General features: G+C 64.7%; 64 protein-coding genes (1 of these 64 cut by a window edge). 35 read left to right on the forward strand and 29 right to left on the reverse strand.

Annotated features, from left to right (window positions below):
- Both V8U06_RS17535 and V8U06_RS17540 read left to right on the forward strand, forming a co-directional pair.
- Positions 1–23,313, forward strand: partial view of an LEPR-XLL domain-containing protein gene (locus V8U06_RS17535; protein ID WP_427141750.1) — the 3' portion only. The gene continues 6,699 nt to the left of window position 1, outside the view; 23,313 of the gene's 30,012 nt are visible here — the last part of the coding sequence; its start codon lies off the left edge, out of view; the stop codon is at positions 23,311–23,313.
- A gap of 276 nt (positions 23,314–23,589) precedes the next feature.
- On the forward strand, positions 23,590–23,790 hold the full coding sequence (locus tag V8U06_RS17540) for a hypothetical protein (protein ID WP_427141751.1): 201 nt from the start codon (positions 23,590–23,592) through the stop codon (positions 23,788–23,790).
- Positions 23,791–23,795: 5 nt separating this feature from the next.
- On the opposite strand, the gene V8U06_RS17545 is transcribed toward V8U06_RS17540, so the two are convergent.
- Positions 23,796–23,996, reverse strand: coding sequence for a hypothetical protein (locus V8U06_RS17545; protein ID WP_427141752.1), 201 nt, complete (start codon positions 23,994–23,996; stop codon positions 23,796–23,798).
- Positions 23,997–24,284: 288 nt separating this feature from the next.
- On the opposite strand from V8U06_RS17545, the gene V8U06_RS17550 reads away from it, so the two are divergent.
- Positions 24,285–24,743 carry a DUF1810 domain-containing protein gene (locus tag V8U06_RS17550; protein ID WP_427141753.1) on the forward strand — a complete coding sequence of 153 codons (459 nt, stop codon included), beginning with the start codon at positions 24,285–24,287 and terminating at the stop codon, positions 24,741–24,743.
- An 80-nt stretch (positions 24,744–24,823) separates the two neighbouring features.
- Here the strand turns inward: V8U06_RS17550 and V8U06_RS17555 are convergent, their stop codons facing one another.
- Positions 24,824–25,897, reverse strand: a complete 1,074-nt coding sequence (locus V8U06_RS17555; protein WP_427141754.1) for a SagB/ThcOx family dehydrogenase — start codon at positions 25,895–25,897, stop codon at positions 24,824–24,826.
- 396 nt (positions 25,898–26,293) lie between these two features.
- On the opposite strand from V8U06_RS17555, the gene V8U06_RS17560 reads away from it, so the two are divergent.
- Complete coding sequence (locus V8U06_RS17560) at positions 26,294–26,527, forward strand: hypothetical protein (RefSeq protein ID WP_427141755.1); 234 nt, start codon at positions 26,294–26,296, stop codon at positions 26,525–26,527.
- A gap of 3 nt (positions 26,528–26,530) precedes the next feature.
- Here V8U06_RS17560 and V8U06_RS17565 read toward each other — a convergent pair whose 3' ends face one another.
- The 3 genes from V8U06_RS17565 to V8U06_RS17575 all read right to left on the reverse strand — a co-directional run bounded on the left by V8U06_RS17565 (position 26,531) and on the right by V8U06_RS17575 (position 28,524).
- A complete protein-coding gene (locus tag V8U06_RS17565; protein ID WP_427141756.1) occupies positions 26,531–27,331 on the reverse strand; it encodes a helix-turn-helix domain-containing protein in 801 nt (266 codons plus the stop codon).
- Between the two features lie 309 nt (positions 27,332–27,640).
- On the reverse strand, positions 27,641–27,928 hold the full coding sequence (locus tag V8U06_RS17570; protein ID WP_427141757.1) for a hypothetical protein: 288 nt from the start codon (positions 27,926–27,928) through the stop codon (positions 27,641–27,643).
- On the reverse strand, positions 27,925–28,524 hold the full coding sequence (locus V8U06_RS17575) for a LuxR C-terminal-related transcriptional regulator (RefSeq protein ID WP_427141758.1): 600 nt from the start codon (positions 28,522–28,524) through the stop codon (positions 27,925–27,927). The genes V8U06_RS17570 and V8U06_RS17575 overlap by 4 nt, the downstream gene beginning before the upstream one ends.
- Positions 28,525–28,602: 78 nt before the next feature.
- Here V8U06_RS17575 and V8U06_RS17580 point away from each other — a divergent pair, with 78 nt between their 5' ends.
- Entirely contained in the window at positions 28,603–29,319 is a 717-nt protein-coding gene (locus V8U06_RS17580) for a CoA transferase subunit A (protein ID WP_427141759.1), read from the forward strand.
- A complete protein-coding gene (locus tag V8U06_RS17585; RefSeq protein WP_288083765.1) occupies positions 29,319–29,960 on the forward strand; it encodes a 3-oxoacid CoA-transferase subunit B in 642 nt (213 codons plus the stop codon). Before V8U06_RS17580 ends, V8U06_RS17585 begins: the two co-directional genes overlap by 1 nt.
- A 235-nt stretch (positions 29,961–30,195) precedes the next feature.
- On the opposite strand, the gene V8U06_RS17590 is transcribed toward V8U06_RS17585, so the two are convergent.
- From V8U06_RS17590 to V8U06_RS17605, 4 genes are all read right to left on the reverse strand, one after another.
- A complete protein-coding gene (locus V8U06_RS17590) occupies positions 30,196–30,672 on the reverse strand; it encodes a DoxX family protein (RefSeq protein ID WP_427141760.1) in 477 nt (158 codons plus the stop codon).
- A complete protein-coding gene (locus V8U06_RS17595; protein ID WP_427141761.1) occupies positions 30,647–31,420 on the reverse strand; it encodes a DNA-binding domain-containing protein in 774 nt (257 codons plus the stop codon). The genes V8U06_RS17590 and V8U06_RS17595 overlap by 26 nt, the downstream gene beginning before the upstream one ends.
- A gap of 3 nt (positions 31,421–31,423) precedes the next feature.
- A complete protein-coding gene (locus V8U06_RS17600) occupies positions 31,424–32,278 on the reverse strand; it encodes a DUF692 domain-containing protein (protein WP_427141762.1) in 855 nt (284 codons plus the stop codon).
- Between the two features lie 66 nt (positions 32,279–32,344).
- Positions 32,345–32,626, reverse strand: a complete 282-nt coding sequence (locus V8U06_RS17605) for a BufA1 family periplasmic bufferin-type metallophore (protein ID WP_226922738.1) — start codon at positions 32,624–32,626, stop codon at positions 32,345–32,347.
- Positions 32,627–32,850: 224 nt separating this feature from the next.
- On the opposite strand from V8U06_RS17605, the gene V8U06_RS17610 reads away from it, so the two are divergent.
- From V8U06_RS17610 to V8U06_RS17635, 6 genes are all read left to right on the forward strand, one after another.
- Complete coding sequence (locus V8U06_RS17610) at positions 32,851–33,405, forward strand: sigma-70 family RNA polymerase sigma factor (RefSeq protein ID WP_226922737.1); 555 nt, start codon at positions 32,851–32,853, stop codon at positions 33,403–33,405.
- Position 33,406: 1 nt separating this feature from the next.
- Positions 33,407–34,042, forward strand: a complete 636-nt coding sequence (locus V8U06_RS17615) for an NrsF family protein (RefSeq protein WP_427141763.1) — start codon at positions 33,407–33,409, stop codon at positions 34,040–34,042.
- A 129-nt stretch (positions 34,043–34,171) separates the two neighbouring features.
- The gene (locus tag V8U06_RS17620) at positions 34,172–34,807 is read left to right on the forward strand and encodes a CerR family C-terminal domain-containing protein (RefSeq protein ID WP_427141764.1); all 636 of its coding nucleotides are present in this window, start codon (positions 34,172–34,174) and stop codon (positions 34,805–34,807) included.
- Positions 34,800–35,741 (forward strand): HlyD family secretion protein, encoded by a 942-nt coding sequence (locus V8U06_RS17625; RefSeq protein ID WP_427141765.1) that lies wholly within the window; start codon positions 34,800–34,802, stop codon positions 35,739–35,741. The genes V8U06_RS17620 and V8U06_RS17625 overlap by 8 nt, the downstream gene beginning before the upstream one ends.
- On the forward strand, positions 35,738–36,652 hold the full coding sequence (locus V8U06_RS17630) for an ATP-binding cassette domain-containing protein (RefSeq protein WP_427141766.1): 915 nt from the start codon (positions 35,738–35,740) through the stop codon (positions 36,650–36,652). The genes V8U06_RS17625 and V8U06_RS17630 overlap by 4 nt, the downstream gene beginning before the upstream one ends.
- Positions 36,649–37,761 (forward strand): ABC transporter permease, encoded by a 1,113-nt coding sequence (locus V8U06_RS17635; protein ID WP_427141767.1) that lies wholly within the window; start codon positions 36,649–36,651, stop codon positions 37,759–37,761. The genes V8U06_RS17630 and V8U06_RS17635 overlap by 4 nt, the downstream gene beginning before the upstream one ends.
- A 42-nt stretch (positions 37,762–37,803) precedes the next feature.
- Here the strand turns inward: V8U06_RS17635 and V8U06_RS17640 are convergent, their stop codons facing one another.
- From V8U06_RS17640 to V8U06_RS17685, 10 genes are all read right to left on the reverse strand, one after another.
- A complete protein-coding gene (locus V8U06_RS17640) occupies positions 37,804–38,142 on the reverse strand; it encodes a nuclear transport factor 2 family protein (protein WP_427141768.1) in 339 nt (112 codons plus the stop codon).
- A 100-nt stretch (positions 38,143–38,242) separates the two neighbouring features.
- Positions 38,243–38,953 (reverse strand): DUF4272 domain-containing protein, encoded by a 711-nt coding sequence (locus V8U06_RS17645; protein ID WP_427141769.1) that lies wholly within the window; start codon positions 38,951–38,953, stop codon positions 38,243–38,245.
- Positions 38,950–40,050 (reverse strand): hypothetical protein, encoded by a 1,101-nt coding sequence (locus V8U06_RS17650; protein WP_427141770.1) that lies wholly within the window; start codon positions 40,048–40,050, stop codon positions 38,950–38,952. The genes V8U06_RS17645 and V8U06_RS17650 overlap by 4 nt, the downstream gene beginning before the upstream one ends.
- 297 nt (positions 40,051–40,347) lie before the next feature.
- A complete protein-coding gene (locus tag V8U06_RS17655) occupies positions 40,348–41,715 on the reverse strand; it encodes an FGGY-family carbohydrate kinase (RefSeq protein ID WP_427141771.1) in 1,368 nt (455 codons plus the stop codon).
- Positions 41,712–42,026: an L-rhamnose mutarotase gene (rhaM, locus tag V8U06_RS17660; RefSeq protein WP_226922727.1), complete on the reverse strand. Its 315-nt coding sequence runs from the start codon at positions 42,024–42,026 to the stop codon at positions 41,712–41,714. Before rhaM ends, V8U06_RS17655 begins: the two co-directional genes overlap by 4 nt.
- Entirely contained in the window at positions 42,026–43,030 is a 1,005-nt protein-coding gene (locus tag V8U06_RS17665; RefSeq protein ID WP_427141772.1) for an ABC transporter permease, read from the reverse strand. The genes rhaM and V8U06_RS17665 overlap by 1 nt, the downstream gene beginning before the upstream one ends.
- A complete protein-coding gene (locus tag V8U06_RS17670) occupies positions 43,027–44,016 on the reverse strand; it encodes an ABC transporter permease (RefSeq protein ID WP_427141806.1) in 990 nt (329 codons plus the stop codon). The genes V8U06_RS17665 and V8U06_RS17670 overlap by 4 nt, the downstream gene beginning before the upstream one ends.
- Positions 44,017–44,028: 12 nt before the next feature.
- Entirely contained in the window at positions 44,029–45,564 is a 1,536-nt protein-coding gene (locus tag V8U06_RS17675) for a sugar ABC transporter ATP-binding protein (protein WP_427141773.1), read from the reverse strand.
- Positions 45,565–45,625: 61 nt separating this feature from the next.
- Entirely contained in the window at positions 45,626–46,621 is a 996-nt protein-coding gene (gene rhaS / locus V8U06_RS17680; RefSeq protein ID WP_427141774.1) for a rhamnose ABC transporter substrate-binding protein, read from the reverse strand.
- 50 nt (positions 46,622–46,671) lie between these two features.
- Complete coding sequence (locus tag V8U06_RS17685; protein WP_226922723.1) at positions 46,672–47,484, reverse strand: DeoR/GlpR family DNA-binding transcription regulator; 813 nt, start codon at positions 47,482–47,484, stop codon at positions 46,672–46,674.
- A 202-nt stretch (positions 47,485–47,686) separates the two neighbouring features.
- On the opposite strand from V8U06_RS17685, the gene V8U06_RS17690 reads away from it, so the two are divergent.
- Positions 47,687–49,783 carry a bifunctional rhamnulose-1-phosphate aldolase/short-chain dehydrogenase gene (locus V8U06_RS17690; protein ID WP_427141775.1) on the forward strand — a complete coding sequence of 699 codons (2,097 nt, stop codon included), beginning with the start codon at positions 47,687–47,689 and terminating at the stop codon, positions 49,781–49,783.
- A 24-nt stretch (positions 49,784–49,807) separates the two neighbouring features.
- Positions 49,808–51,100 carry an L-rhamnose catabolism isomerase gene (gene rhaI / locus V8U06_RS17695; protein WP_427141776.1) on the forward strand — a complete coding sequence of 431 codons (1,293 nt, stop codon included), beginning with the start codon at positions 49,808–49,810 and terminating at the stop codon, positions 51,098–51,100.
- 387 nt (positions 51,101–51,487) lie between these two features.
- On the opposite strand, the gene speB is transcribed toward rhaI, so the two are convergent.
- Entirely contained in the window at positions 51,488–52,456 is a 969-nt protein-coding gene (gene speB / locus V8U06_RS17700) for an agmatinase (RefSeq protein WP_427141777.1), read from the reverse strand.
- Positions 52,457–52,799: 343 nt separating this feature from the next.
- Between speB and V8U06_RS17705 the strand changes: the two genes are divergently transcribed.
- Genes V8U06_RS17705 through V8U06_RS17730 form a run of 6 tightly spaced genes read left to right on the forward strand, consistent with a single transcriptional unit; the run spans position 52,800 to position 58,258 of the window.
- The gene (locus V8U06_RS17705; protein ID WP_427141778.1) at positions 52,800–54,380 is read left to right on the forward strand and encodes an FAD-dependent oxidoreductase; all 1,581 of its coding nucleotides are present in this window, start codon (positions 52,800–52,802) and stop codon (positions 54,378–54,380) included.
- Positions 54,377–54,715, forward strand: coding sequence for a 4Fe-4S dicluster domain-containing protein (locus V8U06_RS17710; protein WP_226922718.1), 339 nt, complete (start codon positions 54,377–54,379; stop codon positions 54,713–54,715). Before V8U06_RS17705 ends, V8U06_RS17710 begins: the two co-directional genes overlap by 4 nt.
- A 28-nt stretch (positions 54,716–54,743) precedes the next feature.
- Complete coding sequence (locus V8U06_RS17715) at positions 54,744–55,799, forward strand: ABC transporter substrate-binding protein (protein ID WP_427141779.1); 1,056 nt, start codon at positions 54,744–54,746, stop codon at positions 55,797–55,799.
- Between the two features lie 15 nt (positions 55,800–55,814).
- Positions 55,815–56,678, forward strand: a complete 864-nt coding sequence (locus V8U06_RS17720) for an ABC transporter permease (RefSeq protein WP_427141780.1) — start codon at positions 55,815–55,817, stop codon at positions 56,676–56,678.
- Complete coding sequence (locus tag V8U06_RS17725; protein WP_427141781.1) at positions 56,671–57,447, forward strand: ABC transporter permease; 777 nt, start codon at positions 56,671–56,673, stop codon at positions 57,445–57,447. Before V8U06_RS17720 ends, V8U06_RS17725 begins: the two co-directional genes overlap by 8 nt.
- Before the next feature lie 4 nt (positions 57,448–57,451).
- The gene (locus V8U06_RS17730) at positions 57,452–58,258 is read left to right on the forward strand and encodes an ABC transporter ATP-binding protein (RefSeq protein WP_427141782.1); all 807 of its coding nucleotides are present in this window, start codon (positions 57,452–57,454) and stop codon (positions 58,256–58,258) included.
- A gap of 28 nt (positions 58,259–58,286) precedes the next feature.
- Here V8U06_RS17730 and V8U06_RS17735 read toward each other — a convergent pair whose 3' ends face one another.
- Together V8U06_RS17735 and V8U06_RS17740 are read right to left on the reverse strand one after the other, a co-directional pair.
- Positions 58,287–59,465, reverse strand: a complete 1,179-nt coding sequence (locus tag V8U06_RS17735; RefSeq protein ID WP_427141783.1) for an iron-containing alcohol dehydrogenase — start codon at positions 59,463–59,465, stop codon at positions 58,287–58,289.
- A 55-nt stretch (positions 59,466–59,520) separates the two neighbouring features.
- Complete coding sequence (locus V8U06_RS17740) at positions 59,521–61,017, reverse strand: APC family permease (protein ID WP_427141784.1); 1,497 nt, start codon at positions 61,015–61,017, stop codon at positions 59,521–59,523.
- 246 nt (positions 61,018–61,263) lie between these two features.
- Between V8U06_RS17740 and V8U06_RS17745 the strand changes: the two genes are divergently transcribed.
- The 11 genes from V8U06_RS17745 (at position 61,264) to V8U06_RS17795 (ending at position 74,842) form a co-directional block, all read left to right on the forward strand.
- On the forward strand, positions 61,264–62,184 hold the full coding sequence (locus tag V8U06_RS17745; protein ID WP_427141785.1) for a LysR family transcriptional regulator: 921 nt from the start codon (positions 61,264–61,266) through the stop codon (positions 62,182–62,184).
- Between the two features lie 329 nt (positions 62,185–62,513).
- Complete coding sequence (locus V8U06_RS17750) at positions 62,514–63,356, forward strand: urease accessory protein UreD (protein WP_427141786.1); 843 nt, start codon at positions 62,514–62,516, stop codon at positions 63,354–63,356.
- A gap of 10 nt (positions 63,357–63,366) precedes the next feature.
- The gene (locus V8U06_RS17755) at positions 63,367–63,669 is read left to right on the forward strand and encodes an urease subunit gamma (RefSeq protein WP_427141787.1); all 303 of its coding nucleotides are present in this window, start codon (positions 63,367–63,369) and stop codon (positions 63,667–63,669) included.
- A gap of 20 nt (positions 63,670–63,689) precedes the next feature.
- On the forward strand, positions 63,690–64,277 hold the full coding sequence (locus V8U06_RS17760; RefSeq protein ID WP_427141788.1) for a HupE/UreJ family protein: 588 nt from the start codon (positions 63,690–63,692) through the stop codon (positions 64,275–64,277).
- 2 nt (positions 64,278–64,279) lie between these two features.
- Entirely contained in the window at positions 64,280–64,585 is a 306-nt protein-coding gene (locus tag V8U06_RS17765) for an urease subunit beta (RefSeq protein ID WP_226922707.1), read from the forward strand.
- Complete coding sequence (ureC, locus tag V8U06_RS17770; RefSeq protein WP_427141789.1) at positions 64,585–66,297, forward strand: urease subunit alpha; 1,713 nt, start codon at positions 64,585–64,587, stop codon at positions 66,295–66,297. The genes V8U06_RS17765 and ureC overlap by 1 nt, the downstream gene beginning before the upstream one ends.
- 11 nt (positions 66,298–66,308) lie before the next feature.
- On the forward strand, positions 66,309–66,773 hold the full coding sequence (gene ureE / locus V8U06_RS17775) for an urease accessory protein UreE (RefSeq protein WP_427141790.1): 465 nt from the start codon (positions 66,309–66,311) through the stop codon (positions 66,771–66,773).
- Positions 66,757–67,428 carry an urease accessory protein UreF gene (locus V8U06_RS17780; RefSeq protein WP_427141807.1) on the forward strand — a complete coding sequence of 224 codons (672 nt, stop codon included), beginning with the start codon at positions 66,757–66,759 and terminating at the stop codon, positions 67,426–67,428. The genes ureE and V8U06_RS17780 overlap by 17 nt, the downstream gene beginning before the upstream one ends.
- Before the next feature lie 29 nt (positions 67,429–67,457).
- Positions 67,458–68,069: an urease accessory protein UreG gene (ureG, locus tag V8U06_RS17785; RefSeq protein ID WP_427141791.1), complete on the forward strand. Its 612-nt coding sequence runs from the start codon at positions 67,458–67,460 to the stop codon at positions 68,067–68,069.
- Between the two features lie 315 nt (positions 68,070–68,384).
- Positions 68,385–68,555 carry a hypothetical protein gene (locus V8U06_RS17790; protein ID WP_427141792.1) on the forward strand — a complete coding sequence of 57 codons (171 nt, stop codon included), beginning with the start codon at positions 68,385–68,387 and terminating at the stop codon, positions 68,553–68,555.
- 848 nt (positions 68,556–69,403) lie between these two features.
- Positions 69,404–74,842 (forward strand): putative Ig domain-containing protein, encoded by a 5,439-nt coding sequence (locus tag V8U06_RS17795; protein WP_427141793.1) that lies wholly within the window; start codon positions 69,404–69,406, stop codon positions 74,840–74,842.
- Between the two features lie 165 nt (positions 74,843–75,007).
- Here V8U06_RS17795 and V8U06_RS17800 read toward each other — a convergent pair whose 3' ends face one another.
- The 7 genes from V8U06_RS17800 to V8U06_RS17830 form a co-directional block, all read right to left on the reverse strand.
- Positions 75,008–76,063 carry an ABC transporter ATP-binding protein gene (locus V8U06_RS17800; protein WP_427141794.1) on the reverse strand — a complete coding sequence of 352 codons (1,056 nt, stop codon included), beginning with the start codon at positions 76,061–76,063 and terminating at the stop codon, positions 75,008–75,010.
- Between the two features lie 12 nt (positions 76,064–76,075).
- Positions 76,076–77,599: a sulfatase gene (locus V8U06_RS17805; protein ID WP_427141795.1), complete on the reverse strand. Its 1,524-nt coding sequence runs from the start codon at positions 77,597–77,599 to the stop codon at positions 76,076–76,078.
- 1 nt (position 77,600) lies between these two features.
- On the reverse strand, positions 77,601–78,428 hold the full coding sequence (locus tag V8U06_RS17810; protein WP_427141796.1) for a carbohydrate ABC transporter permease: 828 nt from the start codon (positions 78,426–78,428) through the stop codon (positions 77,601–77,603).
- Positions 78,425–79,360, reverse strand: a complete 936-nt coding sequence (locus V8U06_RS17815) for a carbohydrate ABC transporter permease (protein WP_427141797.1) — start codon at positions 79,358–79,360, stop codon at positions 78,425–78,427. Before V8U06_RS17815 ends, V8U06_RS17810 begins: the two co-directional genes overlap by 4 nt.
- Before the next feature lie 10 nt (positions 79,361–79,370).
- Positions 79,371–80,726, reverse strand: a complete 1,356-nt coding sequence (locus tag V8U06_RS17820) for an extracellular solute-binding protein (protein ID WP_427141798.1) — start codon at positions 80,724–80,726, stop codon at positions 79,371–79,373.
- Positions 80,727–80,833: 107 nt separating this feature from the next.
- Positions 80,834–82,384: a hypothetical protein gene (locus V8U06_RS17825; RefSeq protein ID WP_427141799.1), complete on the reverse strand. Its 1,551-nt coding sequence runs from the start codon at positions 82,382–82,384 to the stop codon at positions 80,834–80,836.
- Between the two features lie 155 nt (positions 82,385–82,539).
- On the reverse strand, positions 82,540–83,643 hold the full coding sequence (locus tag V8U06_RS17830; protein WP_427141800.1) for a GntR family transcriptional regulator: 1,104 nt from the start codon (positions 83,641–83,643) through the stop codon (positions 82,540–82,542).
- 380 nt (positions 83,644–84,023) lie between these two features.
- Between V8U06_RS17830 and V8U06_RS17835 the strand changes: the two genes are divergently transcribed.
- The 4 genes from V8U06_RS17835 to V8U06_RS17850 all read left to right on the forward strand — a co-directional run bounded on the left by V8U06_RS17835 (position 84,024) and on the right by V8U06_RS17850 (position 88,176).
- Complete coding sequence (locus V8U06_RS17835) at positions 84,024–85,091, forward strand: Gfo/Idh/MocA family protein (protein WP_427141801.1); 1,068 nt, start codon at positions 84,024–84,026, stop codon at positions 85,089–85,091.
- Positions 85,082–86,107 carry a Gfo/Idh/MocA family protein gene (locus V8U06_RS17840; protein WP_427141802.1) on the forward strand — a complete coding sequence of 342 codons (1,026 nt, stop codon included), beginning with the start codon at positions 85,082–85,084 and terminating at the stop codon, positions 86,105–86,107. The genes V8U06_RS17835 and V8U06_RS17840 overlap by 10 nt, the downstream gene beginning before the upstream one ends.
- A gap of 9 nt (positions 86,108–86,116) precedes the next feature.
- Positions 86,117–87,091: a glucokinase gene (locus V8U06_RS17845; RefSeq protein WP_427141803.1), complete on the forward strand. Its 975-nt coding sequence runs from the start codon at positions 86,117–86,119 to the stop codon at positions 87,089–87,091.
- Between the two features lie 149 nt (positions 87,092–87,240).
- A complete protein-coding gene (locus tag V8U06_RS17850; protein WP_427141804.1) occupies positions 87,241–88,176 on the forward strand; it encodes an asparaginase domain-containing protein in 936 nt (311 codons plus the stop codon).
- Positions 88,177–88,377: the final 201 nt, after the last annotated feature.

An 88,377-nucleotide genomic window follows, 5' to 3' on the forward strand; every position in this document is an offset into this window, starting at 1 on the left:
GCCACGGGCCTGAAACTGTCCTCCACCATGCGCAACGTCGGCGGCGACGTGACGCATGATTATGTCGCCAAGGCCTCCTCGTCCGCCAAGGGCGGGGATACCGGCGTTGCCGGTTCCTTTGCGCTGAGTGTCGTGCATTCCAAGACCACGCCGATTTTCGGCGGCGGCGGCAGCGTGCTCACCCTTTCGGGCGGGGCAATCGACATCGACGCGTCCAGCCAGTCGCGCCACAATGTGCTCGCTTCGTCCAAGGGAACGAGCAAGGGTTCCGGCTCCACCGGTGTCGGCGCGTCCATCGCGCTTGCGGTCCTCTTCGATGAGACCAATGCGGGCATCGCCGACCTTTCCGTCATGAACGGCACCGCAAATGGCGTGTCCGTCCATGCAAATTCGACCTTCCTGTCCACCGATGCGAATGGCGCGATCAGCGAAGCCCTCGGCGGGGCGGCCGGAACCGGCACCGCCGTCGGTGGCGCCATTGCCATCACCTATGTCGAAAACACCACCAATGCGCGCATCGGTACGGGCGCGGGCAATTTCACCATGACGGGCGGCGCGCTCTCCGTCACCGCCGACCACACCGCCGATATCGTTTCCAACGCGGATGCCGAGGTTGCGGGTGCCAATACCGGCGTCGGTGCCTCGGTCGCGGTGAACATCGGCCTTGACGACACCGAGGCCTATGTTGGCCGCGCCATGACGCGGGGCGCAAACGAGATCGCGAGTGCCACCGTCACGACCGAGTCCACCCTGAAGGCCTTCGCCACCACCAAGGCGAGCGCCAAAGGCGCCGACAAGACGAAGACGGCGACGTCCGACCAGCAGACCCAGGATGCCGGCAACGCCGCCAAGCAGCAGTCGGGCGATGCCACCAACACGCCCAGCCAGTCCGGCGACAGCATGTTCGGCACCGGCAACAACAGTGCGACGAGCAATTCCGGCACGGGCGCCAAGCAGGGTGCAGGCGGCGGCAATTCTTCCGGCGGCACGACGATCGCCGCGACCGTCGCGGTCAATTATCTCGAAGGCAGCGCGAATGCCGAGATTGCCAACGGCGCCGATGTGAATGCCTCCGGTGCGGTAAAGGTCGAGACGACATCGCAGATCACCGCCAAGGCGCTGGCACTCGCCACCGCCGTCAATATCCAGGACAGCAACAGCACGGGCGTCGCGGCGGCCGTCGGCCTCAACATCGTCGAATTCGACAGCGATGCGCGGATCGGTGACGCCACGGTTTCGGGCAGCTCGGTTTCCGTGCGGGCGGTCCAGCCCGTGGGCGGTACGAACGTATTCCAGGTCCGCGCGCTTTCGGGCGCAGCGGCAGGGGCGAATGCGATCGCCGGCTCGATCGCGATCAACTACATGGACATCTCCAACGAGGCGAAAATCGGCGCGGATGCGACCGTGACCGCCGACAATGGCGATGTGACCATCGAGGCGGCGAGCCTCGTCAAATTGCAGAACCTTTCCGGCGGCGCGGCGCTTTCCACCTCGAACGGCGCCGGCGCGGGCATCGCAGTGTCGATCAACATCGTCAACACGATGGACACGACGGCGGAGATCGGCGCGCGCGCCGACGTCACCGCCCATGGCGGCAGCGTCAAGGTCAAGGCGACCGGCAGCTTCACGCCGCTGTCCGAAACGCTCGGTCTCAAGACCGGCTCCAACACCATCGACAACCAGCAACTGGCGCTGACGAACTTCGCCGCGGGCGTGGCCGCGGCCGGCAATGGCGCCGCCATCGGCGGCTCCTCGGCAGTGAACGTCATCACCATCAACACCTCCGCGACCGTCGCTGACGACGCCGAGGTCACGGGTGAGGACGGGATTCTCGTCAGCGCGGCCGACACGCTGACGCTGTTCACGGGCGCCGGATCGATCGGCCTTTCGGCCGGCGGCGCCGGCGTCGGCATCGCCATCAATGTCGATGTCGTCAATCGGACGACCCGGGCGAAGGTCGGCGCCGGCGCGGATCTGACCTCCGCTGACGGCACCGTCGAAGTGACGGCCGTCGCCGTCGACAACATGACGTCCGTGGCTGCAACCTTCGGCGTGGCCTCGCAGAGCGTGGCGCTCGCCTTCTCGGTCGCCGTGGCCGTTCTGACGACAACGACCGAGGCCGTGATCCAAAGCGGCAGCGGCGCGGATGCGACCGGCGTCGAGGCGGGCGGCGATGTCGTCGTCTCCTCCTCCAGCATCTTCGACATGCTCTTCATCTCGGGCGGTGTCGCAGCGTCCTTCAGCTCGGCCGCAGTCGGTATCGGCAGCAACGTGCTCGTCCACACGGACACGGTTCAGGCGCTCGTCGGCGACTATGCCGATATCACCACGGGTGGCCAGAAGGGCCTGTGGGTCAAGTCCAACAGCCATGAAAACGTCACCGACTTTGTCGTCGCCGCTGCCGTTTCCGGCGGCTCCGTCGGCGTGGGCGGTTCCGTGCTCGTTTCCGTGATGTCGGAGACCACACGGTCCTCGATCGGCAATCATGTGAACGTTCATGCCTGGAACACGGCCGTCGGCAAGGATCCCGGCGTGTCGGTCGAAGCGGATTCCGACAGCTCCATGCTGTCGGCGGCGGGCGCCATCGCCCTGTCGGCCGGCGGCGCCGGCATCGGCGCCGGCGTCAATGTCCACAGCCTCACGAAGACGACCGAGGCCCTGATCGGGACCGATGTGACGATTGCCGGCAACCCAGTTATCGTCGGCGCCATCGCCGACGGCAATATCGAGGTCGACGCGCGCGCATCCGAAACCTATGCGACCTTCGCGGTGTCGGCTGCGGCCGGATCGTCGGTTGGCGTCGGTGTCGCCGCCGACGTCATCGTCATGACGCTCGTCACGCGCGCCGGCATTGGCGACCGTGCGGATGCGAAGACGCGCGGCAGCGTCAAGGTGCAGGCCGTCGACGAGACGGAAGTGGATATGATCATCGTCGGCGCCGCCGTGGGCGGCACGGGCGGCGTCGGCGCGAGCGCCGGCGTGGCGGTCATCAACAAGACGGTCGATGCCGATATCGGTGCGGACAGCACGGTAACAGGGCTTGGCCTTTCGACGACCCAGGCGCGCACCGGTCAGTACGCCATCGGCTCCCAGGCGTCCGGCAGCGGCGTCAACACCGATGCGTTCAAATTCTCGGGCGGGCGCCCCACCGCCAACGATTTCGAGGTGGGCCTCCCGGCAACGTCGACATCGACGGACCTCGCCACGGAGTCCGATCCCAAGACGGGCGACGACAAGGCGGCCGAAAACGAGATTTCCGATCCCGACCTGACGTCCGAACGCACGGCCACGCTCACGGAAGGCGCTGTCCGCGGCGTCGTCGTTTCGGCCAGCAGCAAGGACGATCTCGAATCCTATGCCATCGGCTTTGCCGGCGGCGGCACGTTCGGCATCGGCATCGGCGCGGCGGTGAGCGTGATCACGACGCACACGACCGCCGATATCGGGGACCGCACCGAGATCAACAAGACCGGCGGAACAGGTCACGGCGAGCAGTCGGTCTTCGTCGTCGCGGCGAGCGATCTTTCGCATGTCGGCGTTGGCGCCGGCGGCGCGATCGGTGGCACGGTCGGCGTCGCTCCCGGCGTGGACGTCTCCGTCGTCAACCAGACGACGACCGCCACTATCGGCGGTGACGCAGATGTCGCTGCGGCAAATGACGTGATCGTTTCGGCCGCGGCCAAGGAAAACTTCTTCATCGTCGGCGCGGGTATCGGCGTGGGTGGCGTGGTCGCCGTGGGCGGCGGCATCGCCGTCGTGACGGTTACGACCACGACATCGGCACTGATCGACCTGAATGCGACGGTGGCCGCCGGCGGCGACGTCGGCGTGATCGCGCTCGACGATACCGACTACACGATGATCACGTTCGGCGGCGGTGTCGGTGTGGCGGCCGCTGGCGTCGGCGCCGGCGTCGGTGTTGTCGTGATCACCAAGGATACGACGGCGACGATCGGCAACGACGCCGATGTCGACGCCAGGGGCTTCGGCACGGGGATCGGCGGCGTCCTCACCGGCGACGTGCCCTCGGACAGCAGCTTCTCGACCGGCGCGGCGCATGGGGTCATCGTCCAGGCGAGATCGTCGGAAGATCTTCTGAACCTTGCCTTCGCGGGCGGTGGCGGTCTCGTGGGCGTTGCCGGCTCCGTCAGCGTGACGGTCGTCGACAGCGACACCTATGCGACGATCGGAACCAATGCGCAGATCAACCAGGCGAGCGGTAATTTTGCCAATCACAGCGTTGGCAGCAGCCAGGGCGTCTGGGTCATGGCGGCCAACCGCTTCTCGCTCGTGGCGGCAGCCGGCGGTGTTGCCGTCGGATTCGTCGGTGCCGGCGCGGCCATCAATTTCGGCGGCGTGCGCAACGATGTCGGCGCACTGATCGGAACGGGTGCGGATGTGCGCGCCAAGGGGCATGTCGAGGTCGCGGCGCTCTCCGACAAGGTCCTCAAGGGCTATGTCGTCATGGGGACCGGCGGTTTCGTCGGTGTCGGCGCGGCCGTGAACGTCTTCGCCATCGGCGCGGACTTCGACGCGACCTATGAGGACGACGAAGGCAACCAGCAGGATGCATCGGTCCTCAAGGGCACGAACCAGGGCGACAAGAGCCTGACCGGCTATGCCAGCGGAGAATCCGATTCGTCCGCAAGCAACAGCGACAAGAGCCTCGGCGCCTTGGCCAACAAGGGCAGTGGCGCCAATGCGGCCAGCGCCGACGGGCGCACGGTCAGCATTCTGAATGCAGCAAAGCTGAACAAGACCTACAATCTCGACAACAACCTGGCACATACGCCGACCCCGGAAGAAGGGGTTACGGCCGTCGTCGCCGGATCGACCACGATCGTGACCGACGGCGACGTGCAGGTCACCGCCGACGAACGTATTCTCGTCGATTTCATCACGGGTTCCGGTGCCGTGGGCGCCGGGGCGCTCGGGGCAGGCGTGACCGTCCTCACCGTCAACAGCAACGTGCGGGCACGCCTCGGCGGGGCAACGACGGCCGGCGGCAGCGTCTCCGTGCTCGCCAACGGCAAACGCACCGGCGACATCATCTCCGTCGGTGTCTCCGGCGGCATCGTGGCCATCGGCGCAACCGTTACCGTCGTCAACGACTATGGTCAGCAGGTGGCAGAGGTCAGCAACGATGCTTCCGTCAACGGGGCGACGTCGCTTTCCGTATCGGCCGTCAACAACCAGCACTATGAATCCGAAGTCTACAGCGTGGCAGCCGGCGGCGTCGGCGCGGGCGTCAATTTCAGCCTCATCAATCTCGATGACGGCGACACCAACACCAACGAAACCGTCGCCCGCATCGGTACGGACGCGCAGATCGGCAAGGTCACGAAGGTCGGAGCCGTGACCGTCTCGGCTTCCTCGACAGCCTATGTCGATGCAAGCGTCTTCTCGGCCGCCGCCGGCATTGGCGCGGTCGGCGTCAATTTCAGCTATGTCTACATCCAGCCGCAGGTGCTTGCGGAAATCGGCAGTTCGGCTGACATCGCCTCCAGCGGGGCTGTCGAGGTCACGTCGCTGCTCGATGCCGATGCCTATGCGGACGTCTTCTCCGTCACGGTCGGCGCCGTCGGTGTCGGCGTGAGCATCTCCAAGGCGGAGATCACCGGCAGTTCGACGGCCGTCTCCAATGGCGAGATCGACGAGAGCGCCTCGGTGAAGGTCGAGGCCAAGGGCATCATCGTCGCAGATGCCTATGCCGAAGCCTCCGGCGGTGGCCTCATCTCGGGCAGCGGGCATGACGCGACTGCAACCGCATCGGCGATCATTACGGCCCAGTTGAACGGATCGACGACGGCGACCGGCAATGTCGAGGTCCGCGGGATCTCGGAAGGTCAGGCCCGGGCGGTCACGGACAGCATCGGCGGCGGCGTCGCCACCGTCGGCGTCGGTCTGGCGCACGCCACCCTCAGTCCGCTTGTTACCGCCAGCATCGGTGCCGGGACCATCACGGCCGGCAATGTCCTCGTGCGCGCCACCCATAATTTCGGCAAGCAGGCGGACGTCTGGCGGGCCTATGCCAAATCCGAGGCCGCCGGCTTTTCGGCTATCGGCGTGAAGGTCAACCGGACCGAGGCCAAGGCCAATGCGCAGGTCAAGGCGCAGATCGCGGGCAGCGTCAACATCGACACGGTCAATGGCGGCACCGCCGGCTTCCTGAAAGTCGAGGCGCTCAGCGTCAACACCGCGCGCGCCTTCACGGACGGCCTGAATGTCGGGATCCTTGCGGCGGTCGGCTCCACCCAGGCCGATGCACAGGCGAACGGAACGACGATTGCCGAGATTCTCGACCAGGGCGCCGTGTCCTCCGTCGCCGATTATACGGTCGGCTCGCTCGACATCACCGCGACAGGGCAGGATTCCGCCTCTGCGCAGGTCAACGCCGCCGGCGGCGGCGTGCTTTCGGTGGATGTCAACGAAGCCAAGGCGACCGCGACGGGAGAAGTGCGCGCCGAAATCGGCCGCAATCTCGGCATTCTGGCGCAAGGCACGGTTTCGGTCGTCGCGACGGCACGCCCCGAAGTGGACGCCAATACGAAGGGCGTCAGCGGCGGCGGCATTTCCGTCGGCATCTCGGAAGCCGAGGCTTCCATGGAACCGACCGTCACGGCGCGCATCGATATCGGGACGACCGTGTCGACGACCGGCAATGTCGAGGTCAAGGCCTACGCGCTGCCGCAGAACGGCCTCGTGCCGACCTATAAGGTGGAATCCGTCAACACCAACGCGCATACCCTGACGGTCCTCAGCCATGGCCTGTCGACCGGTGACGTCATCGAGATCGGCAACAACCCCAATGTCGATGAGCGCGACTACAACGTGCTCGTCGTCGGCGAGGCCAACGACACGATCGCCCTCGGCAACACCTTTACCGGCGCGGCAAGCGAGATCATCGCCAACCGCGACGAGATCCGCTTCGTTCGGGAACACAACTTCCAGAACGGCGACAAGGTGATCCTCAGCAAGCTTTCGAACCCTGCCGGAGATATCGAAAACGCCGCCGGCAACACGTTCTGGGTGGTCGTGATCGATGCCCAGACGATCAAGCTGGTCGATGACGTGGCGAAAACGGCACCGGGCTGGTTCGAGGCGCATGCATCGACATTCAAGCCGTCCGATGTCTCGGGCAACTGGATCGATCTGGGCACCACCTACAACGTGGGCGACGCCCTGACCTACAAGGCGCCCGGAGGGGCACAAACCTTCGGGGTGGGCACTGTCGACGTCGCAAAGACGACGATCGAGAGCACGCTTGCCAATGGCACGCCCAATCTGTCGCTGTCCTCCAGTTCGACAAACAACAACCGCATCTATTTCGTGAACATGGACGGGGCGAACGAAGGCCAGTTCAAGGCGCATAATTTCCAGGATGGTGACCAGGTCGTCTACAGCTCGACCAATGCCGGCGGTACCGCCACGGGCAAGACGCTCGGCGGGCTGGAGCAGGGCCGCACCTATTTCGTCTTCAACTCCGATGCCAATTCCATACAGCTCAAGCGCGCGCCTCTGGTCAGCGAGCAGGTCTATTACGAGCGCGAAGGCGCAAGCACCTACAAGATCGTCCTTACCGACGGCAGCATCTGGGCTTCGCTCGGCTATCAGACGGGCGACACCTTCACTATCTCCAACTCCGCCGGCAACAACGGCACGTACACGGTCGGCTCGGTGAACGGCAGTGTCCTGACCCTGAGTTCCGGTACGTTCAGCCATGTCACGCTGGTCGACCAGTCGATGACGGTCGGCGAGATCGACGTGGATCCCAATGCGGGCGTCGACAACCGCGTCACGCTCACCTTGAGCAACGGCACGTGGGGCGCGGCCTTTACGGCCAATGCCTTCATCACGCTGAGCGGCTTTGCGGGCATCAACGGCTCGCAGCAAATCCTGAGCGTCAGCGGCAACCGGATAACCCTCGTGCTCGGTTCGGCTGGCGTCACGCAGGGCGCGGCCAGCGGCGCCGAGGTCCAGCTGGCGAACCCGGAGACCGATACCTTCGACACCCAGGTCATCGACCTCCAGCCGGACAAGGATACGGACGGCACCGAGATCAATGTCGACCCGGATGGCGACGGCATTCCGAACGTCGTGGACGACAAGGCCGACGACAGCATCCATCAGCTCACCCTCGTCCAGAATGCCCCGATCGGAGGACTGAAGAGCGGGCAGGTCTATTACGTGGTGGAAACCGACGGCACCAAGGTGCGCCTGTCGGAAACCCTCAACGGGTCCGTCGTCACGCTCACCCCTTCGGCTTCCAACGGGCAGGACCACTATCTCGGCAAATTCGGTATCGATCTCACGGCCACCGGCGGCAGCGCCTATTACGAACTGCGCATCGACCTCACGTCGTCGAACTTCGTGAACAAGGTGGTGACGGGCACGGACGACGTTTCGCTCGCCACCGTCGCCCCGCCATCGGGCGATGGCCTGTCCTCGGTAACGGCGCGCGGTTCCGGCGGCTCGCTGCTGGCGGATATCCGCGTCAACAAGGCCGAACTGAACATCGAGCCGAAGATCGAAGCCAACATCTCTGCCGCACTCGTCGCGGCGAACGGCCATGTCACCATCGAGGCCGACGGGCAGATGAACGGTTCGGCCCTTGGTCGCAACGGCAATGGCAGCTTCATCGCCGTCGGCCGCGCCGACGCGAAGATCAACCAGTCCGCAGACCGCATGACCGTCGACGTCAAGATCGGTTCGGGCACGCAGATCATCGCGGGCGGAAACCTCGTCCTGCATGCGGAAGGGACCGGTCACTTCGACGCCGATAGCCAGACGACGACCGGCGGTGCCGTGGGCCTGGCCAATGCCAAGGCGCTGATCGATGCCGATTGGCGGTCGCGGATCGAGGTTGGCGCGAATGCCGTGGTTCTTTCGGGCGCTCTCGTCGATATGCGCGCAAACGGTGGAATGACCGGCCGCGCGAAAGCCTACGCCAATGGCGTCGGTCTCGGCGGCGACGGCGACGCGATTGCCGAATACATCATGGGCAATTCCGACATCGAGATCGAAATCGCCAGCGGGGCGATCATCGAAGGCAACGAGGTCAGCCTGCATGCCGACGGCACGGGCACCAATGTGAAAGCCGACGCGGACGGCCGCGGCGGCGGTTTCTACGCCGAAGGCGAGGCTGAAGCCGAAGCCAAGCTGGTGCTTGAGACCGATATCCGGATCCTCGATGCCGATGCCGCCAATACCGGCGCGAAGATCACCGGCTGGGAGGGCGTGGATTTCGTTGCCGAAAACCACGACAACACCCTGACGACCCGTTCCTTCGCGCGGTCGACCGGTCTGTTCGGTTACATCGATTCCGATACCCGCACGGCCTATGACCTCGATGCGAACATCTTCGGAGACAGCGGACCGAACGGCACGCTGATCACGGCAGGCCCGCGCGATGAGGCTGGCGGCCATCTCGACACGTTCGTCTACACGACGCTCGACGGAGGCGAGCGCCGCCTGGCCTTCTATGTGGTGGCCGAGAACCGCTCCAACACCATCGACGACGTGGCCAGCCACTCGCGGCGTGCGCTCGCCGCCGGCGGCAGCAACGAAAGCAATTCCGGGGATTCGAAGCAGGACACGATCAACTTCTCCAGTGACGTGCTGATCCTGTCCGGTCGCTCGCCCGAGCTGGTGACGAAGAAGCTCGTCATCGTCAACGGCCCTAACGGCGCCTATATCGATACAGCCGTCAACATCACGGTCAATGCCGGGGTGGGACGCGAAGAAGCCAAGTCCGGCAACATCGATCGCGACAAGATCTACGTCAACGATATCGAGAATCCCGGCCCCGGGGACGTCGCCTTCAAGTCGACGGACATTTCCGGTTCCGGCGGTACCTGGACCTTCCGTGAGACACTGCAGCGGGTCGAGATCCTCAACCTTTCGGACTACGACATCCAGATCAACGACATCGATGTCATGGCGGATCGTCAGCCTCTGGTGATGCTGACGCCGACCAGCACGAACGATACGATGACGCTCACCTTCAAGCTCGATGAGGATGCGTCTCCGACCTATATCGAGATCGCCAATACGGGCGACGCCGACATCCTGCTCAACGGCGAGATCAACAACCCCATCGGTGTCACGACCATCGTCGCCATGAACGGTTCGGTGCTCGGCAGCGACACCCGGCCGGATTCGGTCATCCGAACGGAAACGCTCAACATCGATGCCTCGCAAAACGTCGGTGCCGGCAATGGCAGCCGCGTGGTGGTCGATATCGTGGAATCGGCCGATGTGCCGGAGGCGTTCGAGTTCCGCACGAGCCAGGTCAACGGGTTGACCAATACGATCTTCCTTGGCCTTGGAAACCGCTTCTATCACGGCCAGATGGTTCGCTATGACGCGTCCTCGACGCCGATCGCGGGCCTTGTCGACGGCCGCTACTACTATGTGTCGTTCGGTGCCGACGCCTATAATCCCGACACCGGCATGATCGCCGTCCGTCTTTACAGGGACGCTGCGCTGACGCAGCTGGTCGACATCGACGTTGCCGGCGCGCTCACCAACACGCATACGCTGATCGGGGCTGAAAGCTTCACGGTCGATGCCGGCAACGACATCTTCCTCGACGTTCGCGCCCTGATGCGTGACGGGCAGGCCTCCGACTTTGCCGCCGATCCGTTCTATGTCGTCAATGTCGACCGGATCGCGGCGGGCGACGATGCGGACGTGCTCCTGCGGCCGACCTATCTGCAAGACGGGGAGGGCAGCTCCGGCGGTGTCGTGGTTCGGCATCGCGGCGTCGGACCGACCGGCGAGAAGCAGTACACCTACTATACCAACTTCGTGAAGGCCGATCCGGCGCCGAACCAGAGCGCCTTCGGCGTCAGCCGGGGCGCCTATGGCGAGGGCACCGACGAGCTTGCGACGACCTACGATTTCCGTGGGCTGGACACGTTCGGCAATCGTACGATTGCCGGCCTGCGGTCAGGTGCGGTGACCGGCAACGGCAACGTCAATGTGGTCGCCGACGAGAACGATCCGACGGATACGAGGATCAACGTGCTTGCCCTCGTCGAGGTCGCGACGACCGGTCCGGCACAGGGCGATGGCCATACGTCCGTGCTGACCAATGGCTGGATCGCGCTGACGGAAATCTCCGGCGACTTCCGCGTCGGCACCATCCGCTCGACGGCGAACGACGTGCTTCTCTATTCGCCGCAGCGGATCATCGACGCCGAATGGGACTCGAACCTGGCGGCGGCGGATGTCTCGGGCCGCAACATCACGATGATTGCCGCCTCGTCCTTCGTGAACCCGAACCCGTTCCAGGTGCCGGGCCAGATCGTCAATCCGACGATCGCGCCGTCCGGGCAGATCGGCGGGATCGGCATGACCGGCAACTTCCTCGAGATCGACGTCGACAACAGAAACTTCGGCACCGGGGTGCTGAGAGCCTATGACAAGACGGCAACCTCCACCGACGGTATCTTCCTGGATGAGATTGCCGGCGACCTGCGCCTTCACACCGTTCATTCGATCAACGATGTCTCGCTGCGCACGGTCTCGGGTTCGATCATCGACGCGCTCAACGACGACCTGGCCAATATCATCGCGCTGACCGTCGACCTGGACGCCAATGGTGCGAATGCCAGCATCGGTGAAGCCAATGACGACCTGGAAATCGACAGCCGCAACGGGCTTGTCGCGGTGGCCGATCTGGCGGCGGATATCGACGACGTGGCGCTCGAGGCGACCCAGAACATCTGGCTTACGGAGGTTGCGGGCGAACTGCGCCTTGTGCTCGCCCATACCTACTTCGGCAACATCGTCCTGACCGTGCGCGAGTCCGCGTCCGCAACGTCCACCGCCGAAGATCTTCAACTGGTCAAGAGCGGTAGTGCCCGCTTTGCCGAAGACAACACGACGGGGCCTGCGAACCATTTCGACGCCCTCAGACCCTTGCCGCATGGGCTCATTCTTGCCGAGACGGGCTCCGTCACCCTCAGGGTCGGCGATGATGTCGAGACGCACCAGAACTCGGCTATCGTCGCAGGCAAGGGGATCGACATCTACGGCGACTATGCCAACAGCGATGCGGGCTTTGGCACGCATATCCTTCTGCGTGGCCAGCTCATCGCCGGCGCCATCATGGTCGTGGCCGGCAACCTGTCCGCGGGCGTGCCCGGCGGAACCTCGAGCGATCGCCCGATCGGGACCTGGCGGCCGAACGGCAGCGCGGTCGGCGTGACGCCGGCCGACCGCCTGACGCGGATCTTCGGCAATGCCGACACCGACTTCTTCCAGTTCGGCGATGCGAGTGGCGCGGCCGGTGGCACCAACTGGGGCGATGCCGGCTATGTCTTCATCGGCTCCAAGACGCGGGTCTATGGCAGCGCCAGCGCCACGTTCAACGCCTATGCGAACCCGAACGACCGCAATGACGGCGAGGACAGCTTCAAGGTCTACTACCTGCAGGATGCGGCCGCGCAGACCGCGCCGGCCATGACGACGGTCGGCTTCGTCGTGACGCCCTACACAACGGGAGCGGCCCTCCCGACATCCGTCTATGACATGAGCGTTCTGGCCGAACACACGCTGACGCTGGACGGCCAGTCGGATACCGACTCCTACCAGGTCTACACGCTGGGTTCGCAGGGGGATCCGCGCAACTACATCATCAACGTGCTCGACACGGGCGAAGAGAATGACGGCGTCGACACGCTCGACATTTTCGGCCGTGACGGCAACGACATCTTCCTGCTGCGCGCGGCCGCCTATCTGCCGCATGAAACGGCCGACCGGCCCGGTTATGTCGCGCTGCTGCATGGTACGCTCAACGAATACCAGGACGTCCTGACGGGGAACGAGGATTCCAGGGAGGTCCAGCGCATCAGCTATGACACGGCCCTCAACGGCCGGCTGACCGTGGAGGGCAGGGGCGGTAACGACGCCTTCTTCTCCGACGATACGACGGTTATCGCGACGCTCGACGGCGGTGCCGGCGACGATACGTTCCAGATCGGCCAGATTTTCGGCTCCAACCGCAATACGGCCGACGGCAACCTTCTGCCGCAGGACCAGTTCCCGGATCTTCGCCCGACGACCCGCGGCTGGCTGAGCCGCGGCTCCTCCGCACCGATGCTCGTCCAGGGCGGCACTGGCAATGATCAGTTCCGTGTCTATTCCAACCAGTCGGAGCTTCGGCTGGAGGGTGACGACGACAACGACCTCTTCATCGTCCGGGCCTTCGCCATCGCGGCGACGACGGACTTTGACTGGAACGGCGACGGCAAGATCAACCAGGCCGATCTCGACGCCGGCCTTGCCTACCAGAAGGCCCATAACATCGACCTCAACAACGACGGCGGGATCAACTATCTCGACGTCTACAAGACGCTGAACAATACGGCCGACGACGTGATCGTGCTCGACAAGGATGGCGTGGCCAAGCCGCAGATCGGGCTTGGATTCTCGGTCGCGCAGGCGCCCGACATCCGCGCCGGCGGGGGCCAGGACGAGGTTCGCTACAATGTCAACGCACCGGTTTCCGTCGATGGCGGCACGGGCTTCGACAAGCTGGTCATCCTCGGCACGGAGTTCGCCGACGATATCGTCATCACCGCGCAGGGCATCTTCGGGGCCGGCCTCAATGTGCGCTACAGCACGATCGAGGTGGTCGAAGTGGACGGCCTTGAAGGCGACGACCAGTTCTTCGTTCAATCCACCGCCTTCGGCGTTGCCTATCGCGTGATCGGCGGCCTCGGCTCCGACCTGATCAACGTGGCCGGCGACATTACCGCCGATATCATCACACGCGAACTGGAGGGCGTTTCCGGCGCCGTCGACCATCTCGTCCGGTCGGACGACGTTCTCTACGACGGCACGGTGATCGACGGTCTCGACTACAATGTCACGAAGAACGGCCAGGGCCTCGTCGTGGTCGACGAGGGCAGCGACGGCTTCACGGCCGTGCGCGAAGGGTCCGATCCGGTCGACAGCTATGTTGTCCGCCTCGCTCGCGAGCTGACGGGCAACCAGGTCGTCTATGTGACGGTATCGGCCGCCCGTTCGCCGCAGGAGGAACGGGATGGCACCTTTGCCAATCCGTCCCCGCTGCCGAACGGCAAGGCGGACACCTTCTGGCTGTCTTCGAGCTACACCCCCGGCGGCGTCTCCACCGACACGCTCCAGATGCTTGGCGTCGTGCCGCTGGAGAGCGCGGCGGACGGCGAGTTCCTCCATGCCGTGGTGATCGACGGGCAAACCATCTATGTGCCGAACCGCGCCATCGTTCTGCGCTTCGACGCCTCGAACTGGAAAACCGGCGAGAAGGTCTACGTCCATGCCGTGGACGACGAACGCGCCGAGGGCGACCGGGTGGTCGTCATCCAGCATTCCGTCATCTCGCCGCTGGCTCTCTATGACGGCATCGACGTGCGCAATGTCGAGGTTCAGCTGCGCGACAACGACACGCCCGGCGTGCTGGTAACGCAGCTCGACCCGATCCTCGACATCGAGGACGGCCGTACGCTGCTGGTCGAAGGCGACGGCACGGGCCTGAAGGATCGCATTTCGGTCCAGCTCACCCGTGCGCCGGAAATCGGCGACGTCATCGTCGTCAAGCTCAATCTGGGCGGGCTGACCGGCGATGCGCTGCTGGCCGACCTTGCGGACAAGGCGATCAAGATCACCTCGGGCGACGGTCGTTTCAACGCCACCAACATGACGCTGCGTTTCGACGCCTCGAACTGGAACGACGACGTCATCCTGACGCTTGAGGCCCGTGACGACGACGTGCGCGAAGATCCCGAGACCGTGGCCATCGGCTTTGGCCTCAATGTCGCCAGCGTCACGCAGGACATGACCATCGGCACATGGAAGGACGGCGCCGTCGACAGGGTGTCGATTTCGCTGCAATCGGCAAGCTGGGCCTCGAAGGGCTTCGAGATCGGCCAGACCGTCATCCTCAACGGCATTGCCGGCATCCCAGGTGGAACCGTCGCGACCATTACCGGCTTTGCGACGGGCGGTGTCATCGCCAAGCTGAGCATTGCTGCAACGGGCGTCACCCTTGGCAACGTTGCCGGGGCGACGGTTGCCAAGCAGACGGCCAACGGTCTCCAGACGCTTGACGTGAATGGCGACTTCGCCTTCCCGAATCTGCGCTCGGGCACCGGGCTCCTGTCGGTCGAGGTGATCGACAACGAGACGGCAGGCGCGGTCGTGCTGGAAGTGGGCCGCGACACGGTCCTGATCCCGGACGATCTTTCCACCGGGGCGAATGAAACCGTGTCCGATTGGTATCGCCTGCGCCTGACGAAGGCACCGACGGCCAATGTGGACGTCGCGATCCTGACGGACGGCCTTGCCGACGTGACGGCCATCGACCGCAATGGCGATGGCGACTTCAACGATGCGGGCGAACAGATCGTCGGCTCGTCCTACAAGGAGATCGGCGGGCTGCGCCCGGTTCAGGTCTTCAACGGAACGATCGACTTTGCAGGGGCCGTGCTGACGCGCGGCGCCGGCAGCGATCTGGGCAGCTTCCTGGCCGAAGGCTGGAAGGCTGGCGATCTTCTGCGGATCGGTGAAGGACCGACGGTTTACGAGGTCGTCTCCGTCAGCGAAGGGTCGCTGACGCTCAATCTCAGCACAGGCCTCAGCGGTACATCCGTGCAGAATGTCATTCTGTCCCGGATGATCGAGCTCGAAACCTGGTCCGGCCAGGTGCGTCTTGATCTGGTCGATGGCGCATGGCGTCTCGTGCGGCTCGAAGCCGAGGTGACGAATATCCTCAACCCGTCCCTGGATGCGCATTTCGGCATCAAGGGCTGGCTCAAGGAGGGCTTCGTCGAAGGGCAGCGTGTGCGCATCAGCAACGGGGCCAACTTCATCGACGCGAAGATCGCGATCATTCGCGGCTTCAACGGCACGCAGGATCATTCCCTGCAGTTCACGCTCGATCCGAGCGTCAACTTCGCCGGTGCCGATACATCCTGGCTTCAGGGCAATGTGAACGTCACCGTGACCCGCATCGCCGTCGTCGCGACATTCACGCCGGGCAATTACGCCACCCTTCAGACCGTGCAGCTGACGGCCGATTCCTACTACGAGGTGCCGACGACCCGCGAAGGCGTGAAGATCTTCCCCGTCCAGGCGCATCGTCTGTCCAACATTCGCGGGCCCTTGGCGGTGGAAGGCGGGCCGGCCGGTGCCGACCGCTCGCTGACCAACGGCGTCAAGCTGCCGGGCGAAAAGGATGCCTTCCTGATCGCGATCGGCACGCAGCCGCCGGAAAGTCAGCAGATCGATGTACTCAACATCTACAATGACGGCTCGAAGGCCGACACGTCAGGCGTTCTCACCGACACGACGTTGCGCGGGTTCGGCATGGGACCGGATCTCGTCTTCGCCAATGTGAGCGGTCCGCTCTACGGCGAAGGCCCGGACGGCCAGGGCGCGCAGACGCTGATCTTCTCCGGCGGCATCAGCTTCGGAAAGGTCAATTTCGGCGCCAATGGCGTGACGAACGACACATCGGTCAGCACGGTCGAGGTGGTGAACGTCATGCTCGGCGAGGGCAACGACTTCCTGAAGGTGGAAGGCACGCTCAATCCCGCGCCGCACGTTTCGGCCGAAAACAAGTTCCAGTTCATCAACTGGTCCGATCCGAGCTACACCTCCCTGACCGGGGGAACGGCGCTGCATCCGGAATTCGCCAACAAACTGGTCGTCACCCGCCAGGGCTTCAACTGGAAGGGCGAGGGCTTCCTCGTCGGACAGGAACTCTTCGTGGTCGGCGCCAATGGCGTGCGCACATCGCTCGGCCGGATTATCGGCATCGAGGATGCGCTCGCCTACGGACTGGGCCAGATCGATCCGGCGACGGGCCAGCCCTATCGCGATCCCAACGACAATTCGCTGCTCGTCCTCGACACCACGGCCTTGCCGGCCGGCGTGAATGTCTCCGGCTCCGTCAAGCTGGTGGCCGAGGACCGGGATGTCTCCTGGCTGCTCCAGACGACCGTAACGGGCGTCAATGCCGGCCTTGCGACGATCCGTTGGGACGGCATTACCGGCGCGGGCAGCCTGCCCGCCAACTGGAAACAGGCCGGCTTCCTCGCCGGTCACCTGTTCCATGTCGACAAGCCTGACGGAACGCGGATCGATCTGCGGCTCGTCTCCATTTCCGACGACGGCAAGACCATCGAGGTCGAAGGTCTCAACCTGCCGGCAAACACCGCGCTGAACGGCCTGTTCTGGGTCCAGGGCGCGCATGGCGGGCTGACCGTGCTGCATGGCGGCGGCAACCTGCAGGTCAATACCGACGGCAGCTTCAATTTCGATGCCGCGACCCGCAAGCTCGTCCGCCTCGACGGCCGCAGCTTCTCGGAAGCCGGTTTCGCGGTCGGACAGGTGGTGCAGCTCGAAGGGGAGGCCTTTACCCGTACGATCGTCTCCATCGGCGACGCCAATCCGGCGCTGCGTCCGGCGGATGCCTTCAAGAGCTGGGGCAAGGGCTCCATGCTGGTCCTCAGCGATCCGCTGCGCACCGGTGGCGCCGTGCTGACGACGGGGACCCGGGACATGCTCGTCCATGTTGCCGACGCCTACCAGACGACCATCACCCAGGAGGTCAAGATCGAGGTCAAGGCGCTGGTGCCCGGCAACGATTCCACGCTCCAGACGGTGGTTCGCCTGACCAGCGGCGCACAATGGGCCAGCCTCGGCTTCAAGGCCGGCGACACGATCTTCATCGAAGGTCTTGCCGGCGCCTTCCAGATCGCCTCGATCAACGGCGCGGAGATCGTGCTGCTGAATGCGGCTCTCGGAAGCTGCTGTGACGAGGATGGCCTGGCGACCCTCACGATCACCACCTACGACATCGCCCGCTCGGGCGGGCAGCGCATCGGTGGCGACCACTTCGTCGTCACCGGCGGCGGCGGGCCGAACAGCCCGCTGGTCATCTATGGCGATACCAGCCAGGACGGCATCTGGTATTCCGGCCACAGCTACGACCAGCTCGGCCTCGAATTCGGCGAAAAGCCGTTCGACGCCTTCCCGCGGCTGCCGGACGGCGAGAACGAGGACGACGAGTGGGTCTTCGCCCTCGCCAACCCGTTCGACTTCCATGGCAATGACATCATCGACGCCTCGGCGCTGTTTGCGAATGTCGCGAATGCGGCGACGACGATCTCGGTCGGCATCACCGCCTATGGCGGCATGGGCGACGACCTGATCATCGGCTCGCAGACCGGCGACCACCTCGCCGGCGGCTCGGGCAACGATACGATCATCGGCCAGCGCGGCACGGATCATATCTATGGCGACAGCGGCGTGAACGTGGACATCCTGACGCGTGGCCTGACCATCGCGACGCTGGACGCCAGCCCCGCGCCGAGCGTCAATCCGGCAACGCCCAAGGCCGACAGCACCTTCGCGCCGGTCGCAAGCCCGGTCCGCGATCCGCTCGGCAAGCGTCCGGTGAGCGCAACGGGCTGGGTCAACATTCCCGGTGCGGGTTCCGACCGCATGGAAGGCAACGGTTCGGGCATCGCGGACGGCACGCCGGACATCATCTTCGCCGACCACGGCGAAGTGATCCAGCTGGTCATCGATCCGAACAGGCCGTTCGTGCTTGACCAGAAGATCCAGACCACGTTCCTGTCGACGGTTCTGGAGATCAACTCGAAGGAGGCACAGACCGGCGGCGACGACGTGGTCTTCGGCTCGGAAATCGACGACATCCTCATCGGCGGCGCCGGTAACGACGCCATCGACGGTGGGGTGGGCGACGACCTGATCTTCGGCGACAATGTCAAGCTGCGTCGCATGGGCGGGGCGGACGGCAGCCTCTACGACGATATCAAGAGCCTGCGCTTCCAGACGCTTGCCGGCACGCTGATGTATTCGCGCAGCGACCGACCGGTTTCCATTGGCTATGACGTCAATGCCGTGACGGGCGACAACAGCGGGGTCCTCCTCGTTTCGCGCGATGCGCAGGGCAAGCCGATCGCCCGGGACTTCCGGGATCCGAACGGCCCGTCCTGGTGGTCGGAATATCAGATCGACTATGCCGAGTATCACAACTTCGCCGTCGAGGCGGGGCTGACCGGTGCCGGTTCCTTCGGCAACGACTATATCGCCGGCGGGGCAGGCAACGACTATCTGTTCGGTCAGCTTGGCAATGACGTCATCCAGGGCGACGGCACCATCGCAGGCTCCGTCACCAGCCGTGGCAATGGCACGACGAGCGGCTTCACACCCCTGACCGGGCGTGTCGGCGCAGCCCGCGAAATGGCCGAGGTCGGCGATCCTACCGGGGCACTCAAGGTGGTCGCCTCGCAGACGAAGAACACTGACGGCAGCGACTATGCCGAGGGCGGTGGCGGCTGCGACACGATCTTCGGTGGCCTCGGCCAGGATGATCTCGTCGGCGGCTCGTCGAGCTTCTTCAGCCTCGTTTCGGGCGAATACCGGCCGGACGGCTGCGACATGATCTTCGGCGGCGGCGGGCTGGAAATCAGCCGCAACGACGCCGACCTTCCCGGTGACGGCACGACGGCGGCCGGGCGTCATACCCGCGATGCCGACACGATCGCCGGCGACAATGCCGACATCATCCGGCTCGTCGGGGTCAACGGTGTCGATCTGCTTGCCGACGACAATATCCCGCTGTCCAACCCCGCGGTGTTCGGTCCGATCTACCAGGCGCTGTACAACACGCGGAACGGCATGTTCCTCTCCTTCGCCTATGACCGCAGCCAGACGGTCAATGGCGTGCTCGTGGCCGATTACACGCCCGAGGGAGGCGAGCGCGTGGTTGTCCGCGGCGTCTCGCTTCTGGACTACACGCCGGGCGGCCCGGATTTCCGGCCTGCTCTCTTCGATCTCCTCAGCGCAAGCAAGGGGGCGGGTTGGAACAATACCCTCGGCTTCTGGTCTAAGGTCGACATCGGCGGGGCCGACGAGGTGCATGGCGAGACCGGCGACGACACCATCTATCTCGGTGCCGGCAATGACATCGCCTTCGGCGACGCGGAGAACGACGACATCATCGGCGGCTGGGGTTCTGACTGGATTTCGGGCGGCACCGGCATTGACGGTGTGCTCGGCGACGACGGGCGGATCTTCACGAGCCGCAACACGCGCATGACGGGCACCGGCGCCTATGGCACGCAATATGCCGAGAACCTCTTCGGCATCTACAGCCTGCTCGCCAGCGATCCAGATACGCGCACCAGCCAGGGCAATGTCATCAACGAGTTCCTGTATACGCCCGGCCACGTTCAGGAGGAACTGATCAATGTCGAATTCGCGATCGTCAAGTCGGTCGATCTGACGCCCTTCGACAGCGATGCGGATTCGATTTTCGCGCCGGTCTATTCGGCCAATCCGACCCAGCACAACCCGCTCTTCGCCGACGACGTGATCTTCGGCGGCCTCGGCGACGACTTCCTGCATGGCGGGGCGGGCGACGACGCGATCGGTGGCCACGAGGCGCTGCCCGAAAGCTATGTCCAGCTCTTCGTCAATGGCGTGGTCGCAGGGCTCGTGCGCACGGACTTCAGCCGGCCTTGGAACCCGTCGGATATCCTGATCTTCGGTGACGGCGACCCGCACTGGAACGAGCCGACCCCCGTGCGCCAGCGCACCGGTGAATTCTGGCTCTACGACGAATACGATCCTCGCCGCACGATCCTGTTCCGCAACGACGGACAGGTCTGGAAATCGGGTTCTCCGGCCGGGTTGAAGCAATTCTTCCTGAATGCGCCGGATACGGAGGGCGAACTTGTCGGCGGCTACACGCAATTCCAGCCGAACGGCACACCCATCGAAAGCTCCTATGTCTACCGTCCGAGCGACGGCAATGACCGGATTTTCGGCGACATGGGCAATGACTGGATCGTCGGCGGCACCGGCCGGGATCATCTCTATGGCGGCTTCGGCAACGACCTTCTCAATGCCGATGACGTGATGGGTGTTCCCGGTGGTAACGGCGCCGCAAGCTACGATCTGACCGGCGGGCTCAACAATGCGCCCGAAACCCACCGCATCTGGGAAGACCGGGTCTTCGGTGGCGCGGGGCTCGATATCCTGATCGGCAATACCGGTGGCGATCGCCTGATCGACCATCTGGGCGAGTTCAACTCGTACATCGTGCCCTTCGGCCCGTTCGGTATCGCGACGGTCAGCCGCCAGGTGCCGCCGCAGCTTTGGGACTTCCTCGCTGCCCAGGCCTTCTCCGACGGTGTCGACATGACCCGGACGGCGGACATCGGGCCGAACCATGAATCGCGCTATTCCAACGTGATTCAGCAGCAGGGCGATCCCTATGGTGAAATCGGTCTGGTGACCCAGCGCGACCATGGCTACTGGCAGGACCAGGCCGGACCGCCGACCGACCCGCAGGCCGGCAACATTCCCGGCGGACGCCGCGATATCCTGCGCACGGCCGACTTCAACGACCGCACGCTGAACGGCTTCCAGGCGGATGTCGGGGCGTTTGCCGCCGCAAGCGGTGTGATGAGCGTCTCCGCGCCGAACGGCTGGACGACGGCGTCGGGCGTCTTCCTGCTCGACGACTATCTGCCGACCTATTACGAAGTGACGGCGACGTTCAATCTCGAGAAACCCGTCGGTAATTGGAAAGCCAACGGCTATATCATCTTCGACTACCAGAGCGACGTGGACTTCAAGTTCGCCGGCATCAACATCTCGACCAACAAGATCGAGATGGGCTACGTGGATGCGAGTGGGTGGCACTTCGTCGTTCAATCGAACAAGCCGGTCCAGATCAAGCCGAACACCAACTACGACGTCCTCGTTGCGGTGAACGGGAACAATGTGACCGTGCAGGTCGCCGGCGTGAACTGGTTCAGCTACAACTTTAAGCCGCGCCTGGACGATTACGGCCAGCCGATTCCGCTGAACGGCGGCATGGTCGGTGTCGGTTCGAACGGGGCGAAGGGCACAGTGGACAATTTCCGTGTCCAGGTCCTGCCGCCAACCTGGACCATCAATCAGACCGACGACTTCGCGCCGCCGGTTGCGGAACTGCCGCGTGTCAACCAGTCCTCCGGCTGGCTTGAAGCGTCCGGCCGCTTGACCGGTACCGTCAACGGTACGGCGCCAGCGGTTCAGACGGTGGACCTGGGCGTCAGGCTGCTGGCAAACAGCACGCTCGAAATGGAAGTCGATATTCTGACGGCGGGAACCGCCGGCTTCATTTTCGACCGCTATGACGCGCTGCATTACAAGTTCGTGGCGCTGGATGTTGCTGGCGATCGGGTGATCGTCGGCCATGCGTCTTCGGAAGACGGCATGGTCGTGGACGGAGCCTACAGCTTCACGCTCGAGTCGAACCGGACCTATCGCCTGAAGGTAACGATGCAGGGAGCCGGGCTTGGCATCGCCGTGAATGGCGCAAATGTCGCAAGCTTCGGCTTCAATGCGGCCCTGGTCGACGGCGCCTTCGGCGTCATGGTGATATCCGGACAGGCAAGCTTCGACAATTTCCGGCTTGCCACGGATGACCAGCAGTTCTCAAGCGCCCTGAAGCTGGCCGAGAGTTCCTACAATGCGCTCTCGTCGACGAGCTACGTCCAGGCGGAGCCGATCGCGGAGGAAAGTCTCCAGCGTCTCTATCAGACGGCGCTCGGCGACTGGAGCCGAAGCGGTCTCGTGTCGGCGGACGATCTGGAACGGCTTTCCGGCGTGACGCTCATCATGAAGGATCTCGAAGGCTCGACACTGGCGCGCGCCATCGGGGACAACACGATCATGATCGACATCACGGCGGCCGGGGCGGGCTGGTATATCGACGCCGATCCGACGAGCGACGCCGAGTTCTCGCAGGGCCTCGTGACCAAGGGTGTGGACCTGCTGACGGTTCTTCGCCATGAGATCGGCCACCTGCTTGGACTGGAGCATGACGAGATCGCCTTGATGAATGCGGAACTGACCAGCGGGACGAGGATTGCGGTGGACACGACGGTGCCCAGCGCCAATCCCGTACCGGTTCCAACCGGAAAGGCGGTCCATGGGGAGCAGCAACCGGCGAAGTCGAATGGAAAGTCCGGCAAATCGGCAGCGGCCGGATTGGTCTTCGACCCCGTGACGGGCGCGCTGATCGACAAGGACGAAGCGAAGCTGCTGTTCGCCGTGCGTGAAAGCGAAGGGACGAAAGTGCTGGCACTCGCAACGGCGGCAACCTTGTCCCTCGGTGCGCGCAGGAAGACGGCGGACGCGGAGACTGTGCCTCCTGTTCGCGAGGAGGTTCTGGTCAAATCCGGTTCGCCCGGCTGGTTCGCTCGCTTGAAAGGCGTGTTTCGCAAAAGCGCCTGAAGACAGCCTGCCACGGTAGAAGACATGCGACACCGCCCAAGGGCGGTGTCGTGGCATCCGTGATTGAGCGGGTTGGGCAGGGATTGCGCTCACCCGGCATGCGGCGAAAGATTGTTAACGATTCTCTAATCAATGCGTGCACTCGGTTGCAAGGTGTCTTTCACACCGCATTCTGCGTGCAAATATTCATCATTGATTAATGAGAATTGCTCAACCTTTGGCCTGTTGTATCGTTGAGGCTGTCGAAGTCTTATCAACCAACCCCGGGGGCCAAAAATGCTTAACAAGTTGAATTTGGACGCTAAACCCGTCAATTCCAACGCACCTTCAGGCGCCAGCTACATCACGCAGATGTTGGTCCAGCTGGCCGCTCAGGCCAAGCAGCGCGATGGCGAGCTTGCATATTTCATTGAAATGGCAGCGGTGGTGTCCAGCGACCTCGACCGTAAAGAGGCGCGCGCTCAGGCACGGAAGTAATTTCCTCAGTCGGCCGCGCTGCGCTTGCGATACGTTGCCGCGGTGTCATCGTCATGCGTTCGTGGACGATCCAGGGTCTTCATCAGGTCAAGATGATTCCTGACCGACTGCATGGCCTCCTGCGGCGTCCGTCCGCCACGCATTGCGATACGTGCGACGCCCATGGACAGTCTTACTTCGGCTTCATGCTTCGTATGACGGATCATCGGATGGTCCTGGCGGAGGAATAATACCAAGGGTCCCTTACTTTCGGAAATTAGTCAACTATCGGAACTTATCCATGACATCTCGTTTCGACAGCGTTCTGCGAGACCGAGATGGGGTGGCGGCCGGCAGGCCCGCCACAGACCGAAATCCTGCCTGCATTTCGCGCTCAAGGCTCTCTTGACGCCGCTGCCTCCTTCCAGACGAACACGATGACACGTCGCCCGTAACGTGAAAGGCTGGCTGTGGGCGACCCGCGCCGGTGGGCCGCCGGTCCGATTTCGAAATCGATGGCGATGATGATGGCGGAAAACGACCCTTTCGAGCTTTCTCGCTTCGTCGCGGCGCAGGATCCCGTCTTCGATGCGGTTCTCGCGGAGCTGAGGGCGGGGCGCAAGCAGACCCACTGGATGTGGTTCATCTTTCCGCAGCTGCGCGCGCTTGGACGATCCTCCATTGCGACATTCTATGGTCTCGGCTCCATCGAGGAGGCTCGAGCCTATCTCCGGCATCCCGTGCTAGCAGGCAGATTGGCGCAGGCGACCCGCGTGGTTCTCGATATACCCGACCGTTCCGCCCATGCGATTTTCGGCTCGCCCGACGATCTGAAGTTTCGCTCGTCGATGACGCTGTTCAATGAGGCTGCAGGGGCGGGAGGAGGGGCACAATTCCGGCGCGCGCTCGAACGCTTCTTTGCCGGCGAACCTGACCGGCTTACCCTTGAACTCCTAGCTGGCCGCATCGAATAGTCGCTGCACGGCCTCACAGGCGGCAGCCGCTCTCGACCTGCCGGACCTCGCATCCTCGCTGATGCGGCCATTGCAAGGCTTTACAGGGATTGAGCCATCGCGCCCGGTGCCGGTGCGTCGGTCGGGTAGCCGAGCGTCAATGCATAGACCGGCGCATGGGTTGGATTTTCGCAGCCGAGGAGTTCCGAAATCCAGGAGTGGCGGAGCGCGGCCGTCGGACAGGCCGTGAGACCATGGTGCGTTGCGGCCAGCATGACATTCTGCCCGATATGTCCGGCCTCGATCATGACGACACGGTAGGCGTTGGCATCGGCATATTTCCACATCGTGCGGTCCATCTTGGCGCAAAGCAGCACCATGCACGGCATCGTGTCGGCCCATTCCTGTCCTCCAACCAGCTCGCAGAACGACGGAACAGGGCCGGCCATCCGGCACTCCAGGGAATGTTGCTTTGCAGAATAATGGTAGATGCCGGGGGCCAGCCCTTCGACGTTGCGGACCAGGACATAGGCTTCGTAGGGATTGCGTGCACCGCCGGACGGCGTCATGCCGAGCGGAAGTTTTCCGACGCAGTTTTCGGTCTCTCCCGTAATGCCCATGCCCGCAAACAGACACTCGGAAAGAATTGACAGAGGCACCGCGCGATGGCTGCCCTGGCGTCTGGTCCGCCGCTCCTGCATCAGTCTCAGAAGCGGGTTCGTGCCTGCGACCTTCGGCAGTTCGATGCTCTTGCAAGGATCGTTTTCGTCGTAGAGGCGTATTGCGCCATCTGCGGCAAGCTTGCGGCGCTGCAGGTCCTCGGCCTGATCGAGCGACAGGAATTCCGGGTCCTGGACCGTGAAATGCATCAATGCGGCGGGAAGGCCCCACCTCCAATGGGTGTTCAATGCCTGCTCGCGCGCGGCAAGCGCGCTTCCTTCCTCGACGACGACGGACATATCAAGAAGGGCATCGACCGTTTGCCGCAGCTCGGCCAGGGAATAGCCCGGCACAGCTTTTCGGGCCCGTTTCAGCGATGTCCAGTCGGAGAGGTTTCGGAGAAAGCCGAGAAGGTCGTAGCTGCATTCAAACACCTTCTTCGTCAGAAAGTTGCAGGCTACGAGATTGTCCCCTTCGGGCTGAAAAACGAGAGTTCGTGATGCTCTGATGCGCATGATGGCGGCCCGTCGCCTTCAGGCGACGGGCCTCCCAAGACTATTCGGCGCGATACATCATGCCGGGCGTGACGAAGTTCGGGTTCGTCTTGACCGGTGCTACCGAGAGGTTCGGCTTCGACTGAATCGGCTTGGTGACTTTCGTGCTCATCGTCATCCTCTTTCAAGCTTGGGCGGACCAATCGCCGCGAGAGAAATGCTGCCGAGCAAACGATAATGATATGTTACTGATGAAATATAAAATTACGTGTCGCCCAATAGATATTGAGCCATTTTGGCGCAAGAAATGTATATTTCTGACTTAATTCGCACTTTATCAAATATTTAATTGCGAACGACGTATCGTCGCCTAGAATCATTGCTAAGTGAAAATGATTCTCTTGATGGAGGGAAGTCATGGAAGGCGATTATTGGGCGAAGACGTACGGGCGCTATGCAAAGCCTGTGGAGCGTGAGCCAAGTATAGACGACGCGCAAAACATGGAGCTTCGGGCGCTGGTGACCTTCCTGGATGGCGCCATCCCCAAATACGCGGACGAGGATTCCTCGGACCTTCAGTACATGCTGCGCATGGCGAAGGCCGCCGCCGATGACCTTCTCGCCGGGCGCAAACGCACGGACACCCAGTAAGGTCTATCCCGCGACGTCGCGGCGAATCCATTCGATGAGTTCGCGCCGCATCGCGGGAATGAACTCCCGCACGAGGACCGGAAGGGTCGGGTCGTTCGAGGGGCGCGGTTGTGCTGACCGTATCGCATCACGAAGCTTCGTGTTCGAGGGTACGGGTTGCATCACGACAGCGGAAAACGATGCCCCGGAATGCGTCAGGACCATCGCATGGCCGCCGAGGAGCGGGGATGCGACGGGAAGCCAATGCAAGCGCATCAATGTCGGCTCATGCTGGCCGCGCTGATTGGCGGCGACAAAGGAAAGAACGTTGAGGCGCTCGACGACGATCCCTTTATGGTCTCCGGTAAAGCGCGCCCAATAGGTATCCCGCTTTATCCCCCATCCCGTCAGCCGCCTGAACAGAGTGGCATTTCCCACCCGCGTGACGACGATGGTGGACATGTAAAGCTGATCCGGGGTGCCCGGGACGGTAAAGTATATGTGGTAAATCCCCTTCGGAATCGACGCGATAGGCTCGTCCAGAAGCGGCGCCACGGCTTTTCGCACTTCGGCACTGATCTGAATCTTGCTGGGCTTCGGAAGCTCGATCGTAAACTGCTCGGGCGGCAGGAAGAGTGTCGCCTCGTCAACGCCGAAATGCTCTGCAATGTGCTTGCGGACGGCGGCGCTCGGCTCGCGCTCGCCGCTGAGATATTTCTCCAGCTGAGCCCTGTGGACGCCCATTTCGCGCGAAGCAGCGCTGATGCTGCCTTTCGTCAGACACAGGCGTCTCAGGTTGTCGGCAAAGTTGGCGCGCGCAGACATTCCACCATCTCAAATACAAAGACTATTCGTTGCACTGGTAGCTTGACGCTCTCGATAGGCATACCCTTAAATTTATTATGTTTTTTGTTTTGCAGGCAGGATTGCCTTCCGCTTGCGCTTCCTGGTTGAGGGCGTTCGTGCTCACCTGCATCCTAGCGTATTCCATACGCTGGCGGGAGCGCTTCCCGCACCTGTCCCCCGCATGCGGACGCGGTCGATTCTCAATCATGCGAGTATGAAAAAGTCGCGCAGATGCCGGGCGGATCAAGTCAGCTTGACTTGACACAATTAAGCGAAGAGTGCGAGTCTTTACCGGGACTCATCCTGCGGATTATTGTTATGCCTCAGCGCTCCAAGGAAGAAGCCGAGCTTCGGATGGCGATGCATGTCGCTCGTCTGGCAAGGGTTCAGGGAAAGAACCCACGAGAGGCAATACAAGCCATCAAGGACCATTTGCTGAATGTTCGCAGATTGGAAAACGCTGCTCCTGCCGATCCGCTCGATGACGATGCGCCGCAGCCCGTCATTCGTGCCGACTAAGTCGCTCTTCTGATCGCAGCGCCCGTCTTCCGGCGACGCTCGGCGACAGAACGTCATCTGCTTTCCTTGGACGGCCCCTGAATGAACCAACTGATGAGCTGGGCAGCGTTGCTGCAACCGGCGATCTTCATCAGGCGGGCGCGGTGGGATTCGATGGTGCGCACCGACAGGTTCAGTTCCGTGGCGATGTCGGCATTCTTCTTCCCCTGGGAGACCAGTGTCAGGATCTGATGCTGCCGTTCGCTGAGGGAAAGCCGCGCGCCGGCGGTCGGGCGATTGAGCCTCTGGAAACAATAGAGCGCATGGGCGAACGGATCGTCGTGGCGGAAGCTCTTGCCCGTCACCTGGCACCAGAACCGTTGCCCGGTGACCGACATCATGATGCGCTCGTCATAGTAGCTGCGGCTGCCCGGCAGGTGGTCCAGCCACATCCTGCCGGTCCGGATGAAATCGGAAATCTTCGGATAGAGAATGGCGAAACTGCGGTCGATCAGGTCGGCCTTGTCGTAGCCGAAGAGGTCGGCGAAGGCGGTGTTGCAATCGCGGATGATGCGATGCGTCGCATAGACCATCGGCACGGGAATCTCCTCCAGCGCGAAGCGCAGATGCGTCTTTTCGGTGGAGCCTTTGACGGAAGCGGCATATTGCGTCATGCAGTATAAATACTGCTAACACGCGCTCGGGTTCAAGATGTAGCCTCTCTTCTCGCAATCAGCTCTGCGGGAGGCAGCATGCGGAAAGTCTATAGTGATGCGACAGCGGCCCTGGCGGGGCTGCTCAAGGATGGCATGACCATCATGGCCGGGGGCTTCGGGCTCTGCGGCATTCCGGAAACCCTCATCGAAGCGGTGCGCGAATCCGGCGTTCGCGGCCTCACGGTCATCTCCAACAATGCCGGCATCGACGGCATCGGCCTCGGGCGCCTCCTGGAGACGCGCCAGATCGACAAGATGATCTCGTCCTATGTCGGCGAGAATGCGCTGTTCGCGCAGCAATATCTTGCCGGCGATCTTCAGATCGAATTCAACCCGCAGGGCACGCTCGCCGAACGCATCCGCGCCGGCGGCGCCGGCATTCCGGGCTTCTACACGAAGACCGGCGTCGGCACGGAGATCGCCGCAGGCAAGGATGTGCGCGAGTTCAACGGCGAACTCTACATCATGGAGACCGGTCTTTTCGCCGATCTCGCCCTCGTGCATGCCCATACGGGCGATACCGACGGCAACCTCGTCTATCGCAAGACGGCGCGCAACTTTAACCCCGTCATGGCGACCGCCGCACACACGACGGTCGTCCAGGTCGAGAAGCTGGTCGAGCCCGGCGTCATCGACCCCGACCACATCCACACGCCCGGCATCTACGTTTCGCGTCTCATCGAGGTGGCGAATGCCGAGAAGCGGATCGAAAAGCGCACCGTGCGGGCGCGTGAACAGGTGGGAGCAAACTGATGGCCTGGACGCGGGACGAAATGGCGGCGCGCGCCGCCAAGGAATTGCAGGACGGTTTTTACGTCAATCTCGGCATCGGCATCCCGACCCTTGTCGCCAACTACATTCCCGACGGCGTGCATGTGACGCTGCAGAGTGAAAACGGCATGCTCGGCATGGGGCCTTTCCCCTATGAGGGCGAGGAGGATGCCGATCTGATCAATGCCGGCAAGCAGACGATCAGCCAGTTGCCGGGCAGCAGCTTCTTCTCCAGCGCCGACAGCTTCGCGATGATCCGCGGCGGGCATATCGACCTCTCCATTCTCGGCGCCATGCAGGTGGCGGGCAATGGCGACCTTGCCAACTGGATGATCCCCGGCAAGATGGTCAAGGGCATGGGCGGCGCGATGGATCTCGTCGCCGGCGTCAAGCGCGTCGTGGTCGTCATGGAGCACGAGGCGCGCGGCGAATCCAAGGTGCTGAAGCAATGCACCCTGCCGCTGACCGGCAGCCGCGTCGTCGACCTCATCATCACCGACCTGGCCGTCTTCACGGTGGCAAAGCGTGGCGACGAGGCTCTGACCCTCGTGGAACTTGCCCCCGGCGTGACCGTCGAGGATGTGCGCGCCAAGACGGAAGCCGATTTCTCCGTCGCGCTCTGAAACGGCCGGCCATCGCTTCGGCGATGGTCGATAGCCTCCTGCTGGGCATCCCTTTCAGGACACGCAAATCAAATTCCAAGCCGCCGGCAGGCCAGTCAGCCTGCCGGCGGTAATTCCCCGTCCTGACCCGTGACGATCGGGCGGGACATTGGCCAATCCCGGTGAAGCCTGGAAACAACTGTCCCGGCGTTCGATCCGCATTGCTTCCCTTCAATCGCGATCACGCCCTTTGCGGCTAGCCGCCGCTTCGTCTCGCGATCATCGCATCAAGCGACATCACGCCCGGTCCGCGCGCCGCAATGAACAGCAGGCAGGCAGCCCAGGTGCCGTGGGTGGGCCAGGCGTCGGGATAGACGAAGATCTCGATGACCAGCGTCATTGCGAGGAGCGACAGCGCGGAGAGGCGGCTCGCAAGGCCGATGACCAGAAGGATCGGAAAGAGGTGCTCGGCAAGGGCGGCGAGATGCGCGGCGAGCCAGGGATCGACCAGCGGCAGCTTGTATTCGTTCTCGAAGAGATAGAGCGCGTTGTCGGAGAGCATCCAGCCGTTCACCTTCGTCTGGCCGGACTGCCAGAAGACGGCGGCGATGGAAAGGCGGGCAATCAGCGCAATGAGGTCATTCGGTATGCGCTCGAGCGCCCCGAGCGCCTGTTCGGAAAGGCTCCGTCGCGGGGCGGAGGCGCGTTCAGGCATCGTGTCGGTCGTCATCATGGGTCTCCTCCTTGATGGCCGTGAAGGCCCCGGAGCGGAGCAGAACGGCAAGGGTTCGGGAAAGGTCGAAACGATCGTCCGCCGCACCGGCGACAGCCTCCGCAAGGCTTGCCCCGCCGGCGAGGTGGCGGAAGAAGACGGCATCGGCCGCCGGCAGGGGCGTAACCTCGACCGTCAGATGCGGACGGGTGACGAGGGCGTGTTCGTCCCGCCAGGGATCGATGGGGCCGAGGCTGCGCTCGCCGGCATTCATCGCCCAGATCGTCACCATGGGATGGATCGAGGAAAGCACCGAGAGGGCGGGATGCGGCACGAGGACGAGCGCGCCGAGACTAGCAGGATCGACCGCGGCCAAAGCCGCTGGATCGAGAGGCCGGGCATCGGCCGCATGATAGGCGCGCCCGCGCGCGGCCTCTAGCCGCATCACGTCGGCAAGATAGGGCAGGTCGCGCGCCGGCTCGAAGGCGGCGACGAAGTCCGGGAAATCCTCGCCATAGGCAAGAAGCACCGGGGAACGTGGCGGGTGGAGGCGAATGAACGCATCGGCCATGGCCCGAAAGAAGTCCTGCCCGACGATCCTTTCCGCCGCCGGAAAGCGTGACGCGAGGGCGCCCGCGAGGCTTGCCGAGACATTGTTGCGGTAGATGTCGTAGCGCCGCCGGGGCTCGGCTTCGTTCCAGGATGTCAACCCGGCCGGCGGCGGTGCCGTCTCGAAGAGCCCTGCGGCGAATGCGTCCTGGGTGGTCATGGCTCAGGCCGCCTTTTGCCGCGCAGCGGCATCGAGCATGCGCTGGGCGGCCGCCGCCTCCGCCCGCAGCACCGGCCATTCGGGCACGTCGTTGTCCCATTCGATGAGGCTTGCGACGGGACCGAGGCGGGCGAGGACGGCTTGATAGAGAGCCCAGACCGGATCCTTCACCGGCGTATCGTGGCTATCGATGAGGAGCGGAGCGCCGGCGTCGTCGACGGTTTCGCAATGGCCGCTGAGGTGGATTTCACACACGGCCTCCAGCGGAAACCGGGCGATATAGGCGTCGGGGTCGAGATTGTGGTTGGTCGCGGCGACGAAGACATTGTTGACGTCGAGCAACAGGCCGCAGCCGGTGCGCCGGGCGATTTCGGCAAGGAAAGCCGTTTCCTCGATCGTGCTTTCGGCAAAGAGCAGATAGGTCGCCGGATTTTCGAGCAGCATGCGGCGGCCGAGCGTGGTCTGCACGTTGTCGATATGGTCAGTGACGCGGGCGAGCGTTTCCTCGGTATAGGGCAATGGCAGGAGGTCGTTGAGGAAGACGCTGTCATGGCTCGACCAGGCGAGATGCTCGGAGAAGCTCTCCGGCTGATAGCGGTCGCACAGCGTTTTCAGCCGGGCGAGATGATCGCGGTCGAGCGGCTGCATGGAACCGATGGACAGCCCGACGCCATGGATGGAGAGCGCATAATCCTCCCGCAGCTTGCCGAGCTGGGCATGCGGCGGCCCGCCGGCGCCCATGTAGTTTTCCGCATGGACCTCGAAGAAGCCGACGGGCTGCGGCCCGGCAAGAATATCGACGAAATGCTCGGGCTTGAAGCCGACGCCGGCGCGGCGGGGAAGGGTAGAGGGAAACATGGCGGGCCTTTCCGAAGGGGAGGGCAACGGCGCCGGAGCGGCGCCGTCGGTTTGAGAGGCGATGCGTCAGGCCGGCGCCGGACCCTGTTCCAGCATGCCATGTCCATCCGGGGTCTTCATCGACACGCAGGTGCCCGTCGGAACCAGCTTGAAGGCATTCTTCTGGTAGTCGATCTTCGAAGTGCCGGCGCAGGTCGTGCCCGGACCTGCGGCGCAGTCGTTCTGACCCTTCATGGCGATGCCGTAGCACTTTTCCTTGGCGTCATCGGCGGCGGCGGGTGTGGCGATGGCGGCGAGCGCGGACGCGAGCGAGCCGGCAAGAGCGAGGGTGGCGATCGTGGTCTTCATTCTCTGTCTCCGTTCTGAGCAGCCGCAATTGGCTGTGCATGAACGGCTACGGAGTGGAGGGACGCTTCGTTACAGGGCGCAATGCGGTTTTGACGGAAGCCTCCGGCCGCCGCGTCTGCAGAAACAAGAAAAAGATTTTTGATATCAATTGCTTGCATATTCTGTAGATTTTCCATCGGGCCAGCGGTAACAAAAACGTGTCTCCCGGCGTAGGGTCTGCAGCAGTGAAACAGTCGGCACGCGAAGAGGAATGGGCGGCTTGGCTGCGTCTCGCCATGAAGGGCGACGCGCAGGCCTATAACCGTTTCCTGGTCGCCGTGACGCCGCATCTTCGCAGCATGGCACGGCGGCGCTGCGATCAGTACGGCGCGCCGGCAAGCGAGGCGGAGGACGTGGTGCAGGAGGTGCTGCTCGCCATTCACCTCAAGCGGGGGACCTGGGACCCGGCCCGCCCCCTCGGTCCCTGGCTGACGACCATCGTGCGCAACAAGCTGGTCGACAGCCTGCGTCGCCGCGGCCGGCATGGTAATGTGCCGCTGGACGATGTCGCGGATTTCCTGGAAGCCGGGGACGAGACGCACGAGGCTGCCGACCGGCTGGACACGGAAACCGTTCTGGCGCGGCTGAAGGATCCGCAGCGCGATATCGTGCGCTCGATTTCCATCGAAGGGGCCGGTATCCGCGAAACGGCGGTGCGGCTGAAGATGACGGAGGTCGCCGTGCGTGTCGCCCTTCACCGGGCGCTGAAATCGCTGGCCGCCCTCTATCGGAGCGAATGAGATGAAGACCGACGACCTGATCACGCTGATGACGCAAGACGCGCCCGCCGGCATGCGCTACGGCCGTGCGCTGGCGCTTGCGCTTGGTGTGGGCATCGTCGTCTCGGCCGTGCTGCTCGTCGGTACGGTTGGTCTCAGGCACAATATGGCGAGCGTCTTCGAGACTGCACGCGTGCTGTTCAAGATCGCCGTCACCCTCGTGCTCGCCGTTCTTGCCGCACGACTCGCCATGCGCGTCGGCCGGCCGGGGGCCGAGACGAGTCGTCCCGCCCTTCTTCTTGTCGTGCCGGTTTTGATGGTCGTGATGGCCGTCATCGCCGAACTGGTCGTGCTGCCGTCGGATGCGTGGGGAGCAAGCCTCGTCGGCCGCAATGCCCTCTTCTGCCTGTTCTTCGTGCCTGTTCTGTCGCTTGCACCGTTCGCTGGCCTGTTCTGGGCCTTGAAAAAAGGGGCGCCGCAAGATCCGACGGCAGCCGGTGCTGCGGCCGGGCTTGCCGCAGGCGCCATCGCCGCAGCGATTTACGCGTGGCATTGCCCCGACGACAGTCCGCTGTTCCTCGTCGTCTGGTACACGATCGCCATCGCCGGCGTGACCGCCGCCGGCGCGCTGCTGGGACGCCGCTGGCTGCGGTGGTAGTCCTCTTCGTGAAGGCCGGCCACGACGGTGCCGGCAGCCCCCAATCTGCATTGCAGGAAACGCAACCGACTCGACATCCGCTTCATTATGGCTAATTGTAGATCAATCGATTGATTGAATTGGTGATGGATGCAGGAAACCGAACATCCGACCCGGACCAGCCTCATTCAGGCGGCGCTGCGGCAGTTCGGCCGTGAAGGCTTCGCCGCAGCATCGACACGCGCCATCGCCGCGGAGGCCGGCACGAATATTTCCTCCATCGCCTATCATTTCGGCGGCAAGGACGAGCTCAGGCTTGCCTGTGCGGATTTCGTCGCGGCGCGGATCGGGCAGGTCGCCCGCGTGCTGCCGGGAACCGCGTTGCAGCTCACGCCGGCCGGTGCCCAGCAGATTCTGCGGCGATTGCTGCGCCGCATGGTTCTCTTCCTCACGGCGCCGGCCGCCGAACCGGTCGTCGCGTTCCTCTTGCGCGAACTGACGCAACCGAACAGTCCCATCCCTGACCGGCTCTATCATACGCTGATCGAAAGCCGGCATCGGGCGCTCTGTCACATCTGGTCGATGGCCACGGGCAAGCCGGCGGAGTCCGAGGACGTGAAGCTCGCGGTGTTTTCCATCGTCGGCCAGGCAGCCTATTTCCGCCTGGCCGCACCCGTCGTGCAGCGACGCATGGACTGGAACGGTTATCCGCCCGCCGCCACGCGCGCCATCGCGCGCCGGCTGCTCTTCAACCTGGATGCCATTCTGGAGGCCGAAAATGGCTGACCTTCTTTGTGCGATCCCGCTGGTCGCCAGCCTGTTTGCCGCCTGTGGGACGCCGTCTCCACTCGCGACGGGATATGTCGAGGGCGAGTATGTTGCACTCACGCCGCTCGCCACCGCGCGCATCGTCGAAATCCCCGTTCATCCCGGCGACCGGGTTCGCAAGGGGGCGCCGCTGGCTGCGGTCGATGAGGCGGATGCAAAAATAGCGCTTGCCGCGGCCGAGGCGGCGCTGAGCCGCGCCGAAAGCGAGCTTGCGAACCTTGGCGAAGGTGGCCGCGTCGAAGAGCTTGCGGTTATCGAGGCCATGGCCGCCTCCGCCGAGGCCAATGCCGTGCGCACCGGAAAGGAAGCGGCGCGGCAGAAACGGCTCGTGCAGGAGCGGGCGAGCTCGCAGGCGCAATATGATGCAGCACAGGCTGCCGCCGACATGGCGGTTGCGGCCGTCGCGGAGGCGCGGGCGCGTCTCGCAGTCGCTGGGCTGCCGGCGCGGGAAAAGCAGATCGAGGCGGCGCGCGCTGCCGTGCGTGAGGCCGCCGCCGGCCGGGATGCTGCGCGCTGGACCCTCGACCAGCGCCGGCTCGTTGCACCCGCCGACGGAACGGTGATGGAGATCGTGCGCCATGCGGGGGAGATCGCCGGCCCATCCATGCCGATCCTTGTCTTCCTCCCGGAGGGGGCGATCAAGCTGCGGCTCTATGTGGGGGAGGGCGACCTTGCTGCAATCGGCACGGATACGAAGCTTGCCGTCAGTTGCGACGGCTGCCCGCCGCTTTCCGCCATCGTGACCCATGTCGCCGACGAGGCGGAGTTCACGCCGCCGGTCATCTATTCGCGCGATGCACGGCAGAAGCTCGTCTATCGGGTGGAGGCGCGTCCGGACGGCGCGGCGAAGCTGAAGCCGGGCCAGATCGTCGAGGTGCGGCGGGAACCATGACGGATATCGCTCCTCCCGTTGTCGCCGTGCGCGGCCTGACGAAATCCTTCGACGGCCGCACGGTCGTGGACGACGTCGCGCTGACGGTGGCCGAAGGCGAGATCGCCGGCTTTCTCGGGCCGAACGGTTCCGGCAAGACGACCTGCATCCGCATGATCTGCGGGCTGCTGACACCGGACAAGGGGGAGGGCGAGGTGCTGGGCCTCGACGTGCGCCGCGACCAGCGTCAGATCCGCCGGCAGGTCGGCTACATGACGCAGCGCTTCTCCTTCTACGAGGACCTTACCATCGAGGAAAACCTCGTCTTCGTCGCCGGGCTCTATGGCCTGCCGCGTCAGGCTGTCGCCGATACGCTGGCCGATCTCGGGCTCACCTCGCGCAAGCGCCAGCTCGCCGCCAGTCTCTCGGGGGGCTGGAAGCAGCGGCTGGCGCTCGCCGCCTGCATCATGCACAAGCCGCGTCTCCTGCTGCTCGACGAGCCGACCGCCGGGGTGGACCCCAAGGCACGGCGGCAGTTCTGGGACGAGATCCACGCCCGCGCCGCTGACGGCATGACCGTGCTGGTTTCCACCCACTATATGGACGAGGCGGAGCGCTGCCACCGCATCAACTACATCGCCTATGGCCGTCTCGTCGCCTCGGGCACGACGCGGGAGGTGATCGACAATGCCGGCCTCGTCACGCTGCTGGTCGAAACCGAGCGGCCGGGTGCGCTTGCGGCGCGCCTGCGCAAAGCGCCGGGCGTCGAGCAGGTGGAGCCCTTCGGCACGGCGCTGCATGTCACAGGCACGGACCGTTCCGCCCTGATGGCGGCGCTTGCGGCGGAGAAGGTCGAGGCGCGCCCGGCAGAGACCAGTCTGGAAGATGTCTTCATCCGCCTGATGGATCAGTCGAAGGACAATATGCGATGATCCTTTCCTTGCATCGGTTGGGCGCAATCCTGCGCAAGGAGTTCATCCAGATGCGGCGGGACCGTGTCACCTTCGCCATGATGCTCGTCGTGCCGCTGATGCAGCTTCTCCTCTTCGGTTTCGCCATCAACAACGATCCGCGCCACCTGCCGACGGCGCTCGTCGCCCCGGTGCAGGACCGGTTCACGCAGGCCATGTCCACCGCATTGGAGGTGACGGGCTATTTCGACATCACCCATGCCAATGTCACGGCGGCGGAGGCCGACCGGCTGCTCGCCCGCGGCGCGGTTTCCTTCATCATCCTCATCCCGCCGGATTTCGGCCGGCGGATCCTGCGCAACGACCGGCCGCAACTGCTCGTCGAAGCCGACGCCGCCGATCCGGCGGCCTCATCCGGCGCCGTCGCGGCGCTCGGCCGGGTGGCCAACAGCTTCCTGGCGAAGGAACTGGGTGAGACGCCGCCGCACGCGCTCGAGATCGTCGCCCATAGCCGCTACAATCCCGAGGGCATCATGCAGTACAACATCGTGCCCGGCCTGCTCGGCGTGATCCTGCAGATGACGTTGGTGATGATGGCGGCCATGGCGCTGACGCGCGAGATCGAGCGTGGCACGATGGAAAACCTGCTCGCCATGCCTGCGACGCCCGCGGAGATCATGATCGGCAAGATCACCCCGTTCATCGGCATCGGTGCGGTGCAGGGGTTGGTGGTGCTCGGCGCGGCCAAGCTCATCTTCGGCGTGCCCTTTGTCGGCTCGCCGCTGCTGCTCTTCCTCTGCGTTCTGCTGTTCGTGCTGGCGCTCGTGCTGCTCGGCTATCTTATTTCCACGGTGGCGCGCACGCAGATGCAGGCCATGCAGCTTTCCATCTTCATCTTCCTTCCCTCCGTGCTGCTCTCCGGCTTCATGTTCCCCTTCCGCGGCATGCCCGCCTGGGCGCAATGGCTCGGAGAGGTCCTGCCGATCACGCATCTCCTGCGCATGGTGCGCGCCGTCATGCTGAAGGGCGCAGCGCCTGCCGATATCGCCGGGGATTTCCTTGCCCTGACGGCGATGGTCGTCATCCTGAGCGCCCTGGCCCTGACGCGCTTTCGGCGGACCCTGGACTGAACTTGCAAGGCCGTCCGGGCTGCTTGAACGGCTGCGCGCCTTCTACGGCAAGAGCCGGCGTTCGCTCATCTTGAACCAGGCCTTGACGATCTTGCGGTTTTCGACCTCGTAGATGCAGATGACATCGACCTCGCCCTTTCCTTCCGGAAAGGTTCGCGTGACCGTCTCGTGATCGACGACGACATTCCCGACGACGATGCGGCTGAGAAGCCTTCCGTGCAGATCGGGCTCCCTGAAGCGCTCGATATGGCGTTCGCGGATTTCCGCAACATTCCGCGCCAGGAGCGTGGAGGGAAATGCATAATACTCACAGTCCTCCGCCCACCACGGCATGAAGGCGTCGATGTCGCGGGCGTTGTAGGCCTCAAGCTGCTTTTGCACCGGGAGTTCGATTTCATCCCTCAAGAATGCACCTCGTCGGAAAGCTGGAAGAGCGATTGAACACGCCGAACGCGTGTCGGCAAGTCTCTTGCCGGCGGCTTCATGTATCCGTGGAAATGTCGTCCCATTCCTGGTCCATGTAGCCGATCAGCCAATTGAGCGTGTAGTGGCGTTCATAGACGACGCCGCTATCCAGGCCGGCCGGTGGCGCCTCACCCTTGATGCGTGCGTCCACCACGGCCCAATTGTAGCGATAGATCAGGTCGGCGGCGTCGAGCAGCACATCCTGGTTCCGCAGCCGGGCGCGCTGCATCAGCCCGTCCGTCCCCAGTTCGCGCAGGGTCTCGGCGATCTTCGCGACGTCGCAGATCTTGTCGGGGCGGCCGAGATCCTCATTGATCTCCAGTGCCCATAGCAGCACATGCACGCCCTCGTAACGCCAGGCGAAGTTTATCCGCTCCTGGTCCGATGGCGTCGGCTCATTCATGAATGCCTGTTCCTTCGGCGTGAAGAAACCCTCGGCGTTGAACTGTCGTATCAGCGCCTGGCCCATGTCGTGGTCGCCCGTCTCGCCCTTGACGGCGACGATCGCAAGCGCGATGGCGCGTTCCACCACCGCTCGCGTTTCCCGGCGGGTGCTGTCGCGCTCCGTCTCGATGGTCGGGAGGTGTGCGATGGTCGGCACACCCTCCGCCTGCAGCTGCAGGATGGAGCGCGCCTTGCGCGCCTGCGCCTCGTCTTCGGTTTGCGGCAGGGCGGCCTGCGCGGGAAGGAGCAGCGCAAGCAACGCGGCGGCGATGCGCTTCATCATTTCCAGCTCCGGTAGTCCGCGGCCGTGCAGCCGAAGGGCGCCGGGCCATCGCCGAAACGGCTCTGCAACTGGCCGCAGCCCCATGTGTTGAGCGCCTCCGGCATCATGTTGTTGATGTCCATTCCCGGGGAGGTGAACTGCGAGGGCGCGCTCGTCACGTACCAGAGCCAGTAGCCGAAAAAGCCGCCGATCAGGAGGAGGACGACGATGAGGAAGAGGCCCAGCCGGCGCGCCAGCGACAGGCCCGTCCTTGCCGGCGGGAGAGGAGCCGCGGCGGCCCGATGGTCGCTCGTTCCGGTCGAGCCATAAAGCTGGGCAAGCGCATCGGCGCGCTCCTTGTCCGACATCTCGATCCGCTCCAGTCGGTCATCGAGCAGAACGGGAAGCGCCGTGTTGCCGTGCCGTACGGCGAGCGCCACCCCGTTGCTGCCGGCATCGCCGACGATGATCGGTTCCTGCCCCGCTTCAAGGCGGGTGAAGGCGACGCGCTTGGTCTTTCCTTCGCTCAGCCGGTCGGCATAGGTGATCGCCAGGCGCCCCCGCTTCTTGTCCATGCCGGTGATTTCGACCGGGATGACGGCAAGGGGCTTTGGATGCCGTAGCTGACCGCGGACGCGCAGGATGCGAATGGCGAAGAAGATCATCGCCAGGCCGCCGCCGCCCAGCAGCAGGGTGAATGCCGCCAGCGTGATGATCCTGTTCCAGAGCATATCCAGACCGAGCGTGATGGTGGCGAGATCGGGGTGATCCGCCGAGACGACGAGGCCCGCCTCGTAGTCGCCGGTGTGGAAATCGACGAACATGACCTCCACATCCTTCTCATAGCGCTGGCCGCCATGCTCGTAGGAAAGATCCACTTCGCAGGTGGTGAAGATGGCTTTGCGTGTCGTGCAGCTGCCGCCGATAGTGCCGTCGATGACGAGCGGATTCTTGCTGATCGTATAATCGCGCAGAATGCCCGGACCTTCCGTCACCACCATGAAGACGGCGATGGCGAGCAGGATCGGCGTGGAAAAATAGTAGGCGAGCGGGGTGGAAATGACCCCGCGCGTCAGGGCGAGGGGACGGGCGGGAAGCTGTATCGTGGGAAAGGTCATCGTCTGCCTGAAATTGATTTCGTTTGAAGCGGTGGGCAGATGGGGGACGGCGGAAGCCCCCCATTCATTCGGAAGAATTTTGCACTGCGGCAAGATGGTCGAGGGTATATGCAGGTCTCTCGAATCCATCCAGCCGTTGCGGCGGGGTGCGCGCCCGATGCGAACTGGAAGCCGGGTAGCGGCAAGATCGCGGCCGGTAAAGGACGGATCTGAAAGGCCGGGGTGGAATTGCGTGCATGGCCAGACAATGCCCTTGAACCGGCGGCAAACGCGGTTCCCACTTTTCCCTGAAAAACTCTAGGCGAGGGCCGACAGCCAGATTCTTCGATAGGCGTCCAGTCCGGCGATGGTCGACGGCGCGACATGGGTTTGCGGTCCCGTGGCCGGTGCGATGCCGGCGAGCAGGGACGCGCCCTGGCTGGTGCCCGTCGAGCCCGGCATGGCGATGACCGGGCGCTGGCTCAGCGCGGCCAGCAAGGTGAGGTAGAGCCTGTTCGTCGCGAAGGGTCCTTCGACAATGGTCGGCCCCTTGGCGCCGATCAGGCCGAGGCAGGCCTCGTTCATCAGCGCGAGATAGAGGCAGGCGGCGGCGTGACGCGCGGCGACGCTTGCGCCCTCCGCATTCAGCCACCGCCGTTCGTGGCCGGGAAACGGGCCGGAGCCCGGCGCGACATTGGGCGTGAGCATCAGCCCCGCCGCGATCGCTGCGGGTAGCGCGGCGGCGATGTCCTCTTGTGTGGCAGGCCCGATCTCCGCCGACAGGATCTCGAACTCGCGCCCGCCCATGACGCGGGAGGACGGCACGGCGCGGCCATAGGCGTCGACATTGGCGAGCGTGTCGCGCGCCGGATCGAGATGATCCAGATCGCCGCCGACGGCGAAGTTGATCACCCATGTGCCGGTCGAGACGACCGAGAAGGGCGCTTGCCGGGCCAGCAGATGCGGCAGCAGCGAGGCGTTGGAATCGTGGATGCCGCAATAGACCGGGACTTCGGCCGCGATGATTTCGGCAATCTCCGGCAGGACCGGGCCGAGCGCGTCGAAGGCCGGCCGGATCGGCGCCATCAGCGGGCGGATGCCGAGCCTGTCGACCAGCGAGGAATAGGCACCGGCTTGCGGGTCCCAGAGGTCGGTGTGGCAGCCGAGCGAGGTCACCTCGTTCGCCGCAATGCCGGTCAGCCGTGCCGCCCAGTATTGCGGGTAGGTGACGATGGTCGCGACCTTGGCGAAGGCTTCCGGGAACATGGTCTTCTGATAGTGCAATTGCGCCCCGACATTGAGGCCCATTGCGAGGCGCGGCGAGCGCGTTTCAGCAAAAGGCGGGCGGATCGCGGCATAGGCGTCGCGGATTGCCTGCGGATAGTCGTGCTCGTAGTCGAGCACCGGCAGGACGAGCCGGCCGCCGGCGTCGAGCAGGGCGGCGGAGGCGCCGTGCGTCGTGATCGAGATGGCGTCGAAGCCGGGCGTCCTGGCGAAGCGGCGGCAGGCGTCGAGCGTGAAGGTCCAGAGCGCTTCCACGTCATAGTGCGGGTAGGGACCGTCCGTGAGGACCGTGTTGGCCATCCGGGCAACGGCGATTTCCGTGCCCGTCGCGGCGTCGAGGACGACGACCTTGGCATTGGTCTTGCCGATATCGAGAACGGCGATGTGGCGATAGGCGGTCATGGCATGTGGAAGACGGGAACGAGGTCGGTCTGGACGGGAGACCGGTCCGGGTTGGTCTCCATGATATCGGCCATATGCGCCCACCAGCGCTTCATCACGGGGTGCTCGGGCAGGGCCGCCATGGTGTGGTCGGCCGGCCGGGTGAGGATGCCGAAGAGGATATTGGTCCTGGGGTCGAGGTAGATGGAGTAGTCGGAAGCGCCCGCCTCATGGAGAAGATCGACCAGCTCGGGCCAGATCGCGTCGTGGCGTTTCCTGTATTCCGCTTCCATGCCGGGATGGAGCTTCATGGTGAAGGCATGCCGTTCCATCAGGCTTTCCTCGCATGTTTGACCCGGCGCGCGACGATCGGCAGGGCAATGGTGACGATCAGCAGCAGACCGATGAAGATGGACATGACGATGCCCGGCACATTGAGCAGGCCGAGGCCGAAGGTGACGAGCCCCATGACGAAGGCGGCGATGACGACGCCGGCGATGGTGCCCGCCCCGCCGAGGATCGAAACGCCGCCGAGCACGACCATCGTCACCACTTCCAGTTCCCAGCCCTGCGCGATCGAGGGGCGCGTGGAGCCGAGGCGGGAGGTGAGGCAGACGGCGGCGATGCCGCTCATCAGGCCGGTGAGGAGGAAGAGGATGAACTTCACCCGGTCGACCGGAATGCCGGAGAACCGGGCGGCCATGGCATTGTTGCCGATGACGTAGACGTGGCGGCCGAAATTCGTCCTGTGCAGCAGAACGGCGAAGAGGGCGGCCATGACGAGGAAGAGCACGAATTCGAAGGAGAACACCCAGACGACGTAACCCTGTCCGAACCAGGCGAAGTCGGCCGGATATTTGCCATAGGCCTGATCGCCGAGCACGATGTAGGAGATGCCGCGGAAGAGGCTCATCGTGCCGATGGTGACGACGATGGAGGGCAGCTTGAGGCCGGCGACGAGCAGGCCGTTGAACGCGCCGCAGGCAAGGCCGGTGCCGATGCCGATGGCGACCAGCCCCGGCGTGCCGACGCCCATCTGCACTGCCGCGCCCATGGCGGTGGAGGCGAGCGCGATGATCGCGGCGACGGAAAGGTCGATCTCCCCGGCGATGATCAGCAGCGCCATGGCGAAGGCGATCAGCGCCTTTTCGGTGAAGTTGAACGTCGCGTCGGAAAGATTCCAGGCATCGAGGAAATAGGGCGAGGCCAGCGAATTGGCGATGAAGATGACCACCGCCACACAGAACAGCAGCACCTCCCAGCTCGCGAGCAGCCGCTTCATCGGCGTGCCGAGCCGGTCGGGAATCTGGCGGCGGATTGCGGTTTCCGGGTTCATGCGGGCGTCTCCTTGGCGGCGCGGTCACGCAGGATGATGCGGCCCTTCTTCTTTTCGGCGCGGGCGTTGAAGACGACGGCGAGGATGATGACGACGCCGGAAATCGCCATCTGCGCGAAGGGCGAGATGCCGATGACCGGCAGGGCGTTCTTGATGACGCCGAGGAAGAGCGCACCGAGCACGGTGCCGATGACCGTGCCGATGCCGCCGGCAATCGAAATGCCGCCGATGACGCAGGCCGCGACGCTGTCGAGTTCGAAGCCGGCGGCGATGTCGACATAGGCGACCGCATAACGCGACACCCAGAGATAACCCGAGAGGCCGGCCAGCGCGCCTGACAGCACGAAGGCGAGGAAGCGTGCGCGGCCGACGTCGATGCCGGCATAGATCGCTGCCGTCGGGTTGCCGCCCGAGGCATAGGCGGCGCGGCCGAAGGGGGTGCGCATCAGCACGAACCACATCATGAGCACGATGGCGATGGCCAGCCAGGAAAGGATCGGCAGCCCGAGCACGACGAGGCGCGGCAGGTTGAGGAAATCCGGCGTCATCTGGTGCGCGTTCACCCAGCCGCCGCCCGACAGCACGAAGGCCATGCCGCGATAGATGGTGAGCGTGCCGAGCGTCACGACGATGGGCGGGATCTGCAGCAGCCAGACGAGGAAGCCGTTGATCGCCCCCAGCGCCGCGCCGATGCCGATGGCAAGCAGGATGAGCAGCGCCAGCGGCAGGCCGGGATAGGCCGCGTCCAGCATGGCGACGGCCATGCCGGTGAAGGCAAGGTTGGCGGCAACCGAAAGGTCGATCGACTTTGTCAGGATGACGGTCATCTGGCCGAGCGCGAGGATGATCAGGATCGACGTGTCGTTGAAGATGTTGGCGAGATTGGCGGGGGCTGCGAAACCGGCCGCGCGCGTCGCAAAGCCGGCGATCATCACCAGGATGATCAGCGCCAGCAGGAGTTCACGGTTCTTGAAGAGACGCTGCATCGTCATCCGCCCTTATGCATTGCCGGTCGCCGCGCGCACCAGCGTTTCCGCCGTCAGGCCCGTGCGCTCGTGGAGACCGGCCATCAGCCCCTCGCGCATCACCATCACGCGATCCGACATGCCGAGGATTTCCGGCAGTTCGGAGGAGATCATGATGATGGAAAGACCCTCGCCGGCGAGTTCCGAGATGAAGGCATGCACCGCCGCCTTCGATCCGATGTCGATGCCCTTGGTGGGCTCGTCCAGGATGATGACCCTGGGCTTGGTGGCGAGCCACTTGCCGATGACGACCTTCTGCTGGTTGCCGCCCGACAGCGTGCCGACCGGCACGGAGAGCGCGGCGGCGCGAAGGTCCAGCCGTTCGGCATATTTGCGCGCGAGCGAAAACTCGCTGGCCGCCTTCAGGATGCCGCGCACCGAGGTGCGGGCGAGCGACGGCAGCGACATGTTCTGGTAGATCGGCATGTCCAGCGCCAGGCCATGGCGACCGCGCTCTTCCGGCACATAGACGATGCCCGCGGCGATGGCGTCGGCGGAGGAGCGGATGACGATCTCGCGGCCGTCGAGGACGGTCTTTCCCGAGGCGGGTGCGGTCATGCCGAACAGCGACTGGCAGAGTTCCGACCGCCCGGCGCCGATGAGGCCGTAGACGCCGAGGATTTCGCCGCGCCGGAGGTCGAAGGAAATGTCGCGGAATTCCGTGTCGTGACAATAGCCCTCGACCTTGAGCACGGTTTCGCCGATGGCGACCGGGCTTTTCGGAAAGACGTCGTGCACGTCGCGGCCGACCATCAGTCGCACGATCTCTTCCTGCGGCGTCTGCCGGAGCAGGCCCGCGCCGACCATGCGCCCGTCGCGGAAGACGGCATAGCTGTCGGCAATCTCGTAGAGCTCGTCGAATTTGTGGCTGATGAAGAGGATGGCCTTGCCCTGCCTCTTCAGGTTTTCGACGATGCGGAAGAGATCGTCGATTTCCTTGCGCGAGAGGGCGGCCGTCGGCTCGTCCATGATGACGATGCGCGCCTCGACGGAAAGCGCCCGGGCGATGGCCACCAGGTGCCGCTGGGCGATGGAGAGATCCTTCAGCTTGATCGTCGGGTCGATATTGCTTTCGAGCCGATGCATCAGCGCGCGGGCACGCTCGTTGATGGTCTTCCAGTCGATGAGGCCGAAGCGCGTGCGCGGCGCATGGCCGAGAAAGATGTTTTCCGCGACCGTCAGCTCGTCGAAGAGCACGGTCTCCTGATGGATCGCGGTGACGCCGGCATCGATGGCCGCCTGCGCATTGGCAAAGGCGACGGGCTTGCCGTCGATGACGATCTCGCCCTCGTTCGGGCGGTAGATGCCGGTGAGAATCTTCACCAGCGTCGACTTGCCCGCGCCGTTCTCGCCGATAAGCGCGGTGACCTTGCCGGGATAGAGCGCGATATCGACGCCGTCGAGCGCCTTCACGCCGGGAAAGATCTGCGAGATGCCGCGCATCTCCAGAATGGGCGTTTCCAACGCCTCGGCCCTTGCGGCCATCATGGAAGCTGCAGCGCTCGTCATCACCACACCGGAAAAGGGGAAAAGACCCGGCGACCGAAGCCGCCGGGAAGGTTTGGAAGGCTCAGAAGATCTTCGCGAATTCTTCGACGTTCGAGGCGTCGTAGACGAAGGGATCGGCCATGGCGGCTTCGCCATTGTCGCCGACCTTGATCTTGCCCATGCGGCCGGCTTCGATTTCCGAGCCCGGCGCGCCGTCCGTGTCACCCTTGACGAGGTGATAGGCGATCTGGGTGGCGGAATAGCCGAGGTCGATCGGGTTCCAGATGGCGAATTCCTTGGTCGCGCCCGACTTGATGGCGCCGGCCATTTCCGAGGGCAGGCCGAGGCCGGTCACATAGACCTCGCCAATCTTGCCGGCATCCTTGACGGCCTGCGAGGCGGCGAGAACGCCGACGGTCGTCGGCGCGACGATGACCTTGACGTTCGGCTGCGAGGTCAGGAGACCGTTGGCTTCGCGGTAGGACTTGTCGGCCAGGTCGTCGCCATAGACGGTCGTGACGAGGTTGAGGCCCGGGAAGTCCTTGATCTGCTTCTTCATCTCCTCGATCCAGGTGTTCTGGTTGGTCGAGGTCGTCGTCGCCGAGAGGATCGCGAAGTCACCCTTGCCGTCCGGCAGGTGGTCCTTGGCGAGTTGCAGGCACATCTTGCCGATCAGCTCGTTGGAGGACGGGTTGAGGTGCATGATGCGGCCTTCCGGCGCCACGCCCGAGTCCCAGGAGATGACCTTGATACCGCGCTGCTGCGCCTTCTTCAGCGCCGGAACGACCGCATCCGGATCGTTGGCGGAGATCGCGATGGCATCGACGCCCTGGGCGATCAGCGAGTTGATGACTTCGATCTGGCCTTCGGCCGTCGTCGTGGTCGGGCCGGTATAGATGATCTCGACGCCGCCGAGTTCCTTGGCGGCTTCCTGCGCGCCCTTGTTGGCGGCCTCGAAGAAGCCGTTGCCGAGCGACTTGACGAGAAGAGCGATCTTCATGTCCGCGGCATTGGCCGTGGACACCATGGCGGCAAGGGCGAGCGCCGCGCCGGCGAGCAGTTTCGTGGTCAGTTTCATGGTTTTCCTCCCAGTGTTGAAACGTTCACTCCTCCCGGCCGCCCGTCTTGTCAGGCCGCCGAGGTGGAATCCTCCCTCTCGGTCGAAGCCATCGGCTTCACCGTGATGAGCCTTATGCCGGCATGGGCGACCATGGCGGCCGCCTCATCCGAAATCCTGTCGTCGGTGATGATCGTGGTCACGTTCTCCAGCGGGCAGAGAATGAGGCTGGAACGCCGCTCGAACTTGCTGGAATCGACCATGACGATCAGTTCTTCCGCCTGGCGCATCAGCTTCTGCTCGCTCTGGATGACCAGCGCGTCCCCCTCCATGATGCCGAGCGCATTGACGCCCTGCGCGCCGATGAACATGCGCCGCGCATAGAAATTGCGGATCGCGTCATTGTCGAAGGGCGAGAGGATGAGGCTCTGGTCGCGGTAGATCGCACCGCCCGGAACGCTCACCGTGCACTTGGAATGTTTCACCAGATGTTCGGCGATGGCGAAGGAATTGGTCATCACCTGCAGGCGGCGGGCCGACATGAAATGCACCATCTGGAATGTCGTGGTGCCGCCGTTGATGATGATCGAGTCGCCTTCTTCGCAAAGCTCCACGGCCCGGCGGGCGATTGCGCGCTTGCGATCGATATTGATCGATTCGGATACCTTGAACGGACGCGCCGCGAGATTGCCAAGCTGTGGGGGATGCACGGCCTCGGCGCCGCCGCGCACACGGCGCAGCTTGCCCTGCACGTGCAGGGCCGCGATATCGCGGCGAATGGTGGCTTCGGATGCCTCGGTCAGTTCGGCGATATCCTGCACCGTCACGACGGGCTTTTCCTGGATAGCGCTCAAAATGATGCGATGGCGTTCGCGTTCGTGCATGGGGCTCCTCCTAAGTATGATTTATTCGCATCCAACTTATCCTGTCAATCATAAACGATCAAAAAAGATCATACTGCACTGCACAATGATCTTTAATGATCAAAAATGATTGACATTGCGAGTCGAGATGCGTCATAGCTCCGACAAAGGAGACGGAAGGCCGCACTGGCATTCCGTGATTGGACAGACCAGGGAGGATGTCATGACGGGTCAGCCCCGCCTTCTCGAAAACCGTTGGGACGACGCCCATGCCGCAAGGCTCGACGAGCCCGGCAAGCTGCTCTACCGCTCCAATCTCCTCGGCGCCGACAAGCGCATCACCAACTACGGCGGCGGCAACACTTCGGCCAAGGTGCAGGAAACCGATCCGCTGACGGGCGAGAAGGTCCCGGTCCTGTGGGTAAAGGGCTCGGGCGGCGATGTCGGCACGATCAAGCTCGACGGTTTCGCCACCCTCTACATGGAAAAGCTGGAAGCGCTGAAGGGTCTCTACACGGGTGTCGAGGACGAGGACCGCATGGTCGGCTTCCTGCCGCACTGCACCTTCAACCTCAATCCGCGCGCCGCCTCCATCGATACGCCGCTGCACGGTTTCGTGCCGTTCGCCCATGTCGACCACATGCATCCCGACGCCATCATTGCCATCGCCGCCTCGAAGAACTCGAAGGCGCTGACGGCGAAGATTTTCGGCGAGGAGATCGGCTGGCTGCCCTGGCGCCGTCCCGGCTTCCAGCTCGGCCTCGATCTTGCGGCCTTCGTCAAGGCAAACCCCGGGGCCAAGGGCGTCGTGCTCGAAAGCCATGGCCTCTTCACCTGGGCGGACGACGCCAAGGACTGCTACCTGCTGACGCTCGACATCATCAACCGGGCGATCGAATGGTTCGCCAGGGAGACGGACGGCAAGACGATCTTCGGCGGGGCCGTCGCCACGAGCCTTGGCGAAGCCGAACGCCGGGCCGTCGCCGCGACGCTGATGCCGGAAATCCGTGGCCGCATCGGCAAGGGCGAGCGCAAGCTCGGCCATTTCGACGACCAGGCCGCCGTGCTCGAATTCGTCAACTCCAACGACCTGAAGCCGCTCGGCGCGCTCGGCACCTCCTGCCCGGATCATTTCCTGCGCACCAAGATCCGCCCGCTGATCGTCGATTTCGATCCCGCCAGACCCGATGTGGACGCGGTGATCGCCGGCCTCGACGCGGCGCTGGAGGACTACCGCGCCGACTACACGCGCTATTACGAGACCTGCAAGCGCGGCAATTCGCCTGCCATGCGCGACCCGAACCCTGTCATCTTTCTCGTTCCCGGCGTCGGCATGTTCTCCTTTGCCAAGGACAAGGCGACCGCGCGCATCGCCGGCGAGTTCTACGTCAACGCCATCAACGTGATGCGCGGCGCGTCGACGGTATCCGACTATCAGGGCCTGCCGGAGCAGGAGGCTTTCGATATCGAATACTGGCTGCTGGAGGAAGCAAAGCTGCAGCGCATGCCGAAGCCGAAGAGCCTTGCCGGCCGCGTCGCTTTCGTGACGGGCGGCGCCGGCGGCATCGGCCGGGCAACGGCCGAGCGGCTGGCGGGTGAGGGCGCCTGCGTGGTGCTGGCCGATATCGACGCCCATGCCCTGGCCGAGGTCGGCGCTGCGTTTGCGAAGACATATGGCGGCGACGCCGTGCGCACCGTCACGCTCAACGTGACGGACGAAGCGGGCGTCATTGCCGCCTTCGCCGATGCCTGCGTCGAATTCGGCGGGATCGATATTCTCGTCTCCAATGCCGGCATCGCCTCCTCGGCCCCGGTCGAAAGCACGGAGCTTTCGATGTGGAACAGGAATATCGAGATTCTCGCGACCGGTTACTTCCTCGTTTCGCGGGAGGCGTTCCGCCTGTTCCGGCGGCAGAACCTCGGCGGCAACGTGGTCTTCGTCGCCTCCAAGAACGGTCTTGCCTCCTCGCCGAACGCCTCGGCCTATTGCACGGCCAAGGCCGCTGAAATCCACCTTGCGCGCTGCCTGGCGCTCGAGGGTGCGGAGGCGGGCATCCGCGTCAACACGGTGAATCCCGATGCGGTGCTGCGGGGCTCGAAGATCTGGGGCGGCGAATGGCGCGAGCAGCGCGCCGCCTCGTCCAGGATCGAGGTGGGCGAGCTGGAAGAGCATTATCGCAAACGTTCCATGCTGAAGCTCAACGTCTTCCCGGAAGACATCGCCGAGGCGATCTATTTCCTCGCATCGGACCTTTCGGCTAAGTCGACGGGCAACATCATCAACGTGGATGCCGGCAACGCGCAGAGTTTCCCGCGCTAGTGCGCGTGGGTCAGGGAGGACGGAATGGCTGAATTCAGGATCGCGCAGGATGTCGTCGCGCAGGAAAACGACAAGCGGGCAAAGGCGCTGAAGGAGGACTACGAGGCGCTCGGCGCAAACCTCGCCCGCCGCGGCATCGACATCGACGCGGTCACCCGCAAGGTCGAACAGTTCTTCGTCGCCGTTCCCTCCTGGGGCGTCGGCACGGGCGGCACCCGCTTTGCGCGCTTTCCCGGCGCCGGCGAGCCGCGCGGCATCTTCGACAAGCTGGACGATTGTGCCGTCATCCAGCAGTTGACGCGCGCCACGCCCACCGTTTCGCTCCACATTCCCTGGGACAAGGCCGATCCGAAAGAGCTGAAGGCGAAGGGCAACGCCCTCGGCCTTGGCTTCGACGCGATGAATTCCAACACCTTCTCCGACGCGCCCGGCCAGACGCATTCCTACAAATACGGTTCGCTCAGCCACACGGATGCCGCAACGCGCGCCCAGGCCGTCGAGCACAATCTGGAATGCATCGAGATCGGCAAGGCCATCGGTTCGAAGGCGCTGACGGTCTGGGTTGGCGACGGCTCCAACTTCCCGGGCCAGAGCAATTTCACCCGGGCTTTCGAGCGCTATCTCGCCGCCATGGCCGAGATCTACAAGGGCCTGCCCGACGACTGGAAGCTCTTCTCCGAGCACAAGATGTACGAACCGGCCTTCTATTCGACGGTCGTGCAGGACTGGGGAACGAATTACCTGATCGCCCAGACGCTGGGTCCGAAGGCCCAGTGCCTCGTCGATCTCGGCCACCATGCGCCGAACACCAATATCGAGATGATCGTCGCCCGCCTCATCCAGTTCGGCAAGCTCGGCGGCTTCCACTTCAACGATTCCAAATATGGCGACGACGACCTCGATGCCGGCGCCATCGAACCCTATCGCCTGTTCCTCGTCTTCAACGAACTGGTGGATGCGCAGACGCGCGGCGTCGAAGACTTCCATCCAGCCCATATGATCGACCAGTCGCACAACGTCACCGACCCGATCGAAAGCCTCATCAACAGCGCGAACGAAATCCGCCGCGCCTATGCGCAGGCTCTCCTCGTCGACCGCGCGGCGCTTACCGGCTACCAGGACGGCAACGACGCCCTGATGGCGACGGAAACACTGAAGCGCGCCTACCGCACGGATGTGGAACCGATCCTCGCCGAAGCCCGCCGCCGCGCCGGCGGCGCAATCGACCCGCTCGCCACCTATCGCGCCAGCGGCTACCGGGCAAACGTCGCGGCGGCGCGCCCGGCCTCGGCAGCGGGCGGCGGCGGTATCGTCTAGAGGTGTTTCGGAATGCCGGCTCCGGCGGCGGTTCCCCTGGAGTTTGTCATGGAGAAGTGGGAACCGGTTTTCCCGAAAAGACAAACGAAAACAAAAGGATTTAAACTTGTCTGGTTCAATCTGAACCCGACATGTCCTAGCGGGTCAGGGGAAGGCGGCGCGATTGACGTGCGCAATGTACAAGGCAGTCATGCAGGATCCGGTCTACTCGTTGCGGCGTGCAATCGGCATATTCCCCTCATGAAGTTCATCCTCCTCCCAGAACTTCAATCGTGATCCATCCTCTCCTCCTCCCTGGATGGATCGCATCGGATCGGCAGCACCCCTCCTCCCGGTTGCCGATCATCCTTTGAAAGCCTGCCGCACCTCCTCCCGCGGCAGGCTTTTCTATTTTGCGGTTTGCCGCGTCTTTTCAATCTGCCTTGCCAGGATGCACATCAGCTCGAACAGGATGGTCGCGCCGGCAATCGAAGTCATGCCGGCAAGGTCGAACGGCGGGGAGACTTCCACGACATCCGCGCCGACGAGGTTCAGGCCATCGAGCAGCCGGACAAGCTGTTGGGCTTCGCGCGTCGTGAACCCGCCGCTTTCAGGCGTGCCGGTCCCCGGCGCCATCGATGGATCGATGGCGTCGATGTCGAAGGTCACATAGGTCGGGTTCTGGCCGACGATCGCGCGCGCTTCGGCCATGACGTCGTCGGCGCCGCGGCGAACGAACTCTTCCATGTAGATGATGCGAATTCCCTGCGCCAGCGCCCAGTCATGTTCGTCCGGCGCGTAGATCGACCCGCGAATACCGATCTGCACGATGCGGCGCGGATCGAGAAGCCCCTCTTCGATCGCACGCCGGAACGGCGTGCCATGCGTGTAGGGGTTGTTGCCGAAGTAGGTGTCATTGGTGTCGGAATGCGCGTCGAACTGGATCAGCCCGACCTGCTTTTGCTTCGCGACCGCGCGCAGCACGGGCAGGGTGGTCAGGTGATCGCCGCCGACGCATAGAGGAAGCGCGCCCACACCGACGATGTCAGCAGCGCCTTCCTCGATCAGCCGAAGGGCGTCCAGCAAGTCGATCGGGTTCACCGCGAGATCGCCGACATCGGCGATATTGGCGATGCGGAACGGTTCCGTCTTGAACACATGGTGCGTGCTTCGCATCAGGCTCGATTGGTTGCGGACCTCGCGGGGACCATGGCGCGCACCCGCCCGGTTGGTCGTTCCGCCGTCCCAGGGAATGCCGGCAATGGCAATGTCCAGACCCTTCGGGGACGGAACGGCGGGAAGCCGCATGAATGTGGCATGGCCGGCAAACCGGGGCACCTTGGCGGCATCGACGGGTTGATGAAAGGTCTCGCGCATGCCGATTGTCTCCACGAAATCAGGACGGAACGGGCAGGTCGGAGAGGCTTGCTGAAAGGCCCCCTCTGCCTGCCGCGCGTCGTTCTATAGCACGGCGACAGCAGGCGGTCTGCCTCTGCCGACACGGTGAAACTGCGGCTTCGTTTCGACGTTCATGGAATAGCCGTGGCCGTGGAGTGGGCAGCGCATCCTTGGGCTCGCAGCGAAAATACGCGGCAACTCTGGAAAGGCATTGGCCGGAATTTTTTGTTCCAACCGCAGGATAAATTGGGAATTCGTTCCTCGTTTGTAATTCATTTAATCCATAGTTTTTGTGTAATTAATGCAGCTGTGGATGTGCAAAATGATGCGTCAGTCTTCAACGGCAACGGTCGACGTTGCCGTCATCGGTGGTGGTCCGGCGGGCTGCCTTGCGGCCTGGAACGCGCATCAGGCCGGCGCCTCCGTCATCCTCATCGACAAGGGCTATGTCGGCACCAGCGGCGCGATGGCGGCGGGCAACAACACGATCAGCGATACCCTGCGCGGCACGAAGGAGCGTGAAGCGACCGTGGCGCAGCGCGTCAATCGTGGGCTCGGCTTCGTGCGCCGGTCTGTGGTGGAGGATGTTCTCGACCAGGCGCGCGCCAATCTCGATGCATTCGCCGCCTGGGGCTACGATTTCCCGACCTACGAGGACGGGCGCCCCTATCGCGGCATGCTGCGCGGCCCGGATTTCCTGCGCTTCATGCGCCAGCGCCTGATCAAGGCCGGTGTGCGTATCGTCGATCACACGCCGGTCGAGGAGCTGCTTCTTGCCGATGACGGCGCGGTCGCCGGCCTCAGGGCGAGACGCCGCCGGTCCGGTGAGGAGGTGGAAATCCGCGCCGGGGCCGTCGTCATTGCTGCCGGTGGATGCGCCTTTCTCAGCGGCGGGCTCGGCACCAACAACCTGACGGGCGATAGCTATCTGATGGCCGTGGAGGCGGGGGCGACGCTGTCAGGCATGGAATTTTCCGGCCAGTACGGCATATCGCCGGTCTTTTCCAGCGTCACCAAGGGCGTGGTCTATTTCTGGGGCACGTTCTCCGATGCCGCCGGCAACGAAATCCATCTGCCGGGCGACCGCCAGAATGTCGCCCGCAACCTCCTGGACGGGCCGGTCTATGCGGTGCTCGACAAGGCGTCCGAGCGTCTTCAGCAGGGCTTCCGCAAGGGCCAGCCCAACATCTTCGCGCCGTTCGACCGGATGGGCATCGATCCGTTCCGCGACCGGTTCGAAATCACCCTGCGCCATGAGGGGACCGTGCGGGGCACGGGCGGCATCGTCATCGACGACCGCGCGGCGACCGGCATACGCGGCCTTTTCGCGGCGGGCGATGCCGCCACCCGCCAGGCCATGGCGGGCGCCACGAGCGGCGGCGGCGGCCCGAATGCGGCCTGGGCGCTCGCCACGGGATCGTGGGCCGGCGAAGGCGCGGCGGGTTTCGCAAGACGGCTCGGCGCCCACCATGCCACGCGGCGGGTGCGGTCCGCGCGCCAGCGCACGCCCGTCATCGAAGGCCCCGGCCGGGAGGTGGAGATCCGCACCGTCATCGACCGCATCAGGGGCGAGACGCTTCCGCTCGAAAAGGGCTTCTTCCGGAGCGGCAAAAGTCTCGCCGACAACAGGACGGTTCTCGAAAGCCTCTGGCGGGACGAGACCTGGCGCCGCGCCGGCACCGGCCACGACGCCGCGCGCATTCGCGAAGCCGAGGCCCTGATCGCGACCGCCCGCTGGGTGACCGAAAGCGCGCTTCTGCGCCGTGAGACCCGCGGCGTCCACCGTCGCATCGACTTCGCCGAGACCGATCCGACGCTCGCCGTCCGCATCGAGAGCGGGGGGCTCGACGCGCCCTGGGCGGTCTACGAACCCGAACTGCAGAAAGAAAGCATCGCATCATGATCGAAATCGTCAGCGCCGAGCGCTGCGTCAAATGTGACCTGTGCGTCGAGGCCTGCCCCGACAACGTGTTCGACGCGGTGGCGGACGGCATTCCCGTCATCGCGCGGCAGGGGGACTGTCAGACCTGCTTCCTCTGCGAGCTCTTCTGTCCGACCGATGCGCTCTATGTCTCGCCGCTCGCCGACGCCGTCGAAGGCCGGCCGGAGGCCGAGCTTGCCGAGCGCGGCCTTCTCGGCAGCTTCCGCCGCGAGATGGGCTGGAAGAACGCCAAGCCGCGCGGCACCGGCGGCGACCTCAGCTACCGGATCTTCGAGAACGGCTCGATCATCCCCTGACACCATCCTTCCCAGACTGGAGACCTACATGCGCAAGTTCCTGACTTCCCTCGTCGTCGCCGCGACCGTCCTTGTCGCCGCGGCGCCGCTGAGGGCCGGGGACGCCCCGGAAACCATCCGCTTCGGCGATGTCGGCTTCGGCTTCGGCACGCCCTTCGGCGTCGGCCTCCTGGCTGTCGCCGATGCGAAAGGGTTCATCGCCGACGAATTCAAGGGCACGCCCACCAAGGTGGAGTTCACCTATTTCACCGGCACGGGGCCGGCAATCAACGAGGCGCTCTCCAACGGGCAGCTCGATTTCGCCGCCTATGGCGCGGTGCCGAACATCATCGGCAAGGCGAACGGCCTCGATACGGTGATCGTTGCGTCCTATGGCGGAACCACGATCTTCGGCGCCGCGCGCCCGGATGTCGAGATCAAGTCGGTCGCCGACCTCAAGGGCAAGCGCATCGCCATCCAGAAGGCGACGATCATCCACTGGGCCCTGATCCAGGCGCTGAAGAATGCCGGCCTTTCCGAAGCCGACGTGACGATCGTCGACCTCAAGAACGCCGACCAGCTCGCCGCCATCGCCGCCAAGAGTGTGGATGCGGTATTCGGCGCGGACTTCCTGCTGCCGCTGGAAACGAAGGGTCTCGCCAAGGTCTTCTACAAGTCATCGGCCGGCGGTGCGAGCGGTGACGGCTTCGGCGCGTTCCTCGTCACCGACGCCTTCCGCAACGCTTACCCGGAGGCGACGCAGAAGGTCGTCAACGGCTTCGTGCGGGCCGCGACCTGGGTGTCGGACGAGAAGAACCGCGACGAGGTCTTCCAGATCTGGTCGCGCGCCGGCACGCCCGTCGACGTCATCACGAAGGCAAACGAGGGCACGGCGCTGAAGGGCAAATACAATCCCCGCCTCGATGCCTTCTTCACGGCCCGCTACGAAAGCGGCCTTGCCTTCAACAAGGAGCAGAAGCTGACGCGCCGCGATGTCGACCTCGCCACCTGGGCGGACGCTTCCTATGTCGAGAAGGCCATTGCCGATCAGGAACTGGACGGGTTCTGGGCCGACCGCGACGCGGCCGGCGCGGACAGGAAGTAAGACGGAGAGAGGCGGATGGCATCGATCGAATTCCAGCCCGGCGATGCGGGTGCCGCCTCGAAAGGCGTGGCGGCGCCGGCCGCCATCCTCGCCCGGATCGACCGATGGACGGGCCGCGGCGCACGGGTTTCGGGGCAGGTGGCGCTGGTGCTTGCGCTTCCGGCCGCCATCGGCCTACTCTGGCAGATCGCCGCCGCGCGGCAGTGGGTTTCGCCGCAGGTGCTCCCGCCGCCCGCCTGGGTGTTCCAGACCTTTCTCGATCTTTCCGGCAGCGGCGAGATCGCGGCGAGTATCGCGGTCAGCGTCGTCCGCATCGCCAGGGGCCTTCTTTTCGGTGCGACGCTCGGCTTTGTCTTCGGCCTCGTCATCGGCTTCTCAAGGCAGGCCGATGCCTATCTCGGCCCGACCTTCCGGGCGATTGCCACCGTTCCCTCGCTCGGCTGGCTGCCCATCCTCATCCTCCTCCTCGGTATCGAGGAATCGCTGAAAACCGTCATCCTGGCGAAAGCCTGCTTCGTGCCCATGGCCATCAGCATTGCAGAGGGCGTGCGCACCATACCGCCGCGTCTGAAGGACGTCGCGGATGTGCTGGATCTCAAACCGGCGACCCGGTTCCTGAAGCTGACCCTCCCGGCCATCGCTCCCTTCTTCTTCACGGGGCTTCGCCTGTCCACGGCGCAGGCCTTCGTCTCGCTGATCGTCGTCGAGATGCTCGCCGGAACCGATGGCATCGGCTACATGATGGTCTGGGGCCGCACCCTCTTCCAGCTTGATATCGTCATCGTTGGCATGATCGTTGTCGGCGCCGCCGGTTTTACGCTCGACCTCGCGCTGCGCCGTCTCGAAAGGCATTTTGCGGGGGAGGGGCGTCATGGCTGATCCCGGATACTTCCGGCCGCTGTCCGCGGTGCCGAAGGGCGCATGGCTTCCCCTCGGCCTCCTGGCTCTCTGGAGCGGTCTTGCCCTTGGCCACGTGGTGGAGAGCCCGCTTTTCATCTCGCCGCTTTCGGTTTTGAGCGCGCCCTTCGCCGATCCCGACGGGCGGGAGATCTGGGCGGCGCTCGGCGCCAGCCTGCTTCGCGTCTTTGCCGGCGGGATCGTCGGTGCCGTGCTCGGCCTTGCCCTTGGGACGGCCTGCGGGCTGCTGCGGGTTGCTGCGCTCTCCCTTGCGCCGACCGTGCATTCCCTGCGCCAGATCGCCGTCTTCGCCTGGATTCCGCTGTTCACCGCCTGGCTCGGCAACGGAGAAACGACGAAACTGGTCTTCACGGCGCTCTCGACCTTCTTTCCGCTGTTTCTCGCGGCGGAGCAGGGCATGCGGGCGACGCCCGCCGCCCTGCAGGAGGCTGCGGCAACGCTCGGCCTGTCGCGCCGCACGCGGCTGCTGCAACTCCATTTCCCCGCGGCGCTGCCGAACATCGCCATCGGCATCCAGATCGCCGCTCTCTCCGCCTGGATCGGCACGATCGGCGCCGAATATGCCATCGGCAACGGCCGTGGCCTCGGCAGCTACATCGCCAGCGCCCGCGATCAGTTCCGCATGGATATCGTGCTTGTCGGCGTTCTCGCGCTCGCTGCCGGCGGCGTCGCGCTGCACCGCGTCTGCCGCCTTATCGCCGCCCGTCTGTCGCCCTGGACCAAGGACTGAAACCATGACCGCACCCGCCGCTTCCCTGACCATCGACCGTGTCGGCAAGATCTTTCGTTTCAACGGCGCCCCGCGCGAGGTGCTGCGCGACGTCAGCTTCGAGGTGGGCAAGGGAGAGATCGTCGGCGTGCTCGGCGCGTCGGGCTGCGGGAAGTCGACGCTGCTGCGCCTCATCGTCGGGCTTGATCGCGACTATTCAGGCCGCATCGCGGTGGCGGGCGAGGGCGGGAGCGATCCGGCGCGGCGCATTTCGATGGTGTTTCAGGATCATCGTCTCTTTCCCTGGCTTACCGTGGCGGAGAATGTCGGCCTGGCGCTCGACCGGGCAAAGCTGCCCCGCGCCGAAAAGCGCGACCGCATCAGGCACTATGTTGATCTCGTCGGCCTCTCCGATTTCATCGACGCCTATCCGAAGCAGCTCTCGGGCGGCATGGCGCAACGCGCGGCGATTGCGCGGGCGCTGGTATCGGAACCGGAAATCCTGCTGATGGACGAACCCTTTGGGGCGCTCGACTCTCTTCTGCGCCTTCGTCTGCAGGACGAGTTGCTGCGCATCTGGCAGCACCGCGTCCTCTCCGTCGTCGTGGTGACGCACGACATCGAGGAGGCGCTCTATCTGGGCGACCGGGTGATCGTGCTGGAGGCCAATCCCGGCCGCATACGCTCGGTGATCGATGTCGATATTCCTCGTCCCCGCCGCCGCACCGATCCCCACATCGTCGCCCTGAAACGGGAGTGCTTCGACCTCGTCGCGGGACAGGCCGATGGCGACGGCCTGTTCGAAGGCAGGGGCGAGATCCGCTCGGCGTGATCGGCCCGCCCGGATCCCGTTGTCGCGATCAGAGCCTGCCGGCCACGGCCGCCCGATAGATCGAAGCATATTGGGACGCGGTCAGCGGCATGGCATTCGTCTCGGAGGAGGATATGTCGGCGAGCGCCTGCTCGCCCACCCATTCCGCATCCGAGCTGTCGAGGCCGAGATCGGCGAGCGTGGCGGGAATGCCGATACGCGCGCGCAACTCCAGAAGCCAGGCCATGAGGCCGTCGAAGCCCGTGCCCGGAAGACCGATAGAGCGTGCGATACGGGCCGTGGTCTCTTCGAGGGCCGGGCGATTGACGACCATCACATAGGGAAGCAGCACCGCGTTCAGCAGACCGTGGTGGAGATGGTGGCGCGCGCCGATGGGGTGGGCGAGGGCGTGCACGCCGCCCAGACCCTTCTGGAACGCGACGGCGGCGCTTGCCGAGGCGACCAGCATGCCTTCGCGGGCTTCGAGGTCGTTGCCGTCGCGGACCGCGCGTTCGAGATAGGCGTGCACCAGCCGGACACCCTCCATGGCGATCCCCGCCGACATCGGGTGATGAAGCGGCGAGAACAGCGATTCGAGGTGGTGCGTCAGGGCATCCATACCGGTCGCGGCGGTTAGGGCAGGCGGCAGGCCTGTCGTCATATCAGGATCGAGGAAGACACAGGCCGCCAGCAATTCCCGGTGGCCGACGATCTTCTTGAGGCCCCGTGCCGTATCGGTGAGGACGGCTTCCCGGCCGAGCTCCGAACCGGTGCCCGCGGTCGTCGGTATGACGAACAAAGGCGGCAGGTCGAGTTGCGGGAAATCCGCCAGCGTCGGGTAATGGGCAATGAGCTGGCTCCACTCGAACCGCTCCAGTCCGCGCGGATCGCGGCTCGCAAGGGCGATGCCCTTCGCCACGTCGATCGCGCTGCCGCCGCCGACCGCGATGATGAGGTCGTGGTCTCCGGCGGCAAAAACTGCGGCGCCGGCAAGCGCTTCCTCGAAGGTGGGGTTGCCCGAGAGGTCGTGGAACAGGCCATAGCGGATGCCGGCCTTTTCTAGGCCGTCGCGGACCTGCCGCAGCGGCGGCAGCGCGAGCAGACCGGGATCCGTGACCAGCAGGGGGTGCCTTGCGCCGGATATCCGGCAGCGGTGCGGTACCTGTTCGATGGCGCCGCTGCCGCAGAGGATTTCGGTCGGGTAGTTCCAGTAATGCAGATTGCTCATGGTCTTTCCGGGACATTGCTTGGGGATGGATGGGCGGCGCCGACCGCAGGCTCGCTTACGGTAAGGGCGCCGTCGAAAAACTGCTGGCGCCCGGAATGCGCCGGTGCGGCTTGGCAATTGCCAGATAGAGCAGGCCGAAGGCGGAGAGCGCCGAGAAGACTAGCACGACGGCCCAGACCTGGAACCAGGGAGCGCCGGGAGGCGCGAGCAGTTCGCGCGGCCAAGCGACGTTGACGGCCTCGAAGACCAGCCAGAGCGTGGCGACGACGTTGACGGGAAGGCTCCAGCGGCCAAGCTGGAAAACGCCCTTCGCGGGGTTCCACCGGCCGGAAAGGCGGGCAATCAGCGCGCTTGCCGTGACGATCAGGAAGACGAAGAAGAAGCCGCCGCTGCCGAAGGCGATCAAGGTGCCGACCGCCGTGGCATTGAGGCCGAGCACCAGGCCGAAGCTGGCGATCAGGGTGCTGCAGACCATGGCGGCCATCGGCACCTTACGACGGTCGACGCGGCGCAGGAGCACGGAGGCGGGCAGGATGCCGTCCCGCGCCATGCCGAAGATGGCGCGGCCGATATAGGTCTGCACGGAAACGACGCAGGCGATGAAGGCGACCAGAACCACCGCGACGAAGGGCCGTTCCGACCAGGCGCCGAGCGCATCCACCACGGCAGGGGTGACGGGATCGATGATCTGTCCGCTGATGACGGCGGCCGGATCCTTGTAGGACAGGGTGACGGCGAATGCGGTGAGCATCACGGTGCCGCCGACGACCAGCATCGAACGGATGATGGCGCGCGGAACGGAAATCCGGGCATCGGTCGTCTCCTCGGAAATCTGCGAGCAGGCGTCGAAGCCGAGGAACGCCCAGCCGCCGACGGCCAGCGCGGTCAGGAAGCCGCTGAAATAGGAACCGCCCGATGCCGCTTCGGCGCCCATGCTGGTGAACAGGATGTCGAAGGAGTGGTTGCGGAAGAAGAGGAGGAGCACGACGCCGATGCCGATCGACGCGATTGCCTCGGCGACGATGCCCGCATTGACGAAGTATTTGAGCGGATTGATGCCGAGCAGATTGACGATGAGGCCGAGGGCCAGCAGCGCTGCGCCGCAGACGATCTGGGCATCGGCGGAGGGCGGCGATCCGGTGACGAAGAGACCGAGCCAGAAACCGCCGAGATAGGACACGGTGGTCAGCGAGGCGAGCGCCGAAGCGAGATAGAGAAAGCCGGTGAACCATGCCAGGCGGTCGCCGACCAGATGGCGGACCCATTGGTAGCAGCCGCCGGCAAGCGGGTATTGCGAGGAGAGTTCGGCATAGACGAGGGCGACGGTGAACTGCAGGGCGAGGCAGAGCGGAACGATCCAGACCCAGGAGGGGCCGATGCTGATGGCCCCGAGCGACATCACCGAATAGATGCCGACGACCGGTGAAATCGTCGCAAAGCCCACGGAAAACGATGACCACAGGCTGAGGCCGCGGTCCAGCTCCTGCCGGTAGCCGTGGCTCGCCAGCAATCGTTCGTCGTTGTTTGTCGTTGCTGCGTTGTTGTCCGTCATGATCCCCTCCCGCCGATCCGATGCCAGGGCGTGCGGCGCCATCGGCTGCGATGAGGCTCACGCGGCCGCCCGGGTCATCCTTGATGTTGAAGACACAGCAGGCCCGCTTTCCCCGTTTCCTCGCGGGAGTTCGCAGCCTGCCGGGGAACGGTAGGCAAATTTAACGTCAGATAGAATGCCTATTTGATTGCGTTGGCATCAGCTTAGACTGATGTATGTTTCGCAGGGACACGCCGAGGGACCGGAATGCTGAAGAACGTCACGGATATCGACCTGCGCCTCCTGCGGCTCTTTGCGACCGTCGTGCGCTGCGGCGGCTTCACGGCCGCGCAGGCCGAGCTCAACATGAGCCAGTCGAACATCAGCATGCATATCGGCAATCTCGAAAAGCGGCTCGGATACCGCCTGTGCGAACGCGGCAAGGGGGGATTCAGCGTCACTCCCAAGGGGCGTTCCGTGCTCGAGGCCTCGCAGCGGATGTTCGAGGCGATCGGCGTCTTCGTGGATCAGGCGGGAAGCCTTTCGGGGCGGCTGGTCGGCGATCTCAGCCTCGGCCTTGCCGATACGATCGTCACGCTGCCCCATACCCGTTTCGGGGAGGCGATGGCGGCTTTCTACCGGCGCGACCAGGAAGTCCAGCTCAACCTCTTCGTCAATTCGCCGACCGAACTGGAACTCGCCGTCATCGATGGCCAGGTGGAGCTTGCGATCTCCTATTTCAGCCGGACACGCCCGACGCTCGACTATTTTCCGCTCTTCATGGAGGAGATCGGCCTCTTTTGCGGCGCCAGGCATCCGCTGTTCGGCAGGGCATCGCCGACGAAGGAAGAAATCGCGTCGGCGAACTGGGTGATGCATGGCTTCCTGCCGGAAAGCTCGATCCTGCCCCTGCGCCCCCAACGCAGCCGGGCGACGGCCCACCACATGGAAGCCGTTGCGCAGATGATTCTGGCGGGAACGCATGTCGGTTACCTGCCGTGCCACTATGCCGAGATCTGGGTCGAGCGCGACGGCATGAAGCCCTTGCTGCCGAAGCAACTGACCTACGAGGTCGAACACAGCATGATCACCTATGTCGGACGGCCGCTCAGCGAGCCTGCCCGGGCGTTCGTCGATGACCTCATGCGTGTCCACCGCAATTCTCGCCCCGCAGGGTCGGTCGGATGAAATCCGGGTGCTTCCTCACGGATAATCATCGACGCGCCTGAGCGGCGGGAGCGACGTTGGTTCTCAAGGATTGGCTGTCGGGTCGGTGCCGTCGAACCATCGTTTGCATGGCGCTTGAAATTTGTGCGCCTGCATAAATTCCAGGCGGTAGTCTCTTCGAGGAGAGGGGATGACCTCGGTCGCCGAAAGGCGTCGCGCCGTATTTTCATGCACGCAGGGGGATGGCACGGCCCTTGCATCGCTGCGGGGACGATCAGCAGGACACCAGGCGCGATGAGGGTTTTGAGCAGGGGCATATCGGCCGACGGCCGGGTTGAGCGGGGCGTGCGGTGATCGTCTTTCCCGCGCCTGCTCTTTCCGAGGCCGCGCCGCTGCGGCTTCAACGCGCCGAAGGCCATGCCCGGCTGGCCTTTCACCGCCGGCATGGGGCGACGCGGCTGAAGACGCTTTTCCAGGAAGGCTGCGTCAAGATCCGCCTTCCGCGGCCCTTATCGGACCAGCCACCCGAAGCGATCCTGATCAACACGGCGGGCGGGCTTGCCGGCGGCGACCGCATCGCCACGGAAATCGACATCGCGGAGACGACCACGGCGACCGTCACCACGCAGGCCTGCGAGCGCGTCTACCGCTCGACCGGCGAGGCGGCGGTGGTGACGAACCGGCTGACGGTCGGCGCCGGTGCACGCCTTGCCTGGCTGCCGCAGGAAACCATTCTTTTCGATGGCGGGCGGTTGTCGCGCCGTCTGGAAGCCGATCTTGCCGGCGATGCCGAGTTGGTGGCGATGGAGGCGGTGCTGTTTGGCCGCACCGCCATGGGCGAGGTGCTTTCCCATGGCGGGCTGCACGATCGCTGGCGCATTCGCCGCGACGGCCGCTTGCTCTTCGCCGAGGATTTCTCCGTGTCTGGCGAAATCGCCGCACAGCTTGCCCGTCCCGCCGTTCTTGCCGGCTGCACCGCCATGGCGACGGTGCTTTATGCCGCCCGGGAACCGGAACGGCTGCTGGACGCTGCCCGTGTCCTTGCCGGCGAGGCGGGTGGGGCGAGCGCCTGGAACGGCAAGCTGCTGATCCGCCTCGTCGCCGCCTCCGGTCTCGCGCTGCGCCAGCGCCTCGAACCGCTTCTTTCCCTTCTGCTCGCCGGACACCCGCTGCCGAAAGTCTGGCAATTATAGGAACAGCCCCATGAACCTCACCCCCCGCGAAAAGGACAAGCTGCTGATCGCCATGGCCGCCATCGTGGCGCGCAAGCGGCTGGAGCGCGGCGTCAAGCTCAACCATCCCGAGGCCATCGCGCTGATCACCGATTTCGTCGTCGAGGGCGCCCGTGATGGCCGCTCGGTCGCCGACCTCATGGAGGCAGGCGCCCATGTCGTCAGCCGCGACCAGGTGATGGAGGGCATCGCCGAGATGATCCACGACATCCAGGTGGAAGCGACCTTCCCCGACGGCACCAAGCTGGTGACCGTGCACCAGCCGATCCGCTGATCTTTTGAAAGGGCAAGCGAATGAAAAGACTGTTTCTCACCCTGCTCCTGTCGGGCGCCGCCGCAAGCCCCGCCTTCGCCCATCTCGATCCAGCCGCGCACGGCTCGCTCGGCGCCGGGTTCTCGCATCCGCTGACGGGCGCCGACCATCTGCTCGCCATGGTCGCCGTCGGCCTCTGGGCTTCGCTGATCGGCGGGCGGGCCCTATGGGCGGTGCCCGTCGCCTTCGTCGCGGCGATGAGCGCCGGTTTCCTGGCCGCGCTCGGCGGCCTCGGCCTGCCCTTCGTCGAGCCGGCCATCGCCGCCTCGGTCGTGGTGATCGGCCTTCTGGCGCTTGTCGCGCTCCAGGTGCCGACCCCGGTCGGCATGGCCGTGGTGGGCTTCTTCGCGCTGTTTCACGGTTATGCCCATGGCCTCGAGCTTGGCGGCGCCAGCGGCCTTGCCTTCATGGGTGGCTTCGTTGCGGCGACCGCGCTGTTGCATGGCGCGGGCGTGGCGCTGGGCCTCGGCATCGGCGCCGTGGCCGGCGGGCGTGCCGGCCGGATTGCGGCGCGGCTTGCCGGCGGCCTGACGGCGCTCGGCGGGCTCTGGCTCGTCGCGGGAGCCTGACCATGATCCCGGGCGAAATCCTTACCGCCGAGGGCGAGATCGTGCTGAATGCCGGTGCCGATACCGTGACGCTGACCGTCGCCAATACCGGCGACCGTCCGGTCCAGGTCGGCTCGCACTATCATTTCTTTGAAACCAATCCGGCGCTCGCCTTCGACCGGGCGCTGGCGCGGGGCATGCGCCTCGACATCGCCGCCGGCACGGCGGTCCGCTTCGAGCCGGGGCAGGAGCGCGTGGTGCGGCTCGTGCCCGTCGGTGGCAAACGCGAAATCCATGGCTTCCGCCAGCAAGTGATGGGGAAACTCTGATGGCCGCTCACCTTTCCCGCGCCGCTTACGCGCAGATGTACGGCCCGACCGTGGGCGACCGGGTGCGCCTTGCCGATACCGAACTCTTCATCGAGGTGGAAAAGGATTTCACCCTCTATGGCGAGGAGGTGAAGTTCGGCGGCGGCAAGGTGATCCGTGACGGGATGGGCCAGAGCCAGGTGACGCGGGCCGAAGGGGCGGTGGACACCGTCATCACCAATGCGCTGATCGTCGATCACTGGGGCATCGTCAAGGCCGATATCGGCCTGAAGGACGGGCGGATCGAAAGGATCGGCAAGGCCGGCAATCCCGATACCCAGCCGGGCGTCGATATCGTCATCGGCCCCGGCACGGAGATCATCGCCGGCGAGGGGCGCATCCTGACGGCCGGCGGCATCGACGCGCACATCCACTTCATCTGCCCGCAGCAGATCGAGGAGGCGCTTATGTCAGGCGTCACCACCATGCTCGGCGGAGGCACGGGACCGGCTCACGGCACGCTCGCCACCACCTGCACGCCCGGGCCATGGCATCTGGCGCGGATGATCCAGTCCTTCGATGCCTTCCCGATCAATCTCGGCCTTTCCGGCAAGGGCAATGCCTCGAAGCCTGCGGCGCTTGTCGAGATGATCGAGGGCGGGGCCTGCGCGCTCAAGCTGCACGAGGACTGGGGCACGACGCCGGCCGCCATCGACAATTGCCTCTCGGTCGCCGACGATTACGACGTGCAGGTGATGATCCACACCGACACGCTGAACGAAAGCGGCTTCGTGGAGGACACCATCGCCGCCTTCAAGGGCCGCACCATCCATGCCTTCCACACGGAAGGAGCGGGCGGCGGCCATGCGCCGGATATCATCCGCGTCTGCGGCCTTGCCAATGTCATTCCGTCTTCGACCAATCCGACGCGGCCCTATACGCGCAACACCATCGCCGAGCATCTCGACATGCTGATGGTCTGCCACCATCTGTCGCCGTCGATCCCCGAGGACATCGCATTCGCCGAAAGCCGCATCCGCAAGGAGACCATCGCGGCGGAGGATATCCTGCACGATATCGGGGCCTTCTCCATCATTTCCTCCGACAGCCAGGCCATGGGCCGCGTCGGGGAGGTGCTCATCCGCACCTGGCAGACGGCGCACAAGATGAAGGTGCAGCGCGGGCGCCTTGCCGCCGAGACGGGCGACAACGATAACCTGCGCGTGCGCCGCTACATCGCCAAATACACCATCAATCCGGCCATTGCGCAGGGGCTGTCGCGCCATGTCGGTTCCGTGGAAGCCGGAAAGCGGGCCGATCTCGTGCTGTGGAACCCGGCCTTCTTCGGCATCAAGCCGGATATGGTGCTGGTCGGCGGCACCATCGCCGCCGCGCCGATGGGCGATCCGAACGCCTCCATCCCGACGCCGCAGCCGGTGCATTACAGGCCGATGTTCGGCGGCTACGGCCGCGTTCCGGCGCTCTCCTCCGTTACTTTCGTCAGCAAGGCGGCGATGGAGGGTGGGCTGAAGGCGCGCCTCGGCGTGACAAAGGACATGGTGGCCGTCGAGAACACGCGTGGTGGCCTTTCCAAGGCGTCGATGATCCTCAATGATGCGACCCCGCATATCGAGGTCGATCCCGAAACCTATGAAGTGCGCGCCGACGGGGAGCTGCTCACCTGCGAGCCTGCCGCCGTTCTGCCGATGGCGCAGCGCTATTTCCTGTTCTGAAAGAGGCCGCCTTGCCCTATCGATCCACCGAAATCCTGCCGGCAGGCGCTGCTGGAGACCGTCTGCCCATCGATGTGGTGGTGCTTTCGCACGACCAGCGCCACATTCGCCGCAAGCTGTTGCACATGCAGCATGACGACGTCGTCATGCTGGACCTCAAGGCGCCGTTTCTCCTCGCCCATGGCGACCTCATCCTCACGGAGACGGGCGAGACCATCGAGGTCATCGCGGCTGAAGAGCTGCTCTACGAGGTCACGCCGAAGGACGGGCTGCATCTCGTCGAGCTGGCCTGGCATCTCGGCAACCGCCACCTGTCGGCGCAGATCGAGGCGGCGCGCATCCTCATCCTGCGCGACCACGTCATCCGCGACATGCTGGCGGGGCTCGGCGCATCTGTCCGCGAGATATCGGAGCCTTTCCATCCCTTGCGCGGTGCCTATCACGGCCACGGCCACCATCATCACGGCCATGGCTGAGACGCTCGATCTCCTCCGGCTGATGACCTGGCTGTCGCCGGCCTTCCCGGTCGGCGCCTTCTCCTATTCCGGCGGACTGGAACAGGCCGTGGCGGATGGCGACGTCCGGGACGCCGGGACCTTGCAGGACTGGCTGGAAAGCCTCCTTACGCAGGGCAATCTCTGGAACGACGCCGTGCTCTTTGCCGAGGCGCATCGCGCCGCCGGCGATGCGGACCGGCTGGCGGAATCGGCGGCGCTCGCGGGAGCCCTGTCGGGCTCGGCGGAGCGGCATCGCGAGACGATGCTGCAGGGCGAGGCCTTCCTTTCGGCGGCGGCAAGCTGGCCGCATCCCGTCCTCGAATGGCTCGGGCGCGCGGCGGCCTATCCCGTCGCCGTCGGCGCGGTTGCGGCCGCCCATGGCGTTGCGGCCGAGGCGGGGCTTGCCGCCTATCTGCATGCGGTCACGTCGAACCTCGTTTCGGTCGCCATCCGTTGCGGCGTCATCGGCCAGCGCCATGGCGTTGGGGTGCTGGCGGCGCTGGAGGCGCGGATCGTCGGACTTGCGGCGGCGGCGGCCGTTTCCACCCTCGACGATCTCGGCTCCGCCACCATGCGGGCGGAGATCGCCAGCCTCAGGCACGAAACCCTGCCGACACGGCTCTTCCGCTCATGAGCGGGCATTCAATTCCAAGGGAGGTATCCATGACATCGAAGAACGGCCCCCTGCGCGTCGGCATCGGCGGCCCGGTCGGCTCCGGTAAGACGGCGCTGACCGAAAAGCTCTGCAAGGCGATGCGCGAACACTACTCGGTCGCCGTCGTTACCAACGATATCTACACCAAGGAGGATGCCGAGGCGCTGATGCGCATGCAGGCGCTGCCGTCCGACCGTATCGTCGGCGTGGAGACCGGCGGCTGCCCGCACACGGCGATCCGCGAGGACGCCTCGATCAACCTGCAGGCCATCGCCGATCTCGTCCGGCGTTTCCCCGATCTCGACGTGGTCTTCATCGAATCGGGCGGCGACAATCTCGCCGCGACCTTCTCGCCGGACCTTGCGGACCTGACGATCTACGTCATCTCCGTCTGCCAGGGCGAGGAAATCCCGCGCAAGGGCGGGCCGGGCATCACCCGCTCCGACCTCCTCGTCATCAACAAGAAGGATCTCGCTCCTCATGTCGGCGCCGATCTCGATGTGATGGAGCGGGATGCGACCCGCATGCGCGCCGAGCGCCCCTTCGTCTTTTCCGACATGAAGCGTGGAGACGGCCTGGACCGCGTCATCGACTTCCTGCGCGTTCAGGGAGGGCTGTGAGTTTGCGCAAGAGCGCATGCCCCATTCTTAATCGAGCGAGCTCTCAGGCGACACGCGCTGCGAACCCGTCCGTCTGAAGCATTTCCAGCCGAGCGGGCGGCATCGCTTCATTGTCATATAATGTTTCAAAAACAATATATTATGGCAATCCCGTGAATCGATGTTCGCAGGACTTGTTCTAGTTTCTGAACCCCATGCCGCGCGGCACGCGAACGCTGCTTTCGAGATGGTCGATGTCCTCGGGGATACGATCGGCGGTGAGTTCGTCCTTCAGGAAGTCGAGGAAGCGCTCGACGATCGGATCGGACGGCCTTCTTGAACGCTGCCGGCATGATTGCCACGGCGTTCGGAAAGGCCTCGGATGCGATCCGGCCGCGGTTTTCCATCGCGACGCCCGTACCAATTTTGTGCCTGCCGGAAAACCGGGGCACTTCGCATCATGTCACCTTCCTGAATCAGTGGGAAATTCCAACGACCGATATCTAAGCCGCTTTGGATGCCTTGATGAAGCGCCATTGGCAACGGGCCTTCGGGAGGCAAGCGCTTGAATGAAGGCGCAGTGATCCTTGTCATCTCCCGTGCATAGTTGGTTGTAAGCGTCGTCAAAAATGGACGCAGACAGATCGGGTTCGTTTCGATAACGCTCTTTCATGAGTGTGGGGCGTCGTTGAAGGGGCGTGGAACGACGGGAATTCATGCTGCCAGAGCGGTGACGTTCCCTCGTATCTGCGGAGCGGCTATTTCTGGGGACTTGAGTTTTCTGCGCGTTATGCGCGAGTAATGCAATTTGCCCGGATGTGTCCGGCCCTTAAGAACGTTTGCTTTTATGAAATTGTGTTGTCGGTGGTGCGCTACCGTCTCGGGGGACTGTTCGAATGCAGGTATGGGGTGTTGCGGCGCGGAGCCTGAGCGCTGGTTCGCGGCTCGGCTTTGGGGGTATCTTCGGTGCGCCGCGCCTTCTGTTGTCGGTCTTTTTCGCCATGGTGCGTGCCGGTGCGATCGCGCTGTCGTTTTGGCTGGCGAGCGCCCTGGCAGCGCAGGCGGCCTGTACGTGGAATGTGGCGTTCACAGCCGTCGGACAAGTCCGCACGATCAATACCGCTAGCTGCGAGACGCCGTGGCGTAGTGAATATAGCAGTTTCTACAACACGCCAACGGATGTTGCCTTTCAGTATGGGTTGGGAGCAGATGATGGCTTAGGCTCCTCCAAGGCGGAAGTCGAAGATGGAGTCAATGGTGGTTCCTATGAGTTCACGTTCGATATAAGTAATGGCGATCTGAATATTAAGCTGTTGGTTGCGCCTTCATCCACGACGGACACGTATTCCGGCTATATGTTTACCGGACCCGCCGACGCTTCCCCGGCGATAGCCAATACGCCCGCTTCGATTGGTTTCACCTATACGCCCCAGCCGACGGTAACGGCGGTTGCGCCGATTGCGGGTCCGACGAGCGGCGGTACGACGGTGGTGGTCACGGGCACGAACCTTGTCGGTGCCACGGCGGTTGCATTCGGCGCCACGCCGGCGGCCAGCTTCACGGTCGACAGCGATACGCAGATTAGGGCGATTGCGCCCGCGGGAGCGGCCGGCACAGTAGACATTACCGTTACCACGATCAGCGGCACCAGTGCCACGAGTAGCGCCGACCAGTTCACCTATGTTGCCGCACCGACCGTGACCTCGGTTTCACCGACCGCCGGCCCAACGAGTGGCGGCACGACCGTGATCATCACCGGCAGCGGTTTCGTCGGCGCCACGGCGGTAACGTTCGACGGAACGCCTGCGACCGGCTACACGGTCATCAGCAACACCCAGATCACCGCGACGGCGCCGGCCGGGACGGGGACGGTGGACATTCGCGTCACCACTGTCGGCGGGACGAGTGCGACGAGCGCGAGCGACCAGTACACCTATGTGGTGGCGCCGACGGTGACCTCGATATCGCCAACGGCAGGGCCGACGGCGGGTGGAACGACGGTGGTCATCACGGGAACCGGGTTCGCATATGCGAACCCGACCGGTGCGGTGAAGTTCGGTGCAACGAACGCGACCTATACGATCAACAGCAACACGCAGATCATGGCGACGGCGCCCGCAAATTCGGTGGGCACCTACGACATCACCGTCACGACGGTGGGCGGCACGAGCAGTACAAGTGCCTCCGACCAATATACCTATGTCGCGCCGCCAGTGAGCAGCAGCTTTACCTACGGGTCGATCATTCCTTACAATGAGGGTTCGAACGCGAGCGTGTCGGTTGATTTGAGCGGCCATGCCAGCAACAGCCCCACCAGCTATGCGGTCGGCTCCGCGACAACGGCCCAGGGCGGCTCCGTCAGCGTCGACAGCAGCGGCCTGGCGACCTATACCCCGCCCGTCGGCTACCGCAACGCCAATGACAGCTTCACCTTCACCGCGACCAATCTCGGCGGCACGTCGAGCCCCGCCACCGTCACGTTGACGATCGGCAATCCGACGCTTTCGGTGTCGCTGCCGTCGGCAACGGCTACCGTCGAGAGGGCCTACAACATCGGCGGCGCCGCGGTGACGGTCTCGGGCGGCAGGGCGACCTATACGATCAACAGCATCAGCGGCCTGCCCTCAGGCCTGACCGACAGTGGCGGCGGCGTCGTGAGCGGTACGCCGGCGGTCAACGGTACCTTCACGGTGACCGTCAACATCACCGACAGTTCGCTCGGGGCAGGGCCCTACAACGCCAATGTGACGGCGACGCTGACGGTCGTCTTGCCGCCGGCGCCGACGGTCTCGTCCTTGAGTGTTTCGGCCCTGGCCTACAATACGGGCTCGGCCACGGCGTCGACCTTCAGTCTCGCAGCGATGGCCACCGAAAATCCGACGGGCTATCAGGTGGGGGCTTCGTCCTATGGCGCCACGGTCAGCATCGATAGCGCCGGCCTTGTCAGCTACACGCCTCCAGTGGGTTTCCGCGGCACCGACACCTTCAACTACGTTGCAACCAACGCGGGCGGCACATCGAATGTCGGTCAGGTCTTTGTGACTGTGAACGACCCCGTCTTTGCGGTCTCGCTGCCGGCCGCCACCGGCACGGTCGGCGAAGCCTACAATAGCGGTGGGGCAGCCATCAGCCTTAGCGGCGGGAATGCTCCCTATTCCAATTTCTCGGCCAGCGGCCTGCCTGCCGGCCTGTCGATGGACAGCGCGGGCGTGATTTCCGGCACCCCGACGACGGCGGGCAATGCCACGGTCACGATCACCGCTACCGACAACTCTGGCGGCAATGGCAGCTTTACCGGCACTGCCTCGGCCGTTCTCAGCATCGCGGCGCCGACCATCGCCATCGGTCCCGCGGCGCTGTCGAATGCCGGCATCGGCGTGCCGTACGGTGCGTCGCTGACCAGCACCGGCGGCCTGGCTCCGGTCACCTTCGCGGTCACGGCCGGCTCTTTGCCGCCGGGTCTGGTGCTCGATCCCGGTGGTGCCATCTCCGGCATCCCGACAGGTGGAGGCACCTACAATTTCACGGTCACCGCGACCGATAGCGCGACGACGTCGGGGCCATATACCGCGGCAAAGGCCTATGCGCTGACCGTCGATCCTGCGACGATTGTCCTGTCGCCGGCCGCGGGCGCCCTGGCGGGTGGTACGACCGGTATTGCCTATAGCCAGACGATTTCGGCTTCCGGCGGAACGGGACCCTACATATTCGACGTCTCGACCGGTGCTCTGCCGGCCGGCCTCACGCTCTCGACCGGCGGTGTCCTGTCAGGCACGCCAACGGCGAGCGGCACATTCAACTTCACGATCAGGGGAACGGACAGTTCGACCGGGCAGGGCCCCTATTCGAATTCAAACGCCTATTCCCTGACGATCGGCACGCCGACGATCGCTCTGGCGCCTGCCGCAGGCGCGCTGCCGGCAGCGACTGTCGGCAGCGCCTATAATCAGACGTTCACGGCGTCGAACGGGACGGCACCGTACAGCTATGCCGTTACCAGTGGTGCGTTGCCGGGTGGTCTCACGCTGAGCGCTGCCGGGGATATCTCGGGAACGCCAACGGCGAGCGGCACCTATGGTTTCGCCGTGACCGCAACCGATACCTACGGCGCGGCGGGAACCGAAACTTACAGTCTTGCCGTCGGCATTCAGGCGCCGGTCGCCGGCGCTGCTTCCGCGACGGTCTCGGCCAATTCGTCAGCCAATGCGATTGCGCTCGCTCTCAGCGGCGGTGCGGCCGATAGCGTGACGGTCGCGACACCGGCCTCCCATGGTACGGCGACCGCCTCGGGCACGACCATCAGCTACACGCCGGCAGCGGGCTATTCCGGTACGGACAGTTTCACCTACACCGCTACCAACGTGACCGGCACCTCGTCGGCAGCCACCGTGACGATCACGGTGAGCGCACCGACGCTCGTCTTTTCGCCGGCCGCAGGCGCACTGCCGGCAGCGACTGTCGGCAGCGCCTATAATCAGACGTTCACGGCGTCGAACGGGACGGCGCCCTACAGCTATGCCGTTACCAGCGGTGCGTTGCCGGGTGGTCTCACGCTGAGCGCTGCCGGGGATATCTCGGGAACGCCAACGGCGAGCGGCACCTATGGTTTCGCCGTGACCGCAACCGATACCTACGGCGCGGCGGGAACCGAAACTTACAGTCTTGCCGTCGGCATTCAGGCGCCGGTCGCCGGCGCTGCTTCCGCGACGGTCTCGGCCAATTCGTCAGCCAATGCGATTGCGCTCGCTCTCAGCGGCGGTGCGGCCGATAGCGTGACGGTCGCGACACCGGCCTCCCATGGTACGGCGACCGCCTCGGGCACGACCATCAGCTACACGCCGGCAGCGGGCTATTCCGGTACGGACAGTTTCACCTACACCGCTACCAACGTGACCGGCACCTCGTCGGCAGCCACCGTGACGATCACGGTGAGCGCACCGACGCTCGTCTTTTCGCCGGCCGCAGGCGCCCTTTCCGAGGGAGTTCGCGGGGTGGCTTACAGCCAGACGCTGGCCGCCAGCGGCGGCATGGCGCCCTATGCCTATGCCGTCACGGCAGGAACCCTGCCGGCGGGGCTGACGCTGGACGCGGCAACGGGCGTCATCTCTGGCACGCCGTCGGCAGCGGGAAGCTCCGGCTTCACCGTCACCGCCACGGATCTGAATGGCGCCAGCAGCGCGGTGGCCTATTCGCTCGCCATCAGGACACCGGCGGTTACCTTCACCTTCACGCCGGCCGCCGGCGTGCTGCCCAAGGCGATGGCGGGCGAGGACTATCGCCAGTCGATCACCGCTTCCGGCAGCACCGGGCCGTTGCTCTATCGGGTCGCCGCCGGCGCCCTGCCGCAGGGCATGGTCCTCAACGTCTCCACAGGCGAACTGACCGGCCCGCTCGATGCTGCAAGCGAGGGCGACTATGCCTTCACCATCGCGGTCGAGGACAACAACGGCGCCACCGGCTCGGCCGCCTACAGCCTGACGGTTGCCCCGCGCAACGTCACGGTTACGGACAAGGTGGTGGACGTCCCCGCCGGCGGCACGCCCGCCGACGTCTATCTCAACCGTGGTGCGACGGGTGGACCGTTCATCTCGGCCGAGACGACGTTCGTCGAGCCGCCGGAGGCCGGAACGGCGACGGTCATTCGAGGCCAGCTCGCCCAGGCAGGACCAGTTAGCAGCCCCGTCGGCTGGTATCTGCAATTCACCCCCAATCCGGCCTTCTCCGGAACGGCAAGGGTCGGCTTCCGCCTGATCAGTGCGCTCGGCACGTCCAACACGGGCACCGTCACCTACAATCTCGGCTTCAATGCCGGCGCGGTGGCCGAGGATGTCGATGCGCTGGTGCGCGGCTTCGTCGAGACGCGCCAGAGCCTCATCGCCAACGGCATCCATGTTCCCGGTCTCCTGGAGCGCCGCCAGATGGAGCAGGCGAATGAATCCGTCACCGCCCGCATGACGCCTTCGGAAGACGGCATGACGGCGCGCTTCTCCACCAGCCTGGCGCAGATGGATGCTGCGCGCGATGCGGCCGACGGCATCGAGGGTGCAGCCGCTTCGCCGTTCAATGTCTGGATCGACGGCAGCATTCTCGCGCACCAGCGTGACCAGAACGGCGGCAAGTGGGGCAGCTTCGCCATGCTCAATTTCGGCGCGGACTATCTCGTGTCGGACAAGGCGCTGTTGGGCCTGTCCTTCCATCTCGACCGGATGACGGACCCGACGGACGCCGATGCCGAACTGACCGGTAACGGCTGGCTTGCCGGCCCCTATGCCTCGTTCGAGATCGGCAAGGGCGTCTATTGGGATACGAGCCTGCTCTATGGCGGGTCGGCGAACGACATCGACACGGTGCTGTGGGACGGCTCGTTCGACACGACACGGTGGATGGTCGATACGGCGATCAAGGGCCAGTGGCAGATCGACGAAGCCACCGTGCTGACACCGCAATTGAGAGCCGTCTACTTCAACGAGACGGTCGATGACTACAAGGTAAGCAACGGAGCGGGTGACGAGATCGTCATCGACGGCTTCGACACCGAGCAGTTCCGTGTCAGTCTGGGCGCGGAGATCGCCCGGTCCTTCACGCTGCAGAGCGGCGCGCGGGTGACGCCGAAGGTCGGCGTGACGGTCGGCTATTCCGGCCTCGACGGCTCCGGGGCCTACGGCACCCTGACGGCCGGCGTCTCCATGGAGACCGCCGACTTCTGGATGCTCGAGGCAAGCCTGCTGCTGAATGTCGAAGGCGACGGCCAGAAATCCGCCGGCGGAAAGATCAGGGCTTCCAAGCAGTTCTGAAACGACTGATAGTCATTCCCAATGAATAGACCGCCGGCGATGAGCCGGCGGTTTTTTGTTCGCGCTGGTGCTTCAAATAAATCCGTGCGTCGGGTTACCTGTAGTCGTCTGATGTTCCTCTGCTTGGAGAAGACATTGACGCTCTTTCGACGTTCCGCCCGCCGTCTAATTCTGATCGCTTATCCTCCGGCCCGATGCCGTGTCGAAGACGTGCAGCCGGGTGGTATCCGGGCGAATGTGGATGGTTTCGCCCGGGCGGATGGGCAGGCGGTCGCGGCCGAGATAGGTGAGTTTCTGGCCGGCCATGTCGAGAAGCAGCAGGGTTTCGGCGCCGGTCTGTTCGACGACCACGACGGTGGCCGCCGTTCCGGCGGGATCGAGCAGCAGGTGTTCCGGGCGGATGCCGAGCGCGACCCTGGTGGTGTCGGCGATGGCGTTCGCCGGGACCGAGAGGCCGCTGCCGCTGATGAACTGCCCGTTTTCGATACGCCCCTCGATGAAGTTCATCGCGGGCGAGCCGATGAAGCCGGCGACGAACATGTTGGCGGGATGGTCGTAGAGGTCGAGCGGCGATCCCACCTGCTCGACGATGCCGGCCCGCATCACCACGATCTTGTCCGCCATGGTCATCGCCTCGACCTGGTCGTGGGTGACATAGACGGTGGTGGTGCCGAGGCGCTGGTGCAGCGCCTTGATTTCCGCGCGCATCTGCACGCGCAGCTTCGCATCGAGGTTCGACAGGGGCTCGTCGAACAGGAAGACGCGCGGATCGCGCACGATGGCGCGGCCCATCGCGACGCGCTGGCGCTGGCCGCCCGAGAGCTGGCGCGGCAGCCGGTCGAGCAGGGCCGAGAGATCGAGGATTTCGGCCGCAGCGGCAACGCGCCTGTCGATCTCCTCTTTCGGCTTGCCGGCGAGCTTCAGCGAGAAGCCCATGTTCCTGGCGACGGTCATGTGCGGATAGAGGGCATAGTTCTGGAACACCATCGCGACGTCGCGCTGTTTCGGCGGGATATCGTTGACGACGCGCGCGCCGATACGGATCTCTCCGCCGGATATGCCCTCAAGCCCCGCGATCATGCGCAGCAGGGTGGACTTGCCGCAGCCGGACGGGCCGACCAGCGCGACGAACTCGCCATCCGCGACCTCCACGTCGACGCCGCGCAGGACTTCGACCGCGCCATAGGATTTGCGGGCTTCGCGGATCTGTACTTCAGCCATGGTCTTCACCTCTCACTTTGCGGTCACGTCGAAGGCCAGGCGCGAAAACGCCTCGGGTGGTGCGCCATTCGCCTGCATCAGGCGGGTCATCAGGCCGGCAAGGCGTTGCTCCTGCCCTGGGTCGGCGAGCGGCGTTTCCTGGCCGGGATCGGCCGTGAGATCGTAGAGGCGCGTTTCGGATTCGAGCAGCGCGCCGGGGCCGTAATTGTTGTACATCGGCGATCGCTCGATCACCGGCACTTTCAGCAGCGTCGCGCCCTTGGTGAAATCGAGCGGCGGCGAGAGCTCGACCGCGGCGAACTCGGCCGGCGTGAACGGCGAGAAGATATGCGTCGGCATCAGCGTGTACTGGTAGAGCTCCTGCTGCGACAGGTCCTCCGGGAAGCGGTGATAGGTGTAGCGGCCGTCGGCGACATTCACCGCCCCGCCGAAGTAACCGAACAGCGCGCCCTGGCGCGGCGACGTGCCGTCGGCCATCGCGCGGAGCGAAAAGCCTTCGTTCTCGGGCGGCGGCGTGGCGCCGAAGAGATCGAGGAAGGTCGCCGCCAGGTCGATCGACTGGGTGAGCGCGCCGGAACGGCGTCCCGCACGTTCCGCATGGCGCGGATCGTGCAGGAAGAGCGGAATATGCGCCACTTCCTCATAGAGGTTCATGCGGTTCTTGGCCCAGAAATCGTGTTCGCCGAGCAGGAACCCATGGTCGGTGGTGACGACGAGGGCCGTGTCCTTCCACAGGTCGTGTCGGTCGAAATAGTCGAGCAGCTCGCCGAGCAGGTGGTCGCACATCGCCACCACGGCATAGTAATTGGCGCGCAGTTCCTCGCATTCCTCAGGCAGTTCGTCGACACGGCCGTAGCGCGGCCAGTCGCGGATCGGGCCCTTCCAGCCGGTGTCGAATGCAGCCTTGAAGCGTTCCGGCGCCGTGAAGGGTTCATGCGGATCGAAGGTCTCGATCTGCAGCATCCAGTTGTCGGCATCGCGGTTGCGGTCGAGGAAGTCGAAGCCCTCGGCAAAGCAGCGCACGGACGGGAAGTCCTTCTCTTCCTTGATGAATTCGCGGTTGACGATGTTCTGGCCGAAATAGGACCGCCGCTGGTCGCTGAACTGTCGGGCATGGTATTTTTCGCGCAGGCGTTCCCAGTGGGGCTGCACCATCGCCTTCCAGCGGTCGCCCTCCTGGCCGCGCACGAATTCATAGGAATCGTAGCGGTTGTGATAGGTCGCCCCGCCGTCTTCCCAGTAGTGGAAATGGTCGGTCACCAGATGGCTGTAGGTGCCACACTGCTGGTGCAGGATTTCCGGAAAGGCATTGTCGAAGGGTTCCAGCGGCCCCCAGCTGCGATGCAGGAAGGTGAGGCGGCCGGTCAGCATGTCGCGCCGGGCCGGCATGCACGGCAGGCTGCCGACATAGTGTTTGTCGAAGGTCACGCTGCGGGCCGCGAGCCGGTCGAAGTTCGGCGTGGAGATGCGCGTTCCACCATAGGGGCCGAGCAGGTGCCGGTTGAGGGAATCGAACAGGACAAAAACCGCCTTCATGCTACTTCACCGCTCCTTGTGTGAGTCCCTTGACGATGTAGCGCTGCGCGACGAGCAGCACGAGGATGGCCGGGACCATGGCCAGCGCGGCGCTGGCGGCCATCTGGGTGTACTGGATCTCGAAATCCTGGGCGAACTTGGCGATGGCGACGGGCACGGTGGCCGTCTGCTTCATCGTCAGCGTCAGGGCGACGGCGAATTCGTTCCAGGAAAAGATGAAGGTGAGGATCGACGTAGCGGCGAGGCCCGGTGTGATCAGCGGCAGGATGACATGCCACAGGATATGCGGCGTATCGGCCCCGTCCATGATCGCTGCCTCTTCCAGCTCCTTCGGCACGTCGCGCACGAACACCGCCATCAGCCAGATCGCCATCGGCAGGTTGAGCGTCGCATGGGCGAGGATCAGGCCGGTGAAGGTGTTTTCCAGCCCGACCGCCCGGGCCATGGTGAACCAGGCGCTCGCCAGCGCGACGGGCGGGATCATGTGGAAGATCATCGTCCAGGCGAGGAAGAGGTGAACGGTCCAGGCGGGCCAGCGCATCCGGTTGAGCGAGAAGGCGGCGAGCGTGGCGACGACGACGCACAGCACCGTGCTGGCGACGCCGACGATGATCGAGTTGCGATAGTTGAGCAGGAAGTCGGAGGTCTTCGACCAGAGCACTTCGGCAAAGTTGCTGCCGATGGGCGTGAAGAGCACGTCGCCCATCAGAAGCGAGATCTGTGTGCGGAAGCCGGCCGCCACGGTCCAGACGATCGGCACGAGGACGAGCGCGGCGGTGACCGCCAGGACGAGATGGACCGGAAGGGTGGAATTGGTGCGCCGGCTCATGTGCTTGCTCCCGTGCGGCGGCGTGCCGAAAGGGCGACGACGAGAAGGAGGGAGACGAGGAAGATGATGGCGACCGACATGGCCGAGCCGTAGCCGGCCTTGTCCTCGGTGAAGAAGCGCTGGTAGAGCGTGAAGCTGATCACCTCGGTCGACGTGCCGGGGCCGCCGCTGGTCAGGAGATAGACCTCGTCGAAGACCTTGAAGGCGAGCACGAGGCGGAAGGCGAAGGTGACGACGATCGTCGGGATCATCAGCGGCAGCGTGACATGGACCAGTTCCTGCCAGGCGCCCGCGCCGTCCATCCTGGCGGCCTCGAAGACATCCTGCGGCAGCGATTCGAGCCCGGCCAGAAACAGCAGGAAACAGAACGGCGTCCAGTGCCAGATATCGACAGCAATGACCGAGAGGAGGGCGGTTTCGGGACTGCCCAGCCAGTCGTGCGGCAGGATGCCGACAAGGGAGAGGGCCTTGTTGGCGAGGCCGAAATCGAAATTGAGCATCAGCTTCCAGATGGCGCCGATGACGATGCCCGGGATGAGGATGGGCAGGATGAAGATCGCCCGATAGAGCACGCGGCCGCGCACGATCTTGGTGCAGAGCAGCGCCATGGCGAAGCCGAGGACCATCTGGCCGGCGACGGCGCCGAAGGCGAAGATCAGCGTGTTGGAGATGCCGGCGCCGAACAGGCTGTCGGAGAACAGCGCCTGGTAATGGGTGAGGCCCACCCAGGTGCGAACCGGCTGCCCATCCGCCCAGGTGATGGTCTGGAAGCTGGTGAGAAACAGGTTCGCGATGGGCAGGACGCTGAGGGCGAGCATCATGGCGAGGGCCGGACCGAAGGTCAGCCAGCGCCAGAGACGCTGGCCGCGGTCTTCGGAGACCTTTGCCGGCCGCCGCGGGGACGAGGATATCTGTGTTTGCGCGGCGGCCATGGTCCGGTCCTTACTTCAGCGGATCGAGCTTGCCGGTCTTGTAGGAATGACCGGCCATGATCTTTTCGATCTCGTCGGACATTCCGTTCAGCGCGTCGACGGTCGTGATCTCGCCGGCGACGGCCCGGTTGAGGCCGAGTTCCAGTACCGAGATGACCTCGCTGGCCTCCGGGAACTGGTAGATGTTGACGGCATGCGGCAGGGCGTCGGCGAGCGGCTTCATCCAGCGATAGCGGCGCTCCTCGGCAATCGGCTCCTTGTAGACCGCCGCGTTGACGGGAATGCCGCCGGCCTTGGCCGTCTCGAGCTGCGCGGCCTTCGTCTGGAACCAGCGCAGGAACTCCACGGCGGCGCGCTTGCGGTCGTCGGGAACGTTCCTGGAAATACCGGCCAGCCAGTGACCGAGGCCGGGCGAGGTGGGGAACCCTTCCACGGACGGTGTCGGCGCCCATTCCACCTTGTCGACGATGGCCGACTTGTTCGGATCGTCCATCTGCGACCAGGCGGCGATGACCATCATGATATGCGCCGAATGGCCGGTGAGCATGGCCTGAAGGACTTCGGCCTGGTCGGCGGCCGCCGTCTTCGGATGGCCGGCCTCCTTGGCGAGGCGCACATAGTAGTCGAGGGCTTCGCGGCCGCGGTCGGAGTTCAGCGTGACGGAATAGTCGCCCGCCGACTGGTCCTTGAAGATGCCGCCGCCGAAACCGTAGAGATAGGGATAGAAGTCGTAGGCGACGGTGTGCGGCCCGCGCGCGCCGCGCTGTACGATGCCGTACATGCCCGGCGGATTGTGGAACTTCCTGGCATTGGCTTCCAGTTCGGCGAAGGTCTTCGGCGCCGAAAGGCCAGCCTCCTGATAGAGATCGCCGCGATAGTAGAGCATCGGTATCAGCGGCGAGACCGGCATCGACATCAGCTTGCCGGCCTTGGTCATCGTCTTGCTGGCGGCGTCATAATAGACTGTGTCGCCGAGCGTGTAGACGTCCGGGTCGAGCTGGAAGCCAGGGTCGATGTCGGTGATCGCCTCGACGAAGCCGCCGGCATACATTTCGGCGAACCAGCCGGAATTCATGATCAGGATGTCGTACTGGCCCTCGCTCGCCCGCACGGAATTGCGCTGCTTTTCGAGGGAGCCGGCGAAGGGGTTGACGTCGAGCTCCACTGTGTTGCCGGTTTCCGCCTCATAGGCCTCCACCGTCTTGCGGAAGCTTTCGAACCAGGGCGACTGGTTGATCACGATGGTGATCGGCGCGACGCTGGCGGCATGGAGCGGCCGGAAGGCGCCCGGCACGAGGCTGGCGCCGGCGGCCAGTCCCATGCCCTTGAGGATCGTGCGTCTCGGAATGCTGGTCTTGAAGGTCATCGATGAGTCTCCCATTGCCTCATGAATGTTCACTGCTTGCGTTTCGCTTCCAAGAAAACGGGTGCTCCCTGCGGCCCTCCTGCCGCATCGGGGTGCTCCCCGTTCTCCTATTCGCAGAAAATGGGGCTTGCCCAGTTCCATTGGCCGTTGGCCTGGCGCATGCGGGCATAGATCCAGTCGCCCTTGCGCAGGGGCTCGATGGCGAGCGCCCCGCGCCACTGCCATTGATGCGGGCGCGGCAGCGGATGCAGGCGGAAGGCCGGGCTGTCGATCGGGCCGAGATTGCCTGAAAGCGCGCCCTGCAGCAGGCGTTCGGCGCTCGACTCAAAGGTCTGGCCGTCCAGCACCAGCCGCACCTTGGCGTCCGGTGCGATGCGGATGCGGGCCGCGATCGCCTGCATGGAGGCGGTCGTGTTGTTGGGGTTGGCGATCGAGCGGATCGTGAAGTCGATGCGGTTGCCGGAAAGACGGATGTCGTTTTCGTCCTTCGCATCGCCGCCGCCTTCCAGCGGCGAAACCACTTCGGAGCCGCGCAGGCGCGGTTCGACGGAGAGGATGTCGCCGCCGGCAAGCTCCAGCGAGCCCGTCCAGTCGTGGAATTTTCCGCGCGCGCCCCAGCCGAGCTCCAGCACGAGCAGGGTTTCGATGCCGCCGTCGGCGGTGTCGACCGGGCTTCTTTGCAGGTCCGGCGTCACCCGGCTGACGACGTCGCCGTTGCGGATGAGGTCGATATAGTCGATGGCGCCGCCTGCGACCGCCTCGAGCTCCAGCAGACCGTGTCCGCCCGCCGCAAGACTGTCCCCCTGCATGGCGTCGCCGAGCGCGAAGAAGAGATGGCTCGCATCGCCGGTCAGCGCATTGGTATGGCGCCGGTGGATGCCGTGCCACAGGGCGGTGCGGGAATTTTCCGGCGCGTAGACGGCCGAGCGGCCATGGCCGTAGGAACCCGGATAGCCGCTGTGGTGATCGGTATTACCGAGGAAGCCGAAGCGGATGCCGCGGTTGAGGCCATGGCGGGCGGTGGACTGGCCGTCGCTGGGCCCCATGGAATGCAGGAACGGCCGGTCCATGATCGAGGTTTCGGAACAGCCGTGCATGGAGATGATCTCCATCACCGGCGACAGGTCCTCGATGACCGTATCCCAGTTCACGCCGCGCGCGCCGAGGCGGTAACCAATATGGTGCGGGAAGGCGAAGACGCCGTCGCCATGGGCGGCGCGCAGCCGGGCATGCAGGTCCGCCGGCGTATCGGCCTTGACGATCTCCTGGCGGCCGATGTCGCGATAGACGATCGTGTAGTCGCCATGGGCGAAGGAATGGATTTCGTAGCCCGGAAACACGGTGAAGACGCCCGGCTCGTCCGCCGCCGCCAGCGTGTCGAAATGGGCGGCCCACAGCGTTTCGAGCTTGGCGAAGCCCTTCACATGGAAATCGACGATATGGGCGACACTGGGATCGTCGACCGGCATGTCGGGCCAATAGGCATGCCCGGTGACGGACACGAAATCGAGCTGGCGGCGGGCACGGCGCAACGCCTGCTCCAGGCTGCCATGGCCGTAGGAAATGTTGCAGTGATTGTGGATGTCGCCGTAATAGGGCCGCACGCCAAAACGCGCGGCAAGGGGCCGTAGCCGCTCCGGCAGACGCTCACCCAACATACTGCACCCCTCCCTCTTGCGAACGGCCGGGAAGCGTCAGGCTTCAGGCGCAGTCGACTGATACAATATGTATTGTACGGTATCAGATGCATTTCGGGATGCAAGCATGTTTTTTGCCGGCGTGCACGCGCATCCCCGTCAGGCGGATAGGTCTTTCAGCGGGAGGGTGCGCCGGTGCTGTCGCGGAACTCGGCGATGCAGTCGAGATAGACGATCTGCGGTGCCTCGCGGGGTGCCTCGATGCGCCGGTAGATGACCTCGATGAGGCTCCTGGCGGCGGCGAGATAGGAGCTTCCGGCCATGCTCATGAAACCGAAATGCTCGGTCGGAACATCGTGGTGGCCGAGCACGACGAGGCTGAGGTCCTGCGGGCAGGAAATGCCCAGGTCGGTGAGGCATTGCCGGACGCCGAGGGAATCGGAAATGCCGAGCGTTGCCATTGCCGTGAAGGGGAGCCGGCCGTCCCGGTCGATCAGTGCGCCGAGCGCCGCCTTCAGTGTCTCACCGACACGCTGGGTCGGGTGCAGGACGCCGCCGAGCACGATGCTTTCCGTGTGTTCCCATCCGGTCTTGCGGCGCCGGCCGATCCGGTCGAAGGCGCGCCGCACGGAAAGGATCGGCTGGGCCATCGAATCCAGCGAAACCAGCGCGATGGATTGGTGCCCCAGCTCGGAGAGGTGCTCCAGCGCCAGATCCAGCGCTTCTTCCCAGTCGGTGCCGATCCGGTCGATGTCGACGCCCGCGACGGAATTCCCGTCGACGACGAGGGCGCGCGTCTTGCCCTGGAGAAGGTTGAGCAGCCGGATCGGGATGTTCTCGTAGTGGGACTGAAGGATTGCGGCGTCGAAATCCGGAACCGACGTCAGGATATCCAGCAGGTGACCGGTATTGTGATAGGAAATCTGGACGACCTTGCTGCCGGTGCGCGAAAGGTGCTCGACGATGTGGTTCTGTACCAGCACGCAGCGCTCGTTGAGGCTGGCATTCGACAGGATCAGCAGGCTGTCGAGGTGCCTGGCGGGGCCGGTGCCGTTCCCGGCGGACGCATCGCCGTCCTTGACGACATAGGTGCCGCGACCGACCTGCGACGTCAGCAGGCCTTCCTCGCGCAGGCGCGTCAGCGCCTCCTGCACGGTGGCCTGGCTGACCTGGTGACTGCGCATCAGGTCGCGCACCGTCGGCAGCCGTGCGCCATCGTCGAGCCGCGCAATCTGGTCCCGCAGCGAAGCAAGGACCGCCTGTGAAGATGCAGCGCGCAAAGGTCTGCCCCGATCGTCGATTCGTGTCTGTTTCTTACCGCTTGTAATCGGATACATTTTGAATCCTGCCCCGGCAATCCCGCCCCTTCGGCCGAAATGCCCTGGCAATGGGTCTCCTGTTCGCGTCTGATTGTATTATAGCGGATACAAATTGAACTTTACAATTTGATTTTCGCGTATACGCTTGGCGCAGAATTGGCAAATGCCGTCCCTCGCAGCGATCGGAAGGGGAGCCCGTCGTGCCGCAAAGCCCTGTCAGGAAACGAGGCAGCCCGGATGCCGGCGCAGGTAGCCCTGCCGGGGGCGCGGCCTGATACATTGAAGAGAGCGGGTGCTGCCTCATCGAGCGCCCAGCGTGCCACCAAAGCGGATTGATCATCATGTCTCGTTCGGCTGCCGACCGGATCGCCGTCGCCGTCATCGGTGCGGGCTTCATCGCCGATTACCACATCAACGGCCTTCGCGCCGCCGGCGGAGCCGATATCGCCGTTCTCGTCGGCCGGCGGGCGGAAGCGGTGCAGGCGAAGGCCGCGGCGCTCGGCATCGGGCGGGCGGAGACCGACTATCGCCGCGTGCTCGACGACGGGGCGATCGACGCCGTTGTCATCGCGACGCCCGACGATACGCATGCGCGCATCGCCATCCATGCGCTGGAGGCGGGCAAGCGGGTGCTCCTGCAAAAACCGATGGCGCTGGACAGCGTGCAGTGCCGCGCCATCCTCGCCGCGGATGAACGGGCGGGACGCCGCCTCACCGTCAGTTTCATGCATCGTTATTTTCCGGAGGTGCGCTGGCTGCGCGGCCAGCTCGAGGCCGGCGCGTTCGGCGCGGTCCATTCGGTGCGCCTTCGCAACGCCACGCCCGGGGCGGACTGGACCGACTGGTTCTTCAAGCCCGGCAATGTCTCGGGCGGCGTCGTCATGCAGCTCGGCGTGCATGGCATCGACCTCGTTCAGCATCTTCTCGGTTCGATCGAGAGCGTCGCCGCCGACATGACGACGGCAAGGCCGGAGCGGCAGCTTGCGGACGGGCGGCGGGTGCGCACGGAACTTGAGGACAATGTGCTCGCCACCTACCGGCTTGCCGGCGGCGCGCGGGTGAGCCACGAGATGAGCTATACCGAACTTGCCGGATGCGACCGGTTCCGCCTGGAGCTTTATGCCGAGCGCGGCACCGTCTGGCTGCGCACCGAACGCGGCATGGCGGCGCTCCATGCGCCCTCCGTCACCGGCGCGCCGGGCTGGTCCGCGCCGGGCTTGCCGGAGGAGCCGCCTGGCGCGACCCATCATCGCCATTGGCTGTCCATGCTTCGCGGTGACGCGCCGGCCGACGACACGGCCGCAGCCGGGCTGCGTTCCATCCAAGTGGCGGAAACCATTTACGCAGCAGCGCGGGCCGGCAGGCGAATGACGGTCGGCGAGGAAGGGGAGAAGGCCGGATGCGCCTGAAGATCGCGCTACTCGGCGTCGCGCATGACCACGCCGATTTCTGGACCCGCGCCTTTCTGGAGCGCCCCGAAGTCAAGCTCGTCGGCGTCTGGGATGAATCGGAAGCCGTGGCCGCGGACTTCGCCGCCCGTCATGGCCTTGAGGTGGTGCCCGATCTGCCGGGCCTCGTCCGCAAGAGCCATGCGGTCGCCATATGCTCGGCGACGAGTGACCATCTGAAGCTGGTGGAGGCGGCGGCCGCAGCGGGCAGGCCGGTGTTGTGCGAGAAGCCCCTCGGCATCAACCGTGCGCAGTGCGATGCCATCGCCGACGTGGTGGCGCGCACCGGCATTCACTTCATGCAGAGTTTTCCGAAGCGTTTCGATCCCGCCAATCACGAGATCGCGCGGCTCCTCAAGGAGAAGGCGCTTGGCCGGGTGACGCTGTGCCGCGTGCGGCATGGCCACGGCCATGGCCTGACGGAGGCCTTCCGCGCCGCCTGGTTCGTCGACCCGGCCCGGTCGGGCGGCGGCACGCTGCTCGACGAGGGCGTGCATGCCGCCGATTTCCTGCGCTGGATGTTCGGCGAGCCCGAGACCGCCTGTGCAACGCTGTCCTCCACGCTCGGCCTGCCGGTGGAGGATACGGCGGTCGCCACCTTCCGCTATGCGGACGGCATGATCGCCGAGGTGACGACGAGCTGGTGTTTTGCCGGCGCGGACACCTCGATCGAGATCTACGGGACGGAGGGTTCCATCCTGCTCTCCGGCGTGGACATCGCCTCGCGCCCGGCGCGCGCGGCGGATTTCCTGCGCGTCTTCCGGCGTGGCGAAGAGGCGGGATGGTCCGCCCTGCCGGTCGTGCCGTCGTTCAAGACGGGGGTGTTTCACCAGCATGTCGCCTGGGCCTTCGTCGATGCGCTGAAGCGCGGCGGCCCGATGCCCGTCACCCTGGAAGACGGCCGCCGGGCGTTCGCGATGATCGATGCGGCCTACCGGGCCGCCGCCGCCGGCGCCGCCCAGCCGATTGCACGATAGGAAGATCCCATGGTTGCTCTTGCCTGCGATATCGGCGGAACCAACACCCGCCTTGGCCTCGTCCGCAATGGCATTCTCTTGCCGGAAAGCACGGGCAGCTACGCCAATGACGAATTCGAGGATTTCTATGCCGTGGCGGCCGCCTTCCTGCGCGAACGCCGCGAACATCGGGTCGACAGCGTCTGCATCGCGCTTGCCGCCGTGGCGACGGCCGAGGGCGCCACGCTGACGAACCGGGACTGGACCATCGCCCGCGACCGCGTGGCGGCCACGTGCAGCGCCGGCAAGGTCGATTTCATCAACGATTTCGAGGCGCTGGGCTATGCGATGGGGCAGGTCGAGAAGCTCGAGACGCAATGCCTGACGCCGGATACGGCGGCGGGCCAGCCCGGACCACGGCTGGTCCTCGGCGCGGGAACGGGTTTCAACGCGTCGGCCTGGTGCCCCTCGCGCTTTGGCGGAGAGCCCCATGTCGTTGCCGCCGAATGCGGACATATGACGCTGCCGCTTGCCGGGGAGACGGAGTTCTCGCTGCAATGCGCGCTCTCGGCGGGCCGCGGACGGGCATCGGTGGAGCGCGCGCTTTCGGGCCGCGGTCTTTTCGAGATCTATCAATGGCAATGCGCGCAGGCCGGCCGGCCGCCGCGCGCAGAAACGGCGGCGGCAGTGTCGCGCGGTGCGGTCGCGCGGCAGGACGAGGATTGCGTGGCGGCGGCCCTCATGTTTCTGCGCTTTCTCGGACGCGTGTGCGGCGATCTCGCCCTGGCCTACCTGCCTTTCTCCGGCCTCTATCTCTCCGGCGGCGTTTCCCGTGCCCTGGCGCCGCTTCTGGCGGAAGATCCGACATTCCTGTCCGCGTTCCGGGCCAAGGGCCGCATGGCCGGCTTCATGGAGACTTTTCCCGTCCACCTGCTGTGCGATGACGGAACGGCGCTGCATGGCTGCGCGGAGTGGCTGAGGCTGACATTGGCTGCTGGCGGCTGAGGGACCGGCGCTCCTAGGGATTGCGGGCATTGCGGCCGTTTTCCTGTGGCTGGCGGAAGCCCTCTTCTGCGACCGCATGGTTCCGGCTTGCACCGCACGGCCGCGCATTGCAGACATAGCGACCGGACCAGGCGAGGAAGGCCTCTTGCATGAATGTGAAAACCGAGTTGACCGCGCGCCTCGACGCCGGCTCCCGCCGATCGGATGTCCTGCTCGTCCATACGGGCGGCACGATCGGGATGGGGATGACGCCCTCGGGGCTTGCGCCTGTCGCTGGGCTTCTGGAGCGGGCGGTAGAGTCATACGGCTCCGCCGACATGGCTGTGACCGTCGTCAGCTTCGACCCGCTGGTCGATAGCGCGGACATCACGCACGAACACTGGAACCGCATCGTCGCGCTGATCGAGGCGTGGGACGGGACCGGCGTCATCGTCACCCACGGCACCGACACGATGTCCTTCACAGGGGCAGCGCTCAGCCAGGCGCTGTCGGGTCTCGCGATCCCGGTCGTTCTCTGCGGCGCCATGCAGCCGCTCGGCACGGGGGGCGATGCGGAAGACAATCTGAAGCTGGCGCTCGGGGCGACGCGCCATCAGCCCGCCGGGGTCTGGCTCGCCTTCGCCGGCCGCATCCTGCCCGCCGCCGGGCTCGTCAAGCATCATACGCACAGGGCCGATGCCTTCCGGGCCGTGCTGCCCGTACCGCAGGCCTCGGAACGTCGCTTCCGCCGTTTCGGACCGGTGCGGTTGGCCGTGATGACCATCGCCCCGGGTTTGAGCGGGGAGGTCCTTGCCGCGATGCTTGCCGCTCTGGACGGCGCCGTCCTGCGGCTCTTCGGCGCCGGCACGATACCGGGCGAACCGGCGCTGCTTGCGGCGCTCCAGGGCGCGATGGCCAGGGGATGCCGCCTGCGCGCCGTCAGCCAGTGCGAGCAGGGCGGTCTCTCGCCGGGCGCCTACGCCGCCGGTGCCGCCCTCTGGCAAATTGGCGTGGAGAACGGCGAAGCGGAAACGCCCGAGGCGGCCCTCATCCGGCTGTGGCTCGACCTTTCCCATCGCGATGGATCGGAGCCGGTGAGGCTTTGAGCGGATCGAGGACGCCGCCCCGCCGCTGAAGGCGTAGTCTGGCGGAGGGCCTGCCCTCCGCCAGACCCATGGCTCTCCTAGGGTCAGGACCTATTAATTTGGAATAAGTTGTGATTCATAGCCTCTGTCAGGAGGCTGTTATGAGTGATTTGTTTTTGCTGAGCGAACAGCAGATGGCGCGGATCGCGCCGTATTTTCCTT

Origin of the sequence: Shinella sp. G-2, from assembly GCF_050172695.1 — a bacterium.
GTDB lineage: Bacteria > Pseudomonadota > Alphaproteobacteria > Rhizobiales > Rhizobiaceae > Shinella.

What these genes read in the sequence shown, in the direction of transcription:
- V8U06_RS17850 (WP_427141804.1), top strand. Translation starts at nt 87,241, where the DNA reads ATGAATGTGAAAACCGAGTTGACCGCGCGCCTCGACGCCGGCTCCCGC.
- V8U06_RS17675 (WP_427141773.1), bottom strand. Translation starts at nt 45,564, where the DNA reads ATGACGAGCGCTGCAGCTTCCATGATGGCCGCAAGGGCCGAGGCGTTG.
- V8U06_RS17620 (WP_427141764.1), top strand. Translation starts at nt 34,172, where the DNA reads ATGCAGGAAACCGAACATCCGACCCGGACCAGCCTCATTCAGGCGGCG.
- V8U06_RS17740 (WP_427141784.1), bottom strand. Translation starts at nt 61,017, where the DNA reads ATGACGGACAACAACGCAGCAACGACAAACAACGACGAACGATTGCTG.
- V8U06_RS17815 (WP_427141797.1), bottom strand. Translation starts at nt 79,360, where the DNA reads ATGGCCGCCGCGCAAACACAGATATCCTCGTCCCCGCGGCGGCCGGCA.
- V8U06_RS17805 (WP_427141795.1), bottom strand. Translation starts at nt 77,599, where the DNA reads ATGAAGGCGGTTTTTGTCCTGTTCGATTCCCTCAACCGGCACCTGCTC.
- V8U06_RS17825 (WP_427141799.1), bottom strand. Translation starts at nt 82,384, where the DNA reads ATGTTGGGTGAGCGTCTGCCGGAGCGGCTACGGCCCCTTGCCGCGCGT.
- V8U06_RS17590 (WP_427141760.1), bottom strand. Translation starts at nt 30,672, where the DNA reads ATGATGACGACCGACACGATGCCTGAACGCGCCTCCGCCCCGCGACGG.
- V8U06_RS17585 (WP_288083765.1), top strand. Translation starts at nt 29,319, where the DNA reads ATGGCCTGGACGCGGGACGAAATGGCGGCGCGCGCCGCCAAGGAATTG.
- V8U06_RS17810 (WP_427141796.1), bottom strand. Translation starts at nt 78,428, where the DNA reads ATGAGCCGGCGCACCAATTCCACCCTTCCGGTCCATCTCGTCCTGGCG.
- V8U06_RS17730 (WP_427141782.1), top strand. Translation starts at nt 57,452, where the DNA reads ATGACCGCACCCGCCGCTTCCCTGACCATCGACCGTGTCGGCAAGATC.
- V8U06_RS17665 (WP_427141772.1), bottom strand. Translation starts at nt 43,030, where the DNA reads ATGAACCCGGAAACCGCAATCCGCCGCCAGATTCCCGACCGGCTCGGC.
- V8U06_RS17575 (WP_427141758.1), bottom strand. Translation starts at nt 28,524, where the DNA reads ATGACGCAATATGCCGCTTCCGTCAAAGGCTCCACCGAAAAGACGCAT.
- rhaS (WP_427141774.1), bottom strand. Translation starts at nt 46,621, where the DNA reads ATGAAACTGACCACGAAACTGCTCGCCGGCGCGGCGCTCGCCCTTGCC.
- V8U06_RS17570 (WP_427141757.1), bottom strand. Translation starts at nt 27,928, where the DNA reads ATGACGTTCTGTCGCCGAGCGTCGCCGGAAGACGGGCGCTGCGATCAG.
- V8U06_RS17820 (WP_427141798.1), bottom strand. Translation starts at nt 80,726, where the DNA reads ATGACCTTCAAGACCAGCATTCCGAGACGCACGATCCTCAAGGGCATG.
- V8U06_RS17725 (WP_427141781.1), top strand. Translation starts at nt 56,671, where the DNA reads ATGGCTGATCCCGGATACTTCCGGCCGCTGTCCGCGGTGCCGAAGGGC.
- V8U06_RS17600 (WP_427141762.1), bottom strand. Translation starts at nt 32,278, where the DNA reads ATGTTTCCCTCTACCCTTCCCCGCCGCGCCGGCGTCGGCTTCAAGCCC.
- V8U06_RS17710 (WP_226922718.1), top strand. Translation starts at nt 54,377, where the DNA reads ATGATCGAAATCGTCAGCGCCGAGCGCTGCGTCAAATGTGACCTGTGC.
- rhaI (WP_427141776.1), top strand. Translation starts at nt 49,808, where the DNA reads ATGGCTGAATTCAGGATCGCGCAGGATGTCGTCGCGCAGGAAAACGAC.
- V8U06_RS17705 (WP_427141778.1), top strand. Translation starts at nt 52,800, where the DNA reads ATGATGCGTCAGTCTTCAACGGCAACGGTCGACGTTGCCGTCATCGGT.
- V8U06_RS17635 (WP_427141767.1), top strand. Translation starts at nt 36,649, where the DNA reads ATGATCCTTTCCTTGCATCGGTTGGGCGCAATCCTGCGCAAGGAGTTC.
- V8U06_RS17765 (WP_226922707.1), top strand. Translation starts at nt 64,280, where the DNA reads ATGATCCCGGGCGAAATCCTTACCGCCGAGGGCGAGATCGTGCTGAAT.
- V8U06_RS17715 (WP_427141779.1), top strand. Translation starts at nt 54,744, where the DNA reads ATGCGCAAGTTCCTGACTTCCCTCGTCGTCGCCGCGACCGTCCTTGTC.
- V8U06_RS17690 (WP_427141775.1), top strand. Translation starts at nt 47,687, where the DNA reads ATGACGGGTCAGCCCCGCCTTCTCGAAAACCGTTGGGACGACGCCCAT.
- V8U06_RS17625 (WP_427141765.1), top strand. Translation starts at nt 34,800, where the DNA reads ATGGCTGACCTTCTTTGTGCGATCCCGCTGGTCGCCAGCCTGTTTGCC.
- V8U06_RS17655 (WP_427141771.1), bottom strand. Translation starts at nt 41,715, where the DNA reads ATGACCGCCTATCGCCACATCGCCGTTCTCGATATCGGCAAGACCAAT.
- rhaM (WP_226922727.1), bottom strand. Translation starts at nt 42,026, where the DNA reads ATGGAACGGCATGCCTTCACCATGAAGCTCCATCCCGGCATGGAAGCG.
- V8U06_RS17720 (WP_427141780.1), top strand. Translation starts at nt 55,815, where the DNA reads ATGGCATCGATCGAATTCCAGCCCGGCGATGCGGGTGCCGCCTCGAAA.
- V8U06_RS17555 (WP_427141754.1), bottom strand. Translation starts at nt 25,897, where the DNA reads ATGCGCATCAGAGCATCACGAACTCTCGTTTTTCAGCCCGAAGGGGAC.
- V8U06_RS17605 (WP_226922738.1), bottom strand. Translation starts at nt 32,626, where the DNA reads ATGAAGACCACGATCGCCACCCTCGCTCTTGCCGGCTCGCTCGCGTCC.
- V8U06_RS17615 (WP_427141763.1), top strand. Translation starts at nt 33,407, where the DNA reads ATGAAGACCGACGACCTGATCACGCTGATGACGCAAGACGCGCCCGCC.
- V8U06_RS17755 (WP_427141787.1), top strand. Translation starts at nt 63,367, where the DNA reads ATGAACCTCACCCCCCGCGAAAAGGACAAGCTGCTGATCGCCATGGCC.
- V8U06_RS17545 (WP_427141752.1), bottom strand. Translation starts at nt 23,996, where the DNA reads ATGATCCGTCATACGAAGCATGAAGCCGAAGTAAGACTGTCCATGGGC.
- ureG (WP_427141791.1), top strand. Translation starts at nt 67,458, where the DNA reads ATGACATCGAAGAACGGCCCCCTGCGCGTCGGCATCGGCGGCCCGGTC.
- V8U06_RS17800 (WP_427141794.1), bottom strand. Translation starts at nt 76,063, where the DNA reads ATGGCTGAAGTACAGATCCGCGAAGCCCGCAAATCCTATGGCGCGGTC.
- V8U06_RS17685 (WP_226922723.1), bottom strand. Translation starts at nt 47,484, where the DNA reads ATGCACGAACGCGAACGCCATCGCATCATTTTGAGCGCTATCCAGGAA.
- V8U06_RS17560 (WP_427141755.1), top strand. Translation starts at nt 26,294, where the DNA reads ATGGAAGGCGATTATTGGGCGAAGACGTACGGGCGCTATGCAAAGCCT.
- V8U06_RS17745 (WP_427141785.1), top strand. Translation starts at nt 61,264, where the DNA reads ATGCTGAAGAACGTCACGGATATCGACCTGCGCCTCCTGCGGCTCTTT.
- V8U06_RS17645 (WP_427141769.1), bottom strand. Translation starts at nt 38,953, where the DNA reads ATGATGAAGCGCATCGCCGCCGCGTTGCTTGCGCTGCTCCTTCCCGCG.
- V8U06_RS17565 (WP_427141756.1), bottom strand. Translation starts at nt 27,331, where the DNA reads ATGTCTGCGCGCGCCAACTTTGCCGACAACCTGAGACGCCTGTGTCTG.
- ureC (WP_427141789.1), top strand. Translation starts at nt 64,585, where the DNA reads ATGGCCGCTCACCTTTCCCGCGCCGCTTACGCGCAGATGTACGGCCCG.
- V8U06_RS17835 (WP_427141801.1), top strand. Translation starts at nt 84,024, where the DNA reads ATGTCTCGTTCGGCTGCCGACCGGATCGCCGTCGCCGTCATCGGTGCG.
- V8U06_RS17795 (WP_427141793.1), top strand. Translation starts at nt 69,404, where the DNA reads ATGTTTACCGGACCCGCCGACGCTTCCCCGGCGATAGCCAATACGCCC.
- V8U06_RS17550 (WP_427141753.1), top strand. Translation starts at nt 24,285, where the DNA reads ATGGCGATGATGATGGCGGAAAACGACCCTTTCGAGCTTTCTCGCTTC.
- speB (WP_427141777.1), bottom strand. Translation starts at nt 52,456, where the DNA reads ATGCGCGAGACCTTTCATCAACCCGTCGATGCCGCCAAGGTGCCCCGG.
- V8U06_RS17735 (WP_427141783.1), bottom strand. Translation starts at nt 59,465, where the DNA reads ATGAGCAATCTGCATTACTGGAACTACCCGACCGAAATCCTCTGCGGC.
- V8U06_RS17670 (WP_427141806.1), bottom strand. Translation starts at nt 44,016, where the DNA reads ATGCAGCGTCTCTTCAAGAACCGTGAACTCCTGCTGGCGCTGATCATC.
- V8U06_RS17650 (WP_427141770.1), bottom strand. Translation starts at nt 40,050, where the DNA reads ATGACCTTTCCCACGATACAGCTTCCCGCCCGTCCCCTCGCCCTGACG.
- V8U06_RS17540 (WP_427141751.1), top strand. Translation starts at nt 23,590, where the DNA reads ATGCTTAACAAGTTGAATTTGGACGCTAAACCCGTCAATTCCAACGCA.
- V8U06_RS17595 (WP_427141761.1), bottom strand. Translation starts at nt 31,420, where the DNA reads ATGACCACCCAGGACGCATTCGCCGCAGGGCTCTTCGAGACGGCACCG.
- V8U06_RS17760 (WP_427141788.1), top strand. Translation starts at nt 63,690, where the DNA reads ATGAAAAGACTGTTTCTCACCCTGCTCCTGTCGGGCGCCGCCGCAAGC.
- V8U06_RS17630 (WP_427141766.1), top strand. Translation starts at nt 35,738, where the DNA reads ATGACGGATATCGCTCCTCCCGTTGTCGCCGTGCGCGGCCTGACGAAA.
- V8U06_RS17845 (WP_427141803.1), top strand. Translation starts at nt 86,117, where the DNA reads ATGGTTGCTCTTGCCTGCGATATCGGCGGAACCAACACCCGCCTTGGC.
- V8U06_RS17840 (WP_427141802.1), top strand. Translation starts at nt 85,082, where the DNA reads ATGCGCCTGAAGATCGCGCTACTCGGCGTCGCGCATGACCACGCCGAT.
- V8U06_RS17580 (WP_427141759.1), top strand. Translation starts at nt 28,603, where the DNA reads ATGCGGAAAGTCTATAGTGATGCGACAGCGGCCCTGGCGGGGCTGCTC.